Here is a 115,343-nt window from a genome sequence, read left to right as displayed (position 1 = left end):
CCCACCCTAGCCAGCAACTTTGGCTTCCTCCTCTCCGTCCTGGCTACGCTTGGCATCGTGCTGCTCGCGGGCCGGATAGCGTCGTGGTTTCCTGACACCATTCCCAAGTGGTTGGCTGTAGGGGTGTCCGTGCCCCTGTCCGCCCAGGTGCTCTGTGGGCCAGTCATCGTTGCACTCCAACCCCAGTTCTCGCCGTATGCACTCCTTGCAAACGTGATGGCTGGTCCGCTCGTGGCTCCCGTGACGATTTTGGGGACCCTGGCCGTGCCGCTCTCCGCGATCCATCCCTGGGCTGCGGCAATCCCCATCGCCCTGGCGGGTGCCAGCGCCAGCGGTGTGGCGGGCATAGCAAGGTGCTTTGCCGGACTACCCGGCGCGGCACTCCCGTGGGCGGAAGGTCCGGCAGGCATTCTTGCCATGACCGTTTCCTCGGTGGTCACCATACTCGTTGTCTGGACAGCCCTGCATCCAAGCGGTGTGCTCCGGAGGATCATGGTCGTTCACCACCGCCTGATGGTTGTGTTTGAAAGGCTGGACAAGAACGCAAGGCGGCTGCCTGTTCGGGTTGCTGCGCATCCGCCCAGGGTGGGACGAGCCACGCGCGGCCGCCAAGGCATGGCAGACTTGAAGTCTGCAAAAAATCCTCCGGAAGGAACCAACTGTGGCTGCTGCCCAAAACACCCGGGCCAAGAGCGTCGCTGCCAACACCGTCAGTTGGCGGGACGCGACGCCGGCCGCGGTGGTGCTGATCACGGGCCCGGAGGAATACCTCGGTATCAGGGCCATGGACCGCATCAGATCCCTCGTCCGGACGGCAACACCTGATGTTGAACTCAGCAGGCTGAATGCTGGTTCCTACGAGGCCGGTTCCCTGGCGATGACCGTAACCCCATCTCTGTTCGGCGAGGGAAAGCTGATCGAAGTAGAGGGCTTGGAAGCCATGAATGATGCGTTCCTGGCTGACTCTTTGTCCTACTTGTCCCATCCCGAGCAGGATGTGGTTTTGGTGCTGCGCCATGCCGGCGGTGTTCGCGGGAAGAAATTGCTGGACGCCGTGAAATCCGCTGGATGGCCTGTGATCGATTGCCAGCCTCTTAAGAAGGATGCGGACAAAACTGCGTTTGTTGTCTCGGAGTTCAAAGCCGGTGGTCGCCGGATTGAGGGCGAAGCCGTCCAGGCCCTCGTCAATGCGGTGGGAGCCAATCTGTCCGAGCTTGCGGCCGCCTGCAACCAGCTGATTGCCGACGCCACCACAGCTGTCACGGCGGAAACCGTGGAGCGCTACTACGGTGGCCGGGTGGAAGCTACGGCTTTCAAGGTGGCCGATGCTGCCATGGCCGGCAACGGACCAGTGGCTTTGTCCACCTTGCGGCATGCCCTGTCCACCGGGGTTGATCCAGTCCCCTTGGTGGCTGCGCTTGCGGCGAAACTGCGGACGCTGGCAAAGGTGGCTGGGGCGAACGGGTCTCCGGCCACCATCGCCAGGAACCTGGGAATGCAGCCGTGGCTTGTGGAGCAGGCCCAGCGCGATGTCCGCCGTTGGACCCCGGAAGGCCTGATCCGCTCCATCCAGGTCATCGCCGAGGCGGATGCCCAGGTGAAGGGTGAGTCGCGTGATCCGGTCTACGCCGTGGAGCACGCGGTCACGGTGATCGGCACGTCGGCCAGCCGCCGCTGAAGCTGGCGCATTCGTGCCGGCCTTTCGGTTAAACCCAAAGGCCGGCACCCGAGGGTGCCGGCCTTTTGATCAGCTCAGTCGAACTGGAAAAACCTTAGAGTGCGTTGACCTTCTTGGAGATCGCCGACTTGCGGTTTGCAGCGTTGTTCTTGTGAATAACGCCCTTGCTGACAGCCTTGTCCAGCTTGCGGCTGGCAGCAACAAGTGCAGTTGCAGCAGCATCCTTGTCAGCAGACTCAACGGCGGTGGCAACGGCGCGGATGGCCGTCTTCAGCTCGGACTTGACGGCGTTGTTACGCAGACGAGCCTTCTCGTTGGTGAGGATGCGCTTCTTCTGGGACTTGATATTAGCCACGTATGAACTCTCTTTTTAATGCGGAAATGGTCTAGAGGGTTTTCAGGTTGGCCATCGACTGAGCGGCGTGGGGATGCCTATGGCAGCCAACCATGAGCGGCCGTCGACCTGCACGGACACACAGCTATAAAGGATAGCAGAAAGCGGGGCCCAGTGTGACCGATTGATCAGCTCCAGCCATGAAGTTCCCTCAGGGCACGGGAAACCTCAAGGAACGCCGGCTTGCCGAGGACTGCACCTTCACGACGGATCGCCTCCGGGTTCACCCGGATCACACGGTCAAGTTTGACTTCACTCGGGCGCCCTTGACGGTCCCACTGGCCCACTCCGACATCAACGTAATCCCCGGCGCGCCTGCCGTTGTCGTGGTCCTTGGACGTCAGCATGAGGCCCAGCAGCCACTCGCCATCCCTGCCAACCAATAGCACAGGGCGATCCTTGCCCTGCGAGAAATCCTCTTCGAACGGGACCCAGGTCCACACAATTTCTCCCGGATCGGGCCGCCCATCCGGTTTGGGGGAGTAGTGCAGTTTTGCTGCTCCCACGAAGTCGCCGGGGTAGTCGCCCGGGTAGGCAGCCGGTTGAGACCCGACGGCGGATTGCCGGCTCTTCTGCCTCGGGAAACCAGCGGGAGCGTTGTTCCTGCTATTGGTGCTGCTGCCGCCAAGTGTCTTGAGGGATCGAAGGATGAGTTTGCCCAGTGGGCGCAAGTCCAAAGCCATGCGGACAACGCTACCGCGATGGTCTGCCGGGCGAACGTACGCAGCGCTTCATCGAGACCGGCAGGAATGTACGGGGAACCGCAGGTTCGTGGGAGACTAGAGGATCAGATGCGCGGCGTGTCCCGGCTGGCCTTTGCCCAGCCGGTGGATTTGCCGCGTGAGTGTCGACAGTAAGGATCCTGCGTGTCTCCCATGGCCCGCACCGCACCGGTGCCCGCCGCAACAGATCCGGCCATCATCCGGAACTTCTGCATCATTGCCCACATCGACCACGGTAAGTCCACCCTGGCCGACCGCATGCTGCAGTACACCGGCGTCGTTCAACAGCGCGACATGAAGGCCCAGTATCTGGACCGTATGGACATCGAACGTGAGCGCGGCATCACCATCAAGTCCCAGGCAGTACGTATGCCATGGGAACTCGATGGCACCAGCTATGCCCTCAACATGATCGATACTCCTGGCCACGTCGACTTCACCTATGAGGTATCGCGCTCCCTGGCTGCCTGTGAAGGCGCCGTGCTGCTGGTTGATGCAGCGCAGGGCATCGAAGCCCAGACGCTTGCCAACCTCTACCTGGCGATGGAGAACAACCTCACCATCATCCCCGTGCTGAACAAGATCGACCTTCCGGCTGCCCAGCCTGAAAAGTATGCGGCAGAACTGGCCAACCTTATTGGCGGCGACCCGGAAGATGTCCTCAAGGTTTCGGGTAAGACCGGTGTAGGCGTGGAAGCGTTGCTGGACAAGATCGTCCGCGACCTCCCTGCCCCCGTCGGCAATCCCGACGCACCGGCACGTGCCATGATCTTCGACTCCGTCTATGACACCTACCGTGGCGTGGTCACCTACGTCCGCGTTGTGGATGGCATGCTGCATCCGCGGGAACGCATCCAGATGATGTCAACACGGGCCACGCACGAGCTCCTGGAGATCGGTGTGAGTTCCCCGGAGCCTACACCGTCCAGGGGCCTCGGAGTCGGTGAAGTGGGTTACCTCATCACCGGTGTGAAGGATGTTCGCCAGTCCAAGGTGGGCGATACCGTAACCAACCTCGCCAAACCGGCATCGGAGTCGCTCAGCGGCTACGCCGACGCCAAGCCGATGGTGTTCTCGGGCCTGTACCCGCTCGATGGAACTGACTACCCTGTTCTCCGCGATGCCCTCGAGAAACTGATGCTTAACGACGCCGCCCTGGTCTACGAGCCCGAGACGTCCGCCGCCCTGGGCTTTGGCTTCCGCGTTGGCTTCCTGGGTTTGCTGCACCTCGAAATCACCCGTGAGCGCCTCGAGCGCGAGTACAACCTGGACCTCATCTCCACAGCTCCCAACGTTGAGTACGAGGTCACGCTGGAAGACAAGAAGGTGGTCCACGTGACCAACCCCAGCGAATATCCCACAGGCAAGATCGCAGAAGTCCGCGAGCCCATGGTGTCCGCTACGATCCTGGCGCCCAACGAGTTCGTGGGATCCATCATGGAACTCTGCCAGAGCCGCCGTGGCCAGATGCGTGGCATGGACTACTTGTCCGAAGACCGCGTGGAGCTGCGCTACTGGATCCCGCTGGCCGAAATCGTCTTCGACTTCTTCGACCTGCTGAAGTCCAAGACACGCGGTTACGCATCACTGGACTGGAAGGCCGACGGCGAACAGGTCGCGGACCTTGTGAAGGTGGACATCCTTCTCCAGGGCGAGCAAGTGGATGCTTTCAGTGCCATCACCCACCGTGACAAGGCCTACGCCTACGGTGTGATGATGACCGGCAAGCTGCGCGAACTCATCCCGCGTCAGCAGTTCGAGGTGCCCATCCAGGCTGCCATCGGATCGCGCATCATTGCCCGGGAAAGCATTCGGGCCATCCGCAAGGACGTTCTTGCCAAGTGCTACGGCGGTGACATCACCCGTAAGCGCAAGCTGCTTGAGAAGCAGAAGGAAGGCAAGAAGCGCATGAAGATGGTGGGCCGGGTTGAAGTGCCCCAGGAGGCTTTCATTGCCGCGCTGACCACCGACGAGTCCAAGGACAAGGCCAAGAAGTAGATGCCCAGCGTCCTTCCTTTGGGCGACCCGGCACCTGCGGATGGCTTGTTGCCTCCGCAGGTGCTGACCGGCGTCGAGCACCGCAAGTTCGGGCTGTATGTGCATATCCCGTTCTGCGCGGTGCGGTGCGGCTATTGCGACTTCAATACCTATACGGCCACGGAGCTCGGCGGTGGGGCGTCGCAGGATGCTTATGCCCAAACGGCCGTCACGGAGCTGGACTTCGCGGCAACGGCCCTGAATGCTTCCGGCTTGCCGGAGCGGCCCCTGAGCACCGTATTCTTCGGCGGGGGAACACCCACGTTGCTCCCTGCCGAGGACTTGGCACGTATCCTGCGCGCCGCCGTCGGGCATTGGGGACTTGAGCCGGGCGCAGAGGTGACCACCGAAGCCAACCCCGACTCCGTGACGCCGGAATCGCTCAAGGTGCTCGCTGATGCCGGCTTTACGCGCGTCTCCTTCGGCATGCAGTCCGCGGTACCGCACGTGCTCAAAGTGCTGGATCGCACCCATACGCCCAGCCGTGTTCCGCTGGTGGTCCAGTGGGCGCGCGAGGCTGGCCTGGCCGTTAGCCTTGACCTCATCTACGGCACGCCGGGAGAGTCGATGGCGGATTGGCAACTGTCCCTTGAGACTGCCCTCTCCTACGAACCCGACCACATCAGCGCGTATGCCCTGATCGTGGAGGACGGCACAAAGCTGGCGGCCCAAATCCGCCGCGGCGAAGTCCCGGGAATCGACGACGACGACCACGCCGCCAAATATGAGCTTGCTGACAAATTAATCTCCGAAGCCGGCCTGACTTGGTATGAGGTCAGCAATTGGTCGAAAATGCCTGAACAAGCCTGCCGTCACAACCTTGCCTATTGGCGGGGCGATGACTGGTGGGGTATTGGTCCCGGCGCCCACTCCCACGTGGGCGGTGTCCGCTGGTGGAACGTTAAGCACCCCACGGCTTATGCCAACAGGCTGGCTGCAGGAGACTCGCCGGCAGCCGGCAGGGAGACCCTCGACGCCGACACCCGGGAAGTCGAGCGCATCATGCTTGAGGCGCGGCTCGGTACAGGGCTAGCGGTGGATGCGTTGGACAAAGTTGGCCGCCATGCGATGGCGGGACTTATCGCTGAAGAGCTGGTGGACCCGGTTGCGGCCTTCAAGGGTCGCCTGGTTCTTACGCTCAAAGGCCGGCTACTGGCGGACGCCGTGGTGCGCAGGATTCTGCCGGACTAACCGTCGGAAGAATCCTGCGGAGGCCCGGGACTACTTAATCCAGCGCAGGTTGAGCTTGTAGCGGTGGGGCTGCCCGTGGTTGACACGAATACCAGCCGAGACTGAGAAGCAAGTAAGTGCTACCCAGATGCCCGTGGCGATGACTGCAAAGATATTGCCCACCACTGGAAGCAGAACAAGGATATTCGCCAGGACTGCCGCGATGGTCGGAGGGAGCGTGAAGTTCAGGGCTTCCTTGGATTCCTGCGCCGTAAACGGCCCGCGATCACGGAAGATCAGATAGATCAGGAGGGAGGGCAGGCATCCCAGAATTCCCCCGAAGTGCGCAAGGGTGGCCCACTGGCGGTCTTCGCTTGCCGTCAGTGGGAGTGCGTTTGCGGGCGCGCCATGGTACTGGGGCTGGCCTGCGGCGCTGCCCGGTTCTTCAGGAGCGTTCTCTGCCACGGTGTCTTCCCTTTGCTGTAAAGATGCTGCAGTGTTGCTGTCCCAGAATACTGGGTTCCGGGTCATCCCGGGACCAACGCCCCGTTACGTCCCCGGGAAAAGTGCGTTCAGGAAACGTAAATTCAGGACAAGACCGTCAGGCAGTGGTGAGGAAATCGATGACTTCCTCCACCCTTCCCAGCAGCGAGGCTTCCAGATCGGCGTAGGTGCGGACCGCACCAAGCAGGCGCTGCCAGCCGAGTCCAATGTCTTCGGCGGTTTCGTGCGGCCAGCCGAAAGCGGTCAATATTCCGGTCTTCCAGTCAGTGCCTCGTGGAACGTCCGGCCACCGCTCAATACCCAACACTTTTGGCCGGATCGCTTGCCAGACGTCTACGTACGGATGGCCGACGATCAGCACGTTTCCGGTGGCTCCGGGCACCGTCATGGCTTCTGCGGCGATGCGTGATTCCTTTGAGCCCGCTACCAGATGGTCTACCAGGATCCCAAGCCTGCGGCCGGGCCCAGGGGAGAACTCTGCGATCGCTGACTTGAGGTCGTCCACGCCGTGCAGCGGCTCTACGACGATGCCCTCAATGCGGAGATCATCGCCCCAGACTTTCTCCACCAGTTCGGCGTCGTGCTTGCCTTCCACCCAAATACGGCTCGCCTTGGCCACCTGGGCACGCTGGCCCAGGACCCTGACGGACCCGGATGCCGTTCGACCCGGCTGCAGAGATGAACCAGGAGCCTTTGCCGCCGGCGGCATGAGGCGGATGGCCTGTCCTTCAAGCAGGAAACCGAATCCGAGCTGGAAGGACTTGGTTTTACCACGCCGGTCCTCAAGGGAGACGATGTGCATTCCCCCCGATTTCTCCACGCGGGTGACTTCGCCCACCCAGCCGGACTGGACGTCTTCAAGGACCATCCCGCGCTGGACGGCTACCTCGGGGAGCTGGCGTTTGGCAGGAGCGGACAGATCCTGCGGGCCCCACGTATCGAAAGCCAAGGACTTCATACCCCTTTGTGCTGGTTGTGCTGGGAATAACTCCCGCGGGCGGTTTCAATGCTAGCAACGTGCTGGCTCATACTAGACTTGTTAGCACTTGGGCATGTTGAGTGCTAAGTATTGGTCCGAAAAGCTATCGGTCCTACACAGGCCGGGACAGTCGTCAGGAGGTGTTGCAATGAGTGAGCCACGCAAGCTTGAAGTACTGCGCGCAATTGTTGAGGATTATGTGCATTCCCGTGAGCCGGTTGGATCCAAGGCACTTGTGGAGCGGCACCATCTCGGCGTTTCAAGCGCCACCATCCGAAACGACATGGCCGTACTTGAAGAAGAGGGCCTGATCGCGGCGCCGCACACCAGTGCCGGCCGGATCCCAACGGACAAGGGCTATCGGCTGTTCGTGGACAGGATCTCGCAGGTCAAGCCGTTGTCCGCCGCGGAGCGTCGAGCCATCCACTCGCTGCTGGAAGGGCCGGACGACCTCGATGACATCCTTGAGCGCACCGTCAGGCTCCTGTCGCAACTGACCAACCAGGTCGCCGTCGTACAGTACCCGCACTCCAACCGCGCACTTGTCCGTCACGTTGAATTTGTCCTCCTGGCGCCCAAGCAGGTGCTGGTGGTGCTCATCGCAGATACAGGAAGCGTTGGCCAGAAGGTCATCGAGGCTGGCTCCGATGTCAGCAACGAGGCCCTGATGGCCCTGCGCTCCCGCTTCCTTGGCAGTATCGCGGGAACCCAGCTGGCGCTGCTGCCGCAGGTGCTGCCATCCGTCGTGGCGCTGTGCCCGCCGGACCTTCGCGCACTCGCGCAGCATCTTGCCCATGGTCTCCAGGCTTTGAGCGACACCAGCCGTGAAGAGCGCATCGTCATGGCCGGAACAGCCAACCTTGCCCGCTCCAATGTGGATTTCCCGTTGAGTATCGGGCCAGTGCTGGAAGCTCTTGAGGAACAAGTTGTCATGCTCCGGTTGTTGTCCGATATGGGGGATGATCCCCGCGGCGTGACAGTCAGCATCGGACGCGAGAATCCTTACGATGGCCTGGCCGAGGCCTCGGTCGTGGCAACGGGGTACGGCTCCGGAGCCAAGGTCGGAATCCTCGGACCAACCCGGATGGACTATCCCACCACCATGGCTGCCGTGCGCGCCGTGGCCCGCTACCTTTCCCGCATTCTCGGCGGCTGACGCCAGCCCCGAGGTAAGAACCGCTTTACAACAAGGAAGAGATACCGACTTTGAGCAGCCACTATGACGTTTTGGGAGTCTCACCGGAAGCCACCGGGGAAGAGATCAAAAAGGCGTACCGCAAGTTGGCGCGAAAGCTTCACCCGGACGTCAACCCCGGGGAGGATGTCGCGGAGCAGTTCAAAGCCGTGACGCATGCTTACGAAGTGCTGTCCGACCCCCAGAAGCGTCGCGTCTACGATGCCACCGGCAACGAGAATGGCACTGACAACGGCTTCGGCGGCGGCTACTCAGGCCAAGGCTTTGCCTTCCAGGACATCTTCGACACCTTCTTCGGCGGTGGCGGCGGACACGCTGGACCAGCCTCCCGTGTGCGTCGGGGCCAGGATGCACTCATCAGCGTCCGCATCGACCTCAAAGACGCCGTGTTCGGTGTCAACAAGAAGCTCGAAGTTGATACGGCAGTGGTTTGCCCCACGTGTGATGGCAGCTGCTGCCGGCCGGGCACCCACCCGGAGCGTTGTGACATTTGTGGCGGCAGTGGCCAGGTCCAGAGGGCCGTTCGATCCATCCTGGGCCAGGTCATGACCACGGCCCCCTGTGGTTCCTGCGAAGGCTTCGGTACTGTCATCAAGGATCCCTGCAATGAGTGCAACGGCCAGGGCCGCATCCGTAGCCGCCGGTCCCTCACCATCAAGGTACCTGCCGGTGTTGCCACGGGTACGCGGATCCAGCTCTCCGGCCAGGGCGAAGCAGGACCGGCAGGCGGACCTGCCGGCGACCTCTACGTAGAGATCCGCGTCAACAGTGACTCCACCTATATCCGTGAAGGCGACGATCTGCACGCAACACTGAGCGTTCCGATGACGGCCGCTGCTTTGGGTACGGAACTGAGCCTGGAAACTTTTGACGGGCCCCAGGAGATCGACGTCAAGGCCGGCACCCAGTCCGGCGAGGTCATCACGCTCCGCGGTTTGGGCGTTACCCACCTCAGGGGCTACGGTCGCGGCGATCTCAAGGTGCACCTGCACGTTGAGACGCCGGTCAAGCTGGATCCGGCACAGGAAGAGCTTCTGCAGCAGCTTGCCAAGTTGCGGGGCGAGCAGTTCAGCGAAGGCAAACTCGTGGCCAGCGGCGGCATGTTCGCCAAGCTGCGGGACAAGCTCGGTAACCTGTAGCGGTGAGCAACCCCGTTTTCTTCACGCCTGCCGGGACCCTGGACGGTGTTGAGCCGGGCGCGTTGTTCGTCATCGACGGTGCGGAAGCCCGGCATGCCGTGACGGTGAAGCGCCTCACCGTCGGTGAGGCCGTGGACATTGCCGATGGCGCAGGAGCCCGCCTGACAGGCACGGTGGCAGAGGCCGGCCCTGGAAGTTTGTCCGTCATGGCATCCAGTGTGATTTTCGAGGACCAGCCGGATGTGCGTTTGGTGCTTGTCCAGGCATTGGCCAAGGGTGACCGCGACGAGTTGGCTATTGAAACGGCCACCGAACTGGGCATTGATGCAGTGATCCCTTGGCAGGCCGAGCGATCCATTGTCCGCTGGAAGGGGGATCGCGCTGCAAAGGCCCACGCCAAGTGGCAGTCCGTGGTCACTGCCGCGGCCAAGCAGGCCCGCAGGGCATGGATACCCGAGGTACGTCCCATCCTGGATTCCGCGGCGCTGGCAAAGGCTGTTGCTGCCGCAGACCTGGCTGTGATCCTTCACGAGGACGCCAAGAACCCTTTGCGGACCGTCCTTGAAGCGCCGCTCGTGGCTGAAGGCGGCGGGCTGGAGTCGCCGCGTGAAGTCCTCTTGATCGTGGGGCCGGAAGGTGGCATCTCGCCGCGCGAAGTGACGCGCCTCAGCGACGCCGGGGCGGTCACGGCTCTCTTGGGCCACCACGTCCTGAGGTCATCGACGGCGGGACCCGCCGCCGTCGTACTCGCCTCCGACGTCCTGGGCCGCTGGTAGGCCGTGGGGGCTGGCAAGCGAAACTACCCTGGGGACCCTGGCTCTAGCCGACGCTGAAAAGACGCGTATCCGTGGTGGATGTGTCTGCTTGCCCGGAGTCCTGAACCTGGGTCACGCGTAATTCGTATTTCCCCGGTTTCAGGGTTGCGCTGAAGGAGAACACGCCGAATTGTCCCGGCTCGCCGGTGGCTTTCGTCTGGCCGGTCAACAGGCTGGTTTTCTCGCCGCTGCCGTTGTCCCGGAGAATCTGCCAGCTGACCGGCTTGGAGCTGTCAGTGCTGCGGCCATTGAACTTAACGGCGCCGGCGGGCAGCGAGGTGTCCTCCTGCGGGTCGATAATCCACAGTGGCGCAACCAAGGAAGCGTCCCTGGCCATTGGTTGACCGAGCCGCACCTGGCCAAACGCCATGAAATCCGTGTGGCCGTCGACCAGAATGACCACCTGGATTTGCTGCCCTGAATTGATCAGGCCCGACGACGACGCCGCTGCGGTGGCCGTGTAGACCAGCTGCTGCACAGCCCGTTGCGCCATACCTGCATCAAGGTTGGAATTGAAGGCGTCCCGCGAGATATCAACCGTGATCACGTTCTTGCCCGAAATGGAGGTTGCCAGGCTGCCTGGGTCCTGCCAGGGAGTGAAGAAGTCGTGGTCCAACGGCTTTTCGGCCATCATGATCCGCAGTGCTGTGGTGACGGGGTTTCCGTCGCCGGAGATGTCCCTGAATTCGCGGTACAGGTAGACGTCTTCCTTGCTCCGTCCAATCCAGTAAACCGGGATCTTGGTGGACGCCTGGGTGGTCTCCAGTGGAGCATTGCTGGCCGGAGCTTCCTGGACGCTGACGGGCGGCGCGCTGGAGGTAGCTTGGGTGGGTCCACCGTTGGCGATACAGCCGGTCAGCAAAAGGACAGCAAGCATCGCAGGCGCGGCGACGGCGGACTTTTTCCGCTTTCGCCCGCCGGGCTGATGGCTTACTGACTGCACGATTGGGGTTCCTTGCCTTTGCGGCCGGTGGTTGTCGCCGACGCGTCGAACGGGCGTAGTCTGACTACCCGCTCTGCCAGCTTGGCATATCGTCGACGGCGGCTGGCCGGGTTTGCGGGCACTGGCGGCAACTGAAACAGGATTGATACCCGCTTGATGCCGAGTTGAGACAAAAAGTCGTCCCCCCGCGGCCCGTGCAAGGTGGACGAAGCCCGCGTGTACGCCCTTGTCGTTCCGGGCTGGCGTAGGATTGAAGGCATTCCGGCATATGGCCTGGCGGTTCAGCCAGTCCCGTTGTCGAAACGATGGACCAACTGTATTCCGACCGGAGGAGAAGAGGCCGCACGGCCACCACTATGAGTGAATCCCTGAATGGGCGGTTGCGGACCGGAAACGGGAACCCAGCCACCACCGAGTTCCCGCACACCTTACCGGGCACGCGCACGGAAATCGTCACGTTCGACAACTCCGATCAGATGGTTCACTCATTGGGCAGCCATGACGAAGCCTTGCGCTACATCGAGGAGCAGTTCCCGGACGTCAATTTCCACGTTCGCGGCAATGAATTGTCCATGTCCGGTCCATCCACGGTCATTCCGCGCATCATGCGCCTCCTTGAGGAGGTCCGCGGACTGGTTGCCAGGGGAACCGTCGTTACCCCTGATGTCCTCCAGCAGCTCGTGTCCCTCCTGAGGACACAGTCAGTCCAGAATCCCGTGGATGTCCTTACCCACAACATTCTGTCGAGCCGTGGCAAAACCATCCGGCCCAAGACCCTGAACCAGAAGAACTATGTGGATGCCATCGATGCGAACACAGTGATCTTCGGCATTGGCCCGGCAGGTACTGGCAAGACCTACCTCGCCATGGCCAAGGCAGTGCAGGCCCTGCAACTCAAGGAAGTAAGCCGGATCATCCTGACCCGGCCCGCTGTTGAGGCGGGGGAGCGGCTGGGCTTCCTGCCGGGAACGCTGAGCGACAAGATCGACCCCTACCTGCGGCCGCTTTACGACGCCCTGCACGACATGATGGATCCCGAATCCATTCCCCGGCTGATGGCTGCCGGCACCATCGAAGTCGCACCGTTGGCCTACATGCGTGGACGGACGCTCAACGACGCCTTCATCATCCTGGACGAGGCCCAGAACACCACTCCTGAACAAATGAAAATGTTCCTGACCCGTCTCGGATTCGGTTCCAAGATGGTTGTTACAGGCGACGTAACGCAGATCGACCTGCCTTTTGGCTCCACTTCCGGTCTACGGATCGTACGGGAAATCCTCACCGGGATAGATGACGTCAATTTCTCCATCCTGGAGGCTGCGGACGTCGTCCGGCACCGTTTGGTTGCAGACATCGTCTCCGCCTACAGCAGGTGGGATGACGCGCACCGTACGGATGGGGCTGCCGGCACACATCACAAACGTGGAGAACGAAAATGAGCATTGAAATCAACAACGAATCCGGCGTGGAGGTGGACGAAGCCCAACTGGTGACATTGTCCCGGTTCATCTTCGAGCGCCTCTACATCCATCCGCAGGCTGAGCTGTCCATCCTCCTGGTGGATGAACCCGCCATGGAGAAGCTGCACATCGAGCTTATGGACGAACCAGGAGCCACCGATGTGCTCTCGGTGCCCATGGATGAGTTGACGCCGGGCACGCCCGACAAGCCCACGCCGCAGGGAATGCTTGGAGACATTGCCATATGTCCCCAGGTGGCCGAGGTGCAGGCGCGGAACGCCGGACACACCACCCAGGACGAAATGCTGTTGCTCGCCACCCATGGCATCCTCCACCTGCTTGGTTTCGACCACGCCGAACCGGAGGAAAAGGAAGAAATGTTCGGTTTGCAGCGTGAGTTGCTGTCTGAGTTCCTGGGCAAGGATGCCCCCATGGAGACCATGCAGTGACCTCGCTCATCCTTGTCGGCATGGCGCTGGTTTTCCTCAGTTTCGTCGCCTTGCTGACGGCAGCTGAGGCTGCGTTCAATTTCCTGCCCCGGCACGAAGCTGAACAATCGGTAGTCCGCAGCAAGGGCAAGGCCTTGGCGAGCATCCTGAAGAACCCCGTCGCCCATATGCGTGCCCTGCGGTTCTGGCGGGTCTGGTTCGAGATGGCAGCAGCGGTCGCCGTCGCTGTCGTCATGCACAGTTTGCTGGACAACGTGTGGCTCGCCGGCCTGGCGGCGACTGGCATCATGGCCGTCATCGGGTTCGTTCTGGTGGGCGTCTCGCCCCGGCAGTTGGGACGCGCGCATTCCGGCCCCATCGTCCGGTTTACCGCACCGTTGATCAGGTTCCTCTGCTGGATCCTCGGACCGATTCCCGGCTGGCTTGTCGCGTTGGGGAGCGCGGTCGCCCCCGGCGCCCCCGGCGGTGATGACGCGTTTGTCAGCGAGGAAGAATTCCGCGAGTTCGTGGACCGCGCGGCAGAATCGGACATGATCGAAGACAATGAGGCGGAGCTCATTCATTCGGTCTTTGACTTCGGCGACACCTTGGTTCGCTCGGTCATGGTTCCGCGCACGGACATCGTAAGCATTGGGACCGGTTCGGACCTTGAAGCGGCCATGGCCCTTTTCCTCCGCTCCGGCTACTCCCGGATACCGGTCATTGGTGAGAACACTGACCAGATCCGCGGCATTCTCTACCTCAAGGACGTTGCCGCGGCGATGCATCGCGGCGAACCCGGACTGCAACCGCACGACGTCGATTCCCTCGCCCGGGATGTTCGGTACGTCCCGGAATCCAAGCCCGTGAGCGACCTCTTGAAGGAACTGCAGAAGGAATCCACGCACGTGGCCATCGTTATCGATGAGTACGGCGGCACCGCGGGGCTGGTGACTTTGGAGGATCTCATCGAGGAAATCGTAGGAGAGATCGTTGACGAGTACGATTCTGCGGCGGAAGAAGCGGTGGATCTCGGCGATGGAACCTACCGTGTCAGTGCCCGCATGAGCATTGATGACCTGGGGGAGCTGTTCGATATCGACCTCGACGACGACGAAGTGGACACCGTTGGCGGCCTCCTTGCCAAGGCTCTCGGCCAGGTTCCGATCGTCGGGAGCTCCGTTGAAGTGAACGGTGTGTCGCTAAAGGCAGATAGGCTTGAGGGTCGCCGAAACCGGGTCAGCCACATCATTGCGGCAGCCATGCCAAAGGAAGACACTGACTTTGAAGACCTTCTCGATGAGGCAGACACAACGCAACAGGGAGTTCCACGTGAGCAAGCAAAGTAAGAAATTCGACGCCGATGACAATTTCGGTGGCTTCCACGCCGGATTCTCGGTCCTTGTTGGCCGCCCCAACGCGGGAAAGTCCACGCTGACAAATGCCTTGGTGGGGCAGAAGGTGGCCATTACATCGGCCAAACCGCAGACCACGCGCCACACGATTCGTGGCATCGTCCACCGCGAGGATGCACAACTGATCCTGGTTGATACCCCGGGCCTCCACCGGCCCCGCACTCTTCTGGGAAAGCGGCTCAACGACCTCGTGGCTGACACGTTGTCCGAGGTGGACGCGATCGGGTTCTGCTTGCCGGCAAATGAGAAAATCGGTCCTGGCGATAAGTACATCGCAGCCCAGCTGGCTGCCGTGGGCCGCAAGCCGATCGTTGCCATTGTGACAAAGACGGACCTCGTGGACCGTCAGGCCCTGACGGAGCAGCTGCTCGCAGTTGCTGCCTTGGGCCGAGAAGTCCTCGGAGACCAGGGCTGGGCGGATATCGTTCCCGTTTCTGCCGCCGACGGTTTTCAGGTATCCACTGTTGCCGACGTCCTTATCGGGCACATGCCGTCATCGCCCCCTCTTTACCCGGATGGTGAGCTGACCGACGAGCCCGAGGCCGTCATGATCGCTGAACTCATCCGCGAAGCCGCCCTCGAAGGTGTCCGGGATGAACTTCCCCACTCCCTTGCCGTTGTCGTTGAGGAAATCGTGCCCCGTGAAGGACGCACCGAGGACAACCCCTTGCTGGACGTCCGCGTGAACCTTTACGTGGAGCGGCCCTCCCAAAAAGCCATCATCATCGGTAAGGGTGGCAGCAGGCTGCGGGAAGTCGGAACCAACGCGCGCAAGGGAATCGAGACGCTCCTGGGAACCAGGATCTACCTCGATTTGCATGTCAAGGTTGCCAAAGACTGGCAGCGGGATCCCAAACAATTGGTAAAACTCGGCTTCTGATCCGGCGTCACGGCAACGGCGTGGCTGGGGCTCGATAAGGAACTTCCCAGAATCGGCCACTATGATTGCGGGGATCCACGTGTTTGAGGAAAGGTAACCGAATAGTGCGACGTCGTGACGCCCGCCCGCTGGGCCCCGGCACCGCTGCCCCCGATGCGGCACGCCATGGGGAGGACCCCGAGGGAACTCCGCGCCACATGAACGCGCCCAAGGGGCTGCCTTTGTGGCTGAAGATTGTGACCGGCCTCGTGTCGGTGGCACTCGTTGCCGGCGTTGCTTTTGCAGCCTTCTGGTTTATCCGACTACAGACCAACATCACCAAGGCCCCGCTATCGGCGGCCGAATCACGCGATAGCAGTGATGCCGTGGTCAATGACAAATCGGACCGCCTGCAGATTCTTATCCTCGGCTCGGATACCCGCGATGGGAAAAACTCCCAGTACGGCAACGCGGACGATTCCACAGGCTACGGCCACTCGGATGTCATGATGCTGCTGGACATTTCCGCGGACAATAAACGGGTCAGCGTCATGAGTTTCCCACGTGACCTCCTGGTTGACGTGCCCCAGTGCACGGACCACACCAGCAACCAGACGTTCCCCGCGCGGAGCGGTGTGATGATCAACGAAGCCATGGCAGAAGCCGGGATCGGCTGCGCGGTGGACACCATCAATAAGCTCACCGGCCTGGAAATTGACCACTTCATGATGGCCGACTTCAACGCGGTGAAGGAACTCTCCAAAGCCGTCGGCGGAGTGGATGTTTGTGTCAGTGATCCCGTCTTTGATCCGGACTCAGGTCTTCGTTTGGCGAAGGGCAATTCCCAGGTCGAAGGCGAGCAGGCGCTGGCGTTCCTGCGAACCCGGCATGCCTTTGGAGATGGTGGCGACCTGGGCCGAATCAAGGGCCAGCAGGCATTTCTTTCATCGCTGACACGTAAGCTCAAGGCGGACGGCACGCTGGGCAACCCGCAAAGGCTCCTGCAGATCGCTGACGTCGTCACGCAAAACCTCACCGTTGATGACGGGTTGGCATCTGTGCCATCGCTGTTGACGATCGGTGGCAGGCTGAAGGACATAGATGTCTCCAAGGTCGCATTTGTCGCGGTACCCACGCAGCCTGCCACGTTGGACCCCAACCGGTTGGAGCTCGTGGAGCCCCAGGCATCACAGCTTTTCGCGGCCCTTCGCGCAGATCTGGACCTGACGAATCCCGGTGCGACGTCCAGTCCGACTCCAACAGCGCCTGCGGAAGGAACACCTTCGGCGGCTCCAACCACTGCTGCCCCGACAGTCCCGGCGTACAACAAAGCCATCCAGCCCGTGGCAGTCGCCAACGGCAGCGGAGTTGGGACCAGAGCACAGGAAATCCTGGCAACGTTGACCGGCAATGGATTTACACAGTCGGTGTCATATTTGGCAAACCCAGTGGAGAAGACTGTGGTTTACTACGGTCCGGACTTCGCTGACGTTGCGACGGACGTTGCCACGCTGTTCGGCATCCCTGCGGCACAGGTTCAGCAAGCCCGGGGAGTCTCGGGCGTGCAGCTCTACGTGGGCACCGACTTTGCAACGGGGACCGCCTATGGAGCGGCCTCGGTCCCGCCCGATGTTGTCAACCAGACAGCCAAAGAAGCAGTCTGCCAACAGGTGAACCCGCTCTACATCACGCAATAGCCGTCACAGCAGGGCAATCCGGCGCAGGGTACTCGGCGGCAGGGTAGCCGCGCAGCATAGAACAGGGCCAAAGACTAATGGCCGGACCCCGGGTCATCCAGGGGCCGGCCATTCGTCGTAGTGGCTTTACCAGATGCTGACTCTGTCCTCAGGTGCCATCCACATCCGGTCTTGGTCATTGACCTGGAAAGTTTCGTGGAAGGCATCGAGGTTCCGGGCAATGGCATTGGTGCGGAACTCGTTGGGGGAGTGTGGATCGGTAGCAAGCCTGCGGATCGCTTCCTCGCTACGGATCACCTGGCGCCAGCCGGCAGCCCAGGACATGAAGAACCGCTGCTGGCCTGTGAAACCATCCAGGACCTCAGGCTCGGCACCATCGAGGCTGATCAGGTAGGCCTTGTAAGCAATGGTGAGGCCGCCCAAGTCACCGATGTTCTCACCCAGCGTCAGTTTGCCGTTGACCTTGTGCTCAGGTGCTGCGTAGGGGGATAGCGCATCGAATTGGGCAACCAACTTTGCCGTGCGGGCTTCGAAGGCCGTCCTGTCCTCTTCGGTCCACCAATTGCGGAGGGCTCCGCTTCCGTCGAATTGGGATCCCTGGTCATCGAATCCATGGCCGATCTCATGTCCGATCACCGCGCCAATCCCGCCATAGTTCACGGCGTCGTCTGCTTCTGCCGTGAAGAAGGGCGGCTGCAGGATGGCGGCGGGAAACACGATTTCGTTCAGCATTGGGTGATAGTAGGCGTTCACGGTCTGAGGGGTCATGAGCCACTTGTCCAGATCCACCGGCTTGCCGATCTCGTCCAGGTGTCGATCGACGTCGGCGTCGTGGGCCCGCTCAACGTTGCCCAAGAGGTCGTTGGCGTCGATCTCAACGGCGGAGTAATCGATCCATTTTTCAGGGAAACCAATCTTGGGGCGGAACGCGTCCAGCTTCTTCAGGGCTTCGGCCTTTGTGTCCTCACCCATCCACTCAAGGGAAGAAATGCTGTCCCGGTAGGCCTCGATCAGATTGGCCACGAGGGTTTGCATCCTGGCCTTGTGTCCGCCGGGGAAATGCCGCTCCACGTAGATTTGGCCCACCGCCTCGCCAAGTGCTGCTTCGACGACGGCAACGCCGCGCTTCCAGCGCTCCTTGTTCTGTGGGGTGCCACTGAGGGTGGTCCCGTAGAAGTCGAAGTTCGTGTCCACGAACTCCGAGGAGAGGTAGGGCGCCGCTGAGTTCAGCACCCTTAGGGTCAGCCATTCCTTCCAGACGGCAAGGGGTTCCGATTCGAGAAGCGCGGCCGCGCCGGCAAAGAAGTCCGGCGTGCTGACTACGATTTCGCCGCGTTTGCCGGCATCGACGCGGCCGGCCTCAAACCAGGTATTCAATAGCGGGAACAGCTTCGCTGCTTCTTCGGCCGTTTTCAGGTTGTATGTCTTTTGGGGATCCCGAAGCGTGACGTTGTCCCAGTGGTGGGATGCGAGGGCCTTTTCCAAGGCAACGATGCGACCAGCAGCGCCTTCTGCGTCAGCAACGCCGGCGAGGCCGAGCAACTTGGCGACGTATTCACCGTAGGCTGCCACAATCGGGGCAAACTTTTCATCGCGGTAGTAGGACTCGTCCGGGAGGCCGAGGCCGCCTTGTCCGATGTACAGAAGAATCCGCTCCGGGTTTCCGGCGTCGGGTGCCGGGTAGATGGAAAACAAGCCGGAAACGTCGCACCGGAACAGCCGGCCCAGCAACGCCGCAAATTCCTCTGCGGAACCCACTGACCGGACTTCCTCCAGTCGCTCCCGCAAGGGCTCGAGTCCCTTCGCTTCTGCCGCGGCCTCATCCATGAAGCTCGCGTAAAGTCCGCCGACCTTCTGTTCGATGCCGGAGGCCGATGCTCCCTTGTTGGCGGCTTCCTCGATGATCGCCTTGACGGCCAGTTCTGCCTCGTCACGCAAAGCCGTGAAGGTGCCTTCCAGCGGGCGGTCGTCAGGGATCGTCGTGCTGTTCAGCCACGCACCGTTGACGTGCTGGTAGAGGTCGTCCTGCGGCCGGACGCTGTGATCGATGTTGGAAAGAGTGATCCCCGACTGTGGCACTGTGGCTCCTTGAATGGACGCTGCAGCCGGCGTTGCCACCGTCGCTGCGTCTGCATAGTGGACGTTGCATGAGGTGTTGCAATGTCATCATACGCATCGTGTTACTGTGAACTTGTGCGTGCGGGAATGCTTCTTCTTAGCTGCCGCGGCGAGGCCTGAAAGCTATCTGAAAAGCTGGGCCACCCTCGCCGCGGAGTTTCGTTGTGCCCGGCTAAGCTTTCATTTAGATCTTAGAGAAAAGGCCACACGACATGCGTAATGCACAAAAGCCCTCCGGTATGCCGATTCACCGTTACCTGCCGTTCCAGGACCAGATCACTGTCGAAGTTCCGGATCGTACCTGGCCGGACAAAGTCATCACCAAGGCCCCGCGCTGGTGTGCAGTGGACCTGCGCGATGGTAACCAGGCACTGATCGATCCCATGAGCCCGGCGCGCAAGCTGAAGATGTTCCAGCTGCTGGTCAACATGGGATTCAAGGAGATCGAGGTTGGGTTCCCCTCCGCTTCCCAGACCGACTTTGATTTCGTTCGGCAGCTGATCGAAGGCGGCCATATACCGGACGACGTCACTATCCAGGTCCTCACCCAGGCGCGTGAACACCTGATTGAACGGACATATGAGTCCTTGGTGGGTGCCAAGCAGGCGATCGTGCACCTGTACAACTCCACTTCTGTGCTGCAGCGCCGGGTTGTCTTCAACCAGGACGAGGACGGCATCCTCGATATCGCCTTGCAGGGTGCCCGGCTGTGCAAAAAGTACGAAGAGACGCTGACCGATACCCACATCACCTACGAGTACTCTCCGGAGTCGTTCACGGGAACCGAGCTGGAGTATGCAGCCCGGGTCTGCAATGCAATCGCAGATGTGTTTGAAGCGTCAGCGGACAAGCAGGTCATTATCAACCTGCCGGCCACGGTGGAGATGGCAACCCCCAACGTCTATGCCGACTCCATTGAGTGGATGCACCGCAATCTGCATCCCCGTGACGGCATCATCATTTCACTGCACCCGCACAACGATCGCGGTACCGGCGTTGCTGCCGCGGAACTCGGCTACCTGGCTGGAGCAGACCGCATTGAGGGCTGCCTGTTCGGCAATGGTGAGCGCACAGGAAACGTTGACCTCGTCACCCTGGGCCTGAACATGTTTGTCCAGGGCGTGGACCCCATGATCAATTTCTCCGACATCGACGAGATCCGCCGCACGGTCGAGTACTGCAACCAGTTGCCCGTTCCCGAACGTTCGCCGTACGGTGGCGACCTCGTCTTCACAGCCTTTTCCGGTTCGCACCAGGACGCCATCAAGAAGGGCTTCGAAGCACTCGAGAAGGATGCGGCTGCGGCAGGGGTGCCCGTGGACGAGTTCACCTGGCAGGTTCCGTACCTGCCTATCGACCCCAAGGACCTGGGCCGAAGCTATGAAGCTGTCATCAGGGTCAACTCTCAGTCCGGCAAGGGCGGCGTCGCCTACCTGCTGAAGAACGAGCACAATCTCGATCTGCCGCGGCGCGCCCAGATTGAATTCTCCGGCGTCATCCAGCGCCGCACAGATGCTGTTGGTGGCGAGGTCAGCGGGGCGCAGCTCTGGCAGATCTTCCAGGACGAATACCTGCCCTCCGATGAGGAACAAGCCCAGTGGGGCCGTTACTCCCTGGGCAGCGTAAGCACTGAAACGGATGAGTCCGGCGCTATGACCATGAACGCAAACCTGCGGATTGATGGCGTAGAGGTGCGCAGGACCGGCCACGGGAATGGTCCAATCGCCGCGCTCCTGGACATCCTGCACCACGACGGCGTTGATGTCCGAGTGCTCGACTACAGCGAACACGCATTGTCAGAGGGCGGCAGCGCAAGTGCGGCTGCTTATGTTGAATGCGCGGTGGGCGAACGCGTCCTCTGGGGCGTGGGAATTGATCCCAGCACCACGACGTCCTCGCTGAAGGCGCTGATCTCGGCTGTAAACCGGGCAGTTCGGGACGCCCAGGCCTAACGCCAAGACCGTGTGGTGACGGGAAATACCGTCACCACACGGCCTTGTGGTCCTTCCAGGCCAGTGGCTTAGTGCGAAGATTAGTTGTGGCCAATCCCTCCTCATTTGCAGCGCGGTCCTACCGGGACGATGCCGTTGTGCTCCGCACCCATAAGTTGGGCGAGGCAGATCGGATTATCACCCTGCTGACCAAGCATCACGGGCAGGTACGTGCGGTCGCAAAAGGTGTGCGGCGGACCACCAGCCGTTTCGGCGCCCGGCTGGAGCCGTTCATGGTGGCCGACTTGCAGCTCATCTCTGGCCGAACCCTGGATATCGTCACCCAGGCTGTTGCCAAAGGCGCCTATGGAAGCAGCATTGCGGCGGACTATGGCCGCTTCACTGTAGCTGCTGCCATGACAGAGACGGCCGAGAAGCTTACGGACGCGGACGCCGAATCCGGCACGGCCCAGTACAACCTCTTGGTAGGTGCCTTGGCGGCGCTCAGCCGCTCGGACCATGCCCCCGAACTTATTCTGGACTCCTATCTCTTGCGCGCATTGGCCACAGGCGGATGGGCGCCGAGCTTTACTGATTGCGCCCGGTGCGGCAAGCCCGGACTGCACACGGCCTTTGCCGCGCCACTCGGGGGTATGGTGTGTGGCGATTGCCGCCCGCCTGGCTCACCGGCTCCGGCGCCGGAAACCGTGGTGTTGCTCGGAGCCCTCCTGACCGGGGATTGGGGCGTAGCTGACGCCTCGGACCCGAGGCATCGACGCGAAGCCGCCGGACTGGTGGCCAGTTACCTGCAATGGCATTTGGAACGCGCCTTGAAATCACTCAAACACGTGGAGCGAAGCTGACTGTGGCACTTGGAAAGAAAAGCAAGACAACCCCGGCGCGGACTTCGCCCGTAGTGGCCCCTTACGGACATCCTTCAGGTGCCGTTCCGCCCAACATTCCAAGTGAACTTATTCCGCAGCATGTAGCGATTGTCATGGATGGCAATGGACGTTGGGCCAACCAGCGGGGACTGCCGCGAATCGAGGGGCACAAGGCCGGCGAGCCGGCACTGCTGGACGTTATGGCCGGAGCCATTGAGCTAGGCATCAAGTACGTCAGCGTGTACGCGTTTTCCACGGAGAATTGGCGGCGATCCCCGGAGGAAGTCCGCTTCCTGATGGGATTTAACAAGGATGTGCTACGTCGCCAACGCAATCAGCTCGATGAATGGGGAGTCCGGATCCGGTGGGCCGGTCGACGCCCCAGGCTCTGGGGCTCGGTGATCCGTGAGCTTGAAGAGGCCGAGGAATTTACCAAGGCCAATGACACCTGCACGTTGACCATGTGTGTTAATTACGGTGGCCGGGCAGAAATCGCCGACGCCGTCTCTGCCATAGCTGAGGACGTTGCCGCCGGGCGCCTTAAGCCAGGATCGGTGACGGAAAAGACCATCCAGAAGTACCTGGACGAGCCCGACCTCCCCGACGTAGATCTCTTCCTGCGCAGTTCCGGGGAGCAGAGGCTGTCAAACTTCCTGCTGTGGCAGTCCGCATACGCCGAATTCGTCTTTATGGACACGTTGTGGCCGGACGTAGACAGGCGCACGCTCTGGGACGCCGTCGAGATTTACGCCAAGCGGGACCGCCGCTACGGCGGGGCAGTTGACGCAGCCCCAGCCGGAAAGTAGCGGGCCCGCTACTTTAATACGGGTAGGACGAAAGCCAGACCGACACATCACGGTACGCCTGTTGGCGGATGGTCCTCCGCGACAAGAAGATGTCGTGCAGGGCCCCTGGGTAGCGGAACACAGCTGTTCGCCTGCCCAGGCCCAGCGCGCGCCGGGATGTCTCCTCGACGTCGATCACGGCGTCGGCCCTCATGAGGTCCGACGTCCATTCGGCCTGTATCCGGGTCCGGCCCGATAAAAGGACCAGCACCGGGGCATCGATATTGAGTTTGCGCTCTACCGCTTTGTGGCCGGCAAGCACTGCCTTCGTCCAGCCAGCGCGGATGGGGAATGAGCCGCGCGGACGCCAGGCGGGATCCAGCGGCCACTCGCCGTGGGCCTGGTTGCTGACGCTCTCCCAGTAGGCAGGCATTTCAGGGAACCTGAACGGACGCTTGGGGTCGGTCCGCGCGAACGGCTCCACCACATGCATGGCGATGCTGCGAATCAGGCTGCTGCCTTGGAGCTCCAGCCATGGCGAGTTCAGGACAAGTGTCCCGATCCTGCCTGGATGGCGGTCCGCCCACAGAGAAGCAATCAGACCTCCCAGGGAGTGCGCAAGCATATGGATGGTTGGCGACGCTGGACTGTTGGTCCTGGCCACAACGTCCCGTTCGATCTCCAGCAAGGCTGCTTCGATCTCTTCGTCGTAGACGGCCAGATCGGTTGTGTATCCGGGAGTCTGACCAGGTAGCAGGCTGCGCCCAAATTTCCGAAGGTCCAGCGCGTAGAAATGAAAGCCGGACGCCGTCAGGTACTCGGCGAGTTCGGTCTGGAGGAAGTAGTCAGCCCAGCCGTGCAGGTATAGGACCACCCGCGGTGCCCCCGTGGGATCCATGGACGCCGCACGACGCCTGCGTTGCGTGAAGGTGGAGAAGAAATCAAGGATGCCATGAGGGGCTACGGCTGTGACGGGCGGGGCATGCCTGACGAGTGTTGCTTTGACGGGGCCCTCCTCGTCAGGAGACAGGGGGAGTTCCAGTCGTTCGTATCCGGTGCCCAGGATGTCCGGTTGCCAAAGATGTACCGATTCTTCGGTGGTGGTCATGCGTCCCCCTCCTGCCGTACCTGCGGCAAGTCACTCTCCATGTACCCGCGAATCCATCGTGAAAGCCTCGCGTAGGCATCTGCCCGGACGTTTGGTGCGGACAGGAAGACATCATGCAGCCCGCCATCCACTCTTTCCAGAGTCACACTGCGACCCAAGGCCATGGCACGCAGTGCGATGATGCCGACGTCCAATACAGCATCCGAACGCCGCATGGACTCCTGCCACACCATTCCGTTGGCGCTGGCTGTCGATGTCAGAACCAGCACCGGGATGTCCAGGTCCAGGCCGCGTGCAACCTGTGAGTGGCCGGCCAGGACGGCGCTCAGCCAACCGGCCCTGACGGGAAAGGCCAGGGGTGGCCGGTACTTTTCATCCAGCGGCCATTCGCCTTCCGCGGTATTGCTGATGCTGCGGAAGTAGAATCCACGCTCCGGCAGCCTTAAGACCATCTCGGGCCGGACCCTGGCAATGGGTCCCACCATTGCTTGGGCGGCGCGCCTGACAAGTGAGCTGCCATGCATTTCAAGCCAAGGGCTGTTGAGGATCAGGTGCTGCACCCGGCCTGGGTGCTTGCTCGTCCACAGTGCTGCGATGAGGCCCCCGGTGGAATGGCCCATCAGGGCAACACCATTTCTGAGAGGTCCCGTGCTGTCGCTGTGGATGACCTCGAGGGCACGGCTGATTTCGGCGTCGTAGTCCCCAAGATTGGCCACGTACCCGCCCGGCGAACCTGAAGTCAGGCTCCTTCCATGGTTATGCATGTCCAATGCATAGAATTCGTACCCGTGCCCTGCCCAAAACCTGGCAAGTTCCACATTGAAGAAGTAGTCGCTCCAGCCATGCAGGAACAGCAACGCGCCGTGCGTGGCCTGGCCCTCCTGGGTGGTCGACTCCGGCCGGTGACGGACCAGGGTTGCACGGCGCACCACGCCGTCAGGTCCTTCGACGTCCAAGGCGCATGACTGGAAGTCCATTCCCAGTATGTCGGTCGACCAATCCATGCCTTCAGCTTAGACACTCGCCGCTGCGTCGCGTCCCGCGGCCCTGCCTGTGAAAAGACATCCACCCAGGAAGGTTCCTTCCAGGGCCCTGTACCCATGGATGCCGCCTCCGCCGAAGCCCGCCGCTTCACCGGCTGCATAAAGGCCCGGGATCACCCGGTCTTCCTGGTCCAGGACCCGGGACCTGAGGTCAGTCTTCAGCCCTCCCAGGGTTTTCCTTGTGAGGATGGACAGCCTGATGGCAATGAGCGGTCCGTGGGCAGGATCGGCCAGGCGGTGTGGGGGAGCCACGCGCATCAGTTTGTCAGTGGCAAAACGGCGGGCCGCGCGGATAGCAGCCAATTGGGGGTCCTTGCCCAGTCCGCTTGCCACTTGAAGGTCGCGGGCGCGCACCAGCGCGTCCAGGTGGTCAGCGCTGATCAGTTGATTGCCCGTGAGTGCGTTCATTTTCCCGGCCAGGTCATGGGGCGAGGATGCCTGAATGAAGTCGATGCCTTTGTCCAGGAAACGTTGTATGGGGGTATCGCTGCCTGGCTTCAGTCGGGAAACGAGCAGTGAAACGTCCCTCCCGGTCAGGTCCGGGTTCTGCTCGGATCCGGAAAGCGCGAGTTCCTTGAGCGCAATGGTGCGGTTCAGGACGAACCACGAATAACTGTGACCGGTGGCGACGATGTGGCGCAGCGCGCCAAGGGAATCGAAGCCTGGAAACAGAGGCGCCGGCAGCTGTTGCCCATCGGCATCCAACCACAGTGATGACGGACCGGGAAGGATGCGGATGCCGTGCTTGGGCCACACGGGATCGTAGTTATGGATGCCCTCGGGGTAATGCCACATGCGGTCTCCGTTCACCAACGATGCACCGAGGGATTCCGCAACAGGAAGGAAATTACCATCCACTGAAGCGGGAACACCGCTGAGCATGTCAGCCGGTGCAGCGTTGTCCGGCCATTGCCGGCGCACGGTCTCGTGATTGCCGCCGATGCCGCCTGTAGTCACTACGACAGCGCCCGCCCTGGCCTCGAAACCCCCGACGGCGGTTCGCGAGGACGCTTGGCCGCGCACCGCCGTCGAGGGTTCCAGAATCTGGCCCGTGACACCTGCCACCCTGCCGGCCGTCGTCGACAGCCCAGTAGCCCTGTGCCGGAAGTGCAGCGACACCCTCCCCGTTTGGACACCTTCCTGCACCTTGGCCAAAAACGGTTCCACGAGGGCGGGGCCCGTTCCCCACGTGACGTGGAACCGGGGAACGGTGTTTCCGTGTCCCTGTGGGCCATAACCTCCGCGTTCTGCCCATTGCACCAAAGGGAAGATTCCGACGTCGAGGCTTTTCAACCAGGCGCGCTTCTCACCGGAGGCAAAGTGGACATAGGCTTCGGCCCACTGCCGCGCCATCCCATCGTGTGGCCGGTCAAAGCCCGCGGAGGCCACCCAGTCCGAGAGCGCCAATTCAGCGCTATCCCTGACACCGAGCCGGCGCTGCTCCGGCGTGTCGACCATGAACAGGCCCCCGAAGGACCAATGCGCCTGTCCACCCAGGGATGCCGCTGGCTCCTGGTCCAGGATCGCCACGCGCTTGCCTGCCGCATAGGCGGTTGCTGCCGCTACCAGTCCGGACAAGCCTGCACCTACAACGATGACGTCGGCGAGGATTGGATTCCCATGATCTGCATCACGATCTTGTAGCGGCATGCGTACATGCTAGCCGCAGGCAAGGTCACGGGTTTGGTGTGTTGTCAGTAAACCGGAAAACTAGGACCATGCGTGTTTACCCCACCTTCTTCAAGCTCGCCTTCTCCTGGATGGATGCCGAGAAAGCCCACAAGATCGGCTTTCAAGCGATCCGGGCGGCCCACCGCACCGGCGCAGGCAGGGTTCTTGCCAGGATCACAGCTCCGGATGCATCCCTTCGAACCGAGGCGCTTGGGTTGACGTTCCCCTCTCCCTTCGGTTTGGCAGCCGGCTTTGACAAGGAAGGACACGGAATCGAAGCGCTGGCCGATCTGGGATTTGGCCACGTAGAGGTGGGAACCATCACCGGGCAGGCGCAGCCTGGCAACGAAAAGCCGCGTTTGTTCCGATTGATTGACGACCGCGCCGTCATCAACCGGATGGGCTTCAACAACGACGGCGCAGCAGCTGTGGCTCCGCGACTCAAGTCGGCGAAAGCTGCACTGCAGCGCCTTCACGCCGATGTACGTCCCGTGATTGGTGTCAACATCGGCAAGACGAAAGTTGTTGAGCTGCATGAGGCCACAGAAGACTACCTCGTCAGCGCCCGGAGCCTCGCTCCTGCGGCCGACTACCTCGTGGTCAATGTCAGTTCGCCAAACACGCCGGGACTGCGGCTGCTCCAGAACGTGGAAACTCTTCGGCCGCTGCTCCGGGCCGTGGGGGATGCCGCAGATGAAGCTGCTGGCCGCCATGTTCCCCTGCTCGTCAAGATAGCGCCTGACCTGAGCAACGAGGACATCGACGACGTCGCCCGGCTTGCGCTTGACCTCAAGCTGGACGGCATCATTGCAACCAACACCACCATCGCCCGGGACGGCCTCGTCACTGATGCTGCGAAGGTTGGATCGCTGGGAGCCGGTGGGCTTTCAGGTGCACCGCTGAAGCAGCGGTCACTGGAGGTCCTGCGACGACTCAAGGACGCCGTCGGTGACCAGCTGGTACTGATTGCCGTGGGCGGCGTGGAGTCCGCCCAGGATGTCCAGGACCGTTTGAATGCTGGGGCAACCCTGGTGCAGGGCTACACCGCGTTCCTCTACGAGGGCCCGTTCTGGGCATCACGCATCAACAAGGGCCTCGTGAAGATCCGGAAGCGGGACTCCCGCTAGTCAAAACGTGGGTTATAGGACAAAACGTGTGTATGGGAGGGGCTTGCATTCCAGTGATCGCGGGGGAAATCCGGGTTAGCTAAGCTTTTGAAGCTTAGGGTGGCTGGGGTGCTTGCATATCTCCGGAGTGTTTGATTTGTGGTCGCGGGCTGGTTCGGAACGGGAAAACAGCTGCCGGGAAGCAGCGGTACCGGTGCCTGGAGTGCGGGGCGAGCCGCTCGGGTGAACGTCCCGATGTGAGCCGCCGGGCTGAATTGGATGCGTTCCTGGGCTGGCTGCTGGGCACGTCAAACCAGTCCGCGGCAACCTCGTTCGGCACCGCCCGTTCCTTCCGGCGCCGAACAGGGTGGTGCTGGAACATCGCCCCGAAGATTCCGGCCACGGGCGAGGTCCATGACCAGGTCCAGGTCGACGGGATTTATGTGGGCTCGTGGTGCTGTTTGATCGCTGTGGCCGGGGATTACGTGCTGGGTTGGCAGTGGTGCGATACCGAGAAGAAGGCCGCGTGGGCTGCCCTGCTCGCACGGTTCCCCGCCCCCACCGTCGTGGTCACCGATGGTGGCTCCGGCATCGCAGCGGCCCTGTCCGAGTGCTGGAGTGAGACCGCGGTTCAGCGGTGCCTGGTCCACGTCCAACGCAACGTCCGCACCTACCTGACCGGCCGGCCCAGGACTGAGGCGGGCAAGGCGTTGCTGCGGCTCGGGCGCGCCCTAACGAGGATCACCACCGCGGCCGAAGCCGCCGCGTGGCTGGGCGGGCTCCATGACTGGCACCAGAGCTACGGGAACCTGGTCAAAGCCCGCACCTATCGCAACGGCAGCGCCGTTGTGCCCGGGTGGGTCAGGGCGAATCAAACCTGGTGGTACACCCACGACAGGCTCCGTAAGGCCTACCGGCTGTTGGAACGGCTCAGCCAGGCCGGGACACTTTTCACCTACCTGCGCGCCGAGTTCGCCGGCCTCCAGATCGCCTCGACCACCAACCGCATTGAAGGCGGCACCAACGCCCAACTCCGGTTACTGCTGCGGGCCCACCGGGGCATGAGCGAAGAGCACCGCAAACGGGCGATCGAGTGGTACCTCTACCTCCACAGCGAACAGCCCCTGCCACCGGCGAAACTCATCAAAGCCCAGCACCACCACCCGGCCAAGACCGAAACCAGGACCCCGATCGAGCAGGAACCCGGGCCCGAGCTCTACAGCACCGGACTCAGCGCCGAGGAAGGCCTCTGGGACCGCAAAGGCTGGGCCGGACGCACATGACACACCCGGGATTTACACACGTTTTGTCCTATAACCCCAAAACGTCCACCTGGGAACGAATCGAAACGAAGGCCCATACGAAGAACCCCGGACCAATGGTCCGGGGTTCTTCGTATGAGTAGTGGGGTCGGGGCCTCTTTGGCGTGCCGCTACGCGGGGTACTGGCCTCGCTTGACCTGTGGCTTGGGGAGGCGGAGCTTGCGGAACTGCAGGGCACGCATGCATCCGTACCAGATTGCACCACGCTCGACTTCGCCGAACTTCTCGCCCAGGCGCTTGCGGAGCTTGCGTGAAAGGATGAAAGCATCCACGAAGACGGCAAGGAACATGATCCAGAATCCAACCAGGACATAAGTAATCTGTGCACTGTTGGCCGGGACGATAAGCGAGATCACCACGAAAAGCAGGGCGCCGAACATCAGGTATTCGCCGAGGCTGAACCGGGCGTCCACATAATCCCGAACGAAGCGCTTCTGGGGACCCTTGTCCCTCAGGGGCAGGTACTTTTCGTCACCTGTATCCAGCGCCTGCCGCATCTTCTGGCGCTGGTCCTGAATCGCGACGCGTTCGGCCTCCTTGGAAGCTTTGCGGTCGTTGGGCACCAGTGGGCGCTTGCGGGCTGCCTCCTGGTCCTTCCGCTTGGGGGTAGGGGCGCCCTTTCCGGCACCTGGCTCCTGGGCGGCGGCTTGGGCCTGGTCTACTACTGCTTGAGCGCTGGGCTCTTCCTTTTTGCGTCCGAACACCCATACAGAATACCCCGCAGGAAGGTGGCGAAGATTACGGACGGCCGTGGTCTCCCTCCAGCCTGGCAGCCCACCGCGCCTTCCTTTGCCTTCCCGAAGTCAGCTGTAAAGTTTGGGCATGACATCAGAACATGCGGAGATCCCGCAGAATCAGCGACGGAACTCCGGCCACAGCACTGAGCGCCCGTCGTCGAACGAGACCATCCGCTCCGAAGTCGTGGCCGCTTTGGCCAAAGCAGTCGATGAGTCATTCAGCGCGACTCTTGGCGCCCTGAAGGACCTTGTCGGTATCCCGGGAATCGCGTGGCCAAGCTTCGAACCCGCCGAACTGGATCGCAGCGCCGAAGCTGTCGCCTCCTTGGTAAGGGCAACGGGAATGGATGACGTACGAATTCTGCGCTGCGACAAACCGGACGGGACGCCCGGGGGTCCCGCCGTCGTCGCCCGCCGTCCGGCCGGCGAGGGCAAGCCCACGATTCTCTTGTACGCGCACCATGACGTCCAGCCGCCCGGCGATCGGGCGCTTTGGGCTTCCGAGCCTTTCATCGCGGAGGAACGGGAAGGCCGGCTCTATGGTCGCGGCGCGGCTGACGATAAAGCCGGCATCATGGCCCATCTGGCTGCTTACACGGCTGCGACAAAGGTCCTGGGGGATGGGTTTGGCCTCGGCGTGACGCTCTTCTTTGAAGGCGAGGAAGAAGCGGGGTCGCCCACCTTCAGGACATTCCTTGAGGAACATCGCGAGCTTCTCCGATCCGATGTGATTGTGGTGGCGGACTCCAGCAACTGGAAGGTCGGCATTCCTGCCTTGACCACCAGCCTGCGTGGGCTCGTGGATGGCACGTTCGAAGTCCGTGTGCTGGAACATGCGGTGCATTCGGGAATGTACGGTGGCCCGGTGCTGGACGCTCCGACCCTGCTGTCCCGCCTCATTGCGACCCTCCACGATCACGAAGGTAATGTCGCTGTGGCCGGGCTCGTTGGAAATGACAACGTTGCGGTTGACCTGACGGAGGCCGAATACCGCGCCGACGCTTCAGTGCTCGACGGCGTCAAACTCGCCGGGGGCGGGACGATCGGTTCGCGTTTGTGGACCAAGCCGGCGTTGTCCATCATCGGCATGGATGTTCCTGCCGTTGCCGTTGCCTCCAATACGCTCATTCCCTCAGCCCGCGCCAAATTCAGCATGCGCCTGGCTCCCGGACAGGATCCCGACGCCGCTATGGAGGCTTTGAAGAGCCATGTTGAGTCCCACGCACCATTTGGCGCCGAAGTAACATTTACGCCGGGGGAGAGGGGCAATGCCTTTTCGACCGATACCTCGTCGGCAGCTGCCAGGGTGGCACTCTGGGCCTTGGGGGAAGCCTGGGGAGTCCAACCAGTGGAAATGGGAATCGGCGGTTCCATCCCGTTCATTGCCGACCTGACCGAGATGTATCCCGATGTCCAGATTCTGGTGACAGGCGTAGAAGATCCGGATTCCCGCGCCCACAGTGCCAATGAATCGCTGCACATAGGCGATTTCCGTAATGCTGTGCTGGCGGAGTCGCTGATGCTGGCGCGGCTTAACGCTGAAGGCCTTGATGGCTGAGCAGCGCAATGGCGTTACAAGGTGTCGTTTATGGGTGGCGGGGCAGGCCGGGAACAAGTAAATGCGGTCCGTGGTTACGTCAGAAGTTATAGCTCAGCGTCTGCGCGACGTAGCATGGAGCTATAACCCGTACGTAATTGGGTAAGGGCAGGCTGCGTTCCGGCGCCGCCGCCAGGAGCGTCATAAGAAGGTAGGCCAATGAGCACTGCAACCAACGAAAACAGCACCGGAGCACAGCTCGTCCCAGACGAGGAGCTTCCCACGCACGAGGTCAATCTGACCGATGTCGCAGCAGGCAAGGTCCGTAGCCTCCTCGAACAGGAAGGGCGCACCGATCTGCGTCTGCGCGTTGCAGTCCAGCCGGGCGGCTGCTCGGGCTTGATCTACCAGCTCTACTTCGACGAGCGCCTTCTCGACGGCGATGCCGTCCGCGACTACGACGGCGTCGAGGTCGTAGTGGACAAGATGAGCGTGCCCTACCTGAGTGGGGCCAGCATTGACTTCGAGGACACCATCTCGAAGCAGGGCTTCACCATTGATAACCCGAACGCCGGCGGGTCTTGCGCTTGCGGCGACTCGTTCCACTGACGTGAGCTATCGCCGCATGTCGGCGCCCCTCTGCATGCGTTCCAACGCATTCGGAGCCACGGCGCCGACATGTGCGCGAAAACCGCTTCATAGCGGTAAGCTCTACATCGGGTAGTAAAACTTTTTAGTGTGCCCGGTGGCCTTTGGCCTGCCGGGAGACAGCAACAAGAGGAAGGGCCGTCTGTGAGTTCGCAGAACCGAACCGGCAGCCGACGCATAAAGATCACCTCGATCACTGGCTTGGCACTAGCCGGCGCGTTGGTTTTGACCGGATGTTCACCAGAGGTAGAGAAGGGTTGGCTGCCAACTGAGCGCGGCACGACCAACCACACTGACCGGATCATGGACCTCTGGGTCAACTCATGGATCGCCGCCTTGGCAGTCGGTATCATCACGTGGGGCCTTCTGGTCTGGTGCATCATCGCTTACCGCCGCCGTAAGGGCACCACGGGATTCCCGAAGCAGCTCAGCTATAACCTGCCGCTTGAGGTCTTCTATTTGACCATTCCGCTGTTCATGGTGCTGGTGTTCTTCTACTTCACCGACCAGGACCAGCGTGCGATCGATGACCGCTCACAGCCGGCAGACGTCGTCGTTGACGTCCGCGGCAAGCAGTGGGCCTGGGACTTCAACTACAAAAAGGGCGAGGTCATCAACGAAGACCTCCACGAGGCCGGCGTTCAGGCCCACCTGACCGGCAACGAAGTCAACAAAGAACTCCTCCCCACGCTGTACTTGCCCGTTGGCAAGTCGGTTGACCTGGAGCTGAACTCCCGCGATGTCATCCACTCTTTCTGGGTTCCGGCCTTCCTGCAGAAGCGGGACATGATCCCCGGCAAGACCAACTACATCAGGTTCACTCCCACCAAGGAGGGCACTTTCGATGGCAAGTGCGCCGAACTCTGCGGTGAATACCACTCCGAAATGCTGTTCCGCGTCAAGGTTGTCTCCGAGTCTGAATTCCAGGCCCACATGGACAAGCTTCGCCAGGACGGCAACACGGGCCTGCTCGGTGCGGAATACGACCGCAACCCGGACCTGATCGAAACCAAGTAAGGGGAGCGACGTGGCTACTTACACTCAATCCGCCGGGACCCTAGAGGCTCCCGTAGTTCCTAAATCCAAGGGACGCATAGTCGTCAACTGGATCACCTCCACGGACCACAAGACCATCGGGTACATGTACCTCATCGCGTCCTTTGTGTTCTTCTGCCTCGGCGGCGTCATGGCGCTGTTGATCCGTGCTGAGCTGTTCGAACCTGGTATGCAGATCCTGCAGACCAAGGAACAGTACAACCAGATGTTCACGATGCACGGCACCGTGATGCTCCTGATGTTCGCGACGCCGCTCTTCGCCGGCTTTGCCAACGTCATCATGCCGCTTCAAATTGGTGCTCCCGACGTCGCCTTCCCGCGTTTGAACGCACTGGCCTTCTGGTTCTTCCTCTTCGGTTCCACCATTGCGGTCTCCGGCTTCATCACCCCGCAGGGTGCTGCATCCTTTGGTTGGTTCGCCTACGCGCCCCTGTCCAACACGACGTTCAGCCCGGGCGTTGGTGGCGACCTTTGGGTCTTCGGCCTTGCTCTTTCCGGTTTTGGAACGATCCTCGGTGCGGTGAACTTCATCACCACCATCATCTGCATGCGTGCCCCCGGCATGACCATGTGGCGCATGCCCATCTTCACCTGGAACACCCTCGTCACGGCCATCCTGGTCCTGATGGCTTTCCCGCCGCTGGCAGCAGCCCTGTTTGCCCTCGGTGCAGACCGTCGCTTTGGTGCCCACATCTTTGATCCCGAAAACGGCGGCGCAGTGCTCTGGCAGCACCTGTTCTGGTTCTTCGGCCACCCCGAGGTGTACATCATCGCCCTGCCGTTCTTCGGCATCGTGTCTGAGATCTTCCCGGTGTTCAGCCGCAAGCCGATCTTCGGTTACAAGGGCCTTGTCTACGCGACCATCGCCATTGCTGCACTCTCCGTCACTGTGTGGGCACACCACATGTACGTGACTGGTTCTGTGTTGCTTCCGTTCTTCGCCTTCATGACCATGCTGATCGCCGTGCCTACCGGTGTGAAGTTCTTCAACTGGATCGGTACCCTCTGGCAGGGCTCCATCACCTTCGAGACTCCGATGCTCTGGAGCATTGGCTTCCTGGTGACCTTCCTCTTCGGTGGCCTCACCGGTATTATCCTGGCGTCGCCGCCGCTGGACTTCCACGTCTCGGACTCGTACTTCGTCGTGGCCCACTTCCACTACGTCGTCTTCGGTACGGTTGTGTTCGCCATGTTCGCCGGCTTCTACTTCTGGTGGCCGAAGTGGACTGGCAAGATGCTCAACGAACGCCTTGGCAAGATTCACTTCTGGCTGCTCTTCCTTGGCTTCCACGGCACCTTCCTGATCCAGCACTGGCTGGGTGTTGAGGGTATGCCCCGCCGGTATGCGGACTACATGCCGCAGGACAACTTCACCTGGATGAACCAGTTCTCCACGATCTCGTCCTTCGTCCTGGGTGCCTCGCTGCTGCCGTTCTTCTGGAACGTCTACATCACGTGGCGCAGCAACAAGAAGGTAGAAGTCGATGACCCCTGGGGCTTCGGTGCATCGCTGGAATGGGCAACTTCGTGCCCGCCGCCGCGCCACAACTTCACCTCCCTGCCCCGTATCCGTTCTGAGCGCCCGGCACTGGACCTTCACCACCCGGAGTTGGCCCAGGTCCACACCGCACAGTCCCCGGAACCGGCAGCAGTGCTGCTCGGTAACGCCGACCAGAAGGACGTCCGCAAGTGAAAATCGAGTCATGGCTCTTTGGAGCCGGAGTTTTCTTCTTCGTCCCCGTCGCCATTGCGTACGGATTCCTGACGCAGTGGTCCGAATGGGTCGGCGTCCTGGGCATCCTGCTCGTGGGCGGCTTGGCCGGCATGATCGGTGCCTACCTGGGCTTCACGGGAAGGCGCATCGGTATGCGCCCGGAAGATCGTCCCGATGCTGAAATCCACGAGGGCGCCGGCGAGCAGGGTCACTTCAGCCCCTGGAGCTGGTGGCCGCTGGTCCTTGGTCTGTCATGTGCCGCTGGATTCCTCGGCTTGGCCGTTGGCTTCTGGGTGACCTACATCGCGGGTGGCCTTGCCCTGGTGGCACTGGTTGGCTGGGTCTTCGAATACAGCCGTGGCGACCACGCACACTAACGGCACAACAACATAACGACGACGGGCCCCACCTTTTGGTGGGGCCCGTTCTCGTGGTTGGGGCGTCAACGGGCCTGAGTGCCCTCCAGAACGGCAGAAAGGCCCACGAGGGCATTGTTGGCGTCAGAGACACTTTGATCGTCTTGGAGCGCCTCCACGGCCACCTCAAGGAGTACCTCGCAGCCATGGCCAAAGTCTTCTGTCATGACTTCAAGGAGCGAGCGTGCATCTACAGGCGGCCGGTCAGGCTTCCTGATCGTAACTGGCAGCCCAGTGTCGGTCACGGCACGAACAAACACCGCTGCCGCCCGCGCGTGCAACCCTATTTCTGCTGCGACGAAGGATTTCTGCTCCGGCAAGCCAGCTCCTTTGCTAAGACGGGATATCCGTCCGGGAAATTTGATCCATACAAGCGTAGCCGCCGCCTGGCCCGCTCTCCACATCGCGCAGTGCGGCTGGTCTAGACCTGTGCCCCGGCTGATCTACCCTTAAGGCATGACCTATTTGATGTTGGGAGCTCGTCATGCCTGAAGCCGCGAGTATCGCCGGTGAAATTGACCGGACCAGCAGCACCCCTATTTACATCCAGCTCCGGGAGATATTGAGGAGTTTCATAGCCCAGTCATGTCCGCCAGGCTCGTCGCTGCCGTCTGAGCGGGACCTTTCCCTACGATTTGGTCTTGCGAGGATGACCGTACGGCAAGCCATTGATGCCTTGGTGGGTGAGGAAGTCATTGAGCGGGTGGTGGGACTCGGTACGTTCGTTAAGAAGCCCAAACTCGATCTCCAGGTGAAGCTGACCTCATACAGCGAGGAGATGCAACGACGAGGGATGGTTCCGGCTGCAAAGGTGTTGAGCTTTGAACAGATTGCCGCCAGTGCTTTTCTGGCGCGGGAGCTTCAGCTTGAGGAAGGCACGCCGTTGGTCCGTTTCCGGCGGTTGCTGTTGGCCGACAACGAACCCATGAGCGTCGACGAGAACTTCATTCCGGCACACCGCGTCCCGGGGCTGTTGGATGAGGCGCCCCCCACTTCGCTCTACAACGTGCTCAGCGAACGCTACGGCCTCGTCATGGAATGGGGCGAGGACATGATTGAGGCCACGGCGGCATCCCCTTCAACGGCGAGGTTGTTGAACGTGGACGTGGGCTCACCCCTGTTAAAGATCCAGCGCCATGCCTTCGTGGCCCGGGCAATGGTGGACTACTCCGTTTCCTACTACCGGGCCGACCGCTACAAGCTTTGGATTCCGCTGCAGCGGCCAGGGGTCCGGCCCACACGCAACTACTCCTCCGGTTACCGAACCCAATAGAGCCGGGAGCGGTCCGTATCGGGTCCATCACACACTGCAAAAACAACAGGGAAGGGCACGATCCTTATGGATCGTGCCCTTCCCTGTTTTCAAGCCGTAACTAGTGGCTGAGGCTCTTCTGGTCCTCGCCAGCTTCGATGGCCTCGTGGTGGCCATGCGCGTGGGCTGCTTCGAGTTCCGCCGGAGTTGCCGGAGCAACACGGTCTTCGAAGAACCACTTGGAGAGTGCTGCACGGCGCTTTTCCTTGCGGGTTACCACCCCGTGCTCGTTCGGCGTCGCCGGCAACGGAACCGGAGATTCGAATCCAACGAGCTTGTAGCGCTTGTACTCGTCCAGGGGAGCGTGTACTTCGATGAACTCACCGTGGGGGAGCCGTACGATGCGGCCGGTCTCACGCCCGTGGAGGGCGATCTCGCGGTCCTTGCGCTGCAGTGCCAGTGCGATTCGCTTGGTCACGATGAAAGCGAGAACCGGGCCGATAAAGAACAGTGTGCGCAGCCAGTACGTGACATCGTTCAGGGATACGTGGAAATGCGTGGCGATGAGGTCCGAACCTGCCGCAGCCCACATGACGCAGTACCAGGTGAAACCGGCAACACCGATCGCGGTACGGGTAGGTGCGTTGCGGGGACGATCAAGGACGTGGTGCTCGCGGTTGTCCTTGGTGACCCAGCGTTCAATCCACGGGTACATGAACAGCACGGTGAAGATGATGCCGGCAGGCACGAGTGCCGGGAGCAGGACGTTCAGGGTCAGCGTGTGTCCGAAGACGATGTACTCAAAGTGGAAGTTGTTGACGACACCAGGCATGAGGCGAAGTGCACCGTCAACGAATCCGATGTACCAGTCAGGCTGGGTACCTGCGGAAACCGGTGAGGGGTCGTAGGGACCGTAGTTCCAGATCGGGTTGATCGTAAAGGCAGCTGCCATTAGGGCCAGCACACCGAAGACGATGAAGAAGAACCCGCCGGCCTTGGCAGCGTAAACCGGGCCGAGGGGGTAGCCGACGACGTTGCCGTCATTGCGCCCAGGGCCGGGGTACTGAGTGTGCTTGTGCACGACAACCATGAACAGGTGAATCACGATCATCAGCAGAATCAGTGCCGGGACCAGAAGGATGTGAAGCACATACAGACGACCAATGATCGCTGTGCCCGGGAATTCTCCACCGAAGAGGAAGAACGAGATGTAGGTACCAATGACCGGAATGGACTTGATAACGCCATCGATGATGCGCAGACCGTTGCCGGAAAGGAGGTCATCGGGGAGGGAGTAGCCAGTGAAGCCGGCAGCCATGGCCAGAATCAGCAGGACGCCGCCCACTACCCAGTTCATTTCACGGGGCTTGCGGAACGCGCCAGTGAAGAACACACGCAGCATGTGGACACCAAGGGATGCCACGAACAGCAGTGCCGCCCAGTGGTGCACCTGACGCATGAAGAGGCCACCGCGGACATCGAAGGAGATGTTCAGCGATGAGCTGTAGGCCACCGACATTTCGACGTTGTACAACGGCGTGTAGGAACCCTGGTAGTGGGTTTCAGCCATCGAGGGGTCGAAGAAGAAGGTCAGGAACGTACCCGACATCAGCAGGATGACGAAGGAGTACAGCGCCACCTCACCGAACATGAATGACCAGTGGTCAGGAAACACCTTCCGGCCGAACTCGCGCAGGATGCCGGAACCGCCTACACGCTCGTCTACGAAGTCAGTGAAACGGCCAACTTTGGTCTTCGCTACGAAGGGGGCTTCAGCTGTTGATGAGGCGCTCATGCTCGTCACGCTCCCAGTAACTCGGTCCTACAGGTTCTTTGAAGTCGCTGGTAGCGACGAGGTAGCCTTCTGCGTCAACTGCGATGGGCAGCTGGGGGAGCGGACGGCTGGCCGGTCCAAAGATGACCTTGCATTCCTGCGTGAGGTCGAACGTGGACTGGTGGCACGGGCACAGCAGGTGGTGGGTCTGCTGCTCGTAAAGAGCAACGGGGCAACCAACGTGCGTGCAGATCTTGGAGTAAGCAACAATGCCGTTGTAGCTCCAGTCCTCGCGGCCCTCGGAAGGGTTCAGCGAGTTCGGATCCAAACGCATCAGCAGAACGACGGCCTTGGCCTTTTCGTTCAGCTTGCCCTCGTGAAGTTCGTTGAGGCCCTCGGGAATGACGTGGAAGGCCGAACCGATGGTGACATCCGAAGCCTTGATGGGAGTGCCATCGGGGTCGCGGGTAAGTCGCTTGAGCTTGCCACCTTCAGGAGCCCACATGGTGTGTGCGAGCTTGTCATCCGGACGCGGTCCCAAGTCGCCGAAAATGGCGAGGGCAGGGAGCGGAGCAAGGGCAACGGCACCAAGAAGGGTGTTGCGGATCAGCGGGCGGCGCTTAATGCCGGTTTCCTCGACGATGTCGTCGACGATACGCACTGCAGCCTGGCGATCTTCCTCATGACGGATAGCGTGGCGCTCCTCCGACACTTCGTGATCGGGCATCAGGGCCTTGGCCCAGTGCACGATACCAGTGCCGATGCCGAGCATTGCGAACGCCGTACCCAGGCCCAGGAGCAGGTTCTGGGTACGGATGTTTGCAATCGTCGAATCGTCGCCCAGATCGATGGCGAAGTACGCCACCAGGAAGATCAGCGTGCCAATGACGGAGGTGCCAAACAAAATGGCTACCTGACGTTCGGCTCGCTTTGCGGCTACCGGGTCCGTGTCAGCCAGGCGCAAACGATGCGGAGGAAGTCCAGGATCCTGGAACTTCTCCACCTCATTCTGACCAGCCGTAGCTACGGTGCCCGAGTGGTTCGGACTGCCGTCACTATGGTTGCCCATAATTCGCCTCATCCTTCTCTCGTTGTCTCGGCCTGAGCCGAGTTAATTTTCAGTTCGAAACTGCTGACCATGCAGCAGAAGTTTGTTGTCTCGTCCGGACTATGACGTGCGTGACGTCAGCCAGATGGTGAAGGCGATGATGACGCCCAAGCCGGCAATCCAGACGAAGAGACCCTCTGATACGGGGCCAAGGGAGCCGAGATCGGCACCGCCCGGCGAGCCGTTGGCTTCGATGGTCTTGAGGAAGGTGATGATGTCGCGCTTACCTTCGGGGGAGACATTCGAGTCGTTGAACACAGGCATGTTCTGCGGGCCTGTGGCCATGGCTTCGTAGATGTGCTTTCCAGTGACATCGGCCAGCGCCGGAGCGAACTTGCCGCGCGTCAGGGCGCCACCGGCTGCTGCAGCGTTATGGCACATGGCGCAGTTGACTCGGAAGAGCTCGCCACCATTGGCTGCATCTCCCTTTTCGTCAAGGAGGTGCTCTTCCGGAATCGCAGGGCCTGCGCCGAGCGATGCAACGTAAGCGGCCAGTTGGCTGGTCTGCTCCTCGTTGAACTGGACGGGCTTCTTCTGCGCCTGGGGGCCGTTCATCTGCATGGGCATACGGCCGGTGCCAACCTGGAAGTCAACTGCTGCGGCACCCACGCCGACCAGCGAGGGGCCGTCCTTGGTTCCGCTTGCACCCATGCCGTGGCAGGTGGCGCAGTTGGCAGCAAACAATTTGCCGCCTTGTTCTACGTCACTTGCGCTGTAGCTGGTGGTGTCGGCCTTGGCCTGGTTGACAGATGTGGCAACGGCGTACAGCCCACCAGTGAGGAGGAGGCCCATCAGCAGCAGCGCAATGGCTGCCAGTGGGTGACGTCGCTTCTGCGAGAGTGCCTTCACGTGGTGGTTCCTTTATTCGATCCTGCGTCGGCTCCGCGAGCCGCTTCTTGAAATTCTGCCTCTTGTAGAAAAAGAGTCAAAGCCGGGCTACTTCAGGACGTAGATGACCAGGAAGAGGCCAATCCAGACGACGTCAACGAAGTGCCAGTAGTACGAGGTGACGATCGCTGATGTCGCTTCAAAGTGCCCAAACTTCTTGGCGGCAAACGCGCGGCCAATAATGAACAGGAACGCGATCAAACCGCCGATGACGTGCAGGCCGTGGAAGCCTGTGGTCATGTAGAAGGCGGAACCGTAGGCATTGGATGACAGGGAAACGTGCTCGGAGACGAGCATGGCGTACTCCGTTGTCTGTCCGGCCACGAAGAAGGCACCCATGATGAAGGTGAGAACGAACCATTCGCTCATGCCCCAGCGGGTGAACTGCAGGCGTCCGCCGGTGCGGCGCGGTTCAAGCCGCTCAGCGGCGAAGACGCCCATCTGGCAAGTAAAGGAACTGGCCACGAGGACGATCGTGTTGACGAGCGCAAACGGGAAGTTGAGCTTGGCCGACTCCTCGGCCCACATCAGTCCCGATGTGGAACGCAGGGTGAAGTACATGGCAAAGAGACCGGCGAAGAACATCAACTCACTGGACAGCCAAACAACGGTTCCAACAGAAACCAGATTGGGGCGGTTCAGCGTCGGGTGCGCCGGGGTACTGGGGGCATGGGTCGCAGATGTCACAAGGACATTATGTCTGTAAAAGTCCAGAGTTCCCAATGCAAACCACCGATTCGGGAGACTTTTTCTACAAAGACGCGAAATCGCGCGGAAAAGTTCCCGGTCAGGTTCACATTGGTCATCGGCGTAGCCCGGTCGATAGCATCAGGGGGTGACTTCTCCGGCATCGGCACCTGCAGCCAGCAATACCTGGCCAGGGCTCATCTCAGCACTGATCAACGGCGACGACCTTTCAGTGGGCAACACTGAGTGGGCCATGAACACGATCATGGCCGGCGAAGCAACTCCTGCCCAGATCGCGGGTTTCCTGGTTGCCCTTCGCGCCAAGGGCGAAACAGTGGAAGAACTGGCCGGTCTTGTGGAGGCGATGCTCCAGAATGCCAACCCGATACAGATCTCCGGTGAAAAGCTGGACATCGTGGGCACAGGCGGGGACAGGCTCAACACCGTCAACATCTCAACCATGGCAGCCCTTGTTGCGGCCGGTGCAGGCGCGAAAGTCGTCAAGCACGGAAACCGGGCGGCGTCGTCTACGTCCGGCTCTGCTGATGTATTGGAAGCCCTGGGTGTCCGCCTGGACCTTTCCATTGAGCAGGTTGCCCGGAATGCGGAGGAGGCGGGAATCACATTCTGCTTTGCGCAGGTTTTCCATCCCTCGTTCCGTCATACTGCGGTACCCCGGCGGGAGCTGGCAGTGCCCACGGCCTTCAATTTTCTCGGCCCCATGACCAATCCTGCTCATGTCCAGGCCTCGGCAGTCGGCGTCGCCAACGCCCGGATGGCTCCTCTGGTAGCGGGAGTCCTTGCCCGTCGCGGCAGCCGCGGCCTCGTGTTCCGCGGTGACGATGGGCTGGACGAATTGACGCCCACAGGCCCATCGACCGTCTGGGAGATTAGGAACGGAACTGTCACTGAACAGGTCTTCTCACCCGCTGAGCTCGGTATCGAACCGTCCACCGTTGCGGATCTGCGGGGCGGGGACGCCGCTGCAAATGCAGTGGTTGTGCGTGAGGTCCTTGACGGCAAGACAGGTCCTGTGCGTGATGCTGTCCTCTTGAATGCCGCCGCTGGCTTGGTGTCCGTTGATCTGAACGCCGACGGTGACCTTTTGGATCGGATGCGGGCTGCCTTCACACTGGCAGCCGACTCCGTTGATTCAGGTAAGGCCGCCGGTGTCCTGACCAAGTGGATTGCCCTTAGCCAGGCCTCCAAGGGCTAGTCCAGGGGTTCTTGGCCCTATTCGAATCCCAAGGCAAAGGCGGCGTCGAGATCGTGCTGCGAGTACGCACGGAACGCTATGTGCGTAGTGGTGTGGACCACTGAATCCACCTTCGACAGGCGGTCAGCAATGACGTCCGCGAGGTCTTCATGCTTGGACACTCTGGCTACAGCGATCAGGTCCCATTCTCCAGTGACGGAATAGACCTCACTGATGCCTTGGATGGCCGAAATCTGCTCGGCGGTTTCCGGAATGCGCGAAGCGTCGGTCTTGATCAGGACGAAAGCGGTGATCACGTGGGGCCTTTCCGGAAAAGCTTCATTGCGGACGCACTTCAGCCTAGTACATGGGAGAAGCCGGGGAACCTTTTCAGGCCTTGGAGTGGCGCTTTCGTGACGCACGCAGAATTAGCGCGAGAATGGCGCGGTAGCCGAGCAGGAAAACATCCAGGCTGATTAGTGCCACGATGACAAAGGGCAACACCACCGTCTGGCCGGTTACCGCCCTGAGCAGCATGCCGATCACTACGGCACCGATCCAGACAGAAACGCCGGAAGGCCAGAGGGCATAGGGCGCACGCCAAACCCTTGCGACCAGCCAGGCAACGCCGGCACCGGCGAGGAAGGGCCAGGCTGTGACAAAGGCACCCGTGACGATGTCGCCCCGGGCGTGGGCATCCCGGCCAATTGCGGCGAAGACAAGAATCAATACGAGGTCGGCGGCGGCAGCAGGGATCCAGGATCTGGGCGATGATGGCATGTTCTGACATTATCCGGGTGGAAGTGCTGGCGCGAAGTTGACGGGCCGCAGGTTCTCTCTTGCGCTTGGTTTCTGCTGCGTCCACGATGACTGACAGGAACAAGGACGCACCCCACTTACTGGAGGAGATCATGCGATTCGTTCAAGTAGCCCAGCACGCCGAGGACCTGAAGCGCGCGGCGGCCTTCTACGCTGCACTGCTGGGCGCCGATCCTAAGGCCTTGTACGACCCTCCCGGGCTCCTCTTCTTTGACGTCGGTGGCGTGCGGCTTCTGCTGGAGAAGGGAGCGCCATCATCCCTGCTCTATTTCGAGGTTGGAGACCTGCATGGCACGGTGGCGGCAATGAGGAGCAGGGGTGTGAAGATCATTTCGGAGCCGCACATCATCTTCACCCATGAGGATGACCTCCTCGGACCGGCCGATTCAGAGGAGTGGATGGCCTTCATCGAGGACAGCGAGGCCAATACCGTAGGCCTGGTCAGCCGGATCAGGACGGCAGGAGACTAACTCGTGCTTGATCTGCCGGCCGCGCCGGCTGGTGCGCATCACGCATCCGGCGACAACCGCCGTCGGGCGTTGTGTGGTGGAACCCACGCGACTAGCCTCAGTCGGGGGACAAGGGTTCCTCACGATCCTGGAGGACTTGCAGAATGCAGAAGATTTCCACCTGTTTGTGGTTTGACGGCCGGGCGGCGGAGGCGGCGGAGTTCTACACGTCGACATTTGATGATTCATCCATCCTGACATCGATGCCGGGTCCAGGCGGAGACGTTCTTACGGTCGACTTTGAGATTGTAGGGCGTCAGTTCATGGCCCTGAACGGGGGACCAGCTTTCACCTTCAACGAGGCAGTTTCCCTCGTGGTGAACTGCGATTCGCAGGACGAGGTGGACCGCTACTGGAATGCGCTCTTGGAAGGAGGAGGAGAAGAAAGCCAATGCGGATGGTTGAAGGACAAGTTTGGCTTGTCGTGGCAGATCGTCCCTGTTGGGATGCCGGGCCTGTTGAATGGTCCGGATCCGGCTGGTTCCCAGCGGGCAATGGAAGCCATGTTGAAGATGCGGAAGCTTGACATCAACGTTCTGCAAAAGGCGTACGACGGCGACTGAAAGTTCGGGGGACAGGCGCCTTTGGCGCTGCTAGCATTACCGCACGGTGACGTGCGCACCTATTACAACCATGAGGAGAACTGACTAATGACAACCCGCCTCAACCCATATATCTCGTTCCGCGATAATGCCAGGGACGCAATCAACTTCTACGAGTCCGTCTTCGGCGGCGAACTGACGCTCAGCACTTTTGGCGAATATCAGGCAAGCGAAGACCCCGCCGAAGCGGAGAAGGTCATGCACTCAATGCTGGTAACGCCCAACGGCCTGACGCTGATGGCTGCCGACACGCCGAACAGCATGGACTACAACCCGGGCAACAACATCTCGGTGTCACTAAGCGGCCAGTCCGAGGATGAAGCCGAACTTCGTGGTTACTGGGACAAACTCGCCGACGGCGGTACCGTCACCATGCCGCTCGAAAGCGCACCGTGGGGCGACACCTTCGGGATGTGTGTGGACAAGTTCGGCATCGCCTGGTTGGTCAATATTGCAGGAGAGCAACAGGGGCAGTAGCAGACCAAGCCCGGAGCAAAATACAAGCGAATGCCTCGTCCGACACGCGTTGGACGAGGCATTCCCATTAAGGCCTTATATGATGCGGCGGCCGGAAGGATCCAGCCTGATGCCGACATGCTTTGGTGTTCGCAGTACGACCGAGCGGTCCATGATTTCCACCATGGGCAACTTTTCACCCAGTTGCCGCTCGAGAATGGTCATGTCATCGAGACGGCGCAGCCAGACGGACATCACAATCGAATACAGCCCGCCTGTGGTGGCTACCAGACGCACTTCTCCGAGACCCACCAACCGGCCCGCCACTGCCTCCGTCTGCGTTGCTGGTACGCGGAGGAAATACCAAACGTTGACCGGCCAAGGGGACAATGAACGGGCGATTTCCAGACGAACCACCAGCCGGTCCTGGGCCAGGGCCGCATCCAAAGCGCTCTTCGCGCGCGGGGGGCTGATTCCCAACTTTTGGGATATTTCAGTTATCGAGGCTCGACCATCCGCGCGAAGGATCCAAAAAAGCCGCTCTTCCAGATCTGCCGATGCGCCCTTCGCGGACGCACGTGGTTGAGGTGCTTCGCGCTCTATGAGTTTTACCTCGTGGTCCTGCAGGGAGCGCAACCGCCAACTCCGCGCATCCGCCAGGAGATTGACGACTGGATGCGTTCTTGTACTGCGGATTCCTTTGATGGCTGGCAAGCGGTCCAAAACGAATCGTGCGAGGGAAGCTTCATCGCGGCTCACGACCGTGATGACCATGTCCCTGCCACCTGCGGTGTGATCGATCGAGAGCACGTCCGGATCGGCGTCAAGCTCTTCGGTCACGCCTGACATGTGGGCAGGTGCGCACTCAATTTCCACCAGGGCAAAAGCGACATGGGAACCGATGCCACGGTAGGTCGCTACCCATGCCAGCCCTTCCGCAGAAAGAAAATTCCAGCGTCGGGCCAAGGTGACTGCATCGGCACCAACCCCAGGCGCCAAGGCCGTCCATGGTGCCCGGGGACGGATTTGAAGGGCGTGCAGGAGTTTGAGGTCCCGTTCATCAAAGTCGAAATCCTGCATGGAACGTCTACTTCCAACAAATTGCCTGCGTTTTGAGTGTGACCAATCACTTGCTGCCTAGATTCTAGGCGTCATTGCTCAAGCACTTCGGAAGGCAGCCATGCTTGCTCCCGTCCGGCCGTTCGGCCGCGTCCAATCTTCCTCGACGGCTCAGCGAGTACAAATGCTTCCCAATCCTGCACAAAGTCACCAGGGGAGGGGAGCGGGCCAACACCCGTTGGCGGCGGGGGAGAGTGACACAATCCTGCTCGCTTCCGTGCGTGGGGGCGACTCTGGATCCTACGAGGAACTTTTCCGCCGGTACCAAGGCATTGCCACCCATGTTGCCCGGGCTGAATCGGATAATCCAATGGATGCCGACGACGTGGTCTCCGAGGCGTTTGCATCGATCCTGGAATCCCTGCTGGCGGGCAGGGGACCCGTGGACTCATTCAGGGCTTATCTGGTGACCACCGTTCGGCGAATGTCGCACCGCCGAAATCTGCAGGTCGGACGGGCAGCGACGACGGTGAGAGGCGTTGCGGGTCAGGTCGTGGTTATCGATGATGATCCTGTTCTCAAAGACTTCGAGAATACGATCCTTATGCTGGCTTTCCGTTCCCTTCCAGCCCGCTGGCAGACCGTACTTTGGCACGTGGACGTTGAAGACTCGAAGCCGGCTGCAGCGGCACAAGCCATGGACCTGACTCCAAACGCTGTGTCGTCATTGCTCATCCGCGCACGGGAGGGTCTCCGGCAGGCGTACCTCCAAAAACACGTGCAGGAATCAGCTACGGACCCCTGCACGGACTTTTCACGCTACCTAGGTAAATACGTCCGAAATGCCGTGCGCCAGGCCGCCCAGGACAAAGTTCGCCGGCACCTGGACGATTGCCTGCGTTGCGCAGGGGTTTTGGCCGAGTTGTTGGAAGTTCAGGCAGGAATGAAGCGGGCGCGAGTGCTGTAATCAACGTTTACTGGTAACGAGGATTATCCGTTTTCGAACTATTCTCAGCTGGCTACTGAGCCCGCATTTAAACGGTGGAGCCGATAGTGCCGCCCAGCAGTCTGGTGGTGGTTAGTTGAGAAACTCTGCCACCGAGGTTATCTAGCCGAGACAAGCCCAAGGATCGCAATGGCGACGCCGATTCCAACCCAAGCCCCGGCCATGATTCGCAGTATCCTGACGTTTCGACGCTTGAATGCCGGCAGGTCCAGGTTTGGCTGAAACCATTCGACGCGGATCCTCGCCGCCCGCTCCGTCAGGGCAGGTGAAATAGCGAAGAGAATAATTCCTGCCCCAACCAGTACCAGACCGAATATTGTTCCGGGCGCCATGCGTTCTCCCTAACAACGGAGGATCCTGTTCGGCCATTATCTATGCCATCTCAGTGACTGCGTAACGCGACCACGGTTCTGCCGCTGCGGCGGCGTGTTTCTGGGTGACTTGGTAGCTGTAGCCGAGCATTTCGGCAACGAGCGGGGCGGGCACTTCCTTCACGAGGGTGGCGGAGGGATGCGTTGCGTGCGCCCAGGAGTTCGATGCCGATTTCTCTGAGGCGTTCCATGAGCGTGTTGGGGTGGATGTGGTGCCCGGGCCGGTAGCCGGGGAACAGCCATTTGCTGCCCGAGCTGCTGCCTGTGCGTAAGTTGGGGCGTGAGGCCAGGTGTTGGCACTGGGCGGAGGAGGGGTGATCGTGCATCAGATGCAATAATCACTAATCACTGTTCTACTTTACATAATGTAGATTATCGGCGTTCAAACAACGGGAGTAGAAGCAGCTGCGAGAACTCCCGCCCCATGACGAATCCAGCGTTTCCGCAGGTCAGCCGGGCTTTGCCCGGCGCGCGCATTCCTCACGCCAACGACTGAATTTGCCCTCGGATCGCTTATGGCTATAGGTTTCCTGCATCTAATGCATGTTTCCATGGTTTAGGGGTCGTGGTGGGTAATGCCGTTCCGGGTTTCGTCCCGCGGATGCTGGTGGATCCGGACATTGGGCTGTTCCGGGCTGATGAACGGGTTTTCACTGCCATGCTCGATGGCTGGCGCGCGCAGATGCTGGCACGTGGCCTCACGACTCAGACCATCAAGCAGCGCGGCCAGCTGCTGGAGCGTTTTCAACGCTTCACGGGTGAATTCCCATGGCAATGGCGCCACGCCGACATCGATGACTTCCTGGCCGATCTGCGCTCGGGCGAGAAACCGATCAGCCTGAAAACGTTGCGCTCGTACAGCAACGCCGTGGCGATGTTCTGCTCTTATCTGACGCATCCTGGCTATGGCTGGGGCGAGTTCTGCGAACGGACTTTCGGCGATATTCCGAGCCAGATCTGCTTCGAGTGGAATATGCCAAGGCACACCACCGATGATGCCGTCCCGGCGAAGAAGCGGTCGTTCACCAAGGCGGAACTGCAGCGACTATTCGACTACATCGATGACCTTGTCGACCGGGAATACGCCGCTGGCAGCAAACGATGGCTGCCCCTTTTCCGCGACTCTGTGGCGTTCAAGGTCTGCTATGCCTATGGGCTTCGCCGACGTGAGATGACCATGCTGGACCTGGAAGACTTCGGCCCGAACCCGCACGTCAGTGACTACGGCCGGTTCGGAGCAGTTCAGGTACGGTTCGCCAAGGGAACGGCAGGCTCAGGACCCAGACGGCGCACCGTGCTGACCGTTCCGGAGTTCGACTGGGTCGTGGACCAGCTCAAGACCTGGACATCCGGAGGGCTGCGGCAGCAGTTTCCGACAGCTGAACGGTCCTCGGCTCTTTGGCCGAGCGAGCGGGGTGCCCGGATGTCCCTGGGCTCTTTCGGGGATGCGTTCGCCGCTGCCCGGGATGCCGTCGGCTTGCCCCAGGAGCTGGGTCTGCATTGCCTCAGGCATTCCTACGTGACCCACCTGATCGAAGCCGGCTATGACGCGGCCTTCGTGCAGACTCAGGTTGGCCACTCCTACGCCTCGACCACCGGGCTCTACACGTCGGTATCGTCGGACTTCAAGCAGAAATCCGTGCAGCAGATGATTGCACGCCGCATCGCGAACTTGGAGGACCCAGATGCCTGAACAGCGCCGGATTGGCTACCGCTGGAACTTGCGAGCCCTGATGGCAAAGCAGAACCTGTGGAAGACCACCGAACTGATGCCGCTCCTGAAATCTCGTGGTATCAACCTTTCCGAAAGTCAGGTCTACAGGCTGGTCACATCGACTCCGGAGCGCATTCCGGCCAAGACATTCGCGGCGCTCTGCGACATCCTGGACTGCACACCCAACGACCTGTTCGAACCATTCGTGGAGATGCGCGCCGCGGCGACAGCCAATGCCCCGAAGCGCAGTGAAGACCTCGGCATCCAACCAGGCAACCCCATCGCACGACGTGTCCGCCTCGTCGCTTCTGAGGACGGTGAGTAGGCCACGCAAAGCAGAGGACCCGATCCGCTGGCCGGTTCCCTGCAGTCGCTGCGGTCAGCACCATCAAACCGTCGCGCGCTGGCCAGACGGCGGCGTTTGCGGCTACTGCTATCAGCAGGCAAAGCGCACCCGTGGAGTCTGCGCCTGCGGCCATGAAGGTGTTCTTCCGGGAATTATCGATGAGGAGCCGGCATGCCGCAGCTGCTCGGGCGTTCGGCTCAACGTTGACTGTGTGGGCTGCGGCGCCGAAGACGAACTTTACAGTGGTGGACGCTGCTGGACCTGCGTCCTCGGCGACATCGTAGACGACCTGCTTACAGACCCAGCTACGGGAGTCATGGCCACGGAACTGATCCCGCTGGCGGCGGCACTGAAGTCAATGAAACGGGCCAACAGCGGCATGACCTGGATCCGGCAAAAGCACGTCACGGCCTTCCTTCGTAACCTCGCTACCGCACCCAAAATCAGTCACGACACCTTCGATGAACTGCCCGACTCCCGCACCCGCGAGTACGTCCGAGGGCTCCTCATCGAGCACGGGGTGCTCCCCCAGCGAAATGCGTTCCTGATTCGCTACGAAAGCTGGGCCACCCAAGCCATGGAACGCGTCAGCGACCCACAGAACCTTGACGTGATCCGCCGCTACATCCGATGGCATCACCAGCGACGCATGAACCTCATGGACGAAGTCTCCCGCGGCACTTTCCTGCGCGCCAAACAGGAAGTCACCGTCGCCATCGACCTCCTGAACTGGCTCACCGGTCATGACATCAAACTGCCGGAACTGCAGCAGTCCCACCTTGATGTATGGCAATCCGAGGGGCCCACGACGAGACGCATCGCTGAGCGCTTCCTCAAATGGGCCATCAAAACCAAGGCCGCCCCAGCGGGGCTCACCATCGTCCCGCACCGCCGCGGCACCAGCCCAAGACTCCCCAAGATCGGGCAAGACAAAGCGCTCCAACAAATCATCCACACCAACGGACCGGAGACCCGTGACCGGGCCGCCGCGATCCTCATCCTCGTCTTCGGACAACAAGCCGAAAACATCGCCCGGCTGACCTGGGACGACGTCACAGTCACTGAAGACTTAGTCACCATCCAACTCGGAACCACCAAAATTGCGCTGCCGGACCCGTTAGCCCAGCCATGGCGGGAGCTCGCCGCAAACCCAGGCCACGAACTGACCGCAGCACACCCCAACACCAAGTGGGTATTCCGCGGAACATCACCCGGACGCCACATCCACCCAGGGCACCTCACAACCCGACTCAGCAAGCTCTTCAACACCCGCGCCGCGCGACTCGGAACACTCCACGAACTCACCAAACTCGCACCCGTGGCCATCATCGCCGAAACCCTCGGCTACTCCCCGACTACCATCGAACGCCACGCCACCGACTCGGCATCCGCCTATGCCCGGTACATCGCAGCAGTAAACGAGTCCGTCCTGCACGAAAGCCCGAGAAACTAGAACGGCTCCGTCTCGCTTGCGTCCGTGAGGACATACCTAAAGCTGCCGGCCCCGACGATCCCAGTCCTGGCGACGGGCTTCTTCCTCGTCCCAGAAATGACCGTCGTAGTGGCGCACATAGAGCAGATAGGCGGTGAAGACCGCGCAGATAATCAGCATTGCCAGCATGAGGTAAAGAAAGGGACCCCAAGCTTGATTCCACCGGAATGCAATTTGCACGATTGCGTTTACGGCCATGAAGGACACCATGACCAGCTGCCAGCGAAATCCGCCCCGCGTCATACGCGGCTCAAGGCGCTTCCGACCCTCAGGCATATTCGGAGCCTACAGCCGGAGGAGCTTTCTGTCATGAGCTAACACCGGCCCCGCCACCGAGCAGTATGAGTGCCGTTCACCGTCGGCAAATCACGGAGGCGGCTACTCCCGTCCCATGAATACCCGTGCATGCCAGTTAAGTCACGGGAGTAGAAGGGGTGCCTGACCCAGTCTGACTCAGTGGACACGGTCTGTCTGATCCGGGATAAGGCTGCCGTCCTCGCGCAGCACGGGCCCCTTGCTGCTGTCCGGGTTGGTGTACCCCTTGGTGCTGCATGGATACGGCTCGCTGCGCTGTGGTTTGGGGTCGATGAACATTGGCGTGATTAGCCACTTGCCGTCCTCGTTGTCGTACGCGCGGCACATGATTTCCGCGTTGTTCCGGTTCACCACCAGTCTGGCTTCGGTGGCGTCGGCAACGAAGGTTACGTCCGTGCCGGAGTCGCCGGCGGCCAGGATCTGGCGGCGTTCGGCAGGCAGTTGCTCAAAGGCTGATGGACCCTCGACGCCGAAGATCACCTGGTTGGCCCAGCATCGTTTTCCCTCGATGTAGGTCATGACGGAATCTTCGCCGTCGGGTATGCCGCCGCAGCCTTTCAGGTGGGAGGTTTGGATGCCGTCCTCGTATACGCTGCGGACGCCTACGACGTGTCCGGCGTCGATGCCAACCTCGCCGGCCCACGCCTTGACCACCGGCTCCGGCGATGCGGACACCACCCAGGTTTCGATGCCGTGTGCCTGAAGGACACCAATGAGGTCCTTCATTTGAGGGTATATCCGGATATAGCCGTCCACGTGCTGGCTTCCAACGGTCTGCATGCTGCCTTCTGGTGCTAACAGGTTCTCCTGCTTCATTGCGAGTGCGAACCCGCCAAGTTGCTCCTCCGTATATCCGGCAGAGAGGGCCGTACCCCAGGCATAGGCGCCTATGAGGTGGCGGGCATTGAAGCCCTCAAAGGCCGGTTCGCCGGAACGCGTCTTGTCCTCAAGGATGGCGAGGATTTCATCGGCACACTCCGTGTTGCTGCTGGTCTTCAGGGGTTGGCCTGCGGGAGTGTCTGTACCGCATGCCACCGCCAGTGCCTTCGCTGCCGCATCGGTCAGGTAGCGGTTTGTGCTCTTCCAATCCTTATTGGCTGGTTGCAGCACTTTGTCGTTCCGCAGCATCCAAAAGTTTGTGCCGTAGCCGATGTCGTTCTTCACCACGGTGTTGTCCCAGTCGAAGATCGCGACTGGAGCTTTATCTCCGCGGGCTGTTCCGGTGCAGCTGCTGTGGGCGTCAATGGTCTTTTGCAATTGTTCGCGGACCTCGCCTGGCCATGGCAGTTGGGCGTCGAGTTGGCGGCATTCGGCTGCCGGCCGAGCGTCGGTGGCAGGAGGTGTTGCGCACGACGTGGCTGACATGAGGGCAGCCATTACGGCCGCGGTGGTCGCAAACCGGAAATAGTTCTTCCTGAGGGTTTCCTTCCTGTAGCTCTTGTCATCCTTGACTGACGCTGACGAAAATGTGGACATGCTTCCCCCGATTCTCAAGATCCTTAATGGTCTGTAAATAGTCCAAAGTCCTGAGTAAGTGTGTGTCATGTCACAAGGGATAGTCAAGAGATCGGGCGGAAACTTCTACTAGGAAGCTTGGGCTGGCCACTCTAAAACAAGTCCTATTGGCATTTTTTCAGGCCAGTCAAGTATCAAGCGCCGACGTAAGCCGCTAGGTGCTTGCCGGTCAGCGTCGGGCGGTCAGCCACAAGATCAGCGGGCGTACCGGAGAAAACGATCTTGCCGCCGTCGTGTCCGGCACCTGGTCCGAGGTCGATAATCCAGTCGGCATGTGCCATGACGGCCTGGTGATGTTCGATCACAATGACTGACTTTCCCGACTGAACCAAGCGGTCCAGCATTCCCAGTAGGTTTTGGACGTCGGCCAGGTGCAGGCCGGTAGTCGGCTCGTCCAGGACGTAAATATCGCCCTTTTCGGACATTTGCGTAGCCAGCTTGAGCCGCTGGCGTTCCCCGCCGGAAAGTGTGGTGAGCGGCTGTCCGAGCGTCAGGTAACCGAGTCCGACGTCGGCGAGGCGGTCCAGGATCTTGTGGGCGGCAGGTGTGCGGGCTTCACCTTCGCTGAAGAACGTCTCAGCCTCGTCGACAGACATTGCAAGCACTTCTGCAATATTGCGCCCGCCAAGCCTGTACTCCAATACGGAGGCCTGGAAGCGTTTGCCTTCGCATTCCTCACACGTTGATTCCACCGTCGCCATGACGCCAAGATCCGTGTAAATCACGCCAGCGCCATTGCAGGTGGGGCACGCGCCCTCCGAGTTGGAACTGAAGAGAGCCGGTTTCACATTATTGGCCTTGGCGAACGCCTTGCGTATGGGCTCAAGCAGCCCAGTGTAAGTTGCAGGATTGCTCCGGCGGGAACCCCGGATGGCACCTTGGTCGATCACGAGGACCCCGTCACGTTTGGCCACCGAGCCGTGAATGAGCGAGCTCTTGCCTGATCCGGCCACACCCGTGAGTACACAGAGCACGCCCAGTGGAATATCCACGTCCACGTTTTGAAGATTGTTGGTGGAAGCTCCACGTACCTCAAGAGTGCCGGAAGCTGTCCGTACCTGCTCTTTGATGGATGCGCGATCGTCCAGGTGGCGTCCAGTGATGGTGTCACTCCCCCGCAGTCCATCCAGATCGCCTTCGAAGCAGACTGTTCCGCCGCCGGTGCCTGCGCCAGGTCCGAGATCCACCACGTGGTCAGCGATCGCAATCGTTTCAGGCTTGTGCTCGACTACCAGCACAGTATTGCCCTTATCCCGCAACTGCAGCAGCAACTGGTTCATGCGCTCGATGTCATGTGGATGCAGGCCGATGGTTGGCTCGTCGAAGACGTAGGTGACGTCAGTCAGCGATGAGCCCAGATGCCGGATCATCTTGGTTCGCTGCGCCTCTCCCCCGGACAAGGTTCCGGCAGGCCGATCGAGGGACAGGTATCCGAGACCTATCTCGGCGAAGGAGTCCAGGAGGTGCTGCAGTCCTTTGAGAAGCGGAGCCACTGAGGGCTCATCGATTTCCCGGATCCAAACGGCAAGGTCGCTGATCTGCATCTTGCAGACATCGGCAATGCTCTTGTCTTTGATCTTGGAAGAACGTGCCTCCGGGCTCAATCTGGTGCCCTCACATTCCGGACAGGTTGTAAAAGTGATGGCCCGCTCCACGAAGGCGCGGATGTGGGGTTGAAGTGCGTCGACGTCCTTGGAGAGCATCGATTTCTGGATTTTGGGGATGACGCCTTCATAGGTGAGATTGATGCCTTCAACCTTGATTTTGGTCGGTTCCCGGTACAGGAGGTCGTGGAGCTCCTTCTTGGTGAACTTCGCGATTGGCTTGTCCATGTTGAAGAAGCCCGATCCGCTGAAGATCCGGCCATACCAACCATCCATCGTGTATCCGGGAATGCTGAGCGCGCCTTCGTTCAAGGACTTGCTGTCGTCGTACAGTGCAGTGAGATCGAAATCGTTGACGGAGCCCATTCCCTCGCAGCGTGAGCACATACCGCCGAGGCGATTGAAGCTGGCCTTTTCCGTCTTCGTTTTGCCCTCCCCGCGGTCCACCGTGATGGCCCCGCTGGCCTTGACGGTAGGCACGTTGAACGAGTACGCGTTCGGCGATCCGATGTGGGGCTGCCCGAGCCGGCTGAAGAGAATACGGAGCATGGCATTGGCGTCTGTCGCAGTGCCCACAGTGGAGCGCGGGTTCGATCCCATCCTCTCCTGGTCAACGATGATGGCCGTCGTCAGGCCTTCCAACATGTCCACGTCCGGCCGCGACAATGAAGGCATGAAGCCCTGGACAAAAGCGCTGTAGGTCTCATTGATCATGCGCTGGGACTCGGCCGCGATGGTCCCAAAGACCAGCGAACTCTTGCCCGAGCCGGAGACACCCGTGAACACCGTCAGGCGACGTTTGGGGATCTCGACACTGATGTCCTTGAGGTTGTTCTCGCGCGCACCCTGCACCCGTATGAGGTCGTGGGTGTCCGCTACATGCGACGCAGGAGACTGGGTGTCGGTGCTCGTGGCAATGCTCATGATCGCTCCATCTGTTAGGCGGCGCCACCCAACAGTCCCCCGTCGGCGTCGCCTGGCCAGGTCTGACCAGCCTGAGGTCAGTACGTAAAATTCTCGTTCGTCGTCGCGAATGCGGCAACGGTCAGTGTCCACACTAGCGGCCTGCGCCACGGGCCTCGGGGAGGACGCGAAGCCTGAGCCGCTCCAACCATTGTCATCAGCCGCCGACTCGCTAAGAATGAAGCATGCCGGTATACATGAGGTCCCTTGAAACCGCAGTTCCGCCAACCATCCTCGTGCAGTCGCAGGCACGGGACGTCTTTGCAGCTCAACCAGGACTGACGCGGCTCGGGTCGCGGTTGGTCTCCACGTGCTTCGACTCAGCAGCAATAGATACCCGGTATACGGCGGTGGAAGAGCTGAGCCTCGACGCACATCCGGAAAATCCACGGTTCTTTGACCCCTCGAGCAATCAAGTGCTCAGCCCCAGCACCAAAGTCCGGAACGAGATCTTTGCTACGGAAGCCACCAAACTCTTCATCGAGGCCGGCAAGGCTGCGGTGGCGCGGGTCCCCGACATTGACCTCGATGACATCACCCACGTCATCACCGTTTCCTGCACGGGATTCTTCAACCCCGGTCCCGACTACAAGGTAGTCCGGGCACTTGGACTCAACCCCGCCGTGCAGCGATACCACCTGGGCTTCATGGGCTGTTATGCCGCTTTTCCAGCCCTGAAGGCAGCCAAGCAGTTCTGCCTGGCTGATCCAGCCGCCGTCGTTCTGGTTATCTGTGTGGAGCTTTGTTCACTGCACGTGCGGACCTCCAACGACCCGGACACCATCATGGGTTCAGCGATATTCGGCGACGGCGCGGCGGCGGCCATCGTAACGGCCAAAGAACCCCAAGGGCCCGAACCCGTGATCCGGCTGGACCACTTTGAAACGGTCCTCACGCCCGTGGGCGAAGAAGCCATGGCCTGGAACATCGGCGACGAAGGATTCGAAATGGTGCTGGGTTCCTACGTGCCCCACATCATCGAGGAACACATCACTGGCGCGTTGGAGCCGTTGCTCGCCAAAGAGCCACAACTGGCGGGACTCCCCTACCGCGAAATAACGCACTGGGCCATCCATCCTGGTGGGCGAAGCATTTTGGACAAGGTCGAATCCAAGCTCGAACTAACCGAGGAGCAACTGGTCCCGGCAAGGGAAACACTGAGGGAATACGGCAACATGAGCAGCGCCACGGTGCTCTTTGTCCTGAAATACATGCTCGGACAAACGCCAAGCCAGCGCGAGGAACCAATCTGTTCCATGGCTTTTGGCCCCGGACTCACGGTGGAGACTGGCCTCTTTACGTTGGTCTCTCCCACTCTGTGAGCCCGTGGGGGTCCCTGAAAGACAGGGACGTGGATGCCATCGAGGACATGGACCGGTCTGACTGCGACCTCCAGCGCCTCAACCGTAGTTATGCCCGCTTCCCGGTGGTCAACGGCCTCCTTTCGGGATGGCACCGCATTTACCGTGACCGCTTTCGGCCGATTCTGGCCTCTACCGGTACGGCATCGGTGCTGGACATCGGATGCGGTGGTGGGGACGTTGCCCGAAGCCTGGCCGGATGGGCCGCGAGGGATGGGTTCTCTTTGCTGGTCACGGCGATCGATCCGGACCAGCGCGCCTACGACTTTGCCAGCCGCTCCCCAGCCGTTGAGGGTGTCCGTTTCCGGCAGGCCCATAGTGCCGAACTTGTCGCGGAAGGCAGCGCGTTCGATATTGTGCTGTCCAACCACATCCTCCACCACCTCGACGCCGATCAATTCACCGCCGTCGTGCGGGACTCCGAGGTTCTGGCCAAGCGTCTGGTGCTCCATAACGACCTCAAACGCAGCAACGCCGCTTACCTCCTTTTCGCCGCCGGCTTCTGGCCGCTGGGTATCGGCTCCTATATTTGCGGGGACGGCTTGGTTTCCATCAAGCGAAGCTTTACCGCCGCAGAGCTCCAACGGGCGGCTCCGGTGGGTTGGAGCGTGGAACGGAACGGCCCATGGCACAACCTGCTCGTCTACCAACATGCTTGACGTCGTCATCGTCGGGGCCGGGCCCGTTGGGTTGTTCATGGGCGTTCTCCTGCTCCAACAGGGGCACCGTGTACGCATACTGGAACGCCGATCGAACCGGAGCCACCGTTCACGGGCCATTGGGATTCACCCTCCGGCTCTAAAGGAACTGGACCATGCCGATCTCGCGGCGACTTTGGTGGCATCCGGCGTCCGCATCGAGCGGGGCGTTGCGTACAGCAAAGGCGCCAGGGTGGCCGGGTTGCCCTTCAACGGGGACCCGGACTTTCCGTTCATTCTTGCCGTCCCACAACCCAAAACGGAACGGGTGCTTGAACAGGCGGTCATGGCTTTGGATCCGGACGCGATCATCCGCGGCGCCACTGTCACGGAATTTGTCGACGACGGCGGCACGGTTAGCGTCCTGGCCGACTCGCCGTCCGGTGGCCTCGCCTACACAAGCCGCCTGCTGGTGGCAGCCGACGGAGCCCACTCCATGATTCGCCAGAGCCTTTTCCCGGGCCTTTCCGTACGCACCTATCCGGACTGCTACCTGATGGGAGACTTCATCGACACCACAGGGCACGGAGATGACGCAGTTCTTTACCTGGAGCCCGAGGGGATCGTGGAGTCGTTCCCCTTGCCTGGGGATGTTCGCCGGTGGGTGGTACGGCTTGGAGCCCCCGCAAGAAGCCCGACGGCGGCAGGCCTGGCTGCGTTGGTGGAAGCCCGGACGGGAGTTGGCGTGGACCCCGGCAGCAACACCATGCTCAGCGCTTTCGAGGTCCAATCACGGCTCGTGAAGAGAATGGTCCATGGCAGGACGGTTTTGTTGGGCGATGCCGCCCACGAGATCAGCCCTATCGGAGGCCAGGGAATGAACCTTGGATGGCTTGACGCCGCTGCCTTGGCACCTCTCGTTGATGCCTCCCTCAGGGGACATGACGTCGGTCGCCAGCTTCAGCAGTTCGAGAAGGAACGACGCCGGGCGGCAGCCCGGGCTTCGCAGCAGGCCGGGTTGAACATGGCCCTTGGCAGGCCCCTGCATCCGGCAATCATGGCATCCCGAAACGCGTTTTTTGCCCATGCCTTGGAACTGCCGGGTGTCTCCGCCCTGGTCGAACGGCGCTTCACCATGCGCTAGGTGGCGCGTGTTCATTCATGACGGTGCCTGTTCAGGAAGGGTGTAGTAACAGTCGTAGGTGTCTTGGCTGACGATTAGACCGTCCCGCAGCTCAAAGACAGCGGTGCTCCGCGCACGTATGGTCTCACCCGCATCCCAGTGCGGGAGGTCCAGGAGCAATGTGGCTGACCAGTTCATCTCAAGGACTACCCGGTTGCCTTCGCAGGTGGTATGGACCACCTCAAAGCTCTGGTTCGCCACGATGTTCTTACTGTGGTCCGCGCCTGTGAGAGTCTCCTGAAGGGTCCTGGTGGACCCGGTCCTGGATAGTGCGTGCGGCCATTCCGTAAGGGTGAAGTCGTGGGCAAGGTACGGGCTGATCTCGGCGGCGCCGCCGCCGGATTCAACCGTCCTGATAAACCCGAGTACATGGTCCAGAGGGGTGCTGATACTCATCCGACGAGCCTAGCTGAACGTGGAGATCCAGGCCCGGCAAGGGCGCACCCCGAGTGCAGGACACAGGCACGAAGAGCAGCCTTGGCGTTAGGCTCAAGTCATGACGCAGCAACCTCACTCCGAGGCGCCCAGCCCGGCTACTGACTTTAATCCCCTCCAGATCAGGGACGCAGTCCTGCGGTTACTTGAAACAGAGGAGCTTCCGCCGATCGTTCAAGCCGGGCACCCCGTCCTCCGGCAACAGGCGGCGCCCTATGACGGGCAGCTTGATGGCACTGAATTGGCGGCGTTCATCGAGCGGATGCGTGAGGTCATGCTTGCCGCGCCGGGGGTTGGGCTGGCGGCTCCGCAGTTGGGCATTCCGCTGCAGTTGGCGGTACTTGAAGACAAGTACGAGGTGGATCCCGAATCGGCAACGGTCCGTCACAGGGAGCCACTGGAGTTCATGGCTGTCCTCAACCCTCAATATCGGCCTCTGGGAAACGAGACAGCGTCATTCTATGAGGGGTGCCTGTCCGTTAGCGGCTACCAAGCGGTGGTCACCAGATACCGCAATGTGGAATTGAGCTATCTGACGCCAGAGGGGCGCCCAGTGGAGGAATGGTTCTCAGGGTGGCAGGCACGCATAGTGCAACACGAAACGGACCACTTACAGGGAATTCTCTACCTGGACAAGGCGGAGCTGCGCTCGCTTTCCAGCAACGCGGAACACTCCCTGCGGTGGTCCAACCCGGACATTGGAGATGCGCGGCGGACCCTGGGTTTCCTGCACAGCTAGCCGGTGCGTAGCCTGCCTCAGTCCGGCAGGCGGTTTGATGCCGTAGGGAGGTGCGCGGCCCACCATGCAAGGATGTGCTCGAACCGTTGCTTGCGGTGATGCGGCGTACCGGAGCGGGACAATTCATGGTCCTCCCCCGGAAAGACCAGCAACGAGGTCTCAATCCCTCTCTCCTTCAGCACGGCGAAGTAACGCTGCCCCTGTTCCAGAGGACACCGAAGATCGTTTTCGCTGTGGATTACCAAAGTCGGTGTCTCCACCGAGTCTGCTACGGCCAAAGGGCTCTGTGCCACCAGCTGCCCGGGTGTCGCTCCGGCGTACTCGCCACCAAAAAACCAGCCGATGTCGGACGTTCCCGCGAAGCTGACCGGGTCCAGGAACCCGCGTTCGACAATTGCCCCTTTGAAACGGTGGTCGTGTGCAATGGTCCAGGCCGTGAGATAGCCGCCATATGATCCGCCCATGATGCCCATACGATCTGCATCCAAAGTTGTATGCGTGGACAAGGCAGCGTCCAGGAAGGCGAGCACGTCCTGCATGTCCAGGGTCCCCATGCGCTCCTTGATGGCGCGCCCATGGGATTGTCCATAGCCTGACGATCCCCGCGGGTTGCACATGGCTACTGCGTATCCCGCAGCTGCATAGACTTGCGCTTCGTCGAAGAAGGCTACCGTGTATTGGGAGAACGGACCCCCGTGGATAGTGAGCAGGACAGGGTGTGGCCCTGGTCCGTCAGGCAGCAGCAACCAACCGTGCACCGGGTACCCGTCCTTGGCATCCGCCTGGAATTCCATGGGCTCACTGACGCGGGAACTATTCCGCAGTTCCGCCGAGAAGTCCGTCAGCAGGCGCAGTTCACCTCGCTCCAGGGAGGCGACGTCGCCAGCGGTGGAGGCGTCCTGGAAGCTCACGGCTATTTCACCGTTGGCGGCTACGGTGGCTCCATTGACTACCCGGGCTCCATGGACCAGAGGAGTAATGCTGCCTGCCGCGGTGATATCGAGGAGCTCCACGCTGCCCAGCGCCGTGTTCAGTACAAGGATGCTGTCAGGTCCGCTCGGTTCCAGCGGACCTGAGACGTCCAAATGCTCGACGTCGGTGAGGGCAACCGCATCTCCCCCGGTGACAGGCATTGAGTAGAGAACGCCGTTGCGCGCTACAAAATCCCGACCTGTATCGCCCAGGTCCTGCGCGGTGAAGAAGAGCGAGCGGCCATCGGTGGACGCCCGCACGGCCGTGACGGTCTGCAGTTTTGGATTGTTGGGTTTGATGGACTCTGGCTCGCCGCCAGTTGCCTTAATCCGGTACACGGATGTTACGAGGTCGTCATCATGCCCGTCGTGGAGAGCGGCCACGAAATATATGAACCCGCCGTCAGCCGAGAAGCACGGCGCCTCGTGGTCCGATTCGCCGAACGTCATCTGCATTGCAGTGGGGACTCCGGTTACCTTGGCGCCAGGCCGCTCGTGGGCGGCTCTGCCACGGGGAATGACAGCAGGCTCACCACCCAATTCCGGCACGTCAACCACGAACAGCTGCTGGCGTTGGTCCAGGACGTACCCCACACCGTTCATCTGGTACTGGTTCACGGCGATAAGCCGGGCGTCTTCGCTTCCGGAAGCAACGCCGTCGACCGTTCCATATCGGCCCGGTTCCGCAACACGGCTGGTGAAGACCACGCGATGGGAATCGGGAGACCACGCAAACCCGTTGACCCCGCCGTGCTGATCCGTGACCTGCTGTGGTTCGCCCCCTGCCGACTCCACAACGAACAATTGTGCTTTTCCCTCAAAGTCGCTCCGCAGGAAGGCCAAAACCAGGCCGTCAGGGGAGAAAGCCGGTGAAGTGTCCCTGAACCCACGGGTGATACGTCGCGGGCGCTTGCTGGTGTCCAGCGGTACATTCCACAATTGACCGACGTAGGCATCGGCGTCGAAATCAGGCCTGACGACGGATACCACGGCTTTGGTGCCGTCCGGATGGATGGCCGGGGCGGAGACGGAGTTCAACAAAGGCAGTTGCTCGGGTTTCACCTTGGTGAGCCTAGCCCCGCAGCCCTGGCGCAGGCACCAGACACTCCGGCCCAACGTAGGATTGAATCCATGTTGTCCGAAGCCGTTGCCGCCCTCCGATGTCCCGTTTGCGAAGGGCGGTTCCAGCTGGCCGGGGATCCACAGCGGAGGCTTGTTTGCGATTCCGGGCATGTCTTCGATGCCGCGAAACAGGGTTACTTCAACCTGCTCACGGGTAAGGGCACAGTCTTCGAAGCTGATTCGGCGCAAATGGTGGGCGCCCGGCAGCGATTCCTGGACAGCGGACAGTATGCTGCTTTGGCTGATCGCGTCGCGGGTCTGGCAGCCGCATCGCTGCAGCGGCCCGGGTCCGTGGTTCTCGACGCCGGAACCGGCACCGGGCACTACCTCCACCGCGTTCTGGAAACCACACCGGCTTCTGCCATCGGGCTGGACATTTCCAAATTCGCACTACGGCGGGCCGCACGACTCAACGGGGATGCTGCCAACCTCGTCTGGGACATTTGGCGCCGGTTGCCCGTCGCCGACGACGCCGTGGATGTGGTCCTTGTGGTGTTCGCTCCGAGGAACCCGGCAGAGTTCGCCCGGGTGCTGCGGCCTGGTGGACAGCTGATTGTGGTGACGCCGCAGCCAGGACATTTGGCTGAAATCGCTGCCCGCACTGGAATGCTCAGTATTGAGGAAGGCAAGGCCGAGCGCCTGGCTGAATCCCTGGGCGGCTATTTCCGCGCGAATTCAGCGTACAACCTGGTCATGCCCCTCACCCTCAAGGGCTCCGAGTTGGCCGACATCGCCTACATGGGGCCGGCCGGTCACCACATCAAGCCCGAAGAACTCGCACAGCTGGCCGCTGCGGATGAACCCGTAGCAACCACGGCGAAGTTCCGTATCAGCCCCTTCACCGTGGGTGCTTCGGCTTCCTGACGAGGAACTCAGCGTCGGGCTAGGATGGAGGAACAGCGACTGTGACCCCGTCTGCGGCGGGGTCCGGGACCAAGGGGGAAATGATGTTTGAATGGCTCGGCGAGAATTGGTGGGCCCTCTGGCTCACGGTCTTCCTCGCGTTCGCGGTGGTGGAGATGCTAACCCTCGACCTCTTCTTCATCATGCTCGGCGGCGGCGCACTGGCAGGGCTCATAGCCGACTTCGCCGGGGCCGATTTCTGGCTCCAGATCGTCATCTTCAGCGTGGTCTCCCTCTTGATGATCGCCTTTGTCCGGCCGGTTGCCCTGAAACACCTGCATAAAGGACCGGCAGAACAGCGGACGAATATCGACCGGCTCATCGGTCAGCCCGCCCTGGTCATTGAAGCGGTCACAGGCACCAGCGGTCTGGTCAAGATCGGCGGCGACGTCTGGAGCGCGCGCAGCACCGCTGGAGTCTTGGACGCCGGCGCTACCGTTCAGGTCACCAGGATTGACGGCGCGACGGCGGTAGTTGCCTCGCCTGCCGAAAACAGCCCGCGCTGATTCGAACCGGAAAACCAGAATTCTGCGGACAACGGGTTGGCAGCCTGCCCGCAAAAGGCCAAAGCAAGCCACGCAATTGGGGAATCAAGGAGACGCATGGACGGTTTAGGAGGAACAGCGGCAGCGGTTGTGCTGATTGTTCTCGTCATTTTTGTCATCATCGTGTTGGTCCGATCGGTAAGGATCATCCCGCAGGCGCGTGCCGGCGTCGTTGAACGCCTCGGCAAGTACCAGCGCACGCTCAACCCGGGCCTAACCATCCTGATTCCATTCGTCGATCGGCTCCTGCCGTTGCTCGACCTCCGTGAGCAGGTGGTGTCCTTCCCGCCGCAGCCAGTCATCACCGAGGACAACCTCGTGGTTTCGATCGACACCGTGGTCTACTTCCAAGTGACGGACCCACGGGCAGCCACGTACGAAATCGCCAACTACATCCAGGCGGTTGAGCAGCTGACCACTACCACGCTTCGTAACGTTGTAGGTGGCCTCAACCTCGAAGAGGCACTGACCTCCCGTGACCAGATCAATGGCCAGCTGCGTGGAGTGTTGGATGAAGCAACAGGCCGCTGGGGCATCCGCGTCTCGCGTGTGGAACTGAAGGCTATTGATCCGCCCCACTCCATCCAGGACTCGATGGAAAAGCAGATGCGTGCAGAGCGCGACCGTCGAGCAGCCATCCTGACGGCTGAGGGAACCAAGCAGTCACAAATCCTTACAGCAGAAGGCCAGCGCCAAGCTGCCATCCTCGCAGCTGAAGGTGACGCTAAGGCCGCTATCCTTCGGGCAGACGGTGAAGCCCAGGCCATCCAGAAAGTCTTTGACGCCATCCACAAGGGCAACCCGGACCAGAAGCTCTTGGCTTACCAGTACCTGCAGACGCTACCCAAGCTTGCTGAGGGCAGTTCCAACAAGCTCTGGATCATCCCCAGTGAAGTTGGCGAGGCCCTGAAGGGCATTGGCAGTGCGCTCGGGGGCGCCAATGGTGACTCCGATGCTGCCGGCTTCTTTGGCGGCAGCAACAAAGTTGCTGCTTCGGAGCCAGTAACTCCCGTGGAATCCACTACGGCATCACAGTCAAGGCCCACAGAGTAACTCTGTGTGAGGCAGGTGAGCGGTCAGCCAAACGGCTGGCCGCTCATCGCGTTGTGCATTGCTTTTGGGTACTGACCATCGATCCGCGTATAATGGGATATTTGTCCGGCTGGTTCAGTGTGGATGGAACATTAAAGCTTGGCCAGGCGTTGCAATTAGTGATGCAAGGTGTGCAGAAGTAGTCCGTAGGGACCGCGAAAACGGCTTACGGCTAGCGCGGAGTTCAGGCTCCGCGAACAGACAGAGGGAGTAATCATGAGCGATCGCAGCCTGCGGGGTATGCGTCTTGGCGCCCAAAGCATGGAAACCGAGTCCGGCGTTGAACCGGCACCGCGCCAGCGGGTTGAATACCGCTGCGAGGATGGCGAGCAGGTCTTCGTCACCTTCTCTGCTGAAGCCGAGATCCCCCCTGTTTGGGTTTCCAAGACTGGCAAGGAAGCCTTGCTCGTAGACGGCGAGCGTCCCGTGGACGCCAACGAGAAGGCCGTCCGTACCCACTGGGACATGCTCCTGGAACGCCGCAGCCTTCCGGAGCTGGAGCAGATCCTTGAGGATCGTTTGAACATCCTGCGTGAGCGCCGCGGAGAGCGCCGCTCAGCTTAGTCTTCGGACTCAAATGGAAAGGCCGGATCGGTTCCTTGCGGAACCGGTCCGGCCTTTTCTTTCTGGAAGCTACTTCTGCTTTGCGAGGGCCGGCTGTTTGCCGGTGAGCTTGGCCCAGCGTGCTGCCAGGCCCCATTTAGTGACGTTGATCATGGCTTCCACCACGATGTTGCCGCTCATCTTCGATGCGCCGAGTTCCCGCTCAACGAAGGTGATGGGGCGCTCCTCAATGCGCAGGCCGAGCTTGGCAACACGCCACGCAAGGTCAACCTGGAAGCCGTAACCCACTGAATCCACTTCGTCCAATTTGAGGGCTTCAAGTGTGCTGCGGCGGAAAGCACGGTAGCCGCCGGTGACGTCCTTGATTTTCAAGCCAAGCATGATGCGGGCATAGGTGCTGCCGATGCGGGAGATTGCCTGGCGGTAGAGCGGCCAGTTCACAACACTGCCTCCCGGTACCCAGCGCGAGCCCATGGCGAGGTCGGCGCCTTCTTTGACCGCATCAAGGAGGAGGGGCAGTTGCTCCGGCTTGTGGGAACCATCGGCGTCCATCTCTACCAGGACGTCATACCCGGCGGCAAGGCCCCACTTGAAGCCGGCAATGTAGGCCGCGCCGAGGCCTTCCTTGCCTTTGCGGTGCAGTACATGCACTTGCTTGTCCTCGGCGGCTATGCCGTCAGCAAGTTGTCCCGTGCCGTCCGGGCTGTTGTCATCAACCACCAGGACGTCCGACTCAGGCACTGCGGTCCGCAGCCGACCCAATGTCTTGGGGAGCGATTCCAGCTCGTTGTAGGTAGGGATGATCGTCAGGACACGCAAGAAGAGGCCTTTCCTTGATGGAGCGGTCAGTGTGCCGGACCAGCCTCAAGGCTGGCGTTCTGGCGCAACTCTCCATTATAGGACGATCCTGTGCACTGCTAAGGGCAGCTGTGGCCCCGGCCACACAAACTTAAGCGCTGCGGGCAGGTCCATAGACCCAGGACCAGTGTTGTCCGGACAGGTAAATTGCCGGACGAACTGTTTTCTGGGGCCCTATGGGCCTGCCCACTCGCGTACCGCCACCAGGCTACGTCCTGGCCGCGACCAGACCATTACTCCCGGGATCACCCCAAGCTTTAACGATCCGTTGAGCCTCAATGCTACGGACTTTACAAAAGCTGTCAACCCGCGGTTGACCTGCGCGTTCGTGCATCGTCCCAGTTCAGGCGGAGCATTCGAAGGCAAGGAAATAGTGCCCTCAGACCCGGAGGGATTCGTGAGCGAAGAGCTCCTGGCCTTCCCTCACCGTCTGCAGGCATACAGGATCACTGCCGGTATCCAGGGCAGGGAGCAAGGGAGTGCGGGCACGGGGATCGGTGCTCCAGGACTGCACACGGCTATCCGCTACCTGGACCATGAGTTCCTCAACTTCCCAAACCGCGAAGCTGGCCGGCGCACCGGGCACGAGTTGGCCCATAAGGGGGTTCCTGTGCTTGGTGGCCCGCCAGCCTGCCCGCGTGTGGCCAAGGAACGCCGCACGGGCTGAAATGCGCTGGTCCAGGTTGCTGTGTTCCAGGCAGGCCCGGATGCTTGACCAAGGGCTGAGTGGTGTCACGGGGCTATCGCTGCCAAAGGTGATTGGAACTCCGCTGGCGTAGAACGCAGCCAAGGTGTTCATGGCCTTGCTGCGTCCGCCAAGCCGTTGCTCGTAGAGACCTCCGGACCCTCCCCACATAGCATCGAATGCGGGTTGCATGCTGACTGTCACCGAGTATTTGGCCAGCTTCTCGACTGCAGCCTGATCGGCAAGCTCAACATGTTCAAAGCGGTGGCCTGCTGCGCGGATCCGCTGCTCCCCCACCTCGGCGGCTGCGGCGTCCAATGCGTCAAGCGCGACATCAAGGCCGGCATCGCCAATGATGTGGAAACCGGCCTGGACGCCCAGGAGTGAGCACGCAGCAAGGTGCTTGGCGGCCTCATCCACTGAAAGATACAAAGTGCCGCGTTGGCCCGGCTCATCGGAATAATCCTGCCTCAAGGCAGCTGTCCGCGACCCGAGGGAACCGTCGATGTTCAGGTCACCCGCCAGGCCCAGGACGCCGGGGCCCAGGCCGTCCAGGATCGTGCGGGCGTGATCCTCCGACGACGCCAGCTCGCCCCAATACGGCAGCACCTGCGGTTTGCCTGTCTGCCTGTTCCAAGACATGGCCATGCGAAGATCTTCCGGGCCGCAGATGTGTGGGGCCGACATTTCAGCCAAGGCAACGTAGCCGTTGGAAGCCGCATAATGCAGGGCCCGTTCCTGATACCCACTCCGTTCGGCGTCACTGAAGCTCCGCGCCGCGAGACGGGCGGCGGTGTGGGCTGTCCTGACTACGCGACCACTATCCCCGGAGAAGCCGTCCATGCCGGCAAGGCCTGCCGACGCCGCCAGGGAGGATGAAACCAGGGCCGAGTGAACGTCAATGCGGGAAAGGTAAACTTGCCTCCCGCCGGAGGCCTGCTCCAGCTCTTCCAGCGTTGGAAGCGTGGCATCCTGCCACGTTGCTTCATCCCAACCGTGGCCAATGACAGTGCCTGAACCGCTGGCGGCAGCAACGGCGTCGAGCAGTTCCCGGGCAGACCGCACGCCCGTCAAGGACAGTCCAGCCAAAGCGAGGCCCGTCTCCGTCAAGTGCGCATGGGAGTCAACAAAGCCCGGTGCCACGAGGGCGCCCCGAAGATCAATGACGTCCATTGTGGAATCCTCGATGGACGTCGCTGCCTGTTCGGATCCCACCCATGCGACCGTGTCACCATCCACCACCATGGCGGTAGCGAACGGATCGGCAGCGGTATAGATCGAACCGTTCCGGTAAAGGGTGACCTTGCGGACGTTTTCGTCGGGACGGTCGCCGGCGGACGGGCCTGGCTGGTTCATGCGGTGTGCTCCTCGAGCGTTTGAAGAAGGTCTGGGTCTCGAAAACGGTTCCGGGTCAGGCGACGGTTGAGTAAGCCACGACACCCCGGCGGACCAGGTCGATGGATTCACGGCAGATCCGCGCCAAGCGGGGATCCAGTTGTGGAATTTTGGCGAGTTGGTCCAGAAGGTCAACCACTTGCTTTGCCCAACGGACGAAGTCGCCCGCAGCAAGGTCAGTGCCGCTGAGCACGTCCTGAAGATGGCGGCCTTTGGCCCACTTATACATGGGCCACATGAGGCCCAGCTCCGGTTCGCCGGTCAGCGGAAGCCTGTTCTGCTCCTCAATGTCCTCAAGTTGCGACCATTCCCGAACGACGATGTCGACCGCCGTTTCCAGTGCAACCGAGGGCATCCTCGGGCGAAGGCCCCGGTCTTCGCGCTTTGCCTGGTACACCAGGGTGCTGGCCAAGGAGGCCAGCTCGGCAGCATCGAGATCGTTGATGGCACCACGCCTGATGGACTGTGAAATAAGCAGGTCCTTCTCACCGTAGATGCGGCGCAGCCGCTGCCCATCCGTGCTGATGGTGACCTTCCCGGTGTCGTCGGTTTCGAGGTAGCCATAGGCGGAGAGGACGTCGCATACGCGATCGAACGTCTTGGCAATCGTGTTGGTCCTGCTTTGGATCTGGCGGACCAGGCCGTCGGTCTCCTTGCGAAGTTTCCACCAACGCTCCCCCCAGCGGGCGTGGTCCTCGCGCTCACTGCAGCCATGGCAGGGATGCGCCCTGAGCGCCCTGCGTAGTTCAGTGATCTTCTGTTCCTGGTCCTGGGCACGCGAGCCCAGACCGAAGTCCTCGTGCCTGCTGTTCCGCCTGGCGCGCGGTGCTTCATCGCTGATCGCGTTCCGCATGGAGGCTGCAAGATCACGGCGGGACTTGGGCACCTTGGCGTTGAACGACTTGGGAATCCGAATGCGGGTCACCGGGGAAATGGGGCCGTCGAGGTCATGGACGCCGATACGACGCAGCTGGTTGTCCGAGGTGAGGACAGACGGCCGCGGTTCGCGGGCATTGGGATCGACATCAAGCACGACGGCGTGTCCGGCCAACCTGCCACTGGAGACGGTAATGACGTCCCCGGGTATGAGCCGGGTCAAGGAATCAGCCACTCTGGACTTCCGGGCGCGTTGGTGGTCGCGCGCCGCGAACTGCTCAGCGTCGCTGAGTTCGCGGCGGAGCCGGGCATACTCCGTGAAGTCGCCGAGGTGGCATTCCATGGACTTGGCGTAGCCGGCCAGTGATTCTTCGCGTCCACGGACTTGCCTGGCGAGGCCCACCACGGAACGGTCAGCTTGGAACTGCGCGAAGGACGACTCAAGGATCTCGCGCGCCCGCACCCGGCCGAATTGGGCAATCAGGTTGATGCTCATGTTGTAGGTGGGCGTGAAGCTGGAGTTCAGCGGATACGTGCGGCGTGACGCCAAGCCAGCCACTGCCGCCGGGTCCGTTCCGGGCTGCCAAAGGACCACGGCGTGGCCCTCGACGTCGATGCCGCGGCGTCCGGCCCGACCGGTCAGCTGCGTGTACTCCCCCGCCGTGATGTTGACGTGGGCTTCCCCGTTGAATTTTTCGAGCTTTTCCAGCACCACGCAGCGCGCAGGCATGTTGACTCCGAGTGCCAAGGTTTCAGTAGCGAACACCGCCTTGACCAGGCCATCCGCAAACAGTTTCTCCACTACTTCTTTGAAGGTGGGAAGCATGCCCGCGTGATGAGCCGCAAAGCCCCGGATGAGGCCGTCACGCCAGCCCCAGAAACCCAGGACATCAAGGTCGTCTGCAGGAATTTCGTGGCTTGCTTCGTCCACGCGCTGGGCGATGATCTGCTGTTCGCGCTCAGTGGTGAGCCACAGGCCGGACGCCGCGCACTGGGCCACCGCAGCATCACAACCTGCCCGGGAGAAGATGAACGTGATGGCCGGCAACAGGCCCTGGCGGTTAAGGCTCTCAATGACCTGCGGACGGCTTGCTTTCCGAACCGGGCTGCGCTGTTCCGGGCTCTGCCGCTCATCCCGGTAGCGGTCCTGCCGACGGCGGCTCCGGCCACCATGGCCGAAGCGGCCGTTGAAGTTCATACGGCTCTCGGATCGGGCCATTGCCAACAGATCCGGGTTCACTTCGAATTCAGGGCCGGTAACTGCCTGCCTGGCCGTGGAGGTCACAAGACTCTTGGCTGCGATCTTTCGGCTTTCTGCCGGAAGGACGGCCTCGTCAACGGCATCTTCAACATCGCTGAGATCCGGTACCTCGGTGTCCGGTATCTGTGGGGCGATTTCATCGAAAGTGGTATCGCCGGCAAAGAGGTCAACGATCTCCCTGCCCACCATGACGTGCTGCCACAGTGGCACGGGCCGGTGCTCGGACACGATGACGTCAGTATCGCCCCGAACGGTATCCAGCCACGCACCAAACTCTTCAGCATTGGACACAGTGGCGCTCAGCGAAGCAACCTGCACTTCACTGGGCAAGTGAATAATGACTTCCTCCCAGACGGCTCCGCGGAAGCGGTCTGCGAGGTAGTGGACCTCGTCCATGACGACGAAGCCGAGGTCGCCGAGTGTCTCCGAGTCGGCATAGAGCATATTGCGCAGGACTTCGGTGGTCATCACCACAACGGGCGCCTCACCGTTGATGGTTGTATCGCCCGTCAGCAGGCCAACGTTGGCAGAGCCATACTTGGCGGCGAGCTCGGAGAATTTCTGGTTGCTCAGCGCCTTGATGGGTGTTGTGTAGAACGCTTTGAGGCCACGTTCCAGAGCCAGGTAGATGGCAAATTCGCCAACGATCGTCTTGCCGGCACCGGTAGGCGCCGCGACGAGGACGCCTCTGCCCTCCTGCAATGAGCGGCACGCCTCACGTTGGAAGTCGTCCAATTCGAAGTCCAGGGAACGGGCAAAGGCACCAAGATATGTCTTGGCCTCAGCTGCCCGGTGAGCGGCCGCCTGGTAGCGGTCTGATGGTGATTGGGACCCGGAAATGGAGGACATGCACCAAGCCTAATGGCCTGAGGTCTAGAGATTCTCCAGATCCGAGGCCGGGGTGGCAATATCTGCCGTGGCTTCGGTCTCAGCAGCACGCTTGATGGCACGACGTTCCCGCCGGCGGTCATTCCAGAGACACACACCGATGGCAGCAAAGAACAGAAGAAGCATGGGCGCCGCCAAGTAGAACATGCTCATGGCGTCGGCACCCGGGGCAGCCATGGCCGCAAACAGGCAGACCAGGAAGATGGTGATCCGCCAGCTTTTGACCAGTTGCTTGCCCTTGATGATTCCGGCCAGGTTCAGCCCAACCAGCACCACCGGCACCAGGAAGGCGATTCCAAAAGCCAGAAGAAGCCTGAGGACAAACGCAAGGTAGATTTCGGCACTAATGAAGTTTGAAGCGCCGGTGGGTGTGAAGTCCGTGAGGACACGCACGGCGTTGGGCAACACAAGCCATGCCAGCAGGACGCCGCCGATAAACAGCGGAACGGCAGCTGCTACAAACGACAGAGCCAACCGGCGCTCTTTCTTGTGCAGGCCCGGGACTATGAATGCCCACAGCTGGTAGATCCAGACAGGACTGGAAAGGATCACGCCAAGGAATACGGAGACCTGGACCATGAGGTCGAATGAGCTGGCTACGCCATCAAAGTTCAGGCTGGCAGCGCGGCCTTCTTTTTCATTGAGGTCTTTGATCGGCTTGATCAGGGCTGCCAACAGGGGTTGGTAGACGATGAAGCCCAGCACCGTCCCAAGAATAACGCCGATGGCAGCCTTGAAGAGCCGGTTCTTGAGCTCCTTAAGATGGTCAAGGAGCGCCATCCGGGCTTCGGGGTTGGCCTTGCGCCCCTTCGTCTCTACCACTTCTTCTTAGACGCGGTTGGAGGGCGGAACGTCGGTCTCGCCGTTGTTCTTGGCCTTTACGTCCGGGTGGTCTACAACCCTGCCTTCGACGGCGTCAGAGGGTTCCTGGGTTTCCTTCTTTTCGGAGGAACCGTCCTTTTTCATTTCCCGGACTTCAGACTTGAAGATACGCATCGACTGTCCAATGCTGCGCGCCATGGACGGCAGCTTCGGTGCAGCGAAAAGCACCAGAGCCAAAACGATGATGATGATGAGATGCCAGCCTTCGAGCCTCATGTGGGGAGGTCCTTTCCTTTTGGATACATCCTACGTCTATCTGAATTCAATGTCGTGCAGGGATTGGGGCTGACCCCGCTCTGCTTTGCGCTGAACGCGCTTCTGGCGACGAACTTCCTGGCGGAAGGCTTTGGCCGTCAGGTAATCATGACGCATCTGCTCCGGCGAGGCAAAAATTGCAGATCCCGGCTCCGGGTGGCGTTCCGGAGCCTCAACATCGGAGGTTTCTGCGGCAGGAGAAAGATGGCTGAAACGTTTGCCGGCGTCCCCTAATTCATGAACAGTGGCCATGAATTTCCTGAACAGCCGATAACCCAGGGTCACATGGAGGAGCAACGACAGGGCTATGAGCGCGATCCACAGCAGGATCCAAAACCACCAAGGCATCTGAGTAGTCTAGCCAGCCACGATGTCCGAAGAGGAAACGGCACCGTATTGGTCAAGCGCCGCCGTGAGCCAAGCCTGGACTTCCTGGCGCAACTGCGCAGGGTCCAGCACCCGCACTGTCCCTCCATGTTGGGAGACAAACATCGGTAACCACTCCACATTTCCAAAGCGCACCTCGGCAAGCAGCCCGCCGTCGGGCAACTCAGCCGTGCGTTCGGCGTAGTAGTCATCAGCCAGGCCAGCGCCCTGCCTGGTCAATTCAAGCACCACCAGGACGTCGTCGTCGCTGGGCGTGAAGAGCCTTGCCGGAAAGTCTGCATCAGCAGTTGCTGTTCCGGAGACGGGACGGCCATTGGGTTCCAGGGATTGCACGCGGTCCAGCCGGAAATTCCGGAGTCCCGACTTGCTATGGCAGTAGGCCTCGAAGTACCAGGTGTTGTCCAGGGAGTACAGCCGCAGGGGGTCCACGTCGCGCTCGGTTACTTCGTCCCGCTGCGGGGAAAGGTAGCTCAGGCGCAGTTGCTGGCCGTCCCTGATGGCGTGGGTAATGGTTGCGAACGCCCCGGATTGCTCGGGTGCCACCGACTGGCCCGCAACTGCCCCGGCCAGGCGTCCGGCCTGTCCTGCAGCGCCCGTCAATTTGATGGTCACAGACTCCAGGGCGCTGCCCGGTTCGTCCTCGGCCAAACCTGCCAGTGCCGGTAGATCGCCGAGCATCGACAATCCAGTCAGCAGCGCGGCGGCTTCGTCCTCGCTGAAGCGCACAGGACGGTTAAGGTCCAGATGCTCCGTGATGTACACATGGTCGTTTTCCCACTGGATGTCCAGGAGGTCGTCCGGGTAGCCCCCGGGCAGCCCGGAACAGATCAGTATCTTGAGGTCGTCAATGAGGGCTTTGCGGCTGATTCCAAAGCGGTCCGCTACCTCCTGCACGTGCAGGCCCTGATGATGGACGAGGAACGGCACCAACTGCAGCATGCGCGTGAGCTGGTCTTCGGACGTGCGTTTCCTCGATCGCTGCGCGCGCGCAGCCTCGGGAAATTCCACGGGGATGGCCGGAGACGCATTGAAGTCCGCAGCGCTTTTAAGCCGGCGTACGACGGCGGCACGCAGCTCGGCAGGTTCAAACACTTTGACGTGGGGGCCATACGAGGCCAGTTCCTCGGCGAACTGCCCGGGGTCCCGGAAGTCCACGACCAGCCTGTCCCGGCCGCCTGTTCCCTTCCCAGCCCGTTCCTCCCCGGAGCCGGTGGAACCAGCACGTTTGCGCAGGGCGAGGAGGCGTCCCTCGTCTACGTCCAGGACAGCCTGCTGCAAGGGAAGTTCGTTGAGGGAATCCAGCTCCGCCCGGGCGTTGAAACCGGCTGGCGGCTCGAAGGAACTGCCCGGTATGACGGAGACGGCGGTGGTCATGCGTGACAACCTGAAAATCCTCTTGGCGGCCCTCCCCCGGTCGAAACCCACGAGGTACCACTGCCCGAACCGGCTCCCCAGGCCCCACGGCTCCACCTCGCGTACTTCCTCACGGCCGGTGCTTCCGGCGAGGTAGCCGAAGCGGACCGCATGGCGGCCGTGCATGGCTCCAACGACGTCGTCGAATGCTTGTCCGGCTGGCTTGATCCGCGGCTGGACGCCGGCAGGCAGGTCGACGTCGGTGAATCCACCTGCCGCCTGCAGCTTGCGGACGGCATTGACTGCGGCGTTGCCGAGGGCAGCACGTTCCCACAACTGGGCGGCAAGGAGGAGGACAGTGGATTCAGCCGGAGTCAGGCTGACATCAGGGAGCCTGTTGGAGTCCTTGCCGATGCGGTAGCGGGTTGATGCGGGGTCCTCGGACCCGAAATTGCGGGGGTCCGTGAGGGTCTCGATCTCAAAGCCGAACTGTTTGAGATCCACTTTGTCGCGCTCGAACATCCGTCCGAATGCGACGTCGTTTTCGGCGGTGTCGTGATAGACCTTCTCCCGCAGGACGGAGCGCGGAAGGCCCACCCTGGTATTGAGCAGGGCAAGCAGGAGGTTCAGGAGTCGTTCAGTGCGGGATGCGGACACGGTTGCTACGTTACTAAAGTCCTGGGCGAAAGCAGCAAGGCGCGTCACCGGCCCGGCAAAGCCGGGTGGCAACGCGCCTTGGCAGGAAGCTTGCGCCCTAGCGGACAGCTACGAGGTCAACGACGAAGATCAAGGCCTCGTTGGGCTTGATTGCTCCGCCGGCGCCACGGGATCCGTACGCCAGTTCTGAAGGGATCTCAAGGCGGCGACGGCCGCCAACCTTCATACCCAGCAGGCCCTGGTCCCAGCCCTGGATGACCTGGCCCACACCAACACGGAAGTCCAGCGGAGCGCCACGGCCCCAGGAAGCGTCGAACTCTTCGCCCGTGGACCAGGCGACGCCAACGTAGTGGGTGGAAACGGTGTCGCCGGCTTTGGCCTCGGCGCCGGAACCCTCAATGAGGTCCGTGATGACGAGCTCGGTGGGAACGTCGCCTTCCGGGAAGTCGATTTCGGGCTTGGTGCGGTCGAAGTCACGCTGACCAAATGACATGGTTGCTCCTTGGTGTGAGGGACGAATGGTGTCAGGAACCAGCTTAGCCAGTCCCGGATCAGGTGGCTGCCTACTTGACGCCGAGGATGTCAACGACGAAGACGAGATCGCCCTTGGCCTCACCCTGTCCAGCAGCGCCATAAGCAAGGTCCTGCGGGATGACCAGAAGGACGCGGGAGCCGACGGTCTTGCCTTCCAGGCCTTGGGTCCAGCCCTTGATGACACCGGAAAGCGCGAAGCTTGCTGTCTGTCCCCGGTCAAAGCTCGAATCGAACTTCTGGCCGCCCACAAGATTGACGCCAACGTAATTCACTGTGAGGGTGTCAGTAGCCTTAACAGCAGCGCCGGAGCCCTTGATGAGGTCCTGTGCGATGAGTTCCTTCGGAGCGGCTGCGCCTTCAACCGAGATCTGCGGGATGCCCTTGTCGTCTTCCTTCACGGTGGGGAGCCCAGCCGGAGGAGTGACTGTCTCGCCTTCCGGCTTCGACAGGACCGGAGCGGCTTCCTTGGCGGAAAGCAGCTTGAAAACCACCAACTGCGTAGAGCCGGCGGCAGCGCCCTGGGCTGCCGAACCCGGCGCGGCGAACGCGATGTGGGAACCGATCTTGGCGCCAACAATGGCGTTGTAGATCAGCTCGTTGCCCTTCTTGAGCTCGTCATTCAGCTCAATGGGCTGGGGGCCGTTCTTGTAGACGTCTTCAACGGTCTTGCCGTCATTGCCATCCACAGCGATGTATGCGAGCTCGGCAACCTGGCCGGCCTTGATACGGTCGCCGTTGCCTTCGCTGACTACCTTGATGGTAGGTTCAGCGACGGTGAGCGGCTTGGTGAAGTCCAGGCCAGGGGCCTTGTCATCTCCGTTGTCGGTCACCTTGACGGAATCGAGTTTGGAGACATCGCCCGATGACTGGCTGGTGGGCTCGGCGGCTGGCGTGCCCCCGCCCCCACACGCAGTGATGAGCAGCAGGGCAGGAAGAAGAATTGCTAGGAGTCGGCGCACAAAAAAGACACTTTCGTCGGGGCAAAGGACACTCGGAAAGGCGCATGGCAGATCCAAGGCAATGGCCTCTTGGAAAGAGGCCACAGTCCAGAATAGCCCGTGAAGCTGGGAGTACGCTCAGAAAGGCTGTTAGCCCATGGAGTCCAGGAGCGCATCAACGCGGTCGTCCACGCTGCGGAAGGGGTCCTTGCAGAGGATTGTCTGGTGTGCGCGGTCGTTGAGCTTCAAGTGCACCCAGTCCACCGTGTAGTCGCGTCCGAGCTCCTGCGCCCTCCGGACGAAGTCTCCCCGCAGCTTGGCCCTGGTTGTCTGTGGAGGAGTGTCAACAGCGTCCTTCACTTCGGTTTCGGGAACCAAACGCCGCGCGGCATCCCGTGATTGCAGCAGGAAGAAGAGGCCGCGCTGGCGTGAAATGTCGTGGTAGGTGAGATCCAGTTGAGCAATGCGCGGCGAATCCAGGCTGAGGTCGTGCCGGCGCATGTAACCGTCCATCAGCTTCTTCTTGATGGCCCAGTCCACTTCGGTGTCGATAGTGCTGGTATCGCCACTTTCGATGGCGTCCAGGGTCCGCTCCCACAAGTCGAGAATAAGCGGCACGTGGGCATTATGTGCGCCGTTCGCGGCCACGAACTCTGTGACCTTTGCAAGGTACTCGCGCTGGATATCGAGCGCCGAGAGCTGCCTGCCGTTTGCCAGGCGGACTAAAGCGCTGCCCGTGAGGTCATGCGAAATTTCCCGGATGCTCCGGATGGGGTTCTCCATTCGCATGTCCCGCATGATCACCCCTGCCTCGATCATGCGCAGGATCAGGTCCACCGTCCCCACTTTGAGGAGTGCGGAGGTTTCGGACATGTTGGAATCACCCACGATCACATGGAGCCGACGATAGAACTCGGCATCGGCATGCGGCTCGTCACGGGTATTGATAATGGGGCGTGACCTGGTGGTGGCAGAAGACACGCCTTCCCAGATGTGGTCTGCCCGCTGTGAGAAGGCGAAAGTTGCACCATGGGGTGTCTTCAGGACTTTGCCTGCTCCCGCGATGAGTTGACGGGTCACCAGGAACGGGATGAGGATCTCGGCCAACCTTGAGAACTCTCCCCGACGCGGTATGAGGTAATTTTCGTGGCTTCCGTAGGAGTTTCCGGCGGAGTCGGTGTTGTTCTTGAAGAGGTACACCGTGCCATTGAAACCCTCCGCGGCGAGCCGGGCCTGGGCCTCATCAACGAGGTCGTCCAGGATGAGCTCTCCGGCGCGGTCGTGGGCGATGAGTTGCGCGAGGTCGTCGCATTCCGCGGTGGCGTATTCCGGGTGCGAACCAACGTCCAGGTACAGGCGTGAACCGTTGGTCAGGAAGACGTTGGAAGACCTGCCCCAGCTCACCACCTTGCGGAACAAATAGCGGGCCACTTCTTCGGGGGCCAAAGGACGTGAGTCGGGGCTGGAATAGGAAATCCCAAACTCCGTCTCGATGCCGAATATGCGTTTGTCCATCTCAAGCCTCCTCTGTGAGCAGCTGTGTCATGTCCTCGGGGAGCAGACGCCGGAAAGCCCGGCGGGAACCCCGGTGACTCTCCGAAGCGCGGTCCAGAACGGCAGCTTCGACGGCGGTCGCCGGGAGGGCGTCGGCTTCCTTGTCCGTCGCCAAAGCGCGCAAAGCCAATCTCATGGCTCCGGCAAAACCAAGCTCGGGCTCCCAAGCTCCGCTTACGACGTCGGAAATCTGGTCGGCAAGTCCACCCATCACCACGAAGCCGTTCTCATCGGCAATCGAGCCATCAAAGGTGAGCCGGTACAGGTGGTCCTGCTCCTGCGCCAGGCCGACTTCAGCCACGGCCAGTTCCACTTCGAACGGCTTTTGTTCGGCGGTGAACACAGCGCCGAGGCTCTGCGCGTAGACGCTTGCCAATCCCCGGGCGGTCACGTCTTCGCGGTCGTACGAGTAGCCACGGACATCCGCGTACCGCACCCCGGCCTGCCTGAGGCTTTCGAACTCGTTGTACTTGCCCACTGCTGCGAAAGCGATTTTGTCGTAGATCTCGCCGATTTTATGCAGCGACGGTGACGGGTTCTCAGCGATCAGTGCGATGCCATCGGCACAACTGATCACCACTACGGAGCGTCCGCGGGCAATGCCCTTCCGTGCGAAATCCGCACGGTCCTTCATCAGCTGTTCGGGTGAGACATAGAACTGCTGCGTCATGTCAGGCCTCCCGTCCGGCGATGGCACGGGATTCGACGATGGCACCGGCTATCGCCGCCAGGTCCCGTTCAGGTACCCGGCGATTACCGGCACGGTTGACCGTGTAAACCACTGGCCACAGCTGGCGGACGGGGTCCGGGCCGCCCGTTGCGGAGTCGTCGTCCGCGGCGTCGTAGAGCGCCTCAACCGCGACGGCCACAGCCTGTTCTTCCGAAAGGTTCGGCTTCCAAAGTTTCTTCAGGGCTCCACGTGCAAAAACTGAACCGGAACCCACGGAGTGGTGTTCCTGTTCTTCATAGCGCCCACCGGTGACGTCGTAGGAGAAAAGCCGTCCGGTGCCCGAAACGTGGTCGAAACCGGCAAACAAGGGAATCACCGCCATTCCCTGCATTGCCATGGGCAAGTTGCCGCGGATCATCGCACCCAAACGGTTCGCCTTGCCCACGAGGCTAAGGAGCGTGCCCTCAATTTTCTCGTAGTGTTCCAGTTCCACCTGGAAGAGCCGCGTGATATCGATTGCCAGGCCCGCCGTACCGGCAATACCCAGTACCGAATACTGGTCCGCGGGAAAGACCTTCTCAATGTGCCGGCTGGCGATCACGTTCCCCATGGTTGCCCGCCGGTCCCCCGCCATCAGCACGCCGCCGGCATACGTCAAGGCGACGATGGTGGTCGCGTGCGGCGAGGACGGAACGGTACCGGCCGGCAACGTTTGGTTGAACGGAAGGAGTTCGGGACGCGAGCGTTGAAGGTGCTCCGTGAATGAAGACGTTGCCTGGGTGGCCAGGGGGCCGGTTGATGGGTCCTGCATTGCTGCACTCCTTCGACTCTGCATTCCGATGCCCGGTGGCCTCGCGCCAGCCGGGCAGTACATGGTTTGTCCGGGTCCGCTTACTGGCCGCCCTTTTGGACGAAGGCCCTGACGAACTCTTCAGCGTTGGATTCCAGGACGCCATCGATTTCGTCAAGGAGGTCGTCCACGCCCTGGGTGGCATCCGAGGCCTGGGCTTCGGGTGCTGCCGGTGGTGCCTCCGGGACGTCTACTTCAGTCTCAGTATCCCGTGACTGCGGTTGCTGCTGCTCCTGAGCTGCCATTTCCATCTCCCTACTGTCAGCCCCCGGTTGTGGGGACTTCCTACTGCCATATTGCCACGCCGTGGGCTGCTGCGCCCGGCTTTGCCAAGGCACCATTTTTGCCCGTAGCTGAATGCCTCAGTCCTTGGGCGGCGGCGGCTTTTGGCCCAGCAATTCGGCCAGGAACGAGCCCGCCTCCTGATGCCGGTCAAAGAGGGCTCCTGTGAGCGCCCGGGTCCCCCGAAGTGGTTCGCGGGTGGGAACACGCTGCAGTTTCCCAAGTCCCGGAACATCGAAGATGACCGAGTCCCAACTGGCGCCAACGACGTCCTTGCCGAAACTTGAAACGCACCGTCCGCGGAAATACGCCCGTGTGTCCGACGGCGGTTCACCCACCGCCCTGGCGATGTCGGCGTCGTCGACGATCCGGATCATCCTGTCCCTGGACAGCATCCGGTAGTAAAGGCCCTTCTCCGGCCGGATATCGGACCATTGGAGATCGACCAACCCGAGCCGGGCATCGTCCCAACCAAGGCCGTCGCGGTTCCGATACCCCTCAAGGAGGGACTTCTTGGCTATCCATTCCACGGATGACGCCGCAGCAGCGGGATCGCTGCCCAGCAGTGACAGGGTCGATTCCCAGCGTTCAAGTACGCCATGCGTGTGCCCGTCGCCAGTGACGGAATCGGCAACTCCGGTCTCCTGCGCCAGCTTTGCGGCAGCTTCGTAGTACATCCACTGGATATCCAGGGCGGTCACCCGCCGTCCATCCAGCAGTCTTACGGTAGTGGCCAAAGTTGTGTCATGACTGATGGCCTGCAGTGCCTGAACGGGTTCATGGACTTCGATGCGGGGCGCCTGGCCGGCTTCAATAAGGCTGAGAACCATGGCAGTGGTGCCGAACTTCAGATAGTTGGAAACCTGGCTGAGGTTCGCATCGCCGATAATGACGTGAAGCCGCCGGTACTTATCCGCGGTTGCATGAGGCTCGTCCCGGGTGTTGATGATGGGGCGTCGGATAGTGGTCTCCAGGCCCACCTCAGCCTCGAAGAAGTCTGCCCGTTGGCTGATCTGGTAGCCGGCCGTGGAACTGTCCTGTCCGATCCCCACACGCCCGGCCCCACAAATCACCTGCCGGGACACGAAGAATGGTGTGAGTCCCCGGATGATGTCGCCAAAAGGAACTGAACGGGGCATGAGGTAGTTCTCGTGCGAGCCGTAGGACACCGATTTGTTGTCCGTGTTGTTCTTGTAGAGATTGATCGGCGGAAGGCTGGTGTCTGCCGCTACTTTCCTCACCGTGGCAAGTGCTACGAGATCGCCGGCAGCGTCCCAGGCCACTGCATCCCGCGGGTTGGTGACTTCAGGGCTTGAGTACTCCGGGTGTGCATGGTCCACGTAAAGGCGGGCGCCGTTCCCGAGGACCATGTTCATGAGGAGCGAACCGGATTCGTCCTGGCCATCCAGTTCCAATTCCTGGCGGCCATACGCCAACGCGACTGCCTCGGCGTCGAGCACTGGCGGCTGGTCAGTCAGCTGGCTGGGATCGGCACTTGCCCGGTCAACCGTCCAGCCGCGGGCGTCGTGCAAGGGTTCTTCGTCCGTATAGTCCCAACGGGTTTCCGCTCCCCCGGCGGCACGTTGGCGGGTGACCGTCGCATAGGCCTGGATGATCCGGGCGGACATCATGGTGGCGTTCGCCCCGGGCGCCGATGGCGCATGGATTCCGTACTCGGTTTCGGAACCCATGACGCGCATGGCGCCGCCTACAGGCAACCTTTCCGCGGGTACACCCTCGGTTTTGGCCGTCACAGGTACTGACCCGTGTTGGCTGTAGTCTCGATCGACTTGCCAGGTTCCTGGCCTGCCTTGCCTTGCACGATCGTACGGATGTACGTGATCCGTTCGCCCTTCTTCCCTGAGATTCTTGCCCAGTCGTCAGGGTTCGTGGTGTTCGGCATGTCCTCGTGTTCCCGGAATTCGTCCACCACTGCACGCAGCAGGTGATCGATCCTCAGACCCTTCTGATGGTTGGTCAGCAGATCCTTGATCGCATACTTCTTGGCCCTGTCCACGACGTTCTGAACCACGGCGCCTGAGTTGAAATCCTTGAAGTAGAGCATTTCCGTATCACCGTTGGCGTACGTGACTTCAAGGTATTCGTTCGACTTCTCGGTGGAATACATTGCCTCCACGGTGCGCTGGATCATGGCGTCGACAGTAGCTTGGACGTCTCCGCCATACTCCGCCAGATCCTGTGCATGGAAGGGAAGGTCAGTGGTGATGTACTTGCCAAAGATGTCTGCAGCAGCTTCGGCATCGGGTCGCTGGATCTTGACCTTTACGTCAAGGCGGCCCGGCCGGAGGATCGCGGGATCGATCATGTCCTCGCGGTTTGAGGCACCAATGACGATCACATTGTCCAAACGCTCCACGCCATCAATCTCGCTAAGCAGCTGCGGGACGATGGTGGTTTCGACGTCGGAAGACACTCCGGTTCCACGCGTACGGAACAGCGAATCCATTTCGTCGAAGAAAACCACCACGGGGCTGCCATCGGACGCTTTTTCGCGGGCACGGGAGAAGATCAGCCGGATGTGCCGTTCGGTCTCGCCAACGTACTTATCCAGGAGCTCAGGACCCTTGATGTTGAGGAAGTAGCTCTTGAGGTCCGTGTTGCCTGCGCGCTCAGCGGCACGGGCAGCCAGGGAATTGGCCACGGCCTTGGCGATGAGGGTCTTGCCGCAACCCGGCGGACCGTAGAGAAGGATTCCCTTGGGCGCCTTGAGCCCGTGTTCCCGGTACAGGTCCGGATGCAGGAACGGGAGTTCAACAGCATCACGGATCTGTTCGATCTGGGGACCAAGGCCGCCGATGTCCTGATAGGTGATGTCCGGAACTTCTTCCAGGACAAGGTTCTCCACCTCAGCGCGCGGGACTTTTTCCAGCGCATAGCCGGTGCGCGAATCCAGCGACAGCGCGTCTCCTACCTTCAGGTGCACGCTTTGCAACGCTCCTGAAAGGCGGACTACGCGTTCCTCGTCGGCGCGGCCAACTACCAACGCACGGTCCTTGCCCAGCATCTCCTTGAGCGTAACGAGTTCACCCGCCCGTTCGTAGCCGAGCCCGGCAACCACCAGCAGGGCCTCATTCAAAAGGACTTCCTGGCCAACTGCGAGTTGGTTGACATTTACCAGCGGGCTGATGCCAACACGCATCTTGCGGCCTGCATTGAAAATGTCCACGGATTCCTCCGTGGCCGCCTGCCCGGAAGATCCCGGGCCCGGCTGCCTGCGGGGGTTGATCTGTACCACCGTTCCGAAGCTGTAGGGCGGCTGCCCTTCCTGCTCCAAAGCACCCTTCAAACGAAGGATCTCGCCCTTCGCCGTTTCAAGCATGCTGACGAGCTTGCTGTTGTTCTGGGTGGCGGCGGCAAGCTGGCGGTCGATGTGGCGAAGCTTGTCCCGAAGGATGTTGATCTGGCGTTCGGCCACGGTCAATTCACTGGATGGGTCGGGCGGCTGGATGGCGGCAAGCCTCCGGTTTGCTGCCTCTTCAGCAGCGGCGTTAGCTTCCTCCGGCGTCGGCCGTCCAATGTCGTTGTTGTTCGACGTATCCACGATTCATCAGCCCCTTCCTGCGCTTAACAAGACCTTAGTCCCGAAAAGCTCAGGGTGCTTGGTGACATCCGGAATGCGGACCCTATTGTGACCTTTTCAGTTTGTGACCGGGGGGTCGTCCTGGACATTGGTTCCGGCGATGGCGTCACGTGCGGCACGGCGGAGTTTCTTGTCCGAAACGGCACGCTCCCCTACCGCTCCCGGAGTCCATGCGTTCAGGTCTTCCTCGCTGAATTCGGTCTTGGACGGGCGCCGCTTGACGGAGATTCCAGTGACGCCGTCGGCGAGCCGCCTGGTGACCAGGAGGAATCCCGTATGGGCCACCATGCGGTGGTCCGGGCGTACTGCGAGTCCTTCAAGGTGCCAGCCGCGCACCATGGATTCCCAGGCATCCGGTTCAGTGAAACGTCCGTCAGCCCTGATGGCCTCGGCGGTGCGGGAAAGCTGCGTCACCGTTGCGACGTAATTGATCCAGACGCCACCTGGGGCCAGGACCGTTGCCACGGCGTCAAGGCACTCCCAGGGAGCAAGCATGTCCAGCACTACGCGATCTACGGAGCCGGGCGCCTCGGCACGGACCACTTCTTCCTGGAAGTCACCAAGGGAGATCTGCCAAGCGGGGTGCGGGCCACCGAAAATCGTCTCGACGTTCCCCCGGGCGATATCGGCGAATTCTTCGCGGCGCTCAAAGGAATGGAGATAGCCGCCGTCACCGACTGCACGGAGCAGGGAAATGGAAAGCGCGCCGGAGCCCACGCCGGCTTCAACAACCCGGGCACCCGGGAAGATATCGGCCATCGTGACAATCTGGCCCGCGTCCTTCGGATAGACGACCGCAGCGCCACGGGGCATGGACAGGACGAAGTCCGAAAGCAAGGGACGCAGCGTTTGGTACTGCTGCCCGATATTGTTGCTGACTACCGAACCATCAACCTTGCCGATGATTTCATCGTGGTTCAGGAAACCGCGGTGGGTATGAAAAGCTCCCCCCACTTCAAGCGTGATGGTGTTCATCCGGCCACGCTCATCGGTGAGCTGCACCCGCTCGCCCACGCGGAACGGCCCACGGCGGCGGGCTGCCCCGGTTGGTTGCGTGGCAGAGTCAGTGGCTGGCTTGTTGATGCCTGTGTCCGCGCCCGTGACAGTGCCTGCGCTTGTCTCAGCCGCGGCGGTTTCGCTGCTCATGTGGTGTTCCTCGCTCCTGGGCGGTTGCGCCGCCATGTGTTGCTGCCGTATGGGCGCCGAAAAGGATGGTTTGTTTTGTTTGTTTTATGGACCGGCTCGTAACTCTACCGGCAAGGGCGTTAGGCGCGCCCGCTGCCCCGGGCTTCTTTACCTGTTATCGCTGTCACTACTGCTTGCTGGCGGAGCAACCCGGTCACGGTTCCGTTGTGGTCCACCACAGCGTATTCGCCGCCTTCCAGCCGCGCCAGATACTGGATCAGCTCCTGGCCCTTGGACCATTCCGGGACGTAGGCGCCGGCAGCGAGGGCGTGCGCGACGGCGGTGACCGGCGTCGTCGCTACCGCCTCGGGAGGGACCGCGGCAGCTGCCCCCGGATCCACCACTCCCTGCGGTTTTCCGTCGGGTCCGCAAATCACGACGGCGGGACTCCCTGCCGGGGATACCGCCAGGACGTCTGCCACACTGGCAGCGTTCGGCAGGCCCACTGCCGGCTCCGCGAGCCCGGCCGCACTCACGAGGTAAAGGCGGCTGCGGAGCTTTGCGTGGTTGATTGAGCTCGATGCGCCCATCCACAGGAAGCCACAGACGAGGACGGTGATAAGCATGAGGCTGATGTCCAGGGGTGCTCCGCTGAGGAGCGGCACCCCGATGAACCAAATGACAAGTGCGGCGACGATGACGCGGCCTGACCATCCTGCGGCTATGGTCCCCTTGTCCTGGCTGCCCGTGGCCTTCCATACCGCCGACTCCACCAACCGGCCGCCGTCCAATGGCAAACCGGGAAGAACGTTGAAGATGCCAATAAGAAGGTTGGCCCACATCAGGATGTTTGCCAGGATTTCCGCGACGCCACCGAGGACGCCTGAACTTAGGACAGCCCACATGCCGCCGGCCAGGATAAAGTTCGACACCGGTCCGGCAAGGGCGACGATGACAGAGCGTCCAGGGGACGCGGTGAAGCTCTCGAACTGGGTGTGCCCGCCCCACAGGTTCAGGACAATCTTTTCCGTTGGCCAGTTGAACGCTTTGGCACTGAGCGCATGGGCAAGCTCGTGGACCAGGACGGAGAGCGCGAGCAGCAAGGCATAACCGAGGGCGACAAAGTAGGCCCAAATGCCCAGGTTGGGCATGCGCACCAGCAGGGCGGGCCCATAGACGATGATCGTGAAGCCGGCGATAACGAACCACGAGTAAGCGAGATACACGCGGATTCCCGCGATTTTCCCCAATGGAATGCCGTCCTTTTTGATGGCAGCATGGTGGGGCGTGGAGGAGCTGCTCACCTAGTTTGCCCCTTCAAACAGGTTTCCCTGCGCGACGCGGTCGGCAATCAGCTGGCTGACGTCCGCTGCGGTCCGGCCCACCAGGGTCTCCCACATGACCATGCCCGGATACTCGGGCAACGGAACCTGGTGGGGAATGCCCACTGTCAGTACGCCCGATGCCAGGGCAGCCGTAGCGCCCGGAATGGAATCTTCCAACGCAACACAGTGATCGATGGTCAGCGACGGGTCATCGAGGCGGAGCCGTTCCACAGCCGTGAGGTAGGCCTCCGGATGGGGTTTGCCGTTGGTGACGGTGTCTCCCGTTACCAGGAATTCGAAGTAGGGCTTGGCAAGGCTTTCGACGATAACGCCGGCCAGTGGGCCCTCGGACATGGTGACCAGGGCGCAACGGACGCCTGCCTGGTGCAATTCGTCCAGCAGCTCGCGTGCACCCGGGCGCCAGGGAACTTCATTGCGGACGTGCATGATCACCTGTGCGCTGAGGGTATCCACGATTTCCCGGGCTTCAAGGCGGACTCCAGCAGCTTGCAGCACCGCGGCGGAGTGAAGCAGGGACTGACCCACCAACTGCATGGCCTGCTGGTGCGACCATGTCCCGCCGTGCGCCTCCACGAGTGCGCGCTCGGCGGCGATCCAGTAAGGCTCAGTGTCCACCAGGGTGCCATCCATATCCCAGAGCACGGCTTTGAGGAGGGGCTGAACGGATGACGAAGGCATGGTTTCAAGTCTACGTGGAACCCGGGGCGCTTCCGGCCGGGCTTGCGCTGTGGGCGAATACAGGACACGCTCCGGGGTGAAATGCCATGCATCCACAAGGGTCTTGGACGTAGGGTGAGTGGATGAACAGTGTGGACGGGACCCCCGAAGGACAGGACATCACCGCGGAGCCCGAGCGTTTCCTTAAGGAACCCGCGGAAGGCCAACGCGTCACCGTAATGATCGCCGCGTTTGAAGGCTGGAACGACGCCGGTGAGGCCGCCAGCGATGCGCTGCACTACTTGAACAAAGTCTGGGACGGCAAGAAGGTTGCCACCGTAGACGCCGAGGAGTACTACGACTTCCAGTTCACCCGGCCCACCGTGCGCCGCACGTCCTCGGGTGCGCGGAAGGTCAAGTGGCCCTCAACGCGGATCTACAAGGCGTCAGTTCCGGACAGCAATGTGGACGTGGTTTTTGTTCTTGGCACCGAACCTTCGTACCGTTGGCGGGCATACACCACAGAACTCCTGGTCCATGCGGAAGCACTGAAGGTGGACTCGGTCATTCTTGTCGGTGCGCTGCTGGCCGATGTTCCCCACAGCCGGCCAATTCCGGTAAGCACCACCACGGAAGACAGTTCGCTGCGGGAACGGCTGAATCTGGAAGCCTCCCAATACGAGGGACCCGTGGGAATTGTTGGCGTCCTGGCCGAGTTCGCCATGCTGGCCGGGCTGCCAACCGTTTCCCTGTGGGCAGCCGTCCCCCACTATGTCGCACAGCCGCCATCGCCCAAAGCCCAGCTGGCCATCCTTCACAAGATCGAAGACCTGCTCCAGGTTCCCTTGGACAGCCAGGCACTGGCAGAAGAGTCAGAGGCTTGGGAACGGGGCGTCGATGAGCTCGCCACTGAAGATCCTGAGATTGCCGCCTACGTGCGGCAGCTGGAGGAAGCCAAGGATACCGCGGACCTCCCGGAAGCATCGGGCGAATCTATTGCACGCGAATTCGAGCGTTACCTCAAGCGACGCGGAAAGGACCGGCCCTAGCGCAGGACCGGCCTTAAAGCTCCACCCCGAGCAGGGCGTCTACGGCATCGCCCATAAGGGCGGCGTCAATCCCGGACATTGGTGCGTTCTGCCGCAATGCTTCGTCAGCCCAGCGATCGACGGCGGCAATGGCTCCGGGAGCGTTGAGGTCATTGGCCAATTCCAGGCGCATGGCCTCAACGAGTGTTGCGGCCGAACCGGCGGGGGCAACGTCACGGGCATTGCGCCATCGGGCCAGCCGATCCTTTGCTGCCGCAAAGTCCGCCTCAGTCCACGACCAGTCCGAGCGGTAGTGGTGGGCGAGGATTGCAAGGCGGATTGCGGCTGGTTCTTCTCCAGCGGCGCGGAGCTTGGAGACAAGCACCAGGTTGCCCTTGGACTTGCTCATCTTTTCCCCGTCAAGGCCCACCATGCCGGCGTGGGCATAATGCTTGGCGAGCGGAACGCCTGCCAGCGAGTACGCGTGTCCGGCTCCCATTTCGTGGTGGGGGAAGATGAGATCCGAGCCGCCACCCTGCACTGTGAATGGTGCGGGCAGGTATTTCTGCGCGATAACCGTACACTCGATGTGCCATCCGGGACGGCCGTCGCCCAGGGTGGCCCCCGGCCAGCTGGGTTCGCCTTCACGTGCTACGCGCCAGAGCAACGGATCGAGCGCCTGGCGTTTGCCTGCCCTGTCCGGATCGCCCCCACGCTCTGCAAAGAGGGAAAGCATTTCCGCTTCGCCGAGGCCTGAAACATCGCCCAGGGTCCATGCATCCGTGGCGTCGGATCGTTTGCCGGCCATTTCGACGTCGTAGTAGACATCGCCGTCGGGTTCGCCGTCTGTGCCTTGTACGCGGTAGGCGACGCCGTCGGCAATAAGCCGCTCGATGGCGGGCACAATATCCGGAATGGCTTCGACCGCGCCGATGTAGTGGTTTGGAGCAAGGACGTTGAGGGCGTCCATATCCGTGTGGAACAGTTCAATCTGGCTCTGCGCCAGTTCACGCCAGTCCACGCCGGTGGCGGTGGCGCGCTCAAGCAGCGGGTCATCGATGTCCGTAACGTTCTGAACGTAGGCCACCGGGATCCCGGCATCGCGCCAGGCCCGGTTGAGGAGGTCGAAGGCCACGTAGCTTGCGGCGTGTCCCATATGGGTGGCGTCGTAGGGCGTAATACCGCAGACGTACATCGATTGTTCCGGCTGCGGCTCAATCTCCACGACGCGGCCGAGGGCGGTGTCGAAGAGGCGTAGTTGGGGCATACTGCCGGGCAGCTCAGGAACAGGGCGGGAAGTCCACGATTTCACGACTCAACCTTAGTGCTAGGCGCTGATCACATTGAAACCGAGCAGGACATACAAGGCCAGGCCCAAAAGAATGCGGTACCAGACAAAGAGCCTGTAACTGCGTGTGGAGACGAACTTAAGGAACCAACCAATGATCACGTAGCCCACCACGAAAGCGATGACTGTGGCCAGCGCCGTTTCCGGGAGGCCGTAGGGACCGGCCAGGCCCTCCTTGGAAACCGTTTTGTAGAGCTGGTACAGGCCGCTGCCGAAAACCGCTGGAATGGCGAGGAGGAACGAGTAGCGGGCCGCAGCTTCACGCGTGTACCCCATCAGCAACCCGGCAGTGATGGTTCCGCCGGACCGCGATACGCCGGGAATAAGGGCCATTGCCTGGGCAAAACCGTACAGGATGCCGTGCTTGTAGCTGAGCTCCGTGAGATCCCGTTCCTGCCGGCCAACGGCGTCGGCAACCGCCAGGATCATGCCAAAGACAATGAGCATGGTGGCGACTATCCACATGCTCCGCAGGACCGACTCGATCTGGTCCTGGAACAACAACCCGAGCACGATGATGGGAAGGCTGCCCAGGATCACCAGCCATCCCATTCGGGCGTCCGGATCATTCCGTGGGACTTTTCCACTCAGGGACCTGAACCAGGCCCCAATGATCCGCACGATGTCGCGCCAGAAATAGACGATGACCGCCGTCTCCGTACCCAGTTGGGTGATGGCCGTGAAGGCGGCTCCGGGATCGGCCGCATTCGGAAGGAATGAGCCCACGATCCGCAGGTGTGCGCTTGAGGAGATCGGGAGGAATTCGGTGAGGCCCTGCACCAGGCCCAGCAAGGCTGCTTCTATCCAGTTCACGTGAATAGACCCTACGTCATGAAGACTGGGAACTCCCCGTAAGCTATCAGCATGCAGCAGCGTTATGTCGGGAACAGCGGGTTCCGTGTCTCCTCTTTGTCCCTCGGAACAATGTCCTGGGCGCAGGAGACGGATGAGCAGGACGCTGCCGAGTTGCTCCACGCCTTCGTGGACGCAGGCGGCACCGTCATCGACACCGCTGCATCGTATGCACAAGGCCAGGCTGAGGCGATGTTGGGCTCCATGTTGGGCGATGTCGTGGCTCGTTCCGAAGTCGTGATATCCACCAAAGCCGGCGTCTCGTCGTCGGAATCCAGGCGCAGCATCAATGCATCGCGGGGTGCCCTGTTGTCGGCGTTGGACGCCAGCCTGGCAAGGCTTGGAACCGATTACCTCGATATCTGGTTCGTTCACGAGTGGGACCCGAATGTGCCCTTGGACGAGACTCTGTCAGCGTTGGAGCTCGCGCAGAGGACGGGACGTGCCCGCTATGTGGGAATTTCCAACTACAACGGGTGGCAGACAGCCAAAGCGGCGGCGGTCGCTGGTTTCACGCTGGTAGCCAACCAATCCGAATATTCCCTGGTGCAGCGAAAGCCGGAGGAAGAGCTCATTCCCGCCGTGGAGGATGCCGGGCTCGGCCTGATGGCCTGGGCTCCCCTGGGCCGTGGTGTCTTGAGCGGAAAGTACCGGGGCCAGATTCCTGCTGATTCCCGGGCTGCGCAGAGCAGACTCGCTGCGTACGTTGAGACCTACCTTGAACCGAAGGCATCACGGGTGGTGGAGGCCGTCGCCATGGCCGCGCGGGGTTTGGGACGATCACCCCTGGACGTATCCCTGAGTTGGTTGCTTTCGCGTCCCGGCGTTGCCACGGCTATCGTGGGAGCCCGCAACGCAGTCCAGCTCAAGGAATTGCTGGATGCCCAGTTGACGGTTCTCCCGGCCGAGATCTCGCGCGCTTTGGAAGACGTCTCGGCTGTATAGCCCTCAAGGTCGTTATTGGCGGTCGAGGATATCCAGCAGGTAACTGCCGTAGCCGCTCTTGGCGAGCTTGGAAGCCTGCTGGCGGAGTTCGTCGTCGTTCAGGTATCCCATCCGCCAGGCCACCTCCTCCGGCGCTCCAATCTTCAGGCCCTGCCGGTTCTCCGTAGTGCGGACATAGTTTGACGCATCGTTGAGGTCGCTGAAGGTTCCCGTATCCAGCCAGGCAGTCCCGCGCGGAAATTTTTGCACGTGGAGCCTGCCGAGCTCCATGTATTGCCGGTTGATATCCGTGATCTCCAGTTCCCCTCGAGGCGAGGGTTTGAGGTCCTTTGCCATGGCGACGACGTCGTTGTCGTAGAAGTACAGGCCCGGGACCGCGTAGTTGCTCTTTGGGGACGTTGGCTTTTCTTCGATGGAAACGGCCAGCCCGTCGTCGTCGAATTCCACCACGCCGTAAGCACTCGGATCCTTGACCCAGTAACCGAAAATCGCGCCTCCTTCAACGTCCGCGTACTTGCGGAATTGGTTACCCATCCCGGGACCGTTGAAGATGTTGTCCCCCAGGATGAGCGCTACTTTGCCGCTGCCAATGTGCCGCTCCCCCAGGATGAATGCCTGGGCCAATCCATCAGGGGTGGGTTGTTGTGCATATGTGAGGTTTATGCCGAATTGGGAACCGTCGCCCAGTAAGTTCTCGAACTGTGGCGCATCCATGGGCGTAGTAATCACCAGAATGTCCCGAATGCCGGCAAGCATCAGCGTGCACAGCGGATAATAAATCATGGGTTTGTCGAATACAGGGACTAATTGTTTGCTGATTCCAAGCGTTATTGGGTGTAGCCGGGAGCCCGTGCCGCCTGCAAGAACGATGCCGCGCATATTAGCTGTCCCTTCCCGCTGCACATAGCCGCAATTGGCGGCTACGCTATGGCCATGCAGAGAATCCTTGTCACCGGCGGGGCCGGATTCATTGGATGCAACTTTATCCACTACATCATGGAGCACTCACGCCTCCATGTCACGGCCCTGGACAAACTCACCTATGCGGGGAACATCGAGTCCCTCGCGGGGCTGCCTCCTGAACGCTTCGAATTCGTCCAGGGCGATATCTGCGATGCCCCGTTGGTAGACCGCATGACGGCAGCCGTTGACGCCGTGGTCCATTTTGCTGCCGAATCACACAACGACAATTCACTGCAGGACCCCCGGCCGTTCGTGGACACGAACCTCGTAGGTACATTCACGCTCATCGAAGCGGCGCGGAAGCACAGTACCCGCTTCCACCACATATCCACAGATGAGGTGTATGGGGATTTGGCCCTGGAAGATCCGGAGCGTTTCACCGAGTCCTCGGTCTATCGGCCCACGAGCCCCTACTCGGCAACCAAAGCCGGTTCAGACCTGCTGGTCAGGGCATGGGTCCGTTCCTTCGGCCTCAAGGCGACCATCAGCAACTGCTCCAACAACTATGGGCCCTTTCAGCACGTGGAGAAATTCATTCCGCGACAGATCACCAACATCCTGGATGGCAACCGTCCCCGCCTCTACGGCAACGGCCACAATGTACGGGACTGGATCCATGTGGAGGACCACTCCGCAGCCGTGGCCGCAATCCTGGAGCGTGGGCGGATTGGTGAAACGTACCTGATCGGCGCTGATGGTGAGCAGTCCAACCGGGACGTCGTGGAGAAGCTGCTTCGGCAAATGGGACAGCCTTCAGAAGCCTACGATCTGGTGACTGACAGGCCCGGCCACGATCTTCGATATGCGATCGATTCCAGCAAGCTTCGAAAGGAACTTGGCTGGGTCCCCCGGTTTGCAGACTTCGACGCCGGCCTGGCTGACACCGTCCGCTGGTACCAGGACAACGAAGCCTGGTGGCGGCCGCAAAAAGCTGCGACCGAGACCAAATACGCAGGCCAAGGCCACTAACCATGGGACCCGCTGAATTGACATCCCGTAGTACACCGATCCCCGGGCTGGTGCTTTTCGGGCTGCCGGTCCACGGGGACCACCGGGGATGGTTCAAGGAGAACTGGCACCGTAGCAAGATGATGGCTTTGGGCCTCCCCGACTTTGGGCCGGTGCAGAACAACATCTCCTTCAATGCCAAACGCGGGACTACCCGGGGTATCCACGCCGAACCGTGGGACAAGTTCATCTCGCTCGCCTCAGGGCGGATCTTTGGTGCGTGGGTGGACCTGCGTCAGGGCCCGACTTTCGGCACGGTTTTCCACGCAGAGATGTCCCCCATGGAAGCCATCTTTGTTCCCCGGGGCGTGGGCAACGCCTTCCAGACCCTCGAAGACAATACCGCCTACACCTACCTGGTCAACGATCATTGGAGTGCCGCAGCGCAGGCCGACTACACGTTCCTCAACCTTGCCGACGAAGACGTCGGTTTACCATGGCCCATCCCGCTGGAGGAGGCCGTGGTGTCTGACCAGGACCGGACCCATCCACGATTGGGCGACGTAGCTCCCATGCAATCCAGGCGGACGTTGGTACTCGGTGCGGACGGCCAATTGGGGAAGGCGCTCAGAGTGGAGTTCGACGGCGACCCGACGGTGGACTTCGCAGGGCGGGCCGAGTTCGATATCTCGGCAGAGAATTCCTATCTCGCCACCGATTGGCGCAAGTATTCCACCATCATCAACGCCGCAGCTTTCACGGGAGTCGATGCCGCGGAGACAGCGGAAGGCCGCACTGCCGCCTGGAGCATCAACGCAGCCGCAGTGTCCCGCCTGGCCAGGACCGCCGTCGAACATTCACTGACGCTTGTCCATGTATCCAGCGACTATGTGTTCGACGGTACCGCCGCTGTGCATCGGGAGGACGAGGCGCCCACTCCCCTGGGTGTCTACGGGCAAAGTAAAGCGGCCGGAGACGCTGCCGTTGCTGCGGTGCCGCGGCACTACATTGTGCGGAGCAGTTGGGTAGTGGGCGAGGGCCGCAACTTCGTCCGCACCATGGCTGGGCTGGCCGCAAAAGGCGTAGCACCCGCAGTGGTGGGTGACCAATGGGGGCGGCTGACGTTTGCTTCTGATATTGCCGCAGGCATCAGGCACCTGATCACGCAACAGGCACCTTACGGAACGTACAACCTCACCAGCGACGGCGAGCCGCAGTCCTGGGCGGAAATTGCGCAGGAGGTCTATCGCCTCTGTGGTGTGGATCCTGGGAAAATTAGCACCATCAGCACGTCCGAATACGCAAAACCCGGGATGGCGCCGCGTCCAGGCAGCAGCGTCCTGGACCTTTCGAAAATAAAGGGAACGGGCTTCAGTCCGTCCACGTCGCATTCCCGGTTGGAAGCATATCTGCGGTCCGGAACGCTACTTTGAGACGAAGCCTCCCGCTTTCCGCGCTACGAGGGTCTTGGCCAGGTCCCTAAGCCGCGATGGCTTTCGGAGCAGCCGCAGGAGAATTCTCCAAGCGCCCAGGATCCTGTCCACGCTGCGGCTGACGAAGCGATCATCCACATCGAGGGAAACAGTAAAGTGCGGGGCAATGCGTCGGGCACTCGTCCGCAGGCCCACAACCTCGTTGAGGACGTTACCGCCGTGGATCACCTGCAACCACATCGGGTGTGCAGTCCGCGCATTCAGGACGGGGGCATAGGCATCGATCCGGTAATGGTGTTCAACGAACACCGTGGCCGGAGCGTGGTTCGCAACCCGCTCTATCAAGCTCGAAAATGGATTCATCGTGTACGGGCGGACGTAAACTTTCCGCCCGGCATACTGCGCACCGTTCACCAGATTTACGAACGTTTTGTCCTGTTCCCTGAAACAACTTTGAATTGTCTCAATAAAGTCCTTTGCTACTGCGTCGTCGTTGTCTACCCGTGTGGTAATGACGTAGGGCGTGGCGCTAAGTTGGCCAATTGTCCGGCTCAGGAATTCCTGCGAGAAGGCACCCTCAACGTAAACAGCCCGAAAGACGCCTTGGGATAATTTGTCAATCTCCTGCCGCAACCATAATGGCGACAGGGAGTCAAGGAAAACCAGCCAGGTAAACCGGGTTTCCGTTTGATTTCGGAAGCACGGGATGCAGTACATTTCAAAGAGTTGAAGGCGCTCGCGAAGCCATGCGTCCGTGGGCTCTGCCTTGTGATAAAAGCTGCGGACATTGAAGCGTGTGAGAACAAAATGCGTTGCCAGGCCCCCCAAACAGTCTGTGATCTCGCTGCCCATGTCCGTCCTCTACGTGGTCAGGGTTGGTCCCTTGGTGTCGACACAACGCATCCTCTCCCGACAGAGGCCGGCAGGCAATACCCTGATGCCGCACAACGCAAGATGCGCGCTCTGGTGCACGCAGGCAAATCGTCCTAAAGTAGCCCTACGGCAGCCTCGAAACAGTAGGGCCGGGAGACAACTCAAGGAAGTAAGTTCGGGCGGCACCCGCCGTCCGGCATCGGCGATCCGGGAAGTGCAGCGACTTGGATCGCCGGCACATTTTTGTGCCGTGAGTTGGATCGTCGAGCCTGGAGCCGAGAATGCTGCACCAAGAGACTGCGCCCTCCCGGGTCGCCACCCGCCACAGTTCGATGCGACTCCGGCCGGGGGAAGCCAGAGGGCACGGTACCCGACCACCAACCGTTTCCCCAGCCGGGCAGGGCCTGTGGGTGAGCCTGGGCGGAGTTCCCGTCAAGCTCTTGGAGTTTGACGGCGCCCTGCGGGAAATTATGGACCGGGCAACGTCGGTTGGCGCGTCACCTCTTGGCGTTTGTTCTGCGAACCTGGACCATATCCTGCACTTTGGGGCCGGAAGCAGGTGGATGGGCGCCATGGCTGAGCACGCGTCCGTGGAGTGGTTGACGCTGTTGGATGGAGCCCCGCTGGTTGCCGAAGCCCGTCGTCTCACGGATCAGCCGTGGCCGCGGCTGGCAGGAAGCGATCTTGTGGAGCCCTTGCTGGACGAAGCCGAACGCCGCGGCCTGAGCGTGGGATTCCTCGGTGGCACGGAGCAGGCCCAGGGGCTTATCCGCAGCAGGTTCGCAGCGGAGCGTCCGGATTTGGCGATCGCAGGCTGGTGGGCCCCGGACAGGTCCGTGATCAGCGATGAGCAGGCTTCGTTGGAACTCGCCGCGCAGATAGCGGACACGGCTCCGGACATCCTGGTGGTGGGCATGGGCAAGCCTCGCCAGGAATTGTGGGTCAGCAAGTATGGTCGCCTCACGGGAGCCAAGATTCTGCTGGCGTTCGGTGCTGTTGTCGATTTCCTGGCTGGTCGAATCCGGCGCGCCCCATCCTGGATCAGTTCCCACGGGTTTGAGTGGGCTTGGCGACTCATGCTGGAGCCGCGTAGGCTTGCCCGCCGGTACCTGATAGATGGACCCGAGGCCTACCTGAAATTGCGTCAGGTCAGCGCTGTGGACGTCCCTCCCACCGCACTGCCCGTGGGCCGGAAGCCGGAGGATCCGATAATCTCCCCTGCCCCGATCAGCAACCAGGCCTCGCAGCCCTTCCTCCCGGCTGAGGCAAGGGCGGAGGTGGCCGCCATAGTTGTTACCTACAACAACGCCGACGACGTCGGGCCCCTGGTGTCGAGCCTGAGGGCCATGACGGGCGAGCAAACCATGAAAGTAGTGGTGGCCGACAATTCTCCTGATGACCGCACCATGACAGAGCTGACGAAGCATTCGGATGTCATCTCTTTGCGGACGGGCGGAAATCTCGGCTACGCCGGTGGCATCAACGCGGCGATGCGCGTGGCGGGCCCCGCCGACGCCTACCTCATCTTGAATCCGGATCTGCGGGTGGAGCCGGGCGCAGTAGCAGCATTGCGCAAAAGAATGAGGCAGTCCCACGCTGGGGCGGTTGTGCCGGTCCTGCTGGAAAGCGATGGCAGTGTTTACCCCTCGCTGCGCCGGGAGCCGAGCGTGATGCGGGCCCTGGGCGATGCCGCACTGGGCAGCCATCTGCGCCGTCGGCCGGCCTGGCTCTCGGAAATGGACTTCGACGTGGAGGGCTACCAATACGCTCACCGCATCGAATGGGCCACAGGCGCGGCTCTGCTGATAAGCGATGACGCAGCCCAGGCCGTTGGTGAATGGGACGAGCAATTCTTCCTGTACTCGGAAGAGACAGATTATTGCCACCGAATCCGTGAAGCAGGGAAATCAATCTGGTTCGAGCCGACAGCAAGGATGTTTCATGAAGGCGGCGGTTCGGGTACGTCGCCCCAGCTGACGGCGCTTCTGTCCGTGAATCGTGTTCGCTATGCAGCCAAACATCTCGGGCGGAGCAGGGCTGCGCTCTTCCGGGCCGCTGTTTGCGCCGCTGAGATGGCACGAATAAACAAACCTGGCCACCGGGAAGCAGCGCGGGCCCTTTTGAGGAAACGGCTATGGCAGACGTTGCCTCATGCCACCCGATTCCCTGATTTTTCGAAGGGCCTTCCAACCGGCGCCGTCATCATCCCGGCGCACAATGAGGGAAAAGTGATTGGCCGGACACTGGATTCTTTGAAGGAAGTCATAAATGCCGGAACTGTAGACGTCATCGTGGCGTGCAATGGCTGCACCGATGAGACGGAATCCATTGCCTCGCAATATCGGGGCATTAAAGTCCTGCACGTTAACGAAGCGTCCAAGACAGCAGCACTGAACGCCGCGGACGGTGCTACGGAACTGTGGCCGCGCCTGTACCTGGATGCTGATGTGGAGCTCAACTCCGAGGCCCTGCACGCCGTTTTCAAGGCCCTTGAGGCCGGGCCCCTTCTGGCTGCGCGGCCGGCCTTCCGCTACGACACGAGCGGAGCCTCCGCATTGGTCAGGGCTTATTACAGGGCCCGGAACCGGATTCCTGGAAACGCGCAGGGACTGTGGGGGGCCGGAGTCTACGCAATGAACGCGAAAGGACATGAACGGCTCGGAGAATTTCCAGCTCTGACCGGCGACGACTACTACGTGGACTGCTTGTTCCAGCCCGGCGAAAAGGCGGTTCTGGCGACAGACCCGGTTGTCGTGAGGACGCCCCGCTCATCGAGGGCATTGCTTGCGATTCTTCGGCGTACCTACCGCGGTAACCACCAACAAACACCCTCACGGGGCCCTCTGTCGATGTCATCCAGCGCAGCCTCCTCGACGGCGCGGACTTTGCAGGAGCTGGCCGTTTCAGTACGCGGGCCGGTCAGTGCGTTCGATGCACTCGTATATGCAGCTTTCGCTGTTATTGGCCGGTGTGGAGCATTCTTTACGGGGAGAGCTGGCGCCTCCTGGGAACGCGATGAGAGCAGCAGGCAGTAGAACCCGTGTGGGCGGGGTCCAGGCGGGTGGGATTGTCTTGCAGCCCCAGCTAGTGCTGGGCGGACCCTAGCGGTACGCCGCTTCTCCGGGACCAAAAGTTTCTTCTGCTTGGCCGTGCCGACAACTCGAGCACATTGCTTCTGACATGATCTATGAAGTCTTCCAAACGGTGGTTTTGCTCCACGTAGGCGCGACCACGACGCCCCATTTCCTCCGCAGCGTCCGGGTCAGCCAGGAAAGACTCTATGCGGCTCCTGAGGGCCTGGGAATCTTTTGCTGGCACGAATACTCCGGTGTCGCCGTCACGGATAACGTCCACCTGGCCTTGGGTTTCTGAGACAATGACAGGTCTTCCCATGGCCATGCCCTCCAGGATGACGTTCACGCCTGCGTCAATGTCGGTGGGTAACAGCGGAACAACCACCACCTTGGCGGCGGCATACGCGTCTCGCAGTTCAACGGACGTGAGTGGCCGGACCTGGCAGTTCTCTGGCCAGCCCGGTTCATCACGAACGTCCCGGGTGATGATTTTGTATCCGTCAAGGGCAACCACCAGGGATGCGGCTATATGAACGGGCACGTCCAATCCCCGGACTGCGTCTGCGAAGGTTGGAAAGTCCCGTTGGGTGGAGCCCGCCGAGAAGATGATCCCACGCTCGGAATCGACTGGTTTGAAGAATTCCAAGTCCACGGGATGGCGAACGAGGACTACGTCGTCGGGCTTAAACCCAATGTTTTCAACCGCCACGGTCTGCTGGATGGAGCTCCATGTCACGATTCTGTCTATACCGGTCCGGAAAAGCCTGAGAGGCCATCGAACTGCCGGTTTTGAAAGCCAGAACATCATGGCTAAATGCGGAGTCTTGATCCGGAGGATGGCGAACAGTGCCGCGACGGCAACTGAATGCCGTTCAGACCACGTAATAATGACATCGTAGGAGCTGCTGAGCCGTGCGGCTTCGAAGGCCTGGGCGGCAAAGGCCGGCAGGCGCTTGTAGACGTGTGCCCGGAGGCCCGCTGTGTGTTGAATGGTGTTTTCATCGAGGACGTCGCAGTTCAGGGTTTTTTCAAACAGGAGACTGCGCGGCTCTGCGCCGGAGGACTCCAGACGCTGCCGTTCAGCCCGCTCCACGGTCGAGCGTCCCCTGGTCTTAACGAGGAGGATTCTCGGCGCATCTCCGTGGAAGACCTCATCTGTTCGAACCATCATCAACTCCGTCTCGATGCGGGCGCAGTAATCCAAAGACAGCAGTCTTTCCGGCGGGCAGCGCATGCAGCCTTCCCGCAAGCAGGCCTCCCCGTTCGTCCTGCACGATGCGCCACAAGGCCCCTGCGAGTCCAAGCATGAGGAACAACATCGCGGCGGCCATGGGAAATGAGAGCCCGTCGAAGAAAGCAAAAGTGACAGCTACGGCTGCCAGGGACGCAAGGACTGCCTGGCTCAATTGACGCATGTCGTTGTCCACTGCCAGGTGCCGCGCGCGCCAAGCGCACGTTAGCCCACTGACGATGAGGGCCAGAAACATGGCCAGTCCAAGAACTCCCAGTTCCACAAGCAGTCCCAAATACTGGTTGTCGACGATGATGTACTCGGGCAGGAACGTTCCAAACGCCCGCCCAATGAGGGGATTGTTTTCCAACATGCCCAAGGCCGTGGAGTACCCGTTGGTCCTGGAAGTAATGCTTGTGTCGTCGCCCCCGACCGTGAACAGTCCCCGAAGCGTGCCAAGCAGTCCAGGAGTGACGACATAGACGGCCCCGACGAGGCCTATTGATGCCAGATAGGCCCGACGCCGCATGGACTTGGACCATGCAGGGATGAGGATAACGAAGGCGATGGCGACCGCGATCAATGCGGAACGGGAGACGGACAACACGGAAGCAACGGCGATAGCGATGACCGGTAGCCACCGCAGCAGCCAGTTCCTGGTGGTCTGTGTCAGTGCCAAGGTCAAAGCGATGGGAAATGAGGTCGAAAGTACAACTCCGTACTCAAGCGGGTGGGACGCCATGGCGGCGGCCCGGACAAATCCGCCCCTGACGTCAATGTTGGAGAAGTCCGGGCTCGATGACATACCCGGGATGGTGATCCAGTCGATGAGGGACGCTCCGGTAGCAAACTGGAGAAGTCCAAGGACTGCGGTGAATGTTCCCATCATGACGACACTTCGCATGATGGTAACCAGTCCACGTCGATCCTTGAGGCCATCGTGGATCAGGAGGAGAATCCCGGCCCAGGCAAGCAAACGGATGAGTCCACCATCTGCAGGACTGGATTCCTTTTCGGGCAGGCCGTGGAGCATCGCCACCGCGTAACTGGCTACCGCAATAGCTAAAAAGAGGGCCAGGGCGAGACGGACGGGGCGGCGCCCCACAGCCTCCGGCCTGGTCCTGTGCGCCTGGTAGAGCACCCACCATACAAGTGCCAAAAGGGCCCACAAGGTAGTCAACCGTCCTACTGTGCCCAAGGCCGATATCGTCAGGTTGGAAGGAACGGCGCACGTGACCACCAGATATATGGTGACGAATGTGGCGACATCCGAGCGCTCGCGCTGCGTCCCCATCGGGGCCACGCTTATTTCACGCGGGTCCCAACTATCTGGTGTGTTCCGCATATCTACTGACCTGCCCCTCGACGTATCCCATTGCGCCGGGCAATCTGGCGTTCAACAGTGGCGGCCGTGGCCATGGCGGCCGCGCAAGCGAGGGCGAGCCAGGCGCTGGCACCCTTGAGGCGGTCCGTGGGCGTCCCCCCGCCGAAGATGATCTCCGGACTTGACGGCGTGGTCACCGTGGTTATCACTGCGCCATGAACGTCGGTTTCCTTCTGCAGCGACGTGGATTCCTCCTGGATCCTCTTAATGACCACGGACAGTACTTCGTTCACCCGCTCCGCGCTCGAGTCCACCACCTGAACCGCCAGCACCGGCCTGGAAAAGCTCTTGGTCCACTGGCCTCCGGTATTGGGCAACGTTACGGAATATCCTTGCTTCACACCTGCTCCGTAGAGGGTCCCCCGGGACAGGACCAAATTCACTGAACCGGAGTCGTCGTTGACGCGTTTCTCCACCAAAGCGGCAAAAGGCACGAGCGCCGCCACATCGCCTCCTGGAACCCAGTAGGCAGGTTCGCCCGTGGGTGCAACGAACGAGACCTCTGCCTGCGTCCAATAGACAGGATCCAGGGACCGGATCGCCCCCAGCCCTGCGAAGCCAATCAGTAGAACAGCGGCGGCGGCGTACCACCTCCTTCGCAGGACCTGGAGCAGTGTCTTGGGCGTCATGGCTACGAGGGCCTGTGTGAGACCGGCAGGGTGACCGGGACGTCGTCGTGCGCTGGTTCGAGTGCTGGCGCTGTAGCCGGCACACTATGCTTGGTCTCCTCCGGGATCCGGGAATCCTTTTCCCTGTGGCGACGGGCCTTGCGTGATTTCAGCAGGCTGTCCAACAGGACGGTAAGCACCAAGGTCAGCCCTACTCCCCCGGCTGCTGCCACGAGGAGGATCTGGGTCCTTGCCTTTGATTCCGGTGTGGCCCGGGTATCGACCAGAAGGGTCATGGTTGAGATCCGCGACTCCTCCGGAACGTTCAAAGCGCCCTGCATGTTTTCCAGCAACAGCGGGGCTTGGTCCATGACGGCCCGCATGGTGCCCAAGGATTCTTCCGGGTTCGGTGCCGTGGCTGTGACGAGGAGGATGGCTCCGCTGGTGCCTCGATCCGTTTCAGCCGTATATGTTGCGTTTGAAAAGTCCTCCGCGATCTTGTGGCGGATGTCCTCAGCCGAGAGCCGGCGCGTGAGGATGTCCAGCGCCTCCCCCATCCCGCCCAGGTTCAGGTACGGATTACCGTCTGCGCCAACACTGTGTGCGGATGGCATCAACACGAGGCTTGCTTGCGCTTTGAATTTCTCGGGAGTGTTCTGTTGGACCTGAAAGCACAACACAAGCGTCATGATCAGGCCGAGGACGAGGAAGTACCACCTTCGTCCGAGGCTCCTTAGAATCGTTCGAATTTTCATGATCCGATCTCCCGCCTGTTCTGTCCCAGAAAAACTTTCACCCTGTCGATTCCACTTCTGCCGAGGAGCCTGATCGTGGCCGTTTTGATGGCGCTGCGAAAGCCATCGCGAAGCAGGCGCACTGGCCCCTCAACCAAGGCGTCGCGCACCAACGCCAGCGTTTGGACGGCCGCCACGTCGTCGAGCAACCCGGGGAACCTGTCTGCGAATGGATCAGCCGCCACAAGTCGTCCGCGGATTCTGTTACTGACATTTGCCCCGTGCACAACCTGCAGCCAAGCCGGCGGCCCCCCGACCTCCTCGGTGGCCATGATTTCGCCCAGCTGGTTATGCCAGGCCACCCAGCATGTCACCGGAGCACTCCACGTGGACCGCACCGAGCAAAACGCGTTCCGGTCATCGTGCCTCAAGTAGACCGAGGCACCGCCTTTGACCAGGCCGGCGGAGAGATAAATAGCCGAAGGCAACTGCGAGCACTGGACGTCCTGTACCTGGGCCACAAAGTCAGCTGCCAGACCGTCGTCGTTATCCACGTTGGTGGTCAGCAGATTTTGGGTCCGCCGCCCCGTGACTTCCTGGATGTCCGAGAGGAGCTCGTCGGCAGAAACTTCCGCCCGGAAAATCGGCGTGAACAGACCGTCGGCACTCAGGTCCTGAATCCTCGACAACAACCACTCAGGAGACTCGGGATCGAAGTAGACAATCCAATGAAAACCTTTGCGTGTTTGGGCACGAACCGAGGGAAGACAATATCTCTCGAAGAGTTCAACGCGGTTGTGAAGCCACCCGTCTTTGGCCCTGACAAGGCTCTCGAAGCCCTTCGACGGAAGGTTGAACCTGGTCAGGAGCGCGTGGTCTACCGTTGGCTGCCCGTCATGCTGCAGCCCTTGCGTGGCAGGACCTGACAGTTGTAGTGGCTGCCCCGCATGGCCATTCCGGACCTGCTTTCCCGTGGCCAGGAGTCCCCGGATTTTAGCGGCCCGTGAGTCCCAGCTATGTGACCTGGCGGTTGCGTCCATATCTTTGCGGAGTTCCTGTGTCATCGGCTCACGCAGGGCCTTGAGAACGAGTTGCGAGAATTCGGTCGGTGTCCTGGCTGCCGCAATGGCGGGCGAGTCGATCCATCGGGTGGACGGCAGGTCCGTGGCTACTACCCGAAGCCCTGCAGCAAGGTATTCAAGGGTCTTCAAAGGAAAGCTTGATCGGTTGAACTCTGTGTCTGCATAAGGAGTGATACCGACTGACGCGGTTTGCAGCAACCGGGCAACGTCGTCCTGGCCCACCAGTCCCCTCCAATCCACGTTTGGCCTGGACAACAGGGCATCTAACCTGGAGCGGACAACTGGATCGCCCTCCGCCCGGGGCCCAATGATGAGCAGCGCGACCTCCGTTGCAGCTACGGCTTCCAGCGCGTCCAGATCCAACCGGTTGTTGAGCTGACCAACCAGGGCCACGACCGGACTGCGGCTGGAACCTGGCGGAGTGATCGCGGGAGTGCAGCCATTGGGCAAGACTTCGACCGGCCGGCCGGAAAATCTGGAGATCTTGGCTGCCAGTTCCTCAGAGACAGCGCTAAGAGCGTCGGCACATCGTATATTCTCTTCCAGCACGCGGATCAAATGGGACGAAGTGAAGCCCATGAGGTTCGTCCCCGCCAACCAGTCATCGGTTACGTGCAGGAGCCGTGTCCCTTCCGGCCGGCGGGACGGAAACAACATGATCGGCGATGAATTGACGATGCCGGCAATACGCCCGGCAGCCCGATCCAGGGCTGCATTCACACAGCGGCGAACAAGAACATCCGTAGAGCGACGCACCATTGGTTTGCTCACGCCGGGCAACGCCGGAATCCGCAGGCGGCTGATATTCGTCCCCACATCTTCGCCAACACCACGAAGGCTCCGGATGAGGTGGCGTCGGACATCCTGGTAGCTGGTCAGCGGAACCGGGTGGTCAACCCACAGGATGTGGTGTGTCCTGGCCAACGAGGTGGCCAGCATCTTGTCCGTACCCGAAAGGCTGTCCCAGCGGGTCCCGGACATGTAGACGATCGTTTCCATCAGCTGTCCCGTCCGCGCACGGCCAACGAAGGCATCGAGGCTACCGGTTTGGCATTGAAGTCATCAGTTGCGTTGTGTCCGAAATAGCGCTGAAAGCGCCGACGCCCCACGTAGGCGGCATATTGGGCACCAGCTGCCGCCTCGGCCCTCAACGAAGAGAAAGTTCCTGTGCTTTGTTCCAGTGAACGCCGGTAGAACTGCACCTGTACCCGGGCTGCGTTGGTGAGCGAAAACCTGTCTTGAACAATTTCGCGTCCAAAGGAGCCCAGCCGGGCTCGTTCCTGCTCGTTGTCCAGCAGGAATCCAAGGACGGACATCAAGTCTTCCCGTCCCGCCTCCGTACCGCGGCCTACGCCGTACCATCCCTGCCAGAGGAAACGGTCCAGGGTTTCGGGGGTCAACAATTCCCAGAAGCCCCGCTCCCCTTGAACCACCAGCGGCTTCCCAAAGGAAAGACCCCGCAAGGCCGAGCCGCCCATCCCCAGGACAACATCGGCAGCCGCGTACGCTGGCCTGGGGTCCTCAAGTTCCCCCGTTAGCAGGACCACGCATCGTCCCAGCCCATCATTGATAACGGAAGCCTTGGCCATCGCGTCGCTCATGCCCGGACCGTCGCCAACGATCACCAGTCGAACGTCTCTCAGCCGTGCCAATTCAGCGACGGCGTCCATAGCGGACAAGATGCCCTCAAGCTTCAACTCCCGGGCAAGCCGTGAAACGCAAACAACTACGTGGGCCTGGTCGATCAGTCCAAACCGTTCCCGGAACTTGTCCTGCCCTGCAACGGCTGACGGACTGTTCGCGACGACATCTACGGGGGGCTCCAGAAGCCCCACGCGCTCGCGACCAAAATCCGACTCGGCCTTAAGAATCTGTTCAGTTCCTACAAGAAGGGGCATCGTCCTGGGGATAAACGGAGCAACTGCCATCGACATGACAGTCGCCATGCTGCTGCAGCCGGGTACCAGTCTTGAAGCAATCAAGCACTCAAGGGCCGGTGGCCATTCATAACCATGGAGTACGTCAAGCATGCGTCCCCGGGCGAGCTTGCCCAACGCCGCGCACACTGATGGGGACGGCCGCTTCCGGGGAGCCGGTGCCTGAATGAACTCCAGATCAAGCTCCCGCACCTTGCGGGTAAGGGTTCCGGGCTGCCCAAAAATAACCACGCTATGGCCCAGGTCCCGGACAGCGGCTCCCAGCTCAATGGCGTTGACCTGGCTGCCACCAATTCGAAGGTCATGCGGATAGATAAGAATCTTCACCGGACAACCTCCTTTTCCCAACCCATACGACGCAACTGCTGAATGTCTCCCAGCCGGAGGAACACCGAGACCGTAATGGCCAGCAGACCAACCAACAGGCTCGCACCCACTGCCACGAAGGGCGAAGGAATCGAAGAGGACAGCACGAAACAGGCCACTCCGGCAGCTACCGAGATACCGGTGGACGCGCTGACGCTGACCGCAAGGCTCCTTAAGGGAACGCCTGCCCGGGAGAGTGCGCCTAGATAGAGTGGCGAAGTTACCGCCAGTGCAATGAACAGTGGAACTGCCGCCAAGCCTTGGAGGCCGCCCAGTTGTGCGCCCAAAACAAGAGCCGGAATCAAGGCCAGGAGGGACAAGAGCTGGACCCTCAGAATGGGAACCGACTGCTTTATCACCACCAGGTAGTCATAAACGAGTTCGTGGAAAACCCTGAAGACGGCAACCGGTGCCAGCCAGGCCAGGGCCACGGCAGCCGGCGCCCACGCCTCCCCATACAACAGCGTCACGACCGGAACAGCGCAGGCAGTCAGGACGGCCGAAACCGGCAGCATGGCTGATGCAACCACGGCAACAATTGACAGCATGGCGGCACGCATCTCCGCGGGAGCATCCTGCAGCCTGGCAAATGTCGCAGGTGCCACGCTGCGCAGAGGCTGCGACAACAAGCTGGCTGGCCAACCTGCCATATTCGTGGCCATCACATAAAACCCCAACACCACCGGACCGAGCATCTTTCCAGCAACCAGTTGGTCAACGTAACCCACACCAAAGACCACCATGCTCGCACCCGCCAAGGGCAAACCGAACCCCAGCAGCTGTTTCGCCAGCTTCCTGGAGAACCCAAAGCGATAGGGCAACGGAGAGTAGATCAGGAAAAGGACAGCGGAAACAAGGCTGGCCAGCACACGTCCTACGGCAAGACTCATGGCACCCATGCCCATGATGACGAGAACCAGGGAGACGCCTGCCCCAAGCCAAACGTTGACCTGGTCAATGATCATGCGTTGGCCCTGGCGGAAGTTCCGCTGCAGAACGGCCGCAGGCGTAGCCACCAGCCCATTGAGGACGATGCAGAAGGCGAGCGCCCTGACGACGTCGGTGGCGGCTTCGTTTCCCATGGCTGCTGTGAAGTATGGCGCCATCACATAGGAGCCTGCGAAGAGAACAATGCTGCATGCCGTTGAGATCGTAGTCACGGTCGCGGCGATTTCCTTGGGATCCCCTGGCCATCGAACGATCGCCAGGCTGACCCCAAGTTCGTTGAAGCTCAGTACAGCCATCAGCGCCACAAAGGCCACTGCGTATGTTCCGAATTGTTCGGGCCCCAGTAACCGCGCGAGTGCTATGCCGATTGCGATTGTTCCCAGGCGTGTCACGACTGCGTTCAGGACGCTGATGACGAACGCCCGTGTTGGAGTGGGCGTTCGCGGGTTTGCAGCACGGCTGCGGAGGGTCACAGGGCGTCCTCCAGTTCGGGTGAATAGCCGCGGCGGATGACGCGTGCGGGCACGCCGGCCCATGTTTCTTCGTCGGGAACATCGGTTAGTACTGCCGCTCCCATGCCGATGGTTGCGCCGGCGCCGACGGTGCGGCGCTCGCGGACGCTGGCGTTCATGCCGATGTAGGCTGCGCGGCCGATGTGGACGTTCCCGCCGAGGGATACGCCTGCGGCCAGGGTGGCGAAGTCGCTGACGACGTCGTCGTGTGTGAGCGTGACGCCGGGCATGGCTACTACGTGGCTTCCGACTGTGACGGAGGCTGTCATGGTGACGTTGGCCAGGAGGATGCTGCCCAGGCCGATTCTGCATCCTTCCGGTGGATGTACTGATGAGTCGATCGCTGTCGCATAGCGGTCCTCTGCGAGGCCCAGGGTGCGTAAGCGCATGACGACGCTTTCGCGTCCCCGGCCGGATCCAATACAGACAAGCAGCATGGCGTGTGGGAAGGTCAGGGCATCGCGGATGGGGCCCAGTACGTGGGCGCCGTCCACGACGCGTCCGAGTTTGTCTTCGTCGTCGTCCAGGATTCCGATGACGTCGTATTGTCCGGTGTTGCGGACCATGGCCAGGACTTCGCGGGCGAGTCCGCTGGCGGCGATGAGGAGGAGCTCGGTCATTGTCCCTGTCCTGCCGCGCGAAGTACTGAGTCGATGACCCGGACCTGGTCAGCCAGGGTGAGCTGGTGGTAGAGAGGCAGGATGAGCGTGTGGTCCGTCAGCCATTCAGTGGCAGCCAGTGAAACCGCGGCCTTGGCTTCCCCGGCGTAGGCAGGTTGCCGGTGTGCGGCCATGATGCCGCGTCGTGCCGATATTCCGTCCTCTGCCAGGCGGCTCATCAGGGCGTCTCTTCCCAGGGGGAAAGCCGTGCCTACTTCCAGCCAGCAGGACTGGAAGTTTCCGGTTCCGTAGCCTGGGTCGTCTACTAGGCGGAGGCCTTCGATACCGGCGAAGGACTGTGCGTAGTTGGCGGCCAGTTCGCGTCTACGTTGTACCGCCTGGTGCAGGCGGCCGAGTTGGACGATCCCGACGGCGGCCTGGAGGTCGGTCATGCGGTAGTTGAAGCCGACTTCGAGGTATTCCTCGGCGGGGGCCAGAACGCTGGCGTGACGGTCCGCGGCTGAGACGCTCATTGCGTGTTCGCGGAGGCGGCGGGACCGGTCTGCGAAGTCCTGCCTTGGCGTGGAGAGCATCCCGCCTTCGCCGGTGGTGAGGATTTTGCGGGGGTGGAAGGACCACGCCACCAGTTCGGCGCCGGCTCCTACCGGGCGGCCGCGGTAGCGTGCACCGATGCCGCAGGCTGCGTCTTCCACCACGGTGATGCCGAGGGGGTCGCACAGGGCCCGGATGGGATTGAGATCCACGGGTACTCCGCCTTGGTCCACGACTATGACGGCCCGTGTGGCCGGCGTCAGGGCGGCGGCGATCGTTTCGGCGGTGACACAACCCGTTAGGACGTCGACGTCGGCGAAGACCGCCCGGGCGCCCACATAGCTGGGGGCGTTTGCGGTGGCGATGAAAGAGAAGGAGGGAACGACGACGTCGTCTCCCGGGCCGATACCGGCGACGGCGAGTGCCAGGTGCAGGGCTGAGGTGCAGCTGGAGACCGCGACTGCGAAAGCGGCTTGTTGCTCCAGGGCGAAGGCTTCCTCGAATTGCTTGACTTTGGGGCCTTGGGCCACCCAGCCGGAAGCGATGACCTCGGCGACTGCTTGGGCTTCTTCTTCCCCTAGCCACGGTTTCATGACGTCGATTCGTGCCAGGGAGGTTTCGGAGGTTGTCATCGTGCACCTACTGAGGGTGCTTCGGGCCGGGCAAGCTGCCGGGAGGCTGCGATTTCTTCACGGAGGGGACGCCACCAGGTAACGAGTGAGCGGAGTCCATCTTCAAGTTCTATGGCGGCTTCAAAACCGAGGTCCCGCTTGGCGGCGGTGACGTCTGCGAGCCGGCGGGCAACTCCGTTGACTGCCCGTTCAGGTCCGTGGTCAAGGTGCAGTGGGGACTGCATAACCCGCAGCAGGGTTTGCGCGAGTTCGGCCAAGCTGGTTTCCGTGCCGCTGGCTACGTTGTAGACGCCCTCCCGGACGTGGCTGGCGGCTGCGAGGATGTTGGCCCTTGCGACGTCGGCGGTGTGGATGAAGTCCATTGTCTGGTGGCCGCTGCCGAAGATCAGGGGCGGAAGGCCGTCGACTATCCGCTCCATCCAACGGACAAGTACCTCTGTATAGAGTCCGTGCACGTCCATGCGGGGTCCGTACACATTGAAGTACCTCAGGAGGACGTAATCCAGGCCGGACATGGCTCGGAAGCTCCTCGCCATTCCTTCGTTGAAGGATTTCGCGGCCCCATAAAAGGTGTCGTTGTTGTGGTGGTGGTGTCTCTCGGTGGTGGGGAATTCCTCTGCCATTCCGTAGACGGAGGCACTCGAGGCCGCGATGACCTTGTCCACCTTGTGCCCAACGGCGGCTTCGAACACGTTGAAGGTTCCATCCACCAGGACTTCAAGCGCCAAACGTGGCTCCTCGGCGCATTGGGTGATACGGATCGCAGCCTGATGGAAAACCAGGTCTTTGCCCCTGGTGAGGTCGTGGACCAGGTCCCGGTCCCTCAGGTCACCTTCCACCAACTGCACGAGTCCGGTGGCCAAGGCATCGTTGAGGTTTGCCCGGCGCCCCCTGACGAGGTTGTCCAGGACGTCCACGTGCGCCGCACCGGCGTCGAGCAGTTGGTCTACCAAGGTGGATCCGATGGTTCCGGCGCCTCCGGTGACCAGGACGTTGGCGCCGAGCAGCTTGTTCACTGTGCGACCTGGAGGGCGACCCCGTTGCCGGCAACGATGGTTGACTGGCCGTCTGTTCCAAGGCTTTGGGTGACGGCTTCCAGTACTGAGAGGACCCTGAGCCCGGATTCGCCACTGGTGCGCGGTATGGTGTGGTTCCTGATGGAGCCGGCCAGCTCGGCGACGACCTGGCCCAATGGTTCGCGTTCCTGCAATGCCGGTGACCAGGTGTCGCCCAGGCGATACGAGATGGCCGAGTTCTTTTTGTCCGCCGCGGACCGTGGCTGTTGTTCCAGGCTGACGCCGCGATCGTAGACGCTGAGGCGTTGTTGCGGGTTCAGGTCGTCCCAGACCAACGTCCTCTTTGAGCCGCCAATGATCATCTGGCGGATTTTGGTGGGACTGAGCCAGTTCACGTGGATGTGCACCATGGCGTCGTTTGGCAGGCCGAAGGTCAGGTGGCCTACACAGTCGCGGCCCGTGCCCAGCGGATCCGCGCCGTGGGCAGAGATCTCGGTGGGGTGCAGGCCTCCCGGCAGGACGAAGTCCAGGATCGAGAGATCGTGGGGTGCAAGATCCCAGAACACATTGACGTCCGGTTGGACAAGTCCGAGGTTGATGCGCACGGAGTCGACGTACAGGATGTCGCCCAATGCCCCACTTGATACGAGCTCCTGGATCTTCAAAACCGCGGGAGTAAAGCAATAGGTATGGTCTGCCATGAGGACGAGGCCGCGGGCTTTGGCTTCCTCCACCATTTCCAGGCCCTTGGCACGACTGTCTGCGAGTGGCTTCTCGACGAGCACGTGCATGCCGGCCCGCAATGCAGTCATCACTACTCCGTGATGCGTGTGCGCTGGTGTTGCCACGGCGACGGCGTCCAGGTTGTAGGTGTCCAGGAGTTCGTCCAAGGACTCGACGACGGCGACGCCGCCTACTGTTTCGGCCAGCCGAAGTCCGCGCTCCACGTCAAGATCGCAAATTGCCACGAGTTCCCAGTCCGGGCTGGCTTTAAGGTTCCTGGCGAGGTTCGGGCCCCAATATCCCGCTCCGACCACGGCGATCCGCAATTTCGGGGTCATCCCGTGGCCGTTAAGGTGGCCTGATGGAATAGTTCCTATGCTCATTTTCCACTCGGATTCTGTGTTGGATAGCTCGGTTCTTTCTCAGGTAATGCTTGTTGTGGTGCTCGGCGTGTCTCGTGTCGGTCAGTAAGTTCCAGCAGGTCGTTCAATAGGCGCCGGAGGGCTGGATCATGGCCCTGAAGGTGCGCCACATGATCATCAGGTCGCCTGCTATCGACCAGTTTTCGACGTAGTACAGGTCCAGCCGGACGGCTTCATCCCAGGGAAGATCGGATCGTCCATTGATCTGCCACAAGCCGGTAATTCCGGGTTTGATTAGCAGCCGGCGATGGGTATGCCGTTCGTAGCCACTGACTTCGCGAAGGAGCGGCGGACGGGGGCCCACCAAGCTCATGTTCCCGGCCAGCACATTCCAGAACTGGGGTAGCTCGTCCAAGGAGTACTTGCGCATCCAACGGCCGCACTTGGTGACCCGGGGATCCTCCCGCATCTTGAAGAGGACGCCGGCTCCCTGGTCCTTTCCGCTGAGTTCTTCCAGCCGCGCTTCGGCATCGACCACCATGGAACGGAACTTCAGCATCTGGAAGGTGGTGCCTCGCCTACCGATCCGTTCCTGCCGGAAAAGCACTGGACCCGGGCTGTCCAACCTGACTATCAGCGCCAAAACAGCCAGCAGGGGCGCCAGGCAAAGCAAAGCAGTAGCCGAAACCACAATGTCCATGAGGCGCTTGAGCGTGTGTTTGCCACCGGAGTAGTGCGGAATATCCACGTGCATCAGGGGCAGGCCCTCAACGGGGCGCCAGTGGATACGTGGGCCAGCCACGTTGGTCAGCGTTGCTGCCAGGACGAGTTCGGCGGCATCTTCTTCCAGGCGCCAGCCCAACTCCTGGATGAACTGGTTGCCGCCAGGGACCGGACCGGCAACGATCACCGCGTTGGCGCCCGTCTGACGCACAGTATGGGCAATGCCGTAAATCGACGACAAGACGGGGACCCGCACGTTATCCACCACCAGGACGGCGCCACGCCGGGCACCTGGAAGGCACGCCCCCAGGATGTTGTACGCGGCACCGGACTTCCGGTTGATTTGCCTGATGACGTATCTGACGTCCTGTGGCTCCCCCACCACAATGGCACGGGAGAGGCAGCGGCCGCGCGACTTTTCGAACGTTAGCCAGCGGCGGAACATCCACCGGCTGCCTGTCAGGGACACCAAGCCCACGGGCAGGGACACCAGAACGAAGGAGCTTGCGGACTCCAGCCGGAATACGACTGCCACGAGCCCCAGAAAGCCGAAAACGCGCAGGCTTGCGGACAGGACCCGCTTGTATTCTTCGGGCCCAACGCCGAGTACTTTCGGATCCCTTGTCCGGTAGACCTCCAGTGCTCCCAGCCAGGCAATGCCAAGTATGAAGCCGAGCATAAGCTGGCGCTCGTGTCCCGCGCCGCCCGCCGCAACGGCAAGGCCGTCAGTGTTCAGAAGGAAACCTGACGTGACTGCTGCCGCTACCAAGGCGCTGTCGGCCAGTCGAAGACTGTTGGTGAGCAACCGTGTCCAGCCATACCGGCGGGCCAGGGCGGAGGTGCTGCGGGAGCGGCGGTGGGTGACTGGCGGCTTGAGGTCCAGGGTGACATCTGCCCTCAATGCCGCCAGTCCCGCCTTTTCAGTCCGTTGTGCAGCAACGGACTTGTCAATCCAGGGAGACACCGGCGGATTGACATCGGCGACGGCAGGTTTGGCTGTGAACGCCGCGCCCAAGGAAAAGGGATGCGCACCCTGTGGTGCCCCCACCTTGCCCGAACGCAAGACTGGAACCTTTACCATGTCAGCCTTCTTCGCAGACCTGCCATTGCCTACAACCCAGTGAAGCGGCGGCGGTCAGGAGGCGCACCAGTAGTCTGTACTCAAGTTTGCGCAGCTTTACCCATGGCTCCTACGTGCGAGTACCTACCTGGCTGATGCAGGACTACGTGCTCCAAGCGTCACGAAACCAGCGAAAACCGCTACATTCCGGGCTGCAAGCAGGACAAACAGGGCGCGAAACGACACAAAAAACCGGCCACCGCAGGTGGCCGGTTGTTGCTTGTTACAGAAGGCTCCTAGTCCTCCAGGCTTTCGAGGTCTTCGTCCAGGACCTCATCATCGTCCTCTTCCTCGTCATCAAACACCTGGAGCGGAGTAACCTCGGAATATGCCTCGTACAGGGCGTCTTCGTAAACCTCGAAGGCATCTGCGACGGCGAAGAACGCCGCCTCGACGTTGGGGTCACCCTCGCCCCGGCGGGCTGAAGCGGCGGCCAAGTGCTCTTCCAGGGCAGCAGTCAATGACTGAAGCGCGACACGCGGATCGATGCTCATGACTTCACGTTAGCCCGAAAAGGACGAAAATGGAGAGGGATGAAGGAACAATTTCGAGGCAGCTCCGAAGAGCGCCAACGTGACTATGCACGTCAGTACGAGTACCTCGTACTGACGGTAGGACCTGACGATTCACTGCCCGAAGCCCGGCGTCGGCTCGCTGAGCACTCGGAGTACGGGAAGTGGGAGCTGGAACGCAGCCGGCTATACCTCGGCGGCGGCAGACGCTTCTGGTTGCGCCGAAAAGTCTATTCCGTGCAGCGCACTGTCTAGTCAGCTGTCCCGTCTCCTCAGCTGTCAGGTTCCTCAGTTGTCAGGTTTCTCAGTTGTCCAGGGGCCCAAGCCAGGCGCTCGCCACCGTGTTGTGCGCCGATTCGTCATTGGACGGGTGGAAAATTCCAGCGAGTACGTCCCGGTAGAGGCGTTCCAGTTCCGAGCCGCGGAAGTAGCTGGATCCTCCCGTGACCCTGATCGCCAAATCCACCACGTAACGGGCATTTTCCGTGGCGCGCGACTTGAGTCCAACAAGCTTGGGGAACCACTGGGCTCCATGGTCCACCAGGTTGTCGATGTCGCGGGCAACGCTCGACAACTGGGGATAAATGCCGTCCATGGCCAGGGCCGCGTCGGCAACTTTCCAACGGATGTCCGGGTCCTGGGCGAAACTGCGTCCGCCGTGTTTCGCCGAGACCCTTCGCTTGACGCTTTCAATGCCCAGCATGAACGCACGCTCCGCCAACCCGGTGTAGACCGCTGCCAACAAGGTCTCAAAGCAGGCAAAAATCGCGAATATCAGTAAGTCCTGGTTAGGCCCGACAGGCAGTTTACGGAAGATCCGCTCCGATGGAACCGCCGCTCCCTTCAACAGGGTGGTGTTCGAGGCACTGGCCCGCATGCCCAGGGTGTCCCAATCGTTGAGGGTTTCGTGCCCGGGTTCATCACGATGGATGAATCCGAAAACCAACTCGCCCTCTCCGTTTCTGGCGTTTGCGTCCTTGCCGAACGTTCCCAGACGGGTCCAACCACGGGAGAGGCTCGTGAAGATCTTCCGTCCGGTGAATCGATAACCACCGTCAGGCAACGGCTCCGCAAGGGTCGTGGAATCGAACAGCATTGAATCGTTGCCCGCTTCCGAAATTCCGAAAGCGAACACTTCCCCCTTGCCGGCTTCCTTCAGCACGAAGTCCAGCGAGTCGTCCCCCCTTGCAGCCATGACATGCGCGACGCCGGTCCAGACCAGATGCATGTTGACTGCCAGTGCTGTGGCCGGGGCTGCCGTGGCGAGGCGCTGCTGCAACGCAGCTACCGCTTCCAGACCAAGTCCCAGACCGCCGTCGGCGACTGGCACGAACAGTTTCAGGTAACCGGCGGCAGCCAGCTCTTCGAGGTCTTCATGGAAGAAGAGATTGTCGTGGTCATATCCAGCCGCCCGCCCGCGGAGCCGCTCCAACAGCGCATCCGGAAGGATTTCCTCTGGATTCATAGCCCACCGTCTTTCCTGAAGATTGCGTTTAGTAGTTGCTCAGCAGCTTGTTGAGGACCCGCGCGCCGAACTGCAGGGACTCTGCCGGAACCCGCTCGTCCACCCCGTGGAACATGCCCGTGAAATCAAGCTCGTCGGGCAGCATCAGTGGAGCGAAGCCGTAGCCGGTGATGCCGATCTTGCTCAAGGACTTGTTGTCTGTCCCTCCCGAGAGGGTGTAGGGAAACACCTTGGCGCCCGGGTCCTCGGAGTGCAAGGCGTCGATCATGGAGTCAACGAGGTTGCCGGCAAACGGCACCTCCAGGGAGACATCCTTGTTGACGTAGCTGATCTCGATGCCATCCCCGGCAAGCTCCTTGATGGTTTCGAACACCAGTTCCTGCTGGCCCGGCAGCGTTCGGCAATCCACGAAGGCCTCGGCCGATTCCGGGATGACGTTGTGCTTGTAGCCCGAGCGGAGCAGGGTGGGGTTGGAGGTATTTTGCAGCGTTGCTCCCACGAAACGGGCGACGGTGCCAAGCTCCTTGAGCAGGATGTCCGGGTTGTCGGCGTCAAACTCCACGCCAGTGAGTTCGGTGACGCCGTCCAGGAACTGCCTGGTGGTGGGAGTCAGTTCCACAGGCCACTTGTATTCGCCGATTCTGGTGACGGCCGCCGCGAGCCGGGTGATCGCGTTGTCCGTATTGATTTGCGAGCCGTGGCCGGCCCGTCCATGGGCAACCAGCCGCAACCAGGACAAGCCCTTTTCGGCAGTTTGAAGCAGGTACGTGCGCTGGCCACCGATAGTCGCGGAGAATCCACCCACTTCGGAGATGGCCTCGGTGGCGCCATCGAACAATTCGCGGCGGTGCTCCACGGCATACCGGGCGCCATAGGTGCCGCCGGCTTCCTCGTCCGCGAAGAAGGCGAAAATGATGTCCCGCTTGGGCCTGCGGCCAGTCCTGGCGAAGTCCCGCATTACCGAAAGGATCATGGCATCCATGTCCTTCATGTCCACGGCACCGCGACCCCAGATCAGTCCGTCCTTCAGCTCACCGCTGAAGGGGTCAACGCTCCACTGATCCTTCAGGGCCGGTACAACGTCCAAGTGTCCGTGGACCACCAACGCGTCAGCTGAAGGGTCCTCCCCCGCCATGCGCGTGACGACGTTGGCACGTCCCGGTGCAGACTCGAAAATCTCGGCCTCAAGACCTACTTCCGTGATCAGGCCAGCCGTGTACTCCGCAGCAGCACGTTCGCCCGGTCCTGTGTCGTCGCCGAAGTTGGAGGAGTCGATCCGGATGAGCTCCTGGCAGATCCGGACAACTTCGTCTTCGGGGCGGATGACAGACATGGAAATTCTCCTTGCGTTGGCTGGGCTGCAGGTGCCGGCGACGCGCACTGCGGACCCCGCAGCTCTACCGTCCCGTGTTTCACCAGCCTACTCACCGCAAGCGCCTTCAGTTGAGCAATTCCGGGCGCCGCCACGCGTTGAAAGCCTCTAGGCCGTCCTGACCAGCACCGATTTTTTAGTTGCTTCAAATCGTGTTAGAGTTTTTCTCGCTGCTTCGGAGGAAAGTGAAGCACCGGAAGGTGCA

General features: G+C 61.2%; 106 protein-coding genes (1 of these 106 running past the window's edge). 45 read left to right on the top strand and 61 right to left on the bottom strand.

Annotation, left to right across the window (positions count from 1 at the left end):
• Both AC6I99_RS12385 and holA read left to right on the top strand, forming a co-directional pair.
• On the top strand, positions 1-825 hold the final stretch of the coding sequence (locus tag AC6I99_RS12385; protein ID WP_497961028.1) for a ComEC/Rec2 family competence protein. The gene continues 1,044 nt to the left of window position 1, outside the view; only the last 825 of its 1,869 coding nucleotides appear in the window; its start codon lies off the left edge, out of view; it ends in the stop codon at positions 823-825.
• On the top strand, positions 785-1,678 hold the full coding sequence (gene holA, locus AC6I99_RS12380; protein WP_497961027.1) for a DNA polymerase III subunit delta: 894 nt from the start codon (positions 785-787) through the stop codon (positions 1,676-1,678). Before AC6I99_RS12385 ends, holA begins: the two co-directional genes overlap by 41 nt.
• A 94-nt stretch (positions 1,679-1,772) precedes the next feature.
• Here the strand turns inward: holA and rpsT are convergent, their stop codons facing one another.
• Both rpsT and AC6I99_RS12370 read right to left on the bottom strand, forming a co-directional pair.
• Complete coding sequence (gene rpsT, locus AC6I99_RS12375; RefSeq protein WP_223932984.1) at positions 1,773-2,033, bottom strand: 30S ribosomal protein S20; 261 nt, start codon at positions 2,031-2,033, stop codon at positions 1,773-1,775.
• 167 nt (positions 2,034-2,200) lie between these two features.
• Positions 2,201-2,755, bottom strand: a complete 555-nt coding sequence (locus AC6I99_RS12370; protein WP_497961026.1) for a type II toxin-antitoxin system PemK/MazF family toxin — start codon at positions 2,753-2,755, stop codon at positions 2,201-2,203.
• A gap of 183 nt (positions 2,756-2,938) precedes the next feature.
• Here AC6I99_RS12370 and lepA point away from each other — a divergent pair, with 183 nt between their 5' ends.
• The gene (gene lepA / locus AC6I99_RS12365; protein WP_497961025.1) at positions 2,939-4,792 is read left to right on the top strand and encodes a translation elongation factor 4; all 1,854 of its coding nucleotides are present in this window, start codon (positions 2,939-2,941) and stop codon (positions 4,790-4,792) included.
• On the top strand, positions 4,793-6,022 hold the full coding sequence (gene hemW, locus AC6I99_RS12360) for a radical SAM family heme chaperone HemW (RefSeq protein WP_497961024.1): 1,230 nt from the start codon (positions 4,793-4,795) through the stop codon (positions 6,020-6,022).
• A gap of 30 nt (positions 6,023-6,052) precedes the next feature.
• Here hemW and AC6I99_RS12355 read toward each other — a convergent pair whose 3' ends face one another.
• A complete protein-coding gene (locus tag AC6I99_RS12355) occupies positions 6,053-6,466 on the bottom strand; it encodes a DUF4870 domain-containing protein (protein ID WP_159699313.1) in 414 nt (137 codons plus the stop codon).
• A 136-nt stretch (positions 6,467-6,602) separates the two neighbouring features.
• Positions 6,603-7,454 (bottom strand): DUF3097 domain-containing protein, encoded by an 852-nt coding sequence (locus AC6I99_RS12350; protein WP_497961958.1) that lies wholly within the window; start codon positions 7,452-7,454, stop codon positions 6,603-6,605.
• A 178-nt stretch (positions 7,455-7,632) separates the two neighbouring features.
• On the opposite strand from AC6I99_RS12350, the gene hrcA reads away from it, so the two are divergent.
• From hrcA to AC6I99_RS12335, 3 genes are read left to right on the top strand one after another with little or no spacing between them, the layout of a single operon-like run.
• Complete coding sequence (hrcA, locus tag AC6I99_RS12345; protein WP_224164450.1) at positions 7,633-8,640, top strand: heat-inducible transcriptional repressor HrcA; 1,008 nt, start codon at positions 7,633-7,635, stop codon at positions 8,638-8,640.
• A gap of 50 nt (positions 8,641-8,690) precedes the next feature.
• The gene (gene dnaJ / locus AC6I99_RS12340) at positions 8,691-9,818 is read left to right on the top strand and encodes a molecular chaperone DnaJ (RefSeq protein ID WP_216925593.1); all 1,128 of its coding nucleotides are present in this window, start codon (positions 8,691-8,693) and stop codon (positions 9,816-9,818) included.
• 2 nt (positions 9,819-9,820) lie between these two features.
• A complete protein-coding gene (locus AC6I99_RS12335) occupies positions 9,821-10,594 on the top strand; it encodes a 16S rRNA (uracil(1498)-N(3))-methyltransferase (RefSeq protein WP_224164449.1) in 774 nt (257 codons plus the stop codon).
• Between the two features lie 43 nt (positions 10,595-10,637).
• On the opposite strand, the gene AC6I99_RS12330 is transcribed toward AC6I99_RS12335, so the two are convergent.
• Positions 10,638-11,510: a GerMN domain-containing protein gene (locus tag AC6I99_RS12330; RefSeq protein ID WP_224167532.1), complete on the bottom strand. Its 873-nt coding sequence runs from the start codon at positions 11,508-11,510 to the stop codon at positions 10,638-10,640.
• Between the two features lie 422 nt (positions 11,511-11,932).
• Between AC6I99_RS12330 and AC6I99_RS12325 the strand changes: the two genes are divergently transcribed.
• From AC6I99_RS12325 to AC6I99_RS12305, 5 genes are all read left to right on the top strand, one after another.
• The gene (locus tag AC6I99_RS12325) at positions 11,933-13,018 is read left to right on the top strand and encodes a PhoH family protein (protein ID WP_224090480.1); all 1,086 of its coding nucleotides are present in this window, start codon (positions 11,933-11,935) and stop codon (positions 13,016-13,018) included.
• Positions 13,015-13,488 carry an rRNA maturation RNase YbeY gene (ybeY, locus tag AC6I99_RS12320; RefSeq protein ID WP_224090475.1) on the top strand — a complete coding sequence of 158 codons (474 nt, stop codon included), beginning with the start codon at positions 13,015-13,017 and terminating at the stop codon, positions 13,486-13,488. Before AC6I99_RS12325 ends, ybeY begins: the two co-directional genes overlap by 4 nt.
• Positions 13,485-14,816, top strand: a complete 1,332-nt coding sequence (locus AC6I99_RS12315) for a hemolysin family protein (RefSeq protein WP_224090471.1) — start codon at positions 13,485-13,487, stop codon at positions 14,814-14,816. Before ybeY ends, AC6I99_RS12315 begins: the two co-directional genes overlap by 4 nt.
• Entirely contained in the window at positions 14,800-15,762 is a 963-nt protein-coding gene (gene era, locus AC6I99_RS12310; protein WP_224164447.1) for a GTPase Era, read from the top strand. Before AC6I99_RS12315 ends, era begins: the two co-directional genes overlap by 17 nt.
• Before the next feature lie 104 nt (positions 15,763-15,866).
• Positions 15,867-17,438, top strand: coding sequence for an LCP family protein (locus tag AC6I99_RS12305; protein ID WP_497961023.1), 1,572 nt, complete (start codon positions 15,867-15,869; stop codon positions 17,436-17,438).
• Positions 17,439-17,564: 126 nt separating this feature from the next.
• On the opposite strand, the gene AC6I99_RS12300 is transcribed toward AC6I99_RS12305, so the two are convergent.
• The gene (locus AC6I99_RS12300) at positions 17,565-19,517 is read right to left on the bottom strand and encodes a M13 family metallopeptidase (protein ID WP_224090462.1); all 1,953 of its coding nucleotides are present in this window, start codon (positions 19,515-19,517) and stop codon (positions 17,565-17,567) included.
• A gap of 251 nt (positions 19,518-19,768) precedes the next feature.
• Between AC6I99_RS12300 and leuA the strand changes: the two genes are divergently transcribed.
• The 3 genes from leuA (at position 19,769) to AC6I99_RS12285 (ending at position 23,177) form a co-directional block, all read left to right on the top strand.
• Entirely contained in the window at positions 19,769-21,508 is a 1,740-nt protein-coding gene (gene leuA / locus AC6I99_RS12295; protein ID WP_497961022.1) for a 2-isopropylmalate synthase, read from the top strand.
• A gap of 86 nt (positions 21,509-21,594) precedes the next feature.
• Positions 21,595-22,350: a DNA repair protein RecO gene (gene recO / locus AC6I99_RS12290; protein WP_224090460.1), complete on the top strand. Its 756-nt coding sequence runs from the start codon at positions 21,595-21,597 to the stop codon at positions 22,348-22,350.
• A gap of 2 nt (positions 22,351-22,352) precedes the next feature.
• Positions 22,353-23,177, top strand: a complete 825-nt coding sequence (locus tag AC6I99_RS12285) for an isoprenyl transferase (protein WP_224090459.1) — start codon at positions 22,353-22,355, stop codon at positions 23,175-23,177.
• Between the two features lie 13 nt (positions 23,178-23,190).
• On the opposite strand, the gene AC6I99_RS12280 is transcribed toward AC6I99_RS12285, so the two are convergent.
• Genes AC6I99_RS12280 through AC6I99_RS12270 form a run of 3 tightly spaced genes read right to left on the bottom strand, consistent with a single transcriptional unit; the run spans position 23,191 to position 26,957 of the window.
• On the bottom strand, positions 23,191-24,264 hold the full coding sequence (locus AC6I99_RS12280) for an alpha/beta hydrolase (RefSeq protein ID WP_497961021.1): 1,074 nt from the start codon (positions 24,262-24,264) through the stop codon (positions 23,191-23,193).
• Positions 24,261-25,268 carry an alpha/beta hydrolase gene (locus AC6I99_RS12275; RefSeq protein WP_224164443.1) on the bottom strand — a complete coding sequence of 336 codons (1,008 nt, stop codon included), beginning with the start codon at positions 25,266-25,268 and terminating at the stop codon, positions 24,261-24,263. The genes AC6I99_RS12280 and AC6I99_RS12275 overlap by 4 nt, the downstream gene beginning before the upstream one ends.
• A gap of 9 nt (positions 25,269-25,277) precedes the next feature.
• The gene (locus AC6I99_RS12270; RefSeq protein ID WP_497944984.1) at positions 25,278-26,957 is read right to left on the bottom strand and encodes an FAD-binding dehydrogenase; all 1,680 of its coding nucleotides are present in this window, start codon (positions 26,955-26,957) and stop codon (positions 25,278-25,280) included.
• Positions 26,958-27,025: 68 nt separating this feature from the next.
• On the opposite strand from AC6I99_RS12270, the gene AC6I99_RS12265 reads away from it, so the two are divergent.
• Together AC6I99_RS12265 and AC6I99_RS12260 are read left to right on the top strand one after the other, a co-directional pair.
• On the top strand, positions 27,026-28,105 hold the full coding sequence (locus AC6I99_RS12265; protein ID WP_497944985.1) for a quinone-dependent dihydroorotate dehydrogenase: 1,080 nt from the start codon (positions 27,026-27,028) through the stop codon (positions 28,103-28,105).
• Between the two features lie 131 nt (positions 28,106-28,236).
• Positions 28,237-29,367, top strand: coding sequence for an IS1249 family transposase (locus AC6I99_RS12260; protein WP_497943933.1), 1,131 nt, complete (start codon positions 28,237-28,239; stop codon positions 29,365-29,367).
• A gap of 149 nt (positions 29,368-29,516) precedes the next feature.
• On the opposite strand, the gene AC6I99_RS12255 is transcribed toward AC6I99_RS12260, so the two are convergent.
• Positions 29,517-30,110 carry a DUF3043 domain-containing protein gene (locus AC6I99_RS12255; protein ID WP_224090454.1) on the bottom strand — a complete coding sequence of 198 codons (594 nt, stop codon included), beginning with the start codon at positions 30,108-30,110 and terminating at the stop codon, positions 29,517-29,519.
• A 118-nt stretch (positions 30,111-30,228) separates the two neighbouring features.
• Here AC6I99_RS12255 and AC6I99_RS12250 point away from each other — a divergent pair, with 118 nt between their 5' ends.
• The 5 genes from AC6I99_RS12250 to AC6I99_RS12230 all read left to right on the top strand — a co-directional run bounded on the left by AC6I99_RS12250 (position 30,229) and on the right by AC6I99_RS12230 (position 35,475).
• Positions 30,229-31,701 carry a dipeptidase gene (locus AC6I99_RS12250; protein WP_497944987.1) on the top strand — a complete coding sequence of 491 codons (1,473 nt, stop codon included), beginning with the start codon at positions 30,229-30,231 and terminating at the stop codon, positions 31,699-31,701.
• 198 nt (positions 31,702-31,899) lie between these two features.
• Positions 31,900-32,289 carry a HesB/IscA family protein gene (locus AC6I99_RS12245; protein ID WP_216925609.1) on the top strand — a complete coding sequence of 130 codons (390 nt, stop codon included), beginning with the start codon at positions 31,900-31,902 and terminating at the stop codon, positions 32,287-32,289.
• Between the two features lie 183 nt (positions 32,290-32,472).
• Positions 32,473-33,345, top strand: coding sequence for an aa3-type cytochrome oxidase subunit II (gene ctaC, locus AC6I99_RS12240; RefSeq protein WP_497944988.1), 873 nt, complete (start codon positions 32,473-32,475; stop codon positions 33,343-33,345).
• A gap of 10 nt (positions 33,346-33,355) precedes the next feature.
• Complete coding sequence (ctaD, locus tag AC6I99_RS12235; protein WP_497944989.1) at positions 33,356-35,077, top strand: aa3-type cytochrome oxidase subunit I; 1,722 nt, start codon at positions 33,356-33,358, stop codon at positions 35,075-35,077.
• The gene (locus AC6I99_RS12230) at positions 35,074-35,475 is read left to right on the top strand and encodes a cytochrome c oxidase subunit 4 (protein ID WP_497944990.1); all 402 of its coding nucleotides are present in this window, start codon (positions 35,074-35,076) and stop codon (positions 35,473-35,475) included. The genes ctaD and AC6I99_RS12230 overlap by 4 nt, the downstream gene beginning before the upstream one ends.
• 65 nt (positions 35,476-35,540) lie before the next feature.
• Here AC6I99_RS12230 and AC6I99_RS12225 read toward each other — a convergent pair whose 3' ends face one another.
• Positions 35,541-35,834 carry an HPr family phosphocarrier protein gene (locus AC6I99_RS12225; RefSeq protein ID WP_497944991.1) on the bottom strand — a complete coding sequence of 98 codons (294 nt, stop codon included), beginning with the start codon at positions 35,832-35,834 and terminating at the stop codon, positions 35,541-35,543.
• A gap of 164 nt (positions 35,835-35,998) precedes the next feature.
• Here AC6I99_RS12225 and AC6I99_RS12220 point away from each other — a divergent pair, with 164 nt between their 5' ends.
• Complete coding sequence (locus AC6I99_RS12220) at positions 35,999-36,787, top strand: GntR family transcriptional regulator (RefSeq protein ID WP_497944992.1); 789 nt, start codon at positions 35,999-36,001, stop codon at positions 36,785-36,787.
• Between the two features lie 100 nt (positions 36,788-36,887).
• On the opposite strand, the gene qcrB is transcribed toward AC6I99_RS12220, so the two are convergent.
• The 4 genes from qcrB to ctaE form a co-directional block, all read right to left on the bottom strand.
• Complete coding sequence (gene qcrB, locus AC6I99_RS12215) at positions 36,888-38,561, bottom strand: cytochrome bc1 complex cytochrome b subunit (RefSeq protein ID WP_224164438.1); 1,674 nt, start codon at positions 38,559-38,561, stop codon at positions 36,888-36,890.
• Complete coding sequence (gene qcrA / locus AC6I99_RS12210; RefSeq protein WP_224090445.1) at positions 38,539-39,609, bottom strand: cytochrome bc1 complex Rieske iron-sulfur subunit; 1,071 nt, start codon at positions 39,607-39,609, stop codon at positions 38,539-38,541. The genes qcrB and qcrA overlap by 23 nt, the downstream gene beginning before the upstream one ends.
• 99 nt (positions 39,610-39,708) lie before the next feature.
• The gene (gene qcrC / locus AC6I99_RS12205; protein WP_224090444.1) at positions 39,709-40,497 is read right to left on the bottom strand and encodes a cytochrome bc1 complex diheme cytochrome c subunit; all 789 of its coding nucleotides are present in this window, start codon (positions 40,495-40,497) and stop codon (positions 39,709-39,711) included.
• A gap of 87 nt (positions 40,498-40,584) precedes the next feature.
• Entirely contained in the window at positions 40,585-41,223 is a 639-nt protein-coding gene (ctaE, locus tag AC6I99_RS12200; protein ID WP_309929666.1) for an aa3-type cytochrome oxidase subunit III, read from the bottom strand.
• Positions 41,224-41,371: 148 nt separating this feature from the next.
• On the opposite strand from ctaE, the gene trpD reads away from it, so the two are divergent.
• Entirely contained in the window at positions 41,372-42,439 is a 1,068-nt protein-coding gene (gene trpD / locus AC6I99_RS12195) for an anthranilate phosphoribosyltransferase (RefSeq protein WP_224164437.1), read from the top strand.
• A gap of 17 nt (positions 42,440-42,456) precedes the next feature.
• On the opposite strand, the gene AC6I99_RS12190 is transcribed toward trpD, so the two are convergent.
• A complete protein-coding gene (locus AC6I99_RS12190; protein ID WP_223932953.1) occupies positions 42,457-42,735 on the bottom strand; it encodes an Lrp/AsnC family transcriptional regulator in 279 nt (92 codons plus the stop codon).
• A gap of 73 nt (positions 42,736-42,808) precedes the next feature.
• On the bottom strand, positions 42,809-43,198 hold the full coding sequence (locus AC6I99_RS12185; RefSeq protein WP_497944993.1) for a DUF3054 domain-containing protein: 390 nt from the start codon (positions 43,196-43,198) through the stop codon (positions 42,809-42,811).
• A 131-nt stretch (positions 43,199-43,329) separates the two neighbouring features.
• On the opposite strand from AC6I99_RS12185, the gene AC6I99_RS12180 reads away from it, so the two are divergent.
• The 3 genes from AC6I99_RS12180 (at position 43,330) to AC6I99_RS12170 (ending at position 44,825) form a co-directional block, all read left to right on the top strand.
• Entirely contained in the window at positions 43,330-43,707 is a 378-nt protein-coding gene (locus AC6I99_RS12180) for a VOC family protein (protein ID WP_224167531.1), read from the top strand.
• Positions 43,708-43,850: 143 nt separating this feature from the next.
• On the top strand, positions 43,851-44,309 hold the full coding sequence (locus AC6I99_RS12175; protein WP_497944994.1) for a VOC family protein: 459 nt from the start codon (positions 43,851-43,853) through the stop codon (positions 44,307-44,309).
• Between the two features lie 87 nt (positions 44,310-44,396).
• The gene (locus tag AC6I99_RS12170) at positions 44,397-44,825 is read left to right on the top strand and encodes a VOC family protein (protein ID WP_224090433.1); all 429 of its coding nucleotides are present in this window, start codon (positions 44,397-44,399) and stop codon (positions 44,823-44,825) included.
• A 75-nt stretch (positions 44,826-44,900) separates the two neighbouring features.
• Here AC6I99_RS12170 and AC6I99_RS12165 read toward each other — a convergent pair whose 3' ends face one another.
• A complete protein-coding gene (locus tag AC6I99_RS12165; protein WP_497944995.1) occupies positions 44,901-45,884 on the bottom strand; it encodes an Lrp/AsnC ligand binding domain-containing protein in 984 nt (327 codons plus the stop codon).
• A 163-nt stretch (positions 45,885-46,047) separates the two neighbouring features.
• Here AC6I99_RS12165 and AC6I99_RS12160 point away from each other — a divergent pair, with 163 nt between their 5' ends.
• The gene (locus tag AC6I99_RS12160; protein WP_497944996.1) at positions 46,048-46,830 is read left to right on the top strand and encodes an RNA polymerase sigma factor; all 783 of its coding nucleotides are present in this window, start codon (positions 46,048-46,050) and stop codon (positions 46,828-46,830) included.
• A gap of 137 nt (positions 46,831-46,967) precedes the next feature.
• Here AC6I99_RS12160 and AC6I99_RS12155 read toward each other — a convergent pair whose 3' ends face one another.
• Positions 46,968-47,201, bottom strand: coding sequence for a hypothetical protein (locus tag AC6I99_RS12155; RefSeq protein ID WP_309930233.1), 234 nt, complete (start codon positions 47,199-47,201; stop codon positions 46,968-46,970).
• Positions 47,202-47,808: 607 nt separating this feature from the next.
• On the opposite strand from AC6I99_RS12155, the gene AC6I99_RS12150 reads away from it, so the two are divergent.
• From AC6I99_RS12150 to AC6I99_RS12140, 3 genes are all read left to right on the top strand, one after another.
• A complete protein-coding gene (locus AC6I99_RS12150; protein ID WP_497943998.1) occupies positions 47,809-48,933 on the top strand; it encodes a tyrosine-type recombinase/integrase in 1,125 nt (374 codons plus the stop codon).
• On the top strand, positions 48,926-49,279 hold the full coding sequence (locus AC6I99_RS12145; RefSeq protein ID WP_224092706.1) for a helix-turn-helix domain-containing protein: 354 nt from the start codon (positions 48,926-48,928) through the stop codon (positions 49,277-49,279). Before AC6I99_RS12150 ends, AC6I99_RS12145 begins: the two co-directional genes overlap by 8 nt.
• A gap of 337 nt (positions 49,280-49,616) precedes the next feature.
• Positions 49,617-50,753, top strand: coding sequence for a Fis family transcriptional regulator (locus AC6I99_RS12140; RefSeq protein ID WP_224164432.1), 1,137 nt, complete (start codon positions 49,617-49,619; stop codon positions 50,751-50,753).
• A gap of 36 nt (positions 50,754-50,789) precedes the next feature.
• Here the strand turns inward: AC6I99_RS12140 and AC6I99_RS12135 are convergent, their stop codons facing one another.
• From AC6I99_RS12135 to AC6I99_RS12125, 3 genes are all read right to left on the bottom strand, one after another.
• Positions 50,790-51,068 (bottom strand): hypothetical protein, encoded by a 279-nt coding sequence (locus tag AC6I99_RS12135; RefSeq protein WP_224092703.1) that lies wholly within the window; start codon positions 51,066-51,068, stop codon positions 50,790-50,792.
• A gap of 177 nt (positions 51,069-51,245) precedes the next feature.
• Positions 51,246-52,583, bottom strand: coding sequence for an HAD family hydrolase (locus tag AC6I99_RS12130; protein ID WP_497961020.1), 1,338 nt, complete (start codon positions 52,581-52,583; stop codon positions 51,246-51,248).
• A 173-nt stretch (positions 52,584-52,756) separates the two neighbouring features.
• Positions 52,757-55,150, bottom strand: a complete 2,394-nt coding sequence (locus tag AC6I99_RS12125; RefSeq protein WP_309926009.1) for an ATP-binding cassette domain-containing protein — start codon at positions 55,148-55,150, stop codon at positions 52,757-52,759.
• A 224-nt stretch (positions 55,151-55,374) separates the two neighbouring features.
• On the opposite strand from AC6I99_RS12125, the gene AC6I99_RS12120 reads away from it, so the two are divergent.
• The 3 genes from AC6I99_RS12120 to AC6I99_RS12110 are packed head-to-tail and all read left to right on the top strand — an operon-like array spanning position 55,375 to position 58,332.
• Positions 55,375-56,511 (top strand): type III polyketide synthase, encoded by a 1,137-nt coding sequence (locus AC6I99_RS12120; protein WP_497961019.1) that lies wholly within the window; start codon positions 55,375-55,377, stop codon positions 56,509-56,511.
• Positions 56,508-57,209: a class I SAM-dependent methyltransferase gene (locus tag AC6I99_RS12115; RefSeq protein WP_497961018.1), complete on the top strand. Its 702-nt coding sequence runs from the start codon at positions 56,508-56,510 to the stop codon at positions 57,207-57,209. The genes AC6I99_RS12120 and AC6I99_RS12115 overlap by 4 nt, the downstream gene beginning before the upstream one ends.
• Positions 57,202-58,332, top strand: coding sequence for an FAD-dependent oxidoreductase (locus AC6I99_RS12110; RefSeq protein ID WP_497961017.1), 1,131 nt, complete (start codon positions 57,202-57,204; stop codon positions 58,330-58,332). Before AC6I99_RS12115 ends, AC6I99_RS12110 begins: the two co-directional genes overlap by 8 nt.
• Before the next feature lie 15 nt (positions 58,333-58,347).
• On the opposite strand, the gene AC6I99_RS12105 is transcribed toward AC6I99_RS12110, so the two are convergent.
• Positions 58,348-58,767 carry a nuclear transport factor 2 family protein gene (locus tag AC6I99_RS12105; RefSeq protein WP_497961016.1) on the bottom strand — a complete coding sequence of 140 codons (420 nt, stop codon included), beginning with the start codon at positions 58,765-58,767 and terminating at the stop codon, positions 58,348-58,350.
• A 100-nt stretch (positions 58,768-58,867) separates the two neighbouring features.
• Here AC6I99_RS12105 and AC6I99_RS12100 point away from each other — a divergent pair, with 100 nt between their 5' ends.
• A complete protein-coding gene (locus AC6I99_RS12100) occupies positions 58,868-59,545 on the top strand; it encodes a peptide deformylase (RefSeq protein WP_224090404.1) in 678 nt (225 codons plus the stop codon).
• Positions 59,546-59,562: 17 nt separating this feature from the next.
• On the opposite strand, the gene AC6I99_RS12095 is transcribed toward AC6I99_RS12100, so the two are convergent.
• A complete protein-coding gene (locus AC6I99_RS12095; protein WP_497961015.1) occupies positions 59,563-61,578 on the bottom strand; it encodes a S9 family peptidase in 2,016 nt (671 codons plus the stop codon).
• Positions 61,579-61,647: 69 nt separating this feature from the next.
• On the opposite strand from AC6I99_RS12095, the gene AC6I99_RS12090 reads away from it, so the two are divergent.
• The 4 genes from AC6I99_RS12090 (at position 61,648) to AC6I99_RS12075 (ending at position 64,742) form a co-directional block, all read left to right on the top strand.
• Complete coding sequence (locus tag AC6I99_RS12090) at positions 61,648-62,502, top strand: methyltransferase domain-containing protein (RefSeq protein ID WP_497961014.1); 855 nt, start codon at positions 61,648-61,650, stop codon at positions 62,500-62,502.
• A gap of 83 nt (positions 62,503-62,585) precedes the next feature.
• The gene (locus tag AC6I99_RS12085; protein ID WP_216925837.1) at positions 62,586-63,047 is read left to right on the top strand and encodes an NfeD family protein; all 462 of its coding nucleotides are present in this window, start codon (positions 62,586-62,588) and stop codon (positions 63,045-63,047) included.
• Positions 63,048-63,143: 96 nt separating this feature from the next.
• Entirely contained in the window at positions 63,144-64,139 is a 996-nt protein-coding gene (locus AC6I99_RS12080) for an SPFH domain-containing protein (protein WP_309926023.1), read from the top strand.
• A 255-nt stretch (positions 64,140-64,394) separates the two neighbouring features.
• Positions 64,395-64,742, top strand: coding sequence for an RNA polymerase-binding protein RbpA (locus tag AC6I99_RS12075; RefSeq protein WP_021470504.1), 348 nt, complete (start codon positions 64,395-64,397; stop codon positions 64,740-64,742).
• Positions 64,743-64,811: 69 nt separating this feature from the next.
• On the opposite strand, the gene AC6I99_RS12070 is transcribed toward AC6I99_RS12075, so the two are convergent.
• The 18 genes from AC6I99_RS12070 to AC6I99_RS11985 form a co-directional block, all read right to left on the bottom strand.
• Positions 64,812-65,561 (bottom strand): polyprenol monophosphomannose synthase, encoded by a 750-nt coding sequence (locus tag AC6I99_RS12070; RefSeq protein WP_224164425.1) that lies wholly within the window; start codon positions 65,559-65,561, stop codon positions 64,812-64,814.
• Positions 65,562-65,979: 418 nt separating this feature from the next.
• Positions 65,980-67,641 (bottom strand): amidohydrolase, encoded by a 1,662-nt coding sequence (locus AC6I99_RS12065; RefSeq protein ID WP_497961013.1) that lies wholly within the window; start codon positions 67,639-67,641, stop codon positions 65,980-65,982.
• 55 nt (positions 67,642-67,696) lie between these two features.
• The gene (locus tag AC6I99_RS12060) at positions 67,697-70,666 is read right to left on the bottom strand and encodes a DEAD/DEAH box helicase (RefSeq protein WP_224090398.1); all 2,970 of its coding nucleotides are present in this window, start codon (positions 70,664-70,666) and stop codon (positions 67,697-67,699) included.
• 24 nt (positions 70,667-70,690) lie between these two features.
• Complete coding sequence (gene tatC / locus AC6I99_RS12055; protein WP_497961012.1) at positions 70,691-71,527, bottom strand: twin-arginine translocase subunit TatC; 837 nt, start codon at positions 71,525-71,527, stop codon at positions 70,691-70,693.
• Positions 71,528-71,533: 6 nt separating this feature from the next.
• Positions 71,534-71,803 (bottom strand): Sec-independent protein translocase subunit TatA, encoded by a 270-nt coding sequence (gene tatA / locus AC6I99_RS12050; protein ID WP_224090393.1) that lies wholly within the window; start codon positions 71,801-71,803, stop codon positions 71,534-71,536.
• Positions 71,804-71,839: 36 nt separating this feature from the next.
• A complete protein-coding gene (locus tag AC6I99_RS12045; RefSeq protein ID WP_224090391.1) occupies positions 71,840-72,190 on the bottom strand; it encodes a hypothetical protein in 351 nt (116 codons plus the stop codon).
• Between the two features lie 9 nt (positions 72,191-72,199).
• On the bottom strand, positions 72,200-74,239 hold the full coding sequence (locus tag AC6I99_RS12040; protein WP_497961011.1) for a helix-turn-helix transcriptional regulator: 2,040 nt from the start codon (positions 74,237-74,239) through the stop codon (positions 72,200-72,202).
• Between the two features lie 97 nt (positions 74,240-74,336).
• Positions 74,337-74,732: an FKBP-type peptidyl-prolyl cis-trans isomerase gene (locus AC6I99_RS12035; RefSeq protein ID WP_216925697.1), complete on the bottom strand. Its 396-nt coding sequence runs from the start codon at positions 74,730-74,732 to the stop codon at positions 74,337-74,339.
• Between the two features lie 70 nt (positions 74,733-74,802).
• Positions 74,803-75,732 carry an FKBP-type peptidyl-prolyl cis-trans isomerase gene (locus AC6I99_RS12030; RefSeq protein WP_497961010.1) on the bottom strand — a complete coding sequence of 310 codons (930 nt, stop codon included), beginning with the start codon at positions 75,730-75,732 and terminating at the stop codon, positions 74,803-74,805.
• Between the two features lie 129 nt (positions 75,733-75,861).
• Complete coding sequence (pafA, locus tag AC6I99_RS12025; RefSeq protein ID WP_224164420.1) at positions 75,862-77,226, bottom strand: Pup--protein ligase; 1,365 nt, start codon at positions 77,224-77,226, stop codon at positions 75,862-75,864.
• Between the two features lies 1 nt (position 77,227).
• A complete protein-coding gene (gene prcA, locus AC6I99_RS12020) occupies positions 77,228-77,935 on the bottom strand; it encodes a proteasome subunit alpha (protein WP_224164419.1) in 708 nt (235 codons plus the stop codon).
• A 1-nt stretch (position 77,936) separates the two neighbouring features.
• Positions 77,937-78,746, bottom strand: coding sequence for a proteasome subunit beta (gene prcB / locus AC6I99_RS12015; RefSeq protein WP_224090384.1), 810 nt, complete (start codon positions 78,744-78,746; stop codon positions 77,937-77,939).
• A gap of 80 nt (positions 78,747-78,826) precedes the next feature.
• Entirely contained in the window at positions 78,827-79,030 is a 204-nt protein-coding gene (locus AC6I99_RS12010; RefSeq protein WP_216925702.1) for a ubiquitin-like protein Pup, read from the bottom strand.
• A gap of 117 nt (positions 79,031-79,147) precedes the next feature.
• Positions 79,148-80,767, bottom strand: a complete 1,620-nt coding sequence (gene dop, locus AC6I99_RS12005) for a depupylase/deamidase Dop (RefSeq protein ID WP_224167530.1) — start codon at positions 80,765-80,767, stop codon at positions 79,148-79,150.
• Between the two features lie 50 nt (positions 80,768-80,817).
• Positions 80,818-82,629 (bottom strand): proteasome ATPase, encoded by a 1,812-nt coding sequence (gene arc / locus AC6I99_RS12000; RefSeq protein ID WP_224164418.1) that lies wholly within the window; start codon positions 82,627-82,629, stop codon positions 80,818-80,820.
• Between the two features lie 96 nt (positions 82,630-82,725).
• On the bottom strand, positions 82,726-83,814 hold the full coding sequence (locus AC6I99_RS11995; RefSeq protein ID WP_224164417.1) for a tRNA (adenine-N1)-methyltransferase: 1,089 nt from the start codon (positions 83,812-83,814) through the stop codon (positions 82,726-82,728).
• A 119-nt stretch (positions 83,815-83,933) separates the two neighbouring features.
• Positions 83,934-85,097, bottom strand: a complete 1,164-nt coding sequence (locus tag AC6I99_RS11990; RefSeq protein WP_224090382.1) for a site-2 protease family protein — start codon at positions 85,095-85,097, stop codon at positions 83,934-83,936.
• Positions 85,098-85,817 carry an HAD family hydrolase gene (locus tag AC6I99_RS11985; RefSeq protein ID WP_497961009.1) on the bottom strand — a complete coding sequence of 240 codons (720 nt, stop codon included), beginning with the start codon at positions 85,815-85,817 and terminating at the stop codon, positions 85,098-85,100.
• Positions 85,818-85,939: 122 nt separating this feature from the next.
• On the opposite strand from AC6I99_RS11985, the gene AC6I99_RS11980 reads away from it, so the two are divergent.
• On the top strand, positions 85,940-86,845 hold the full coding sequence (locus AC6I99_RS11980) for a PAC2 family protein (RefSeq protein WP_223932802.1): 906 nt from the start codon (positions 85,940-85,942) through the stop codon (positions 86,843-86,845).
• Between the two features lie 13 nt (positions 86,846-86,858).
• Here the strand turns inward: AC6I99_RS11980 and mshC are convergent, their stop codons facing one another.
• Positions 86,859-88,136 carry a cysteine--1-D-myo-inosityl 2-amino-2-deoxy-alpha-D-glucopyranoside ligase gene (gene mshC / locus AC6I99_RS11975; protein WP_309926059.1) on the bottom strand — a complete coding sequence of 426 codons (1,278 nt, stop codon included), beginning with the start codon at positions 88,134-88,136 and terminating at the stop codon, positions 86,859-86,861.
• A 15-nt stretch (positions 88,137-88,151) separates the two neighbouring features.
• Positions 88,152-88,985, bottom strand: a complete 834-nt coding sequence (locus AC6I99_RS11970; protein ID WP_224090379.1) for an undecaprenyl-diphosphate phosphatase — start codon at positions 88,983-88,985, stop codon at positions 88,152-88,154.
• Between the two features lie 51 nt (positions 88,986-89,036).
• Here AC6I99_RS11970 and AC6I99_RS11965 point away from each other — a divergent pair, with 51 nt between their 5' ends.
• Positions 89,037-89,969, top strand: a complete 933-nt coding sequence (locus AC6I99_RS11965) for an aldo/keto reductase (RefSeq protein WP_309926061.1) — start codon at positions 89,037-89,039, stop codon at positions 89,967-89,969.
• A 12-nt stretch (positions 89,970-89,981) separates the two neighbouring features.
• On the opposite strand, the gene rfbA is transcribed toward AC6I99_RS11965, so the two are convergent.
• Positions 89,982-90,848, bottom strand: coding sequence for a glucose-1-phosphate thymidylyltransferase RfbA (gene rfbA, locus AC6I99_RS11960; protein ID WP_497961008.1), 867 nt, complete (start codon positions 90,846-90,848; stop codon positions 89,982-89,984).
• Between the two features lie 54 nt (positions 90,849-90,902).
• On the opposite strand from rfbA, the gene rfbB reads away from it, so the two are divergent.
• Both rfbB and AC6I99_RS11950 read left to right on the top strand, forming a co-directional pair.
• Positions 90,903-91,901, top strand: coding sequence for a dTDP-glucose 4,6-dehydratase (rfbB, locus tag AC6I99_RS11955; protein ID WP_497961007.1), 999 nt, complete (start codon positions 90,903-90,905; stop codon positions 91,899-91,901).
• A gap of 2 nt (positions 91,902-91,903) precedes the next feature.
• On the top strand, positions 91,904-93,313 hold the full coding sequence (locus AC6I99_RS11950) for a sugar nucleotide-binding protein (RefSeq protein WP_497961006.1): 1,410 nt from the start codon (positions 91,904-91,906) through the stop codon (positions 93,311-93,313).
• On the opposite strand, the gene AC6I99_RS11945 is transcribed toward AC6I99_RS11950, so the two are convergent.
• Positions 93,305-94,165, bottom strand: coding sequence for a glycosyltransferase (locus AC6I99_RS11945; RefSeq protein WP_497961005.1), 861 nt, complete (start codon positions 94,163-94,165; stop codon positions 93,305-93,307). The two genes, AC6I99_RS11950 and AC6I99_RS11945, sit on opposite strands and share 9 nt — an antisense overlap.
• A 431-nt stretch (positions 94,166-94,596) precedes the next feature.
• Between AC6I99_RS11945 and AC6I99_RS11940 the strand changes: the two genes are divergently transcribed.
• Positions 94,597-97,221, top strand: coding sequence for a WecB/TagA/CpsF family glycosyltransferase (locus AC6I99_RS11940; RefSeq protein WP_497961004.1), 2,625 nt, complete (start codon positions 94,597-94,599; stop codon positions 97,219-97,221).
• Between the two features lie 49 nt (positions 97,222-97,270).
• On the opposite strand, the gene AC6I99_RS11935 is transcribed toward AC6I99_RS11940, so the two are convergent.
• From AC6I99_RS11935 to AC6I99_RS11875, 13 genes are all read right to left on the bottom strand, one after another.
• The gene (locus tag AC6I99_RS11935) at positions 97,271-98,431 is read right to left on the bottom strand and encodes a glycosyltransferase family 4 protein (protein ID WP_497961003.1); all 1,161 of its coding nucleotides are present in this window, start codon (positions 98,429-98,431) and stop codon (positions 97,271-97,273) included.
• Positions 98,412-99,785: an O-antigen ligase family protein gene (locus AC6I99_RS11930; RefSeq protein ID WP_497961002.1), complete on the bottom strand. Its 1,374-nt coding sequence runs from the start codon at positions 99,783-99,785 to the stop codon at positions 98,412-98,414. The genes AC6I99_RS11935 and AC6I99_RS11930 overlap by 20 nt, the downstream gene beginning before the upstream one ends.
• A 53-nt stretch (positions 99,786-99,838) precedes the next feature.
• Positions 99,839-100,504: a YveK family protein gene (locus tag AC6I99_RS11925; protein WP_497961001.1), complete on the bottom strand. Its 666-nt coding sequence runs from the start codon at positions 100,502-100,504 to the stop codon at positions 99,839-99,841.
• A 2-nt stretch (positions 100,505-100,506) separates the two neighbouring features.
• Positions 100,507-101,097, bottom strand: coding sequence for a hypothetical protein (locus AC6I99_RS11920; protein ID WP_224090361.1), 591 nt, complete (start codon positions 101,095-101,097; stop codon positions 100,507-100,509).
• Between the two features lie 137 nt (positions 101,098-101,234).
• Positions 101,235-103,298, bottom strand: coding sequence for a glycosyltransferase (locus AC6I99_RS11915; protein ID WP_497961000.1), 2,064 nt, complete (start codon positions 103,296-103,298; stop codon positions 101,235-101,237).
• Entirely contained in the window at positions 103,298-104,563 is a 1,266-nt protein-coding gene (locus AC6I99_RS11910; protein ID WP_497945028.1) for a glycosyltransferase family 4 protein, read from the bottom strand. The genes AC6I99_RS11915 and AC6I99_RS11910 overlap by 1 nt, the downstream gene beginning before the upstream one ends.
• On the bottom strand, positions 104,560-106,023 hold the full coding sequence (locus tag AC6I99_RS11905) for an oligosaccharide flippase family protein (protein WP_497945029.1): 1,464 nt from the start codon (positions 106,021-106,023) through the stop codon (positions 104,560-104,562). The genes AC6I99_RS11910 and AC6I99_RS11905 overlap by 4 nt, the downstream gene beginning before the upstream one ends.
• Complete coding sequence (locus AC6I99_RS11900) at positions 106,020-106,682, bottom strand: acetyltransferase (RefSeq protein WP_224090344.1); 663 nt, start codon at positions 106,680-106,682, stop codon at positions 106,020-106,022. Before AC6I99_RS11900 ends, AC6I99_RS11905 begins: the two co-directional genes overlap by 4 nt.
• Positions 106,679-107,845, bottom strand: a complete 1,167-nt coding sequence (locus tag AC6I99_RS11895) for a DegT/DnrJ/EryC1/StrS family aminotransferase (protein ID WP_497945030.1) — start codon at positions 107,843-107,845, stop codon at positions 106,679-106,681. Before AC6I99_RS11895 ends, AC6I99_RS11900 begins: the two co-directional genes overlap by 4 nt.
• On the bottom strand, positions 107,842-108,861 hold the full coding sequence (locus AC6I99_RS11890) for an NAD-dependent epimerase/dehydratase family protein (RefSeq protein WP_497945031.1): 1,020 nt from the start codon (positions 108,859-108,861) through the stop codon (positions 107,842-107,844). Before AC6I99_RS11890 ends, AC6I99_RS11895 begins: the two co-directional genes overlap by 4 nt.
• Entirely contained in the window at positions 108,858-109,967 is a 1,110-nt protein-coding gene (locus AC6I99_RS11885) for a Gfo/Idh/MocA family protein (protein WP_224164398.1), read from the bottom strand. Before AC6I99_RS11885 ends, AC6I99_RS11890 begins: the two co-directional genes overlap by 4 nt.
• 103 nt (positions 109,968-110,070) lie before the next feature.
• Positions 110,071-111,750, bottom strand: coding sequence for a sugar transferase (locus tag AC6I99_RS11880; protein ID WP_497945032.1), 1,680 nt, complete (start codon positions 111,748-111,750; stop codon positions 110,071-110,073).
• A gap of 275 nt (positions 111,751-112,025) precedes the next feature.
• Positions 112,026-112,283 (bottom strand): hypothetical protein, encoded by a 258-nt coding sequence (locus tag AC6I99_RS11875; protein ID WP_223932823.1) that lies wholly within the window; start codon positions 112,281-112,283, stop codon positions 112,026-112,028.
• 39 nt (positions 112,284-112,322) lie between these two features.
• Here AC6I99_RS11875 and AC6I99_RS11870 point away from each other — a divergent pair, with 39 nt between their 5' ends.
• A complete protein-coding gene (locus AC6I99_RS11870) occupies positions 112,323-112,556 on the top strand; it encodes a DUF5703 family protein (RefSeq protein WP_216925728.1) in 234 nt (77 codons plus the stop codon).
• 49 nt (positions 112,557-112,605) lie between these two features.
• On the opposite strand, the gene AC6I99_RS11865 is transcribed toward AC6I99_RS11870, so the two are convergent.
• Positions 112,606-113,766 carry an acyl-CoA dehydrogenase family protein gene (locus AC6I99_RS11865; protein WP_497945033.1) on the bottom strand — a complete coding sequence of 387 codons (1,161 nt, stop codon included), beginning with the start codon at positions 113,764-113,766 and terminating at the stop codon, positions 112,606-112,608.
• A gap of 28 nt (positions 113,767-113,794) precedes the next feature.
• Positions 113,795-115,099, bottom strand: a complete 1,305-nt coding sequence (locus AC6I99_RS11860; RefSeq protein WP_497945034.1) for a M20/M25/M40 family metallo-hydrolase — start codon at positions 115,097-115,099, stop codon at positions 113,795-113,797.
• Positions 115,100-115,343 lie beyond the last annotated feature (244 nt).

The sequence above is a fragment of the Arthrobacter sp. TmtSoilC77 genome, assembly GCF_059739415.1.
This window is presented reverse-complemented; position numbering and strand designations above follow the sequence as displayed.

Coding starts and splice junctions, on each gene's coding strand:
- AC6I99_RS11865 (WP_497945033.1), bottom strand. CDS start 113,766: ATGAATCCAGAGGAAATCCTTCCGGATGCGCTGTTGGAGCGGCTCCGC.
- AC6I99_RS12330 (WP_224167532.1), bottom strand. CDS start 11,510: ATGCTTGCTGTCCTTTTGCTGACCGGCTGTATCGCCAACGGTGGACCC.
- AC6I99_RS12270 (WP_497944984.1), bottom strand. CDS start 26,957: ATGCCGCTACAAGATCGTGATGCAGATCATGGGAATCCAATCCTCGCC.
- dop (WP_224167530.1), bottom strand. CDS start 80,767: ATGCGCGTCATGGGTTCCGAAACCGAGTACGGAATCCATGCGCCATCG.
- hrcA (WP_224164450.1), top strand. CDS start 7,633: ATGAGTGAGCCACGCAAGCTTGAAGTACTGCGCGCAATTGTTGAGGAT.
- holA (WP_497961027.1), top strand. CDS start 785: ATGGACCGCATCAGATCCCTCGTCCGGACGGCAACACCTGATGTTGAA.
- AC6I99_RS11995 (WP_224164417.1), bottom strand. CDS start 83,814: ATGAGCAGCGAAACCGCCGCGGCTGAGACAAGCGCAGGCACTGTCACG.
- prcA (WP_224164419.1), bottom strand. CDS start 77,935: ATGACGCAGCAGTTCTATGTCTCACCCGAACAGCTGATGAAGGACCGT.
- AC6I99_RS12275 (WP_224164443.1), bottom strand. CDS start 25,268: ATGGATTGGTCGACCGACATACTGGGAATGGACTTCCAGTCATGCGCC.
- AC6I99_RS11915 (WP_497961000.1), bottom strand. CDS start 103,298: ATGGAAACGATCGTCTACATGTCCGGGACCCGCTGGGACAGCCTTTCG.
- AC6I99_RS11895 (WP_497945030.1), bottom strand. CDS start 107,845: ATGACAACCTCCGAAACCTCCCTGGCACGAATCGACGTCATGAAACCG.
- ybeY (WP_224090475.1), top strand. CDS start 13,015: ATGAGCATTGAAATCAACAACGAATCCGGCGTGGAGGTGGACGAAGCC.
- AC6I99_RS11930 (WP_497961002.1), bottom strand. CDS start 99,785: ATGGGGACGCAGCGCGAGCGCTCGGATGTCGCCACATTCGTCACCATA.
- AC6I99_RS12105 (WP_497961016.1), bottom strand. CDS start 58,767: ATGAGTATCAGCACCCCTCTGGACCATGTACTCGGGTTTATCAGGACG.
- AC6I99_RS12155 (WP_309930233.1), bottom strand. CDS start 47,201: ATGGCGCCCGGAACAATATTCGGTCTGGTACTGGTTGGGGCAGGAATT.
- AC6I99_RS12125 (WP_309926009.1), bottom strand. CDS start 55,150: ATGAGCATTGCCACGAGCACCGACACCCAGTCTCCTGCGTCGCATGTA.
- AC6I99_RS11870 (WP_216925728.1), top strand. CDS start 112,323: ATGAAGGAACAATTTCGAGGCAGCTCCGAAGAGCGCCAACGTGACTAT.
- rfbB (WP_497961007.1), top strand. CDS start 90,903: ATGCAGAGAATCCTTGTCACCGGCGGGGCCGGATTCATTGGATGCAAC.
- AC6I99_RS11860 (WP_497945034.1), bottom strand. CDS start 115,099: ATGTCTGTCATCCGCCCCGAAGACGAAGTTGTCCGGATCTGCCAGGAG.
- pafA (WP_224164420.1), bottom strand. CDS start 77,226: ATGGACAAACGCATATTCGGCATCGAGACGGAGTTTGGGATTTCCTAT.
- qcrB (WP_224164438.1), bottom strand. CDS start 38,561: ATGAGCGCCTCATCAACAGCTGAAGCCCCCTTCGTAGCGAAGACCAAA.
- AC6I99_RS12135 (WP_224092703.1), bottom strand. CDS start 51,068: ATGCCTGAGGGTCGGAAGCGCCTTGAGCCGCGTATGACGCGGGGCGGA.
- AC6I99_RS11885 (WP_224164398.1), bottom strand. CDS start 109,967: ATGAGCATAGGAACTATTCCATCAGGCCACCTTAACGGCCACGGGATG.
- AC6I99_RS11900 (WP_224090344.1), bottom strand. CDS start 106,682: ATGACCGAGCTCCTCCTCATCGCCGCCAGCGGACTCGCCCGCGAAGTC.
- AC6I99_RS12060 (WP_224090398.1), bottom strand. CDS start 70,666: ATGTCCTCCATTTCCGGGTCCCAATCACCATCAGACCGCTACCAGGCG.
- leuA (WP_497961022.1), top strand. CDS start 19,769: ATGCGTAATGCACAAAAGCCCTCCGGTATGCCGATTCACCGTTACCTG.
- AC6I99_RS11980 (WP_223932802.1), top strand. CDS start 85,940: ATGAACAGTGTGGACGGGACCCCCGAAGGACAGGACATCACCGCGGAG.
- AC6I99_RS11945 (WP_497961005.1), bottom strand. CDS start 94,165: ATGGGCAGCGAGATCACAGACTGTTTGGGGGGCCTGGCAACGCATTTT.
- rfbA (WP_497961008.1), bottom strand. CDS start 90,848: ATGCGCGGCATCGTTCTTGCAGGCGGCACGGGCTCCCGGCTACACCCA.
- AC6I99_RS11935 (WP_497961003.1), bottom strand. CDS start 98,431: ATGATGGTTCGAACAGATGAGGTCTTCCACGGAGATGCGCCGAGAATC.
- AC6I99_RS12160 (WP_497944996.1), top strand. CDS start 46,048: ATGCTTCCCAATCCTGCACAAAGTCACCAGGGGAGGGGAGCGGGCCAA.
- AC6I99_RS12140 (WP_224164432.1), top strand. CDS start 49,617: ATGGCCACGGAACTGATCCCGCTGGCGGCGGCACTGAAGTCAATGAAA.
- AC6I99_RS11920 (WP_224090361.1), bottom strand. CDS start 101,097: ATGCCATCCGCACACAGTGTTGGCGCAGACGGTAATCCGTACCTGAAC.
- AC6I99_RS12180 (WP_224167531.1), top strand. CDS start 43,330: ATGCGATTCGTTCAAGTAGCCCAGCACGCCGAGGACCTGAAGCGCGCG.
- AC6I99_RS12220 (WP_497944992.1), top strand. CDS start 35,999: ATGCCTGAAGCCGCGAGTATCGCCGGTGAAATTGACCGGACCAGCAGC.
- AC6I99_RS12085 (WP_216925837.1), top strand. CDS start 62,586: ATGTTTGAATGGCTCGGCGAGAATTGGTGGGCCCTCTGGCTCACGGTC.
- AC6I99_RS11875 (WP_223932823.1), bottom strand. CDS start 112,283: ATGAGCATCGATCCGCGTGTCGCGCTTCAGTCATTGACTGCTGCCCTG.
- AC6I99_RS12265 (WP_497944985.1), top strand. CDS start 27,026: ATGCGTGTTTACCCCACCTTCTTCAAGCTCGCCTTCTCCTGGATGGAT.
- AC6I99_RS12145 (WP_224092706.1), top strand. CDS start 48,926: ATGCCTGAACAGCGCCGGATTGGCTACCGCTGGAACTTGCGAGCCCTG.
- AC6I99_RS11880 (WP_497945032.1), bottom strand. CDS start 111,750: ATGGTAAAGGTTCCAGTCTTGCGTTCGGGCAAGGTGGGGGCACCACAG.
- AC6I99_RS12245 (WP_216925609.1), top strand. CDS start 31,900: ATGAGCACTGCAACCAACGAAAACAGCACCGGAGCACAGCTCGTCCCA.
- AC6I99_RS12045 (WP_224090391.1), bottom strand. CDS start 72,190: ATGCCTTGGTGGTTTTGGATCCTGCTGTGGATCGCGCTCATAGCCCTG.
- AC6I99_RS12250 (WP_497944987.1), top strand. CDS start 30,229: ATGACATCAGAACATGCGGAGATCCCGCAGAATCAGCGACGGAACTCC.
- qcrA (WP_224090445.1), bottom strand. CDS start 39,609: ATGGGCAACCATAGTGACGGCAGTCCGAACCACTCGGGCACCGTAGCT.
- AC6I99_RS12280 (WP_497961021.1), bottom strand. CDS start 24,264: ATGACCACCACCGAAGAATCGGTACATCTTTGGCAACCGGACATCCTG.
- tatA (WP_224090393.1), bottom strand. CDS start 71,803: ATGAGGCTCGAAGGCTGGCATCTCATCATCATCATCGTTTTGGCTCTG.
- AC6I99_RS12075 (WP_021470504.1), top strand. CDS start 64,395: ATGAGCGATCGCAGCCTGCGGGGTATGCGTCTTGGCGCCCAAAGCATG.
- AC6I99_RS12090 (WP_497961014.1), top strand. CDS start 61,648: ATGTTGTCCGAAGCCGTTGCCGCCCTCCGATGTCCCGTTTGCGAAGGG.
- AC6I99_RS12010 (WP_216925702.1), bottom strand. CDS start 79,030: ATGGCAGCTCAGGAGCAGCAGCAACCGCAGTCACGGGATACTGAGACT.
- AC6I99_RS12130 (WP_497961020.1), bottom strand. CDS start 52,583: ATGTCCACATTTTCGTCAGCGTCAGTCAAGGATGACAAGAGCTACAGG.
- AC6I99_RS12325 (WP_224090480.1), top strand. CDS start 11,933: ATGAGTGAATCCCTGAATGGGCGGTTGCGGACCGGAAACGGGAACCCA.
- AC6I99_RS12185 (WP_497944993.1), bottom strand. CDS start 43,198: ATGCCATCATCGCCCAGATCCTGGATCCCTGCTGCCGCCGCCGACCTC.
- AC6I99_RS11950 (WP_497961006.1), top strand. CDS start 91,904: ATGGGACCCGCTGAATTGACATCCCGTAGTACACCGATCCCCGGGCTG.
- AC6I99_RS12080 (WP_309926023.1), top strand. CDS start 63,144: ATGGACGGTTTAGGAGGAACAGCGGCAGCGGTTGTGCTGATTGTTCTC.
- AC6I99_RS12120 (WP_497961019.1), top strand. CDS start 55,375: ATGCCGGTATACATGAGGTCCCTTGAAACCGCAGTTCCGCCAACCATC.
- AC6I99_RS12035 (WP_216925697.1), bottom strand. CDS start 74,732: ATGTCATTTGGTCAGCGTGACTTCGACCGCACCAAGCCCGAAATCGAC.
- AC6I99_RS12170 (WP_224090433.1), top strand. CDS start 44,397: ATGACAACCCGCCTCAACCCATATATCTCGTTCCGCGATAATGCCAGG.
- AC6I99_RS12100 (WP_224090404.1), top strand. CDS start 58,868: ATGACGCAGCAACCTCACTCCGAGGCGCCCAGCCCGGCTACTGACTTT.
- AC6I99_RS12370 (WP_497961026.1), bottom strand. CDS start 2,755: ATGGCTTTGGACTTGCGCCCACTGGGCAAACTCATCCTTCGATCCCTC.
- AC6I99_RS11985 (WP_497961009.1), bottom strand. CDS start 85,817: ATGCCTTCGTCATCCGTTCAGCCCCTCCTCAAAGCCGTGCTCTGGGAT.
- prcB (WP_224090384.1), bottom strand. CDS start 78,746: ATGCAGGACCCATCAACCGGCCCCCTGGCCACCCAGGCAACGTCTTCA.
- AC6I99_RS12110 (WP_497961017.1), top strand. CDS start 57,202: ATGCTTGACGTCGTCATCGTCGGGGCCGGGCCCGTTGGGTTGTTCATG.
- AC6I99_RS12165 (WP_497944995.1), bottom strand. CDS start 45,884: ATGCAGGATTTCGACTTTGATGAACGGGACCTCAAACTCCTGCACGCC.
- hemW (WP_497961024.1), top strand. CDS start 4,793: ATGCCCAGCGTCCTTCCTTTGGGCGACCCGGCACCTGCGGATGGCTTG.
- AC6I99_RS12065 (WP_497961013.1), bottom strand. CDS start 67,641: ATGAACCAGCCAGGCCCGTCCGCCGGCGACCGTCCCGACGAAAACGTC.
- AC6I99_RS12175 (WP_497944994.1), top strand. CDS start 43,851: ATGCAGAAGATTTCCACCTGTTTGTGGTTTGACGGCCGGGCGGCGGAG.
- AC6I99_RS11925 (WP_497961001.1), bottom strand. CDS start 100,504: ATGACGCCCAAGACACTGCTCCAGGTCCTGCGAAGGAGGTGGTACGCC.
- AC6I99_RS11965 (WP_309926061.1), top strand. CDS start 89,037: ATGCAGCAGCGTTATGTCGGGAACAGCGGGTTCCGTGTCTCCTCTTTG.